The organism is Aquiluna borgnonia (genome assembly GCF_013283855.1).
Classification (GTDB): Bacteria; Actinomycetota; Actinomycetes; order Actinomycetales; family Microbacteriaceae; genus Aquiluna; species Aquiluna borgnonia.
Window position 1 is genome coordinate 975281 of sequence record NZ_CP054056.1, and the last position, 112272, is coordinate 1087552.

Genomic DNA, 112272 nt, shown 5'->3' on the forward strand with positions numbered 1-112272 from the left:
CCGCCACGGAACCATCTGGTAGCTGTTCGACACGGTCAATTTTTCCGGCAATCTGAAGTCGGCCCAGGTTGAGCTCAAATTTTTGTTCAGCCTGCATAAGCAAGTCGGCGGATTCGAGGTAATCGGCAACTGCCGAAAGCATTCGAAGTGCTTTGCGCTTCTGAGTTTGAGCCTGCCAGCTGGATTCGAACTCCAAGGTGTGCCAATTGCTCTCTAGATACTGAACCAGTTCATCCCGATGGCCACCCTGCTCCATAGCAGCGTGCAGCAGAGTCCCCAGTGAAGCCTCAAAACCACTGCCATCACCACCGAAGCTTTCGATGAACCAGTGCACCGGACACTTTTCAAAAGCCTCAAGCTTTGACGGTGAGAATCTAACTTTCTCGCCTTCAGAAACCAGGGGTTCATCTGTAGAGAGGGGAAGTAGCCCCTGCCATGAACTTGGATGAGCACCGGGGACACCCATGAGTGCCAGTGCAGCAAGCTTGCCTACATTTTCAGTGTTACCGACTCTTAGCTGGGCTCGATAGGAACCAACCAACCGCCTGAGGTCAAAGCTCACCAGCTCAAGGCTGATTTCAGGCTCAAGTCCTAGGAGTTGAAAAAATTGCGATGGCTGCTCTTCACTGCTGATCATTGCCGAGAGCTCGCACCGCTGCGAGGCAGCACCGATCGCCTTGTAGAGCAAGCGAATTTCATCCTGGAGCTCCCCTCGAACCACTCGGTCCGGGGACTCCACTTTTCCTGACAGGTACCCCGCCAACGAACTAGCTCCCAGTAGCGAAGTCCGCGGCCTGAGGTTTGGCCATATCCCATCCTGAAGCCTCGGAAGAAAAACAGTGTGAAACGATCTACCTGAGATTGAGGACGCCGTTGTCAAAACCACCGCATCGATACTGGATGTGGCTGCAAGCGAGTCTTCAGGGATCGACTGTTCTAGCTGCTCGAGGCAAAATGTTCTCGCGTCTCCAAGATTATTTTCAGAGAAGCGATTGGCTGCTGCCACCAACTGTAAAGCAGCATCAATGTCAAGATTTGCGCCCCGAGCCACCGCTGAGTTCCCCCTGCCCAAAACTTGACGCTGGGAGAGGTTTGCGGCCTCCAAAACTAAAGAGATGGCCTGCGGAGCTGAAGCTTCCGGGTGGCCCCTAAGCGTTCGCAGCAGTGCGATGACAAAGTTTAACTTCTTGATTTCTGAGGTTTTTGGCTCGTGCTCAATTTCCAAAGCCGAGGCCCAAAATTGTGCTGGGTCCGAGTACTCAAAATCTCCGAAGGCAATCAACTGACGCCGCAGTCGCCTGATGCCAATGCTGTCCAGACCGACCAGCGAGGATTCCAGAAGTTGAACCACGTCTGTGGATTCCGATGACTGGTATGCCAGTCGTAAAAGCTCCAGCACGGCGCGGGCAAAGGGTTGATCGCGCAGAGCACTTTGGCTTCCACTAATGGAAACCGGAACGTTCCTTGCACTGAGGGCACTTGCAAGCTGCTCAAGCTGAGGTCGGGTTCTGGCAACCACGGCGATCCCACTAAAACTTAGATTCTCCTGGAGCCTGGCTCGACGAATTTCTGCGGCCAGCCAATCCGCCTCAGCCACCTGGTTCAGGAATGTTCGCGCCCCCACAGTTACCCCTGCGGGCTTGGGGCGCTGCGGTCCGGCAAGTTGAGCCGGTAGTTTGCCCGAGAGTTTTGAGAGGGCCTGGGAAAACTTGGTTCTTGGCTCAAGGTAATGCTTCGGAACCGAGGGGAATCTAGAAAGGTACCCCTCGGGTAGGGCAGTTCTGAATCCCAGTGACGCGGCATCTGGGTCTCCAAACAGCACAAGATTTTTACCCTGCGAAAGCTCAGCCACAAATTCCAAGCCCGCCCGCGAAAAGTCGTGAGCGTCATCAACCAGGATGTGACTGAAAGAGGCCTGCCTTGGCGCGGTGCTAATTAGAAGCGCCGGATCAAGGGCGCCAGAACGCTTCACCGCCTCCAGATAGAGCGGGAGTAGCTCGGTGGCAATGTCTATGCCCTTGGTTTTGACAGTAATTTCTTCCAGCTGCTTGGGTTCCAAATTGAATTCCAGGCAGACGGTAATAAGGTCTCGTATCTCCTGAATGAATCCTTCCAGGCTCACAGTTTGAAAGTTGAAGCCCCAGGGAGCCTTCGGGCTGCTCGAGACCAACTCCCGGAGAATCTTTTGCTGAGCACTTCCGCTGAGGAGGCGAACCCCGGCTTCCTTGATGCGGTGCTGAGCGAATGCAAATGAGGTGATTGACTGGGCCCGGGGTGCGGCGGCGGCTTTTTGGCTGTCCAGTGAGACTTGATCTCGCAGGTCGCTGGCTTGAGCACGATTAGGGGTTAGCACCAAGATGTCTGATGGCTCGACACCGGCTCTCTCGACCTCGATAACCAATTGCCCAAGCAGGGTTGTCTTACCTGAACCTGGTGAACCGACAACCGCATGGTGGCCAGTGAGCAAGTCGGGAGCGAATCCGGGCAGGGTCGAAGGCAGCGAAGATGGGGTCGCTGGAACAAAGACTGCTTCTGCTGGAGTCACCTCCCAAATCTATTGGGCGGGGCAGACATTTTGATGTCGTAACCTAGAGGCACCTATAAGGAGTGTCATGGAAATCAGAATTGGGATTCGCGAAAATCAACGAGACATCAGCTTCGAGTCCAACCAAACCCTCGCGGAGGTAACCAAGGCGGTCTCTGAGGCATTTGCAAACAAGGTTGACCTGCTTCAATTCGAGGATGAAAAGGGGAAGACCATTTTGGTTCCAGTTTCATCTGTGGCTTACTTTGAAATCGGAGCGGAGCAAAACCGCAGGGTTGGATTTATTGCCTAATGGAAATTCTGGTTCTACTCGCTTACGCAGCCATTTTGGCGCTGGTGGCGCCATTCGTTCTCCCAAAATCTGAGCATTACGGATCGCTGGTTCCGCTTGGGCTAGCCCTGGCATCGGGCTCTGCACTTTGGCTGGTTTTGACCTGGTTTGGCTTTCACTACGACGAGGCTTGGATCTGGTTCATCGTCATGCTGGCCATGCCGGCAGCTATTTGGTTTGGAACCTCTTACCTGGCAAAACTCAGGGCTGAGAGCGAAGCGAAAAAGCTTTCCGAGCTGCGACTACGCGGTAAGGCCTAGTCGGTCCATTCTGACGGTGTGCTGAGCAATTAGCTCAGAGGTGTAGGGCTCAAGCGCCTTGAACTGGGTTCGAGCCAATTCCGTTGGGGTCAGGTTTGGAAGTGGAGTGAGAACCTTGTCGAGGTTAACAGAATCTCGAATTTCCAAGAGCACATCCGCCACAATCATCCGCCCGTACATCGCAAGACGGTGCCCAACTCTCGCGTCATCCTCAATCGCCTGAATTAGGGCTTCCTGCAACGTCGTCTCGAGCGCGCCGTCTGACAGAAGTTCCTCGACTCGGATTCGCTTGGAGGGAGCAAGACCTTTCACCAAGTTTCTGTAGTGACTCTCCAGCATTCCGAAGGCTATGTAGTCGAGCATCAAATCCTCGAGCGAATCCGTCCCTTGAATTCTTGCCAGGGCGAAATCCAGCCTGGAGGCGAAGTGCTGGTGTGAAATTTCGCTGAACAGCCCCTGTTTGCTTACCAACGCTGTTAGCTCTGCGTGCCTTGCGTAGTAGGAGTTGGAGAGTTTGTGAAGCTTCTTGGAAAGGGCCTGGTCAGAAACGGTTTCGGACTGGTGGTCAAGCCGCTCAGCAATTGCGAGGGTGAGAACGGAAAGCTGTCCGAGGTAAATCTCGGGCGAGGGGGTAAGCTTTGAAGGGTTGAGTTGAACTTGGCTGCGACCTGCACCTGTGTCGCGAGAAGGAAGCGAAAGCTTCTGAGAAACCTTGCGCAGTCTGCGTAGCCAATCCAACACCCCAGAAGCTTATAACCACAATCCTGCCGACCACCAATGTGAGGCAGCAAACACAGAAGAGATTTTCTTGAACTTTCGCTCACTGGGCATCGATGCAGACATCTGCGATGCCTTAGATTCCAAAAACATCACCAGTCCATTCCCAATTCAGCAGCAAGCTATTCCAGTTGCGTTATCTGGAACCGACGTTATTGGCCAGGCAAAAACCGGAACCGGTAAAACACTGGGGTTCGGGCTACCACTGCTGCAGTCACTGGGACAGAATCCAGAGCCTGGCGTCCAGGCACTGGTCGTTGTGCCAACGAGAGAGCTGGCCATTCAGGTTGCAGAGGACCTCGAACTTGCAGCTTCCAACCGACCAACCCAAATAGCGGCTATCTACGGTGGCAAGGCATACGAGGGTCAAGTAGCTGCCCTCAAGGCCGGCGCTCAAGTTGTAGTGGGTACCCCCGGACGCTTGATTGATCTGGCAAAACAAAAACTCCTTGACCTCACCAAGATCAGATTCATGGTGCTGGACGAGGCCGATGAGATGCTCGACCTGGGCTTCTTGCCAGACGTGGAGAAGCTGTTTAGCTTTACCCCGCAGGATCGCCAGACCATGCTGTTCTCAGCGACCATGCCGGCGGCAATTCTTAACCTGGCTCGCAGATACCAAAACCGACCGATTCACATCAGGGTTCAGGATCCAGACGAAGGTAAGACCAAGGCAGATATCAAACAGTTTGTCTACCGAGCACACGCCCTTGACAAGGATGAGGTTGTGGGCCGCATCCTGCAGGCCGAGGGTAGAGGCAAGACCGTAATCTTCGTGAAAACCAAGCGAACCAGCGCCAAGCTCACCGAGGAACTGACTGACCGCGGATTTAGTGCCACTCCCCTGCACGGCGACATGTCGCAAGAGGCTCGAGAGCGCTCGATGACCAACTTCCGCACGGGTAAGAAAGAGATTCTGGTGGCAACCGAGGTTGCTGCCCGAGGTATTGACGTTGATGACGTGACCCACGTGATCAACTACTCGGTTCCAGAGGACGAGAAGGCCTACCTGCACCGCGTTGGCAGAACTGGTCGCGCTGGAAAACTGGGCGTAGCTATCACTTTTGTTGACTGGGACGACATGGCCCGCTGGGTCCACATCAACCGGGAGCTAGAGCTCGGTCAGCCTGAGCCTCAAGAGACCTACTCAAGCTCGAAGCACCTTTTCGAAGAGCTGGGGATTCCGGCGGGAACCAAGGGTCGTATTGCAAGGGCTAAAGAACCTGCCAAAGAGAAATCTGAGGCGAAGAGCAAGCCGGTCCAGAGTTCTCCGGCTGCTCCCAAGCGTGAGCGTAACCGAGTCAGGAACTACAGAAACGGTTCGAAGCCCCAGGCTTGATCAATGATGCGCTCCAGCATTTCGGGAGCCGTGGTGTTCTCACCAAGTTTGTTGTCCTTGCCACCAACCCCGTGATAGTCGGATGATCCGGTGACGATTAGGTTGTGCTTCAGTGCCAGCTCCGAGAGCCAGGTCCTTGCGACTTTGGGAACCGAGCGGTGATTTACCTCAAGGCCGTTGAGCCCTGCAGCAATTAGGTATTCGAAATGTGCCTGAGGTAGATCCTCTGGTTTTGCACCCGCAGGGAAATCAATCAGCGGATGTGCCATCACGGACACTCCCCCTGCACCTCGAATCAGCTCAATCGCCTCCAGGGTTGGAAGCGAGACCTCCGAGACGTAGTAGGGAGAGTTTCGGTGCAGGATCGAAGTGAAGGCATCCGAGCGAGTCGGCACAATTCCAAGCGAAACTAAAGCGTCGGCAATAGCCGGGCGCCCAATGGTGGAGCCCAGTGGCAACTGAGCCTGAACCAAATCCCAGCTGACTGGGTAGTCCGCTTCAAGCCTGCGGACCATTTCCTTAGCTCTTTTGACCCTGGACTCCTTGGTTCGATTTAGCGCACCGATTAGCGGCTCATTCTCTGGGTCTGGCAAATAGGCGAGGATGTGGACGCTGATGCCTCTGCCGGTCTCGGTTTCAGATCTCGTGGAAACTTCAATGCCGGGGACTAGGCCGATTCGGTTGGTCTGAGCGGCGGAGATTGCCTCTTGCCAACCCGAAACGGTGTCGTGATCAGTAATTGCTAGGACCTCGATGCCGGCGGCTTTGGCATTTTCCACAAGCTGTGCCGGCGTGTCTTTGCCGTCGGACTGATTTGTGTGTGCATGGAGGTCTATCACAGGAGCAGAATAGTGCCATGGGAAAAAAGAACCAGCCAACCAACCGATCTCGCACTCCGCACTCGGAGAGCTTCTTGAAATTCATCGCCGCTAACTGGCAAGAGTCTGCTCCGGCAAACCTGCAGCGCTGGGAGGTTGCCGATTACGCACTCACCCGCCGTAATCAGCTTGCTAAGCAGTTCAAGGGCGAGGTGCTGGTCATCGAGGCCGGGGAGCCTAAGACTCGCTCGAATGACACCGAATATCGGTATCGTCCGCACTCTGGCTTTGCCCACCTAACCGGCTGGGGCTCGTCCACTGTGCCGGGTTCAGTGCTCGTGATTGATGCCAGCAAAAAGACTCCGAAGCACACACTGTATTTGATGCCGACTGCAGATAAATCCAGCGATGAATTTTTCGCCAACCCCATGATTGGCGAATTTTGGGTCGGACCTAGACCAACGCTAGAGGAGGTCTCGACCCAGCTCGGAATTCAAACTCGGGACATTTCCAAGCTGCGCGATGATCTGAAAAAACTTGAGCGGAAGATAACGCTGAAGTCTGAGGCCCTGCTCGAAGCACTTTCAACCATGAGATTTGTGAAAGACGAATACGAAATTGCCCAGCTGAGAGAGGCTGTAAATGTGACCATCAGGGGCTTTGGGGATGTTGCCAGAGCCCTTCCGCAGGCAAGTCGGAAAAAGCGCGGCGAGCGAATTGTGGAGACTGCGTTTTTCGCCCGGGCCAGACATGAGGGGTACGACCTCGGCTATGAGACCATCGCCGCAGCGGGAAAGAACGCCTGCACCCTGCACTGGACCAGGAACGATGGTGAAGTGGTGGAAGGCGACCTAATTTTGGTTGATGCCGGAGTCGAGCTTGATTCGCTCTACACCGCGGATGTCACAAGAACCATTCCGGTAAACGGAAAATTCTCACCCGAGCAGAAACTGATTTATGACGCAGTTTTAGAAGCTGCCGATGCCGCATTTGCCATTGCCAAACCCGGAGTTAGATTCCGCGACATTCACAATGCTGCCATTGAGGTGATTGCCAAGAAGGCTGCCGAGCTGGGCCTTATCCAGGTTTCGGCCGAGGAGGCTTTGAAGCCGGAGAACCAGCAGCACAGGCGCTTCATGGTGCACGGCACCAGCCACCACCTGGGTATGGATGTCCACGACTGCGCGCAGGCAAAGCGCGAGCTTTATCAGGACGGCATCTTGGAGCCGGGCATGGTTTTCACCATTGAACCGGGGCTCTACATTCACGAGGGTGACCTGAGTGCTCCGGAGCGATTCCGAGGCATCGGAGTGAGAATCGAGGACGACGTGCTGGTCACCGAGCATGGCGTGGAGAATCTTTCCGCTGGACTGCCCAGAACTACCGATGGAATAGAAAAATGGTTCGCCCAGGAGCTACTCGGCTGAGTGACTGATTCCCAGAATCTTCCTCGCTTGAATGGCCTGAGCCTCTGGGACTACAACCTCGTAGCGAGTAGCAACCGGCATTTGGCTGGAAATGAAGCTTCGTTTGGTCTTGGAAGCCGAGAAGCGAATCACCTGGAACAGCATCCCCAATCCTCCTGCGACCACCAGCACGGAGAAGAACTGCTGGGGTAGGTAGGTGATGCCACCCTCTGGGTTTACCTCGATTCCAGCGCCAATGAGCAGGGCAAAGATCAAGCCCATCCAGAACCCCGTGATCAATCCCGAAAGCGCGACCTTTCCGTAACCAAGGCGAGAGCGGACTCGCTCAACCAGCACTGGATCGTGACCGATGATGCTGATGCTCCCCGGCGGGAGCTCTCCGGCGATCAGCTTGTCGACCAGGGCGGTGGCGTCCTGGTAGTTAGGGAAATCGCCTAGCGAGTGGCCCTTTGGGACGCTGGGTCCTGCGGGCCTAATTCTGGTAGAGATTTTGCGGTCGCTCATGAGTGCATTTTGCCAGAACTCTCGATTGGGGCAATAAGGTTATCTCTATGAGCGCAACCAGGGTATTCGTGGCCAGATTGGCGGGCTGCGGCGTATTTGACCCCCTGGGTGATCGCGTAGGAAAAGTCATCGATGTGCTGATGGCCTATCGCAAGACCCAACCCCCGAGGGCTACCGGATTCATCATCGAGATCTCAGGGCGCCGAAGGGTGTTCTTGCCCGTCACTCGAGTCACCGCAATCGCCCCCGGTCAGCTCATCACCAACGGCTTTATTGACCTCAGAAGGTTTTCCCAGCGCGGTCAAGAGGTCAGGGCAATCGCCGAAATTTTGGGACGGCGAGTTACGCTTCACGATGGCACCGGGGATGCCACCATCGAAGACTTTGCGATCGAGAAGAACAAGCGCGGCGAATGGACGCTCACTGAACTATTTGTGCGCAAGGCCAAGAGTTCTGCGCTGCCGTTTGCCAAGGGCCCAACCCAGTTTGTGATGTGGCAGGACGTGGTTGAGAACCAGGAGCACCCAGCCGAGCAGGATGCTCAGCAGCTCCTTGACTCTGTGGCTGACCTGCGTCCAGCCGACCTAGCAACTGCGGTGCTGGATCTGCCCGAAGATCGAATGATCGCTCTCGCGGAAGAACTGGATGACGAGCGCCTTGCGGATTTGCTCGAGGAGCTGCCCGAGGAAGAGCAGCTGGAGATTATTAACGAGCTTGAGGATGAGCGAGCCGCAGAGGTTTTGGACCTGATGGGTCCGGATGATGCCGCCGACCTGATGGCTAACCTCTCGGCTGAGCGAACCGAAGTCCTCTTGGATTTGATGGACCAGGAAGAGGCTGAGGATATCAGGCAGCTTCTGAAGTATGAGCCTTACACCGCGGGTGGAATGATGACCCCGGAGCCAATCATCTGTTCGGCAGACACCACCGTGGCCGAGGCCATGGCGCTAATTCGCCGCAAGGAAGTGGAACCGGTTTTGGCAGCCCAGGTTTTTGTTACTTTGCCGCCCTATGAGACTCCAACCGGCAAGTACTTAGGTGTGGTTCACTTCCAGAAAATGCTGCGCTACCCACCGCACGAGCGCCTGAGCTCACTGCTGGACTCCGAGCAGGAACCAATTAACCCTCACACCAAGATCGGCCAGATTCACCGTGACCTCGCTACCTACGACCTGGTTGCTCTGCCGGTGGTGGATCAGGATCAGCGACTTCTAGGGGCTGTGACCGTGGATGACGTGCTAGACCACCTGCTTCCTGAAGACTGGCGAAGCGAGGAAGACTAGCCATGGCTCGTAACCTCTCCGAACTAGAAACACCGGTATCAAACCGAAGGCTGTTTCGCCTACCAACTCTGAACCAAGAGGCCGTTGGTCGCATCTCAGAGCGGTTCGCGAGAGCCATGGGAACCGGTGGCTTCCTGATTTTTATGACTGTGCTGGTCGCGCTCTGGCTCACCTGGAACACGCTGGCCCCGGTTGAGTCACAGTTCGACCCCCGGGCTTTGAACTTCACGCTGTTGACCCTAATCCTCTCGCTGCAGGCCTCATACGCTGCGCCGCTGATTCTGCTCGCGCAGAACCGACAGGATGACCGCGACCGAGTGAAGTTTGAGCAGGACCGCCAGCGATCAGAGCGCAACCTAGCCGATACCGAGTACCTGGCACGGGAAGTCGTTGCGTTGCGACTGGCCCTGGAAGAGGTTGCCACCAAGGATTTCGTGCGGGATGAGCTGCGCGAAATGATGAAGGAAATGCTCGAAGAGCTCAACGACAAAAAAACCAAATGAGCCAAGCACTCGCCGCCCTGGCTCAGGTGATTGATCCCGAGCTTCGGGCCCCCATAACGGACCTGGGCATGGTGGAGCTGATTTCGGAATCAGAATCAAACTGCTCGGTAAGAATCCTGCTGACGATTGCCGGTTGCCCCGCCGCCCAAAAGATTGAGCGGGATGTTAGAGCAGCCCTGGCCACAAAATTTGTCGACTATCAACTTGAGATGTCAACCATGTCCGCTTCACAGCGCGAAGAGCTCAAAGCCAAACTCCGCAATGGCAAGCCGCCAAGGTTCAATCCCTTCGTGCAGGAGGACAACTTCACCCGAGTGATTTTTGTAGGCAGCGGCAAAGGCGGGGTTGGAAAAAGCACCATCACCGCAAACTTGGCCGCCTCCCTCGCCATTCTGGGCAAGAAGGTTGGGTTGATTGATGCCGACATCTTTGGCTATTCAATTCCTGGTCAGTTTGGCATTACCGAGAACCCCACCAAGGTCGATGAACTAATCCTGCCCCCGATTGCGTTTGACGTCCGAGTCATGTCCATCGGGTTTTTTGTTAGGGACAATCAACCCATCGGCTGGCGAGGTCCGATGCTTCACCGAGCCATTGAGCAATTTCTAACCGATGTGTACTGGGGCGATTTGGACTACCTCTTGGTTGACTTACCGCCTGGCACCGGGGACGTGGCAATCAGCCTCGGGCAGCTAATTCCTAAAGCTCAGTCCATCGTGATCACTACCCCACAGGCAGCTGCCGCAACGGTTGCGCAGCGCAGCGGAGCCATTGGACTTCAGACCGGACAGCAGATCCTCGGGGTGATCGAGAACATGGCTTACCTGGAGACCCAGGGTCAAAAACTAGAAATCTTTGGCTCCGGCGGGGGTGCTGCTGTCGCCAGTCGACTGAGTGAACTCAGTGGATCCGAGGTCAGGGTCATAGCCACCCTTCCAATTAGTCCGGAACTGAGAATCGGTGCCGATGCGGGAATCCCACTGGTGGTTTCAAGCCCTGAAAATGAAATTTCGCAGCGCATTTTGAAGGTTGCAGAGCAGCTTGCCAGCACTCCAATTGGCCTGGCGGGGAAATCTTTAGGGCTGAAACCTCGTTAGATTGAAGTATGAGCGTAATTGAAGTAATCAGCCCGCTGACCGGTAAAAAACTCCACGAGTTGAAGTCCTTCTCGGCCGAAGAGGTTGTTGAAGCGGTAGCCAGAGGCCGCAAAGCACAGCGGTTCTGGTCGCAAAAAACTCCTCGGGACCGAGCCCTAATGGCTAAGCGGCTTGCCGCACTTTTGGCTAAACGGCAAGAGCAGATGATGGATATCCTGCAGGCAGAGACCGGCAAGTCCCGCTCCCACGCATTTGAAGAGATTGCCGGAGCCCTCGGAGCTATCAGCTACTACGCCAGAATGACTCCCAAACTGATGCGACGAAAGCGAATTGCGGCATCAGTGCCGCTGCTACTCTCCGCCTACCTAGAACCCGCGCCAATTGGCGTCGTTGGAATTATCACCCCTTGGAACTACCCGCTGGCACTGACCATGATGGATGTCATTCCAGCACTGATGGCCGGCAACGCCGTGGTTCAGAAGGCAGACAACCAAACCGCTAAAACCGTTGCCTTCGCTCGTGATTTGGCTGTAGAGGCAGGTTTCCCGGCTGAGAGCTGGCAGGTGGTGCAGGGCAATCCCTCCGAGGTGGGTAATGCCATAACCGACAATGTCGACTACGTTGCCTTCACAGGTTCAACACCCACTGGCCGTTTGGTGGCCGAGCGGGCAGCCAAGCGCCTAATTGGCTACAGCCTCGAACTCGGTGGCAAGAACCCGATGATTGTGCTGCCGTCGGCTGACCTGAAAAAGAGTGCGGAGATTGCCATCGGTTCGGCGTTCAGTAATGCCGGCCAACTTTGCGTTTCGATTGAACGAATCTATCTTCCAAACTTTGCCCTAGAGGAATTTGCCCGGCACCTGAAGCAGGCGGTTGAGTCGATGAAGCTTGGGGTGTCGAACCGATTTGACTTTGACATGGGGTCGCTTACTTCTTCCAGCCAACTCGATCGCGTCAGCGGATTTGTGCAACGTGCGGTGAGCGATGGCGCCAGGGTCGTGACCGGCGGCAAGCCACTGCCTGAGCTAGGGCCGAACTTTTACGCTCCGACCGTGCTCACCGACCTCAAGGACGATGCCGAAATCCTGACCCGCGAAATCTTTGGGCCAGTGATTGCCCTGGTCGGTTACGACTCGCTCGACGAAGCCATCGAGAAGGCAAACGACACGGAGTTTGGGCTAAACGCTTCGGTAGTTGGCGACACCAAAACGGCTCTCGGAGTCGCATCCAAGTTGATGGCGGGATCAGTCAACATCAACGAGGGTTACCGGGCTTCCATGGCATCAATGGCTGCCCCCATGGGCGGTATGAAGCAATCGGGCATGGGCAGAAGATCTGGTCCAGACGGTCTACTTCGCTTCACCGAGAAGCGAACAATTGGTGTGGCAAACAAACTGCCAATTGGACTTCCAACCAGGGCAAAGGAATACCAGCGGATGGCTCCGCTGATGACTCAGCTCACCAAGCGGGTTTAGGTCGACTCGGGGTCAAACGGGGCACTCTCACCAATTTCCAGTGGCGTTTGAACTTTAGGCCGGTTGAGTTTTTCGGCGGCGTTTGGCTGACGCAGTGGCTCGCGTAGCGCCTCGCGAACGATTCTTCTGGGGTCATACTGCCTTGGATCTAGCTTTTTCCAATCCAGATCCTCAAACCCGTCTCCAAGCTCGGACTTCATTTGGGTTTGAGCATTGTCGACCATGCGACGCATCTTCTTGATCCACTCGGCAAGGGCTTTTGAGTAGCCGGGAAGTCGCTCGGGGCCGATAATCAAGACGGCAAGCAGCGCGAGAAGCAAGATTTTTTCAGCGCTGAGACCAAACATGCCTAGAGTTTACCCCCATGAATACGGCGCTATTGACGCTTTCCTACCTAAGCTTTAGCCATCATGATTGACAAAATTTCAAGCTGGAAATTCGCCGAGGACTACGTCGTCGAACCGCAACACATCGCCGCGGCCCGACACCACGCCGAACAGTTGGGGGTCGAGTCGGTGACCCAGGCAACCGGAAATCAATTGGCGCTTCTTGCGGCTATCTCCAAGGCTAAAAACATCGTTGAGGCCGGAACCGGAGCAGGAGTTTCCAGCCTTTGGCTCCTGAGCGCATCAAAGGATTCAGTGCTCACCACAATCGACAATGAGCCCGAGTATCAAAACGTGGCCCGGAAAAACTTCCTGGCCAGTGAGATTCCAGCCGCCCGCATCCGAGTGATCACGGGGAAGGCTAAGGCTGTCATGGGAAACATGGCGGATGGTGCCTACGATTTGGTATTCCTGGACATTGACCCGCTAGACCTCGAAGAATTACTACCAACCGCCGTGAGCCTGCTCAAACCTGGTGGCACGCTGCTGCTTGCCCATGCCCTGTGGCGAGACCGGGTGCCAAACCCCACTCTTCGAGACGATGAAACTTCAGCCCTGAGGGCTTCGCTTCGAAACTTTGGGGATGGCGACGGCTTTATTGCCTCTGTGTCGCTGATTGGAGATGGCCTACTTATGGTGGCCAAGGCCTGAGGCCTACTTCTTGATAACGCCTTCGAGAACCTTGTGAAGCTCTTTGGCCTCGGTCTCGTTTACGGAGACCACAAGGCGACCGCCGCCCTCTAGAGGCACGCGCAACACAATTAGGCCGCGGGGTTCGCGCTCTGCCTCCATTGGTCCGTCACCGGTGCGAGGCTTCATTGCTGCCATGAGAAGTTCTCCTAGGGAATTTGCGGAATGGCTAAATTATCCCAGAAATGGCCTCAGATAGCCAATTTAGTTGCCCGTTAGCCAGCCTCGCAGGCCCTGCTCGCAGTCAAAAAGGTGACCCACGGGAACACTCTCATTGTCAGCGTGAGCGAGTGAAGGGTCTCCAGGTCCGTAGTTGACCGCTGGTATCCCCAGGGCGCTGAAGCGCGCTACGTCGGTCCAACCGTATTTTGGCCGCACTTCGGTTTTGGTGGAGGCGATGAAAGCCTGGGCAAGCTCAGTGTTTAATCCTGGCCTGGCGCCCTCTGCGGCATCTGTAACCACAACCTCGTAGCCACTGAAAAACTCCCTGAGCATTGCCTCCGCCTCCGAAGCGGACTTATCGGGAGCAAAGCGGTAGTTCACGGTCAGCGTTGCTAGGTCTGGGATTACGTTGGTGGCGATGCCGGCGCTAGCCAAGACTGCATTCAACGATTCTCGATATTCCAAACCGTCAACTGAAACGGTTTGGGGCTCGTAGCTTGAGAGGCTTTGGAGCGCAGGGGTTAGTTTATGGATGGCGTTTTCACCCATCCAAGGCCTGGCCGAGTGAGCCTTGGTCCCCTTGGCTGAAACCTCAACGCGGATTGTTCCGTTGCAGCCTCCCTCAACCATCGCGGAGGTTGGCTCACACAGCACGGCAAACTCGCCTGCAAATAATTCGGGAGTCTCCCGAACCATTCGGCCAAGTCCATTTAGTTCGCTGGCGACCTCTTCGTTGTCGTAAAAGATCCAACTGACATCAAATACGGGGTTCTCAAGCTCGAGGGCCAGTTTCAGCATCACTGCCACGCCACCCTTCATATCCACCGTTCCGCGGCCCAGGATCACCTGTTCGCGCTCAAAGTGGTGGAGGGTCGCCGGGAGATTCCCCGCTACCGGAACGGTGTCAATGTGACCTGCGATTAGAACTCGCTTCGCACGCCCAAGATTGGTGCTTGCCACCATTGCGTTACCGCTTCGGTGGACGCTCAGGTGGCTGGCTGTTTTTAGGGTCCGCTCGATTTGGTCTGCAAGATTTGCCTCCGAGCCTGACACTGACTCAACGTTGCAGATTTCAAGGGTCAGCTCAACCAGGTTGGCGGTGTTCAGGGTCATGGCAAAAAGGCTACCTGTATTCTGGGCTTCATGAGCGAGACATACCTGGATCAGAAGGCTTGGGGCCACGGACTGGCGACTATTTCCCACGATGGAAGCGTGCTAGACGTTTGGTATCCGGAGCCTCAGGTGGGCGAGGCTCCCAAGTCAGACTTGCAGTGGTTCTCTCCCAGACACCTGGATGAGCTGGCCGGTGTCGACGAGATTCGAAACGTGCGGACCGAAGTGCTCCGATGTGAAATTGACCTCTCGCTTCCGGTTTCCTCCACCCAGGATGCTTACCTGCGACTTCAACTGCTCTCTCACCTGCTGGTGCAGCCAAATTCCATCAACCTCGAGGGCCTAATCCCCAACCTGCCCATCGTGGCGTTTACCAACCGAGGCGTGATGAGTCTCGAAGAATTTGAAAAGCGCACAATCACTTTGAGAAACCACGGAGTCGTGGCTCACTCGCTAGACAAGTTCCCCCGTTTGATTGACTACGTGGTTCCCAAGAAAGTTCGAATTGCGGATGGTAATCGAGTTCGACTAGGTGCACACCTATCCCCCGGCACCACCGTGATGCACGAGGGTTTTGTTAATTTCAATGCCGGAACCCTCGGTTCATCCATGGTTGAGGGTCGCATCTCGCAGGGAGTTGTGGTTGGCGATGGATCCGACATCGGTGGTGGGGCATCAATTATGGGAACCCTTTCGGGCGGCGGAAAAGAAAAGATCACCATCGGAAAGAGAGCCCTGCTAGGCGCCAATTCCGGTATTGGAATCTCAATTGGGGACGATTCGATCGTCGAAGCTGGCCTCTATGTCACTGCAGGAACCAAGGTGACTCTGCACCACGACGGCCGCACTCAGGTTGTAAAGGCCATTGAGCTCAGCGGACTGCCCGGAATGCTCTTTAGAAGAAACAGCCAAAACGGCAGCGTCGAAGCACTAGCTCGCGAGGGTGTCGGGGTAGAGCTGAACAGCGAGCTCCACGCCTAGGAACTTACCGAATCCCAGCCTTTGGGGCTCAGTTCTTGGCCGTCCAGAAGTACGAGACCGGCGCTCTCTCCGACTACCTTGCCGATCGCCTTGAACCCCCTTGGCAGCGCAGCCGATTCAGGGAAAGTTGCCAGTAGCGAGTGGTCTTCACCGCCGAATAGCACCCAATCCATCGGGTCTCTCTCCATGCCATCCCTCGATGTCATGGACTGGGCGGCGAGTTCTAGCACCGCTGCGTAACCCGAGAGTTTTCCAGTTGAAAGTTCAATCGTCACACCCGAGGCTTTAGCCAGTCGATTGACGTCCAGGGCCAACGAGTCCGAGACGTCCAGCATTGCGGTTGCCAAGGCTCCGGCTTCGACTCCCAGCTGGATCGGTGGGTTGGGTCGCAGCTGAACCGCAACCCACTCGTCATAGGCCTTGGCCAAGCTTTGGTCTTTGTGCAGCAAAAGGTCCAACCCACATGCGGCCCTGCCCAGCGTCCCCGCGACGGCCACGATGTCGCCGGACTTGGCCCCTGAGCGCAGCACCGGCTGGCGATCACCGAGCTGACCGTGTGCGGCAACGGCAATGACAATTTGCTCACCGGATGCCAAATCACCGCCGACTATCTCAGCGGTTGGAGCAAGCTGATCTAATCCAGCCTGCAGACCGCGCGCAAAGTCCTCGAGCCACATCTGGGTCGTGGTCTTGGTTACCACCATGGCAACCGTCAGAGCCACTGGTGTCGCCCCCATGGCAGCCAAATCGGCGAGGTTGCTGGCAACCGCCTTAAACCCAAGGTCAAATCCAGTGGAAAAATCAGTTCTGAAATCGTGGTTCTCCACCATGGTGTCAGTGGTTACCACCATTCGATGGTCATTGAGCGCAACGACAGCGGCATCGTCTCCCGATCCAACCAGGGTTGAGGGGACTGTCTTAAAAATTGCAACTGCACGCTTTAGGGCTTCAACTTCGCCCAAGGCGAAGACTGTGTCATCGAAATTTTCCACTCTCCAACGCTAGCCTGTATTCAATGCGAAAAATCCTGCTTTTAGCCCTTATCCCTGTTCTCACCGGCTGCGCAGCAACCGTGAACCTTGAGCCCGCCGAATATGCGAACGATCCCGGCTGCGCGGAGGTGATGGTCCGCACGCCAAGTGAAATTTCAGAGCTTGGACAGCGCGAAACCAACGCCCAAGCCACCTCGGCCTGGGGAGATCCGAGTGCTATTTTGCTCCGCTGCGGCCTAGAGCCGGTTGAGGCATCCACTCTCCCCTGCGTGAGTGCCGGGGATGTGGACTGGTTGGTGGATGACTCCACGGCGCCAAACTACCGGTTCATCACTTTTGCCAGGACTCCCGCGGTCGAGGTCATTGTTGACTCAACCCTCACCAGCGGAGTGTCGGCCCTTGAGGCGCTGGCTTCAGCCGTCTCAAAACTGCCGGCAACAAAACGCTGCACCGAAATTAGTGGTTAGCGAGGGGTAGTTCCCTGCCGCAATCCAGTCCGAATCAACTCATCGACGAGCTTCGGATAGCTAAGGCCGGTGGCCTGCCAGAGTGATGGATACATTGAGATCGGTGTGAAGCCTGGCATCGTGTTCACCTCGGTGATGACAAAGCCATCGCTCGTGAGGAAGAAATCGGTGCGTGCAAGGCCCGAGCAACCAAGTGCTCGGAAGGCTCGTTTTGCCAGCTCATGCATTTGCGTCAACTCGGAGTCGCTCAGCGAGGTTGGAACCAGCAGGTCGGCACCCCCGCCGAGATACTTAGCCTCGTAGTCGTAGAACTCCCTGCCCCGAACCACAATTTCACCGGCAAGGGAGACCTCCAGCGCACCGGATTCAAGTTCCAGAACCGCACACTCAACCTCGCGGCCAACGATGCACTGTTCAACCAAAACTGTATTGTCGTGCTGGAACGCGGCTTCAATGGCCGCCCCAAGGGCCTCAAAGCTGTGAACCTTGCTCACACCAACTGAGGAGCCAGAGCGCGAGGGTTTTACAAATAGCGGCAGCTCGAGTCCGGCATGGCAGCGCGCAAGGAAGTCTGCAGCGTCTCGTTTGAAATCAAGTTCGCCGACAACCAGACCCTTTGCGACGCTGAGTCCGGCCTGGCTAAACAGCGCCTTGGCCTTGGACTTCTCCATGGCTACAGCAGAGGCGAGCACGCCGTTACCAACGTAGGGGACGTGGCAAAGCTGCAGGAGCCCCTGCACAGATCCGTCTTCGCCATTGGGGCCGTGCAGCACTGGAAAGGCGATGTCGATCTTCCCCAAGTCCCTGCCAGAGGCAGTGACCCAGTTTCCCCCGCCGATTGATGGACGAACCTCGTCACTCAACAGCACTTCGGGGTTCGAAGCGAGGGTCCAAGTTTTATCAATGTCGCAGAGGGTCCACTGCCCGGTCTTGGTGATGCCAATTGGAATCACCTCGTAGCGAGCTGAGTCAATTGCGCCGGCGACCCCCAGGGCTGTGATGCAGGAGACCGAGTGCTCGGATGACTCTCCTCCGAAAATAAGTGCGACCCTGATCATGACTCGACCTCAACGTCATCTGCCAAGTTGAGCTGCCTACCAAAGTCACCGGCACGCATGCGGCCCTCAATCACATCGCTCACCTGAGTGACGATTGGCATCTCAATGCCCTTTTCCGCTGCAATCTTTAGCACCGGTGCGACCGAACTGAGACCTTCGGCAGTTTGCAGCAGGCGCTTTAGCACCTCTTTTTTGGTGTAGCCGCGACCGAGCATTTCACCAGCGCGGAAATTTCTGGAGAGCGAAGATTCACTGGTTGCAATCAGGTCACCCAGGCCAGCCAACCCAAACAGTGTGCGACGCCTTGCCCCGTGAGCCACTGCAAACTTTGTGATTTCTGCAAGTCCCCTGGTCATGATCGAAGCCTTGGTGTTTTGGCCGTAACCAAGGCCGTTCACGATTCCAATTGCGACCGCAATCAGGTTCTTCAAGACACCGCCCAGTTCGGTGCCGATGAGGTCGTGATTGGTAAAGACAGTGAAGTAGTCGCTTGAGCAGGTGCGGGCAACCTCGTTCGCTCGCTCTACATCCGGGCAGGCACAAACTGAAGCAGCCGGTTCCCCCTTGGCAATCTCTAGAGCCAGGTTTGGGCCGGAAACCACCGCCATCTGCTCGATGGGAAGACCGGTGGCTTCAACCATTACCTGACTCATCCGCAATCCTGAACCCTGCTCCAAGCCCTTGATGAGGCTCACCAGCGTGGCTCCCTTTGGGATGAACTCCCGCCAAACCTCAAGGTTTTCCCTCAGGGTCTGTGCCGGAACCGCCAGATAAATCTGCTCTGCGCCCTGCAGGGCAGTCGCAACGTCAGAGGTAGCAAAAAGGCCCGGGGGAAGCTGAATGCCAGGTAGGTAATCGCCGTTGCGGTGAGATTCGTTGATTTCCTGAGCAACTTCCTCTCGGCGCGAGTACAGCATGACGTCGCAACCGCCGTCAGCAATAACCTTGGCAATTGTGGTTCCCCAGGAACCTGCACCCATAACTACTACGCGGCTCAATTTTCTTTCCTAAAGTTGCCAATCTCACTTTGGCCCTGCTTGGCTGGATCCCAGAGTTCTTCGGGAGGGGTTTCTCCTCTAATCTCCCCCACCAATCCTGCAATTCGCTTCATCACCTGGTCGGTTGCCTGGTTCATCTCGGTGGCTGAAATGCCGTCTTTTCTCAGGTGTTCAAAGAACATCGGTTGCCCAATTTTGACCCTGACCACGTGGAAAGGATTGGGGCGGAACCGCTTCGAGTAGGTTCCAAGAATTTTTTCAATTCCCCAGTGCCCAGCTGGGACGATTGGAAGGCCCAGTTCGATTGCCAACCTGATGGCACCGGACTTGCCGCGCATCGGCCACTGGTTGGGATCTCTAGTCAGAGTTCCCTCAGGGAAAACCACCACGACCTGGCCAGCCTTTAGAAATTCAACCGCAGCCCGAAGTGGCTGCTCGTTCGACTTACCCCCGCGATAAACGGGAATCTGACCGACTTTGGGAAGCAGGGCGCCGATCACTGGGATTCGAAACAGGGGCTCTTTGGCCAGGTAGTGCGGGGTGCGCTTCATGTGAATGTAGACCGAGTAGGCAAAGGCCAGCGGGTCTAGATAGTTCACGTGGTTGGCGACCAAGATGTAACCACCCTTGGGGAGATTCTCGATCCCTTCCGTTTTAATTCGGAACATCAGGCGAATCAGCGGTGCCAGAATGGCGGCAACCAAAAAGAAGATCAGGCTATTTTCCCGCTTGGGGACTTTGGGCAGCTTTGCCTCAGCCACGAAGACTAAGCCTCAAACCTAAAGTCGGCGCCCAGTGCGCCCAACTTGTCGATAAAACGTTCGTAGCCACGTGAGATCAGCTGCACGTTGGTGACGTTTGAGGTTCCCTCGGCCGCCAGTGCAGCGACCACGTGGCTAAAACCACCGCGCAAGTCCGGGACTCGGATGTCTGCTCCTCGCAGCGGAGTTGGGCCCGAAATCACGGCGGAGTGATTGAAATTGCGCTGGCCAAAGCGGCAGGGGTTGCCTCCCAGGCACTCTCGGTAAATCTGAATCTGAGCACCCATTTGCTTGAGCGCATCGGTGAAACCAAATCGGTTTTCGTAAACGGTTTCGTGGACGATTGAAAGTCCCTGCGCCTGGGTCATGGCAACCACCAGGGGCTGCTGCCAGTCGGTCATAAAACCAGGGTGAACATCGGTTTCAATCACCACTGGTTGAAGTTCGGTGCCCGGGTGGAAGAAGCGAATGCCGTCCTCTTGAATGTCAAACTGCCCACCAACCTTGCGGAAGACATTCAGGAAAGTCATCATCTCAACCTGGCGAGCGCCACCAACAAAAATGTCTCCACCGGTGGCGAGTGCGGCAGCTGCCCAGCTGGCTGCCTCATTGCGATCAAATAGTGCCTGGTGAGTAAAGCCCTTGAGAGATTTGACACCCTCGATGCGGATCACCCGATCGGTATCAACCGAAATGATGGCACCCATTTTCTGGAGAATAGAAATCAGGTCGATAATTTCCGGCTCAATTGCTGCCCCGGATAGCTCGGTTAAGCCGCTTGCCGTGGTTGCAGAGAGTAGTACCTGCTCAGTCGCGCCGACCGATGGGTAGGGCAGCGAGATCTTGGCGCCCTTTAGCCCCTCGGGAGCACTTAGGCGGGTTCCGGTTGGAAGTTTTTCAATTACCGCACCGAAGCTTCTGAGAACATCAAAGTGAAAATCAACCGGCCGGTCGCCAATCTCACAGCCTCCCAAACCGGGAATGAAGGCCTCACCCAAACGGTGCAGGAGGGGGCCACAAAAAAGAATTGGGATTCTCGAACTGCCAGCGTGAGCATCGATGTCAACCATGCGAGCCTGCTCGACGTTGGAGGAATCGAGCTTCATGTCTCCCGAAACCGGATCGTGCTCAATGGTCACCCCGTGCAGCTGAAGCAGCCTGGAGACCACCTCGACATCTGAGATGTGCGGCACGTCTTTTAGAACTGATGGGCTATCCCCCAAAAGCGCCGCAACCATGGCTTTTGTCACCAGATTCTTGGCACCTTTTAGGTCAACTCGCCCCTGAAGTGGCTTGCCGCCGTTGATGGTGATCTGGCTCAATCAGACTCCTTTAGCAGGAAGAGTTTTGGGTCTCCAAGACTCTCGCTTTGCCTCAAACTGGGCAATTGCGGCCTCATTCTGGAGCGTGATGCCAATGTCATCCAGCCCCTCCATGAGACGCCACTTAGTGTATTCGTCAATCTCAAAATTAACGCTCACCGCACCGACCGTAAGGAGCTGGTTCGGCAGGTCAACCTTGGCCTCAATGCCCGGATTAGCATCCATCTCAGCCCAGATTCGCTCGGTGTCAGCCTCGGTAATCACCCCTGTCACCAGGCCCTGCTTGCCAGAATTACCGCGGAAGATGTCTGCGAACTTGGAGCTAAAGACCGCTTTGAAACCGAAGTCTCGCAGCGCCCAGACGGCGTGCTCACGGGAAGATCCGGTGCCAAAATCTGGCCCGGCTATTAGCACCTGGGCATTTTGGTAGATCGGTTGATTTAGAACAAAATCTGGATCCTGCGCGCGCCAGTTTGCAAACAGCCCATCCTCAAAACCGGTCTTGGTGATGCGCTTTAGGTAAACCGCCGGGATGATCTGATCGGTGTCCACATTGGAGCGCTTCAGCGGAGCGGCAACGCCTTGAAAAACTGAAATCTTCTCCACTTAGGCCTCCAAGTCGGCAGGTGCTGAAAGGGTTCCTCGGACAGCTGTCGCAGCTGCCACCAGCGGCGAGACCAGGTGGGTTCGAGCGCCCTTGCCCTGCCTTCCCTCAAAGTTTCGGTTCGAGGTGGAGGCAGCTCTTTCACCGGGGGCCAGCTGGTCGGGATTCATTCCGAGACACATTGAGCAACCTGCGAACCGCCACTCGGCACCAAAGTCCTTGAAGACCTTATCCAAGCCCTCCTGCTCGGCCTGGAGGCGAACCTTCTGAGAGCCGGGGACCACCATCATCCTGACCCCATCGGCCTTTTTCTTGCCCTTGATAATTGCTGCGGCAGCCCGAAGGTCTTCAATACGCGCGTTTGTGCAAGAACCCAAGAACACGGTGTTGACCGAAATCTCTTTCATCGGAGTTCCTGGGGCTAGGTCCATGTATTCCAGCGCTCGCTCAGCTGCAGCGCGCTCATTCGGATCAGAAATTTCCTCCGGGTTGGGAACACTGTCCAGGAGTGAAACGCCCTGGCCGGGGTTGGTGCCCCAGGTGACAAAGGGGTCTAGGTTGTCAGCGTCGATGGTGACCTCGGCATCAAATACCGCACCCTCATCGGTGGTTAGGGTCCGCCAATACTCCAGGGCTGCGTCCCAGTCTTCACCTTCTGGAGCGTGTGGCCGGCCCTTTAGGTATTCAAAGGTGATCTCATCAGGTGCAACTAGGCCCGCTCGCGCACCGGCTTCAATCGACATGTTGCAAATTGTCATGCGGCCCTCCATTGAGAGGGAGCGAATTGCGCTGCCGCGGTATTCCAAGACGTAGCCCTGGCCGCCGCCGGTTGAGATCTTGGCGATGACGGCAAGGATGATGTCTTTGGCACTCACGCCGGGACGAAGGGTTCCCTCAACGTTGATGGCCATGGTCTTGAAAGGTTGCAGCGGAAGCGTTTGAGTGGCGAGCACGTGCTCAACCTCACTGGTTCCGATACCCATCGCCAGTGACCCGAAGGCACCGTGGGTTGAGGTGTGAGAGTCGCCACAAACTATGGTCATTCCGGGCATGGTCAAGCCCAACTGAGGTCCAACTACGTGGACGATGCCCTGGTTTTTATCTCCGAGAGAATGAATGCGAACGCCAAACTCAGCTGTGTTATCGCGCAGGGCCTGAACCTGAGTCCTTGAGGTGGGATCCGCAATTGGCAGGTGGATGTCAACGGTTGGAGTGTTGTGATCCTCCGTTGCAATTGTGAGGTCTTTGCGCCTGATGTCGCGACCGGCGAGCCTGAGTCCGTCAAAGGCCTGAGGGCTGGTCACCTCGTGGATCAGGTGGAGGTCAATGTAGAGCAAATCTGGAGCACCATTTTCACCCTTGAGGACCAAGTGGTCTCTCCAGAGCTTTTCGGCCAGAGTCAGTGGCTTGTCAGTCATCAATCACCTCGCGAACGCGTAGGTAAGAAGTTTAGCCCAAGCGCTAGATTAGGAAGGTGTCTCAATACCAACCAGCCCAGCTCCAGCAGATCCAGAAGCGAACGGTGAGAGTCCTCGCAACCGGCCAAGCCCTGGGAGGTTTTGGACTCGGCGCCACGCTATCCGTCGGCGCCCTGATGGCGGTAGAACTCTCTGGAACCCCGGCATGGTCCGGCGCAGCCGCGACAATTAGCACCCTGGGAAGCGCGATTAGCGCTATACCGTTGGCTAACCTCGCCTACCGAAAGGGGCGCCGGATCGCCCTCGCATTTGGAGCATCGCTGGCCATTGCAGGTGCCAGCGGAATGATTCTGGCTGCAGCGATGCGATCATTTCCCGTTGAAATCTTGGCCCTGTTTCTGCTGGGTGCCGCAAGCGCGGTCTCGCTCCAGGCAAGATTTGCAGCCGCTGACATTCCAGTCTCCGGCCCACGCGGCAGGGATCTGTCACTGGTTGTTTGGGCAACGACCCTGGGAGCAGTCATTGGACCTAACCTGATTGCCCCGGGAGAGACAATCGGCTTAGCACTTGGCCTACCTCACCTGGGTGGCCCGTTCCTGTTCACGATTTTGGCCCAGCTTTCGTCCACGCTGGTGTTCTGGTTTGGTCTAAGACCAGACCCACTGCTAATCGCAAAGGAAATTGCCGGTCTCCCCGATAGGCGCAAGAACCCCGGGGTTAGGGCCGCTCTAGAGGTAATTCGCGCGAATCCACTGGCAGGCTACGCGGTGCTGACTATCGCACTGAGCCACATGGTGATGGTTGCGGTAATGAGCATGACCCCCGCGCACCTTGATTCACACGGACATTCCCTGGCAGAGGTTGGTCTAACCATCTCGCTCCATGTTGCAGGCATGTATGCATTTGCGCCAGTGTTCGGAGTCCTCACCGACCGCTTGGGGCCGGTTCGAGTCATCGTCGCAGGACAGCTGATCTACTTTGGCTCGCTTTTGCTGGCTGGGTTAGGACAAGAAGACTACTGGCTGGTGATGGGCGGGCTGTTTCTGCTCGGACTGGGCTGGTCTGCCTCCACCGTTGCAGCCTCTGCGCTGCTGACTCAAGTATTAGGAACCGCGGAAAAGACCAAGGTCCAGGGTTTCAGTGACTCACTCATGAACCTATCGGGTGCATTTGGAGGCGCGGTTTCCGGAAGCATTCTGCTCTGGTTCAGCTTCGGTGGGCTCAATGCGGCTGCCTTGGCTCCGGTGATTTTTATTGTCATCGCAACCAGCTTCTCAAGGCGCTGGCAGGTTAAATAAGAAATCCGCTCCCAAGACTTATGGTCGATCGGGAGCGGAATTCGTGACTCCAGCGGGATTTGAACCCGCGCTACTGCCGTGAGAGGGCAGCGTCCTAGGCCGCTAAACGATGGAGCCGAAAAGCAACCCGTGAAGTCTGCCACAAATCGCTGGCTTTGGCAATCTATGCGCTGAGCATCGCCAGGGCCAGCGGATGAACTTCAACACTGAAGGGAGCAGCGCCTGTCAGTTCACCATCGCAGGTCATTGGGAAGCCGGCGTTGGAGATTGAGATGGACTTGGCTTTGAATATCTCAACCTCTGGGTACCTCAGGTGTTCACCGGAATAAACCTTGGGGAAAATCTGCAGCAGTTTCGCCCTTGAAACCTCATGGAGAATGAACACCTCCAGCTCGCCGTCGGTGATGTCAGACTGCGGTGAAATCCTCATTCCGCCGCCAAAGTTCTTTACATTGGCAACGCCGCAGAGCATCGCCCTGACAGAGCGCTTAACGCCGTCAGCTTCGAGTTGATACTCAATGGGCTTGAAACTTGGCAGTTCCAGAAAAAGCGCCGCCTTATAGCTGTTTGGACCCTTGGGCCATTTCAATGAGTTAGCCCGCTTGGCGCAAATCGCATCAAAACCAGCGGAGATGGAGCCCAGCGACCAGAAATCCCGGTCGGCATTTCGAACCCGCATTACATCCACCCGCCTTGGGTTTTCCAGGCCCACAACTATGTTGTCCACCGCGGCCTGCGGGTTGCCCAGCTCAATGTTTAGCTCTCTAGCCTGATCATTTCCACTGCCTGCAGGCACCAAACCAAGGGGCAGCTGGTTGGGAACGCAGATGTTCACCCCGAGCTGGGCAGTGCCATCGCCACCCACTGCAACAACAGCGGAAAGCTCTTGATTATCGATCAGGCCTTGGGCTTTGGATTTTGCCTCGGCTGCGGAGCCAGCTGACAAGTCCAAAACTCTAAGCCCTTTGGCTCGAAGGGATTCAAAGACCTCCCTGCCGACATCAGCTCCCCTGCCTCGATTGGCTTTGGGGTTAACGAGCACTCCGATGGGCTTCAAGTCAGGACCTTTCCTAATTTCATACAAACTTAGGACCTTCTTCTAGGCTTAGGACATGGAAATTCGCAAACATGAGCACGCATTTTTGGTGCTTTCCCAAAATGGGCAAACACTCCTGGTTGATCCAGGGCTCTACAGCGAGGTCCTTCCAGAGCTGAAAGAAGTTGTCGGGGTGGTCTACACCCACCTGCACGATGACCACAGCTTTTTGCCACACGCGCGGCAAATCGCAGACCTTTTCCCAAATGCCCAGCTTTTTGGCACCGCCGAGGTCAGGGCGAAGTTCGAGGGGTTGGCAGTCACCGCTGTTCACCACGGGGATCACCACGAGGTCGGCAACTTTCAGCTGGATTTCTTTGGTGATCTACATCAGGAGATTCATCGCAGCATCCCCCTGGTTCAAAACGTGGGAGTTTTGGTCAACTCGACGCTCTACTACCCCGGAGATAGCTACACCGTTTGTGATTACCCAGTGGAGGTTTTAGCCTGCCCCAGCTCAGCCCCCTGGCTAAAAGTGGGTGACTTGATTGACTTTTTGGAGATTCAAAAACCCAAACGTGCGTTTCCCACCCACAACGCCCTGCTGAGTGAGGCAGGTCATGCCCTGCAAAATAATCGCATCAGGGAATTCGTGGAAAAGCACGGGGGCGAGTTCGAGTATCTAACCCCGGGTCAAAGCACAAAGGCTTAGAGCGCAACTACAACCGAGGCGGCCAGCATGGCCAAGGTGACCGGGCCCCAGAGTTTTCGCTCCTTGGAGCTGCGCGAGATGTTGTTCATGAGCGCAGAAAGCGCGCTAAAACCAACCAGGAACCAGTTCACCCAGGTGTTTAGCTCTGTGTCCAATAGCTTTGGTAGCCATCCCAATTGGCCAACGTAGTGGCCTGAAATTCCCAGGAGAACCAGGGTGGATACCGCGCTGGCAATCCGATACCTCAAAGGGAGCACGCCTGCATTTTGCCCTCCGAAGGCATACTCACCTAGCGGTGCACCGAAGAGTATGGCCAACTGAAACAAAGCGCTGGCGAAAAAGGCAAAAACTAAAAATCCGGAGGCGAATGCTTCAAGCATTTACGCCTCCGGATCTAAGTTGCTGGGATACCTGGACTCGAACCAAGAACAAAGGAACCAGAAACCTTCGTGTTGCCAATTACACCATATCCCAATGGGAGGACCGAGGTCCGAGGCTCTATCTTAGTGGGCCTTGAGAAAAGCCTCTAGTCGCTTCAGGCTTCTTTCTTTACCCAAGAGCTCCATGCACTCAAACAGCGGCGGGGTTACCCTGCGGCCCGAAATCGCGGTTCGAACCGGACCAAAGGCATTCCTTGGTTTTTCACCCAAGTCTTCAACCAGAGCCTGGTTCAGGGCCTGCTGGATAGCTTCGGTTTGCCACTGGGCAAGGCTCTCGAGTGCCGAGTGAGCGGCCTGGATGATGGCAGAGCTGTTCTCGGGCAACTGCTCAAGGGCGTCCAGATCAAACTGCAATTCAGCATCATTCACGAACATAAATCCGAGCATGCCGCTGGCCTCAGAAAGCACTGTGATTCGCTCCTGGATCAACGGTGCGAGCTGGTTCAGCAGTGTCTGGTCGGCATCGGAAACCTCTGCTGGCAGCACCCCGGCAGACTGCAGGTAGGGCAGAATTCGGGCGGCGAAGTCATCGGGTTTCAAAAGCCGAATGTGAGCGGCGTTGATGGCATCAGCTTTTTTCTGATCGAAGCGAGCTGGATTCGGATTTACGTTCTCAACGTCAAAGTTCTGGCACAGCTCCTCGAGAGAGAAAATGTCGCGGTCAGCAGCGATTGACCAGCCGAGCAAAGCAAGGTAATTCAGCAGCCCCTCCGGGATGAAGCCACGGTCCCGGTGCAAAAATAGGTTGCTCTCCGGGTTGCGCTTCGAAAGCTTCTTGTTGCCCTCGCCCATCACAAAGGGCAGGTGTCCAAATCTCGGAATGAAGCTGGCGATTCCCGCCTCATACATGGCGTTGTAAAGCGCAATCTGGCGGGGAGTGGAGGAGAGCAGATCCTCACCGCGCAGCACGTGGGTAATTCCCATCAGGGCATCGTCGACCGGGTTCACCAGCGTGTACAGCGGCTGACCACCTGGTCTAACGACAACGAAATCCGGGAATGATCCGGCCGGGAAGGTGATTTCGCCGCGCACCAGGTCCACAAAGCTAATGTCCTGGTCCGGCACTCTCAGGCGGAGAGCGGGTTGGCGGCCTTCGGCCAGATACTGCTGCCGCTGGTCCTCTGAGAGCTCGCGCTCGGAGTTGTCGTAACCGAGCTGAACCGCTCGTCCGGCGGCGATATTGCGTGCTTCGATCTCCTCGGCAGAGAGAAATGACTCGTAAATGTGTCCGGAGGCTTTTAGCTTCTCAACGACCTCGAGGTAAATCTCGCCGCGCTGCGATTGGCGGTAAGGCTCATTAGGTCCTCCGACCTCAACTCCTTCGTCCCAATCCATGCCCAGCCAGCGCAAGGCATCAATAATCTGGTGGTAACTGTCTTCTGAGTCTCTCGCCGCATCAGTGTCCTCGATACGGAACACAAACTTGCCCCCGACTCGGCGGGCATAGGCCCAATTGAACAGTGCGGTGCGGACCAGCCCAACGTGCGGTGTGCCAGTTGGGGATGGGCAAAACCGGACTTTGATGTCTTTGCCGGTAGCGGAAGTTGTGGGTGCAGTAATAAGGGTCATAACAGCTAGAAAGCTTATGCGACAGTGCTGCGCAAAACGCCAATGCCCTCAATCTCGCACTCGATTGAATCGCCGTGGTCAATACGTGAAATTCCAGCCGGTGAACCAGTCAGAATTACATCTCCGGGAAATAGCGTGACGTTCTGAGACACATAGGAAACTAGGGTCTTGGCATCGAAGATCATCTCCGAGGTCATTGAATTTTGGCGTTGCTCGCCGTTGATCTTTGAACCGATGTGCTGCTGGGTTGGGTCAAAATCCGTCTCAATCCATGGCCCCAGCGGGCAGAAAGTGTCAAAACCCTTCGATCTTGCCCACTGCAAGTCCGTGAACTGCAAGTCTCGGGCTGTGATGTCGTTACCGATGGTGTATCCCAAAACGTGCTCATCAACCTGCTCAACCGATATGTTTTTGGCCTTCTTGCCAATTACCACGGCCAGCTCGACCTCAATCTCAACCTGGTTTGACTGCCAAGGGAGCTCAACCACGGCATCTGGGTCAGTCAGTGCATTCAGACCCTTGAAGAACATCAGCGGTTCGTCAGGGACATCCTGAGAGATTTCAGCAGCGTGAGCGGCGTAGTTCATGCCGATGCAGATGATCTTGCTTGGAGCCACCGGGGCTAACAACTTCAGGCTCGAAAGACTGACCTCTTGACCGGTGAAACTAATTCCGTCAAAGGGGTGACCCGCAATTAGCTTGACCGTGGAATCCTCGACGACTCCGAACCTGACCTCATTGTCTAGGTTGAACCTTGCAATTCGCATGCGCTTAGTCTGCCAGCTTCAGCATCCAGTTATGGCGGTCAGGCCTGATTCCGTATTGAATTCCAGTTAGTTCCATTCGCATCTCAACGGTTAGTCGACCGGGTTCATTTCCGCCGATCACAATTTCTTCGACACTTGACTTCAAGGTTCCAACCGGAGTGATAACGGCGGCGGTGCCACAGGCAAAGACCTCCACGATATCTCCGGTTTTCACGCCCTCACGCACCTCATCGAGCGAAACTTTTCGCTCCTGAACCTCGATACCTCGATCGCGCATCAGAGTTATTACGGAGTCCCTGGTGATTCCGTGCAGGATTGTGCCATCGAGCGATGGGGTAGCGACGTGCCCGTCTCTGTAAACAAAAAACAGGTTCATACCGCCAAGTTCCTCGATGTAGGTCGAAGTCTCGGCATCCAGGAACATCACCTGCGAGCAGCCATTTTCGTAGCCCACCTGCTGAGCAAGCAGCGAGGCTGCGTAGTTCCCACCGGTCTTAGCCTCACCGGTGCCATGCTTTCCGGCCCTGGCTGAATCCAGTGCAATCCAGATTGAAACCGGCTTGACGCCGCCGGTGAAGTAAGGTCCAACCGGGCTGGCAATTACTCGGTACTCGGCCCGCTGCGCAGCCCTGACTCCAAGGAAGTTTTCCGCCGCAATCTCAAAAGGTCTGAAGTAAAGAGTCTTCTCGCCCTCGGGAGTAGGCACCCAAGCACCGTCGACCGCAATGAGCTGGCGAAGAGATTCAACGAAAATTTCCGCAGGCAGCTCGGGTAGCGCCATGCGACGAGCGGAGCGCTGGAGCCTGGCCGCGTTAGCCTCTGGGCGGAAGGTCCAGATGGAACCGTCTTGGTGGCGGTAGGCCTTGATGCCCTCAAAGATTTCTTGCCCGTAGTGCAGCACCGCTGCCGAGGGGTCCATCATGATCGGGCCGTATGGAATTACCTCGGCCGAATGCCAACCCTTGTCCTTCTCCCAGACCACGACCACCTGGTGGTCGGTTAGCTTGGCCCCAAAGACTGGGTTTGCGATGATCTCCTCCCGCTCAGACGCGGGAGTTGGGTTTGGGTTTCGAGTTACTTTGAATTCCATCTGTGCCACCTAAATAAGTTCCAGAATGCTCTGGGCAATCTGATCAGTTGAACGCTTGGTTTCTCCACGGTTAGCCAGGTCGTGCTCAACCGCATTTTCAATTCGCTCGGCCGCCTCAAGGTAACCCAGGGACTTGGCCAGCAGCGCTGCAGAAAGGATGGCTGCAGTTGGATCAGCGAGATTTTTTCCCGCGATGTCTGGGGCTGATCCGTGAACGGGTTCGAACATGGATGGGAATGCCCCGGTGGGGTTTAGATTAGCGGATGCCGCCAGCCCAATCCCACCGCAAATAGCTGCAGCCAGATCGGTGATGATGTCTCCGAACAGGTTGTCGGTCACGATCACGTCAAAGCGCTGGGGTGAATTCACCATGTGGATAGTGGCGGCATCGATGTGCAGGTAGTCGTGCGTGACATCCGGATACTTGGCCGCAACCTCTTCAACGACCCTCAGCCAAATCTTGCCCGCGTGCACCAGCACGTTGGTTTTGTGGACCAGGGTGACGTGCTTGCGGTCTCTGGTCGAGGCGAGGTTGAAGGCGAACTCCACCGCTCTGCGAACTCCAAAGGCGGTGTTCACCGAAACTTCGTTGGCAATCTCCTGGTCGGTTCCAATCCGCAGTGCACCGCCGTTTCCAACGTAGGGACCTTCGGTACCCTCGCGCACCACGACGAAATCAATGCCGCTGGCATCTCTTAGTGGCGAGACAGCTCCGGGGAAAAGTCTTGATGGCCTGAGGTTGATGTGGTGATCAAAAGCAAATCTGAGCTTGAGCAGCAAACCCCGCTCGAGAACTCCGGAGGGCACCCTGGGGTCGCCAATAGCGCCTAGCAAAATGGCATCGTGCTGGCTGAGGGACTGCAGGTCTGATTCTGTTAGAGCCTCGCCGGTGGCAAGGAAACGGTCTGAACCTAGGTCATAGCTCGTGATGTCTAGTTCAACCGAACCGAGGGCTTTCTCCAGGGCCGCCACGGCCACCGAAGTGACCTCCGGTCCAATTCCGTCTCCGGCGATAACGGCAAGGTTAATCGAGTTCACTAAAGCCCCAATGCAGTTTGTTTGTTACAACTTTAGGGCTTTGGTACCGGCTATTACCGCCTTATAAGCATTGTGAGGTCTATGGCCTGCCGAATTCCCTTATCGGTCTGGACGTCTCGGCCTCGATGCTCGACCCTTCCGGAAATACCGTGCTCCAAAAGCCATGCCTCAAGTTGACCGGCGGAGGGTAGGACCCGCTCCGACTGCGGACCGCCATAGCCAGAACGAAGGTTTTCTCGCGCGTGCCAAACACCAAAAATCACACCCGAGCTCTGCTGATTGAGCGCATTGTCGAGCGCAAGTTTCAACTGCTCCCAGGGAAGCTGAAGATAGGCAATCACAATCAGGTCGGGATCAAATGAAAACTTCGCAGACCGAGCATCAGCAAGATTGGCTCGGACTTTGAGCTTTTGGTCAGTGGCTCGCTCCTGAAACTTCTCGAGCGCTACCTTCGAAAACTCAACATTCTCAACCTCCCAGCCGCGTGAAGCAAACCAGAGGGCATTGCGCCCCTCACCCCCGGCCAGATCCACCATGGAACCTGCAGGCAGGTCTGAGAGTTTTTCAACAACAAACTGATTTGGCTCCAAAGACCAAACCGACTGGGAAGCGCGGTAGCGCTCATCCCAGTCGTTCGGTTGCATTTCCAAACTAATCGGTGACTATTGCTAGCCCGGTTGCGGCCGAGGCGTTGGCAACTGAACCACCATTGACCAGATTTCCCGTGAAGCCAGCAGACTTCATGTAGTCAATCGCCTGACCGGCTCGGTTTCCGGAGCGGCAGTAAATGTAATAGTCGGCAGCCTTGTCTAGGTTTTCCAGCTGTGCAGCAAAGTCAGCGTCAGCCAGTCCGATGCGGATTGCGCCCTCGAGGTGACCGGAGTCCCACTCCTCTACGGTGCGGACATCGATGATTGCGGCGTATGAGCTCGGGTCCTGAGCCTCAGGCGCACAGGCGGAGAGCGAAACCGTTGCAAATACTGCAACAACGGCGGCAACAAGGAGCTTGAAAATCTTCATGTTTGATCCTTTCCAGATACCCCCTAGGGTATGTGTTATAGTCATCAGAGTCAAATTAGAAGGCGAGTGTTTATGCAAATTCCTCAGGAAGAACTGGACGCAGTCAGAAAGCGTTTGGCAAGAGCGCAGGGTCAACTCGGAGGCATCATAAAAATGGTCGAAGAGGGCCGCGAATGCACCGACGTGCTGACCCAGATGGCAGCCGCTCAGGCTGCAATCAACCGTGCAGCGTTTTCGCTGATAGCCACCGGAATTGCAAACTGCGGGTCAGATGCCGAGGGCATCGCAGACCGGGCCAAACTAGAAAAAGCTTTCTTGGCACTGAGCTAGGAAGCAGAAAGGAACCAAAATGGCACAGGAAGTAACAATCGACGAACTAGAGAGCGCAATCGACAACGGAGCTTTTGTTCTGGATGTCAGGGAGGCCGATGAGTTCCAGGCCGGCCATGTCCCAAATGCCCGCCACATTGCCCTGAATACTGTTCCTGATCAACTTGCTCTAATCCCTGCGGACAGCAGGATTTGGGTGATTTGCCAGGCTGGCGGCCGCTCAATGAAGGCCGCAAATTTCCTTGAGGCTCAGGGTTACGACGTGGTTTCCGTTGCTGGAGGAACTGGGCAGTGGATTGCCGCGGGTAAAAAGGTCTCGTTTGAGGAAAGCGTCTAGTGGGACTGTTCGACTTTTTCAAAAAGAAGTACCAGACCGTCTCCCCGGCTAAGGCCAAAGAGGCTCAGGATGCGGGCGCCCTTCTAATTGACGTTCGGGAGTCTCATGAGTACCGTTCTGGCCACGCTCCTGGGGCAAAGCACATTTCGGTTCAGGTAATCGAGCGTCGTCTAGGAGAGATCCCGAAGGAGCGACCCATCTTGGTGATGTGCCAGTCGGGTATGCGCAGTCAGCGGGCCGCTGAGATCCTCAGCCGCAACGGGTACCAAGTAATGAACGTCTCGGGTGGAATTGTGAACTGGCAGCGAGCTGGAATGAAGGTAGTGAAGTAATGAAGGTAGTCATTGTTGGCGGCGTCGCCGGAGGTATGTCTGCGGCAACCAGGTTGCGTCGACTGAGGGAAGATGCCGAAATCATCATCTTCGAGCAGGGTCCCCACGTCTCATATGCAAACTGCGGGTTGCCCTACCACGTAGGAGAGGTAATCCCAGCGGAAAAGGATTTGCTGCTTCAGACTCCGCAGTCCTTGAAGAATCGCTTCAATCTGGACGTCCGGGTCAACTCAAGAGTCACCAGCATCAACAAAGAGGCCAAGACCGTAGCAGTCAAGAACCTGCAGACCGGTGAGACTTACACCGAGAGCTATGGCTCCCTGGTGCTCTCCACCGGAGCAAAACCCCGCATGGTTCCCATTCCGGGCCTAGAGCGCGCGGTGGTGCTGCGCGACGTACCCGATGCCGTAAAAATCAAGGAACTTGTTGACCAGAAGAAGATCTCCTCTGCCGTTGTAATTGGTGCTGGGTTCATCGGTGTCGAGCTCGCAGAGAACCTTCAGCACCGCGGGATTCAAACCACGATCGTGGAGTTCCGCGAGAACATCCTGCCGCAGTTTGACCCCGAGATGATTGAGCCGATGCAGGCCGAACTAGTCAAGCACGGCATCAAACTTGCTCTATCCTCAGAGACAGCTGAAGTCAGAGAAAAGACTCTCGTCCTAAAAGACGGCCGCGAGTTTGATGCTGACCTCGTTGTAGCCGCCATCGGCGTGGTTGCCGACCACGAGTTGGCAGTAAACGCAGATCTAAAGATTGGCCCGGCCGGCGGCATCTGGGTGGACGATCAGATGCGCACCAGTGACCCCAACATTTACGCAGTCGGTGACGCAGCTGAAAAGACGAGTGCTATAACCGGTCAAAACCAAATGATTTGGCTGGCTAACCTCGCGAATCGCCACGGCCGCTTGGTAGCCGATGTGATTGCCGGAGAGAGAGTCGCTGCACGAGCTTCGATTGGAACCGGAATCATCGGTGCCTACGGCATGGCGGCAGCCCTAACCGGCTTGACTGAAGGCCTTGCTAAGCGCATGGGCATCCCCCACCAGGTGATTCACCTGCACCCGGGCAGCCACGCTGGCTACTATCCGGGGGCCGAGCGAGTCTCACTGAAGGTGCTGTTCGACCCAGAAAGCGGCAAGTTGCTTGGCGCCCAAGGTATTGGTAGAGACGGTGTTGACAAGCGAATTGACGTCATCGCCACTGCTATTTACGCAGGTTTGACCATTGACGATCTAATGAACCTTGAACTGGCTTACGCTCCTGCTTTTGGAAGCGCCAAGGACGCCATCAACCAGACTGGTTACGTTGGAAATAACGTCCGCGAGGGTAAGACTCCCAACATTCAGTGGCACGAGGTTGAAGCTGCCCAGCAGGCAGGCGCCGTTGTGGTTGACGTTCGCACCGAGGGTGAACACCAGGCTGGAAATATTCCAAATACGGAACTGATTCCAGTTGATTCGCTTCGCAATCATGTTGCTGAACTAATGGGCAAGGACGTGATTGTGACCTGTGAGGTTGGACAGCGCGGTCACACCGCCACCCAGATTCTCAGAAGTCACGGCATCAAGGTGCGAAACCTCGACGGTGGCTACACCACCTGGCGCTCAGGCATGGATGCTCGCGAAAGAGCGGCTCAAAAGTAGAAAAAGAAAAAGGGCCCCAAGGGGCCCTTTTTTTCAACTAGTAGCCTTCGGTGAGCGATATGGCCTGCATCACATCGGCCTGAATCTCAACCCGAAGGGACTCGAGAATCTCACTGGATACCTCGGTGTCAACGGTGATAACGCTCAGTGCTTTTCCGCCTTTTTGCTGCCTGGCGATAGTCATGGCTGCAATGTTGATGCCTGCCTCGGCAAATGCCTTGCCGTAGACGGCAACGATGCCTGGGCGGTCTTGGTAGATCATGACGACCATGTTCTCGGCCATCGAAAGCTCAACATCGTAACCGTTGATGGACACGACCTTCTGGTGGTGTTTGGGGCCAATCACCGTTCCACCGGCTGAAACCACAGAACCGTCGGAGAGCACAGCCTTCAAGGTGGTTACGTTGCGGTATTCATCGCTCACTGAGTCCTGGGTGAGACGGACCTCAACGCCGCGCTGTTCGGCAAGAAGTGGGGCATTTACGTATGAGACCTGCTCGGTGACCATGGCCTGGAACAAACCCTTGAGGGCAGCGAGCTTCAGGACGGTGACGTCGTGTGCCGCAATCTCACCCCGAGCCTCAAATTCAACGGCAACGATCGAGGTGTGGGAAAGTCCCGCCACAATCTGACCCAGCTTCTCGGCCAAGGCAATTCCGGGTTTCACCGATGGATCAATCACGCCACCGGCAACGTTCACGGCATCGGGAACTAGGTCTCCGGCCAGAGCCAGGCGAACAGACCTGGCAACCGAGATACCAGCCTTCTCCTGAGCCTCATCGGTAGACGCTCCTAGGTGAGGGGTGACCAATATGTTTGAAAGCTCCAGTAGCGGTGAATCCTTGGGCGGTTCGTTCACAAACACGTCGAGCCCGGCACCCGCGATTCGGCCAGATTTCAAAGCTGCGTAGAGGGCTGCCTCGTCGATGATTCCGCCTCGCGAGCAGTTGACGATGCGAAGGTTTGGCTTTGCGATTGCGAATTGATCCGTTGAAATCATGCCGGTGGTTTCCGGAGTTTTTGGGATGTGGATTGTGATGTAGTCGGCACGCTTCATCATCTGATCCATGTCGACCAGTTCGACACCAATCTGTTCGGCACGGGCCTGAGTGACGTAGGGGTCGTAACCGATCAGGCTGACACCAAAACCAGCAAGACGCTGTGCGACGAGTGTTCCAATGCGGCCAAGGCCGATGATTCCGATGGTCTTTTCATATAGTTCTACCCCGGTAAATTGGCTGCGCTTCCACTGTCCGGCCTTCAGCGATGCGTTGGCATCGGGAATGTGACGAGACAGGGCCATCAGCTGGGCGATAGCTAATTCGGCGGCCGAAATAACGTTTGAGGTTGGTGCGTTTACCACCATGACACCGGCATTAGTCGCAGCCTTGATGTCCACGTTGTCCAAGCCCACGCCAGCTCTGGCAATGACCTTGAGCCCTGGGGCGGCAGCGATGGCTTCCGCGTCCATCTTGGTGGCAGAGCGAATCAGAACCGCGCTTGTTCCCGCTAGTGCTGGAAGCAGCGCCGAGCGGTCTGCCCCGTCTACGTTGCGGATTTCGAAATCTGGTCCGAGCGCCTCGAGTGTGGCGGGGGACAGCTCTTCAGCAATGAGAACAACGGGCTTAGACAATGGCAAACCTAACGTCAGGACCGACAGCGATGGGGATTGCTAAAGTCTAGCGGCGATTAGTCCCTGGCGCAGGTGCAGAGCTGGTCGTTCGGTACGCCAGCGAGGGCTTCTTCAACGTGCTGGCCGCAACCCTGCCAGGTGATCTTGCCGCAGTCGTAGCACATAGCCTGAGAACACATAATTCATCCTTTGGTCGAAAAACAAAAATACCCTACTGCAAAATACCCCAGGGGGTATTAGTTTTTCTGCTTTTCTAGGCGCAATTCAGTCAATCCAGATGCGTAGCTTTTGCTTTGAATCAGATTGAACTGCTCCCTGACCGTCGAACCCTTGAAGAGCCGGATACCTGAGCTGAGGATGTCCGGGGCAATAAAGAGGCGAAGCTCATCTATCAGCCCCATTACCAACAAGGTGTCAACCAGCATGGCTCCTCCCCCGACAAAGAGGTGCCCGGGGTGTTTGGCCTTTATCGTTGCAACAACCTCGCGTAAATCACCCGAAATAAAGTGCAGGTTTGGGATCCGCAGTCCATCAAATTTCAAAGGCTGCTCGGTCAAAACGTAGGTTGGCAGGATTCGATCCAACTCAGGTGTGGTCTGAAGTTCAAACTCAAAAGTCTTGCGGCCCATCAGCACTGAACCGGAGGAGGAAATCAGTTCCATCCAGCCAAAGTCCTCATCCTCGGAGAGATACTTTTCGGCCCAGCCCATCTCTCCACCCTCAGCTGCCAGATAGCCGTCGAGGGAAATGACACCGTAAAAAATGGTTTTGAACATTGGTTCAGGATAGTCAAAAGCCCCCGATTGCTCGGGGGCTTTTGATGCTGTTCCTAGCGGGCTGCGCTACCTTCCTGGTAGTCGTCATCCTGCTTGATCCAGCTGAACAGCTTGCGCAGTTCGCGACCGGTGGCCTCAATCGGGTGAGCCTCACCCTTGGCGCGAAGGGCCTTGAACTCCGGTGCTCCAGCATCCTGGTCGTCAATGAAGCGCTTAGCAAAGGCACCGGTCTGGATGTCGGTTAGGACATCCTTCATGTGAGCCTTGACCGAAGGATCAATTACGCGTGGGCCGGAAACGTAGTCACCGTACTCCGCGGTGTCGGAGACGCTCCAACGCTGCTTGGCAATTCCACCCTCGTACATCAGGTCAACAATGAGCTTTAGCTCGTGAAGCACCTCGAAGTAGGCGATTTCTGGCTGGTAACCAGCCTCGACCAGGGTCTCGAAACCGTACATAACCAGCTGAGAAGCGCCACCGCAAAGAACTGCCTGCTCGCCGAACAGGTCGGTCTCCGTCTCCTCGGTGAAGGTGGTCTTGATGGTTCCCGCGCGGGTACCGCCGATGGCCTTTGAGTAGGAAAGTCCAACCTGCATTGCGGTTCCGGTAGCGTCCTGCTCTACGGCAATCAGGTTTGGAACACCCTTGCCCGCAACGTACTCGCGGCGCACTAGGTGACCTGGGCCCTTTGGGGCCACTAGGAAAACGTCAACGTCCTGGGGAGGAACGATGTAGCCGAAGCGAATAGCAAATCCGTGGCCGAAGACTAGGGCGTCACCAGGCTGCAAGTTTGGCGCAATGTCATTGGTGTAGAGGTCACGCTGCTTTGGGTCTGGTGCCAGCACAACGATAACGTTGGCCCACTTGACTGCCTCAGAAGGGGTCAGGACGTTCAAGCCCTGCTCCTGTGCCTTGGCACGGGACTTGGAACCCTCTGGTAGTCCAACTACGACGTCTACGCCGGAGTCCTTGAGGTTGAGGGCGTGGGCGTGGCCCTGAGAGCCAAAGCCCAGCACGGCGACCTTGCGGCCCTGGATGATGCTTAGGTCAGCATCCTTGTCGTAAAAGATTTCTGCCACTTTTTTCTTTTCTCCTTGGGTTGTGGGTGAAGCTTATTTAGCGAAGGACTTTTTCGCTCATGGACTTGGAGCCTCGCGAAATTGCAATGGCTCCGGACTGAACGAGTTCTTTGATGCCGAATGGCTCCAGCACCTTCAGAAACGCTTTGCACTTTGCTGAGTCGCCGGTGACTTCGATTACCACTGAGTCGCTTGAAACATCAATGACTCGGGCTCTGAATAGCGTAACGGCTTCGAGGACCTGAGAGCGAGTTGAGGCGTCGGTTTTAACCTTGATCAGCATGTGGTCCCTGGCGATCGATGTGTCCGGCTCTAGCTCAACAATCTTGAGCAGGTTGATTAGCTTGTTGAGCTGCTTGGTGACCTGCTCTAGGGGCTGGCCATCGAGGTTCACCACGGCGGTGATTCTGGAGAGCCCTTCGAGTTCGGTCGCACCTACGGCGAGCGACTCAATGTTGTAGCCGCGCCTTGCGAACAAGGCTGCCACGCGAGTCAAAATTCCTGGTCGGTCTTCAACCAGTAGGGATAGTACGTGCTGGCTCATTTTTACTCCTCACCGTCCCAGATCGGGGCCGCATCTCGGGCGTACTGCACGGCGTCGTTTGAGACACCGGCTGGAACCATTGGCCACACCATGGCGTCTTTACCAACGATGAAGTCGATAACTACGGGGCGGTCGTTGGTCTCCATCGCGAGCTTGATGGCAGCGTCGATTTCATCCTCGCGCTCAACACGGATTGCCAGGCAACCGTAAGCATCGGCAAGCTTCACAAAGTCCGGCACCATTAGCGAGTCAGTTCCGGTGTGCAGGTCGGTGTTTGAGTAGCGCTCGTTGTAAAACAGCGTCTGCCACTGCCGAACCATGCCCAGCGAAGAGTTGTTGATAATGGCGACCTTGATTGGAATGTTGTTGATGGTGCAGGTGGCCAGCTCCTGGTTGGTCATCTGGAAGCAGCCATCGCCATCGATTGACCAAACCAGGCGGTCTGGCATCGCAACCTTGGCGCCCATGGCAGCGGGAACCGAGTAGCCCATGGTTCCAGCACCGCCTGAGTTGATCCAGGTGTTGGGTTTTTCGTACTTGATGAACTGGGCAGACCACATTTGGTGCTGGCCTACTCCCGCACAGTAGATGGCGTCTGGGCCACTTAGCTCACCGATTCGCTTGATGACGGTCTGCGGCGCGAGCTTGCCATCGTCCAGATCCACATACCCGAGCGGGTAGCGCTCCTTGAGGCCGTTGATGAACTGCCACCAGGCTTCGTAGTTTGGCCTCATGCCGCCAAGCTGCTTCTCAATTTCCGCAGTCAACATGGCAATTACCACTTTGGCATCGCCCACAATCGGAACATCCGCATGGCGAATCTTTCCAATTTCGGCTGGGTCAATGTCAACGTGAATCACCTTGGCTCCGGGTGCGAAGCTCTTGACATCGCCGGTGACCCGGTCATCAAATCGAGCCCCCAGGGTAATGAGCAAATCCGCCTTCTGCAGGCCGGTGACCGCGGGCACGGTACCGTGCATGCCGGGCATGCCGAGGTGGTTTGGGTGAGAATCAGGGAAAGCACCTCTGGCCATCAAAGTTGTGGTCACTGGAGCGCCAACCAACTCCACCAGCCTTGCCAGCTCGGCGTGAGCCTGGGCACGGATTACGCCGCCGCCAACGTAGAAGATTGGCTTTTGGCTCGAGAGAATCAGCTCGGCAGCGGCCTGCACCTGCTTACCGTGCGGGTCACTGACCGGCTTGTAGCCCGGCAGGTCAACTTTAGGTGGCCAGGAGAATTCAAACTTCTTGTTTTGCGCATCTTTGGCAACGTCCACCAGCACCGGACCGGGCCGGCCGGTGGTGGCAAGCTCGTAGGCTGCCGCAATGACGCCGGGGATGTCCTCGGGGTCGGTTACCAAGAAGCTGTGCTTGGTAATTGGCATGGTGATTCCGACAATGTCTGCCTCTTGGAAAGCGTCAGTGCCGATGGCGTGCGAGTTGACCTGTCCGGTAATTGCCAATAGCGGAACCGAGTCCATCATGGCGTCCATGATCGGGGTGACGAGGTTGGTCGCTCCCGGCCCGCTGGTTGCAATGCAGACACCCAGCTTGTTGCTGGCAGCAGCGTAACCCTCAGCCGCGTGGCCAGCACCCTGCTCGTGACGCACCAGAATGTGGCGAATCTTTTTGGAGTCCATCAGCGGGTCGTAGGTTGGCAGAATGGCGCCGCCAGGCAGACCAAACACAGTGTCAACGCCCAGCAGTTCAAGCGAGCGAATGATGGCCTGTGCTCCGGTGAGCATTTCCTTAGACATCTAGTCCTTCTTTGTTCTTATGGCGACTTAGCCGCAGTATGCACCTTCTGCGGCGGAGTGCACGAGCTTTGAGTACTTTGCAAGAACACCGCGGGTGTAGCGCGGTGGCAACGGCTGCCATTCAGTTTTGCGGCGAGCCAACTCAGCTTCGTCGACCAGTAAGTCAAGCGAACGAGCTGCGATGTCGACACGAATAATGTCTCCATCGCGAACCAGAGCAATTGGTCCACCGTCGGTGGCCTCTGGAGCAATGTGTCCGATGCACAGGCCGGTTGTGCCGCCTGAGAATCTTCCGTCCGTCAATAGTAGGACATCCTTGCCCAATCCCGCACCCTTAATCGCTCCGGTGATGGCAAGCATCTCGCGCATGCCCGGGCCGCCCTTTGGCCCCTCGTAGCGAATGACAACCACGTCTCCGGCCTTGATCTCACCGCGCGACAGTGCCTCCATGGCACCAGCCTCCCGCTCGAAGACTCGAGCTGGACCCTCGAATGAGGCCAGGTCGAATCCGGCAGTCTTAACGACTGCGCCATCTGGGGCAATAGTGCCGTGCAGCACGTTGATGCCACCATTGACGTGGATTGGGTTGTCCATGGCCCTGATGATTTTGCCGTCTGGATCAGGTGGATTGATGTCAGCCAAGTTCTCCGCAACCGTTTTGCCTGTCACCGTCAGGGCATCACCGTGGATCAACCCGGCATCTAGCAGCGCCTTCATCAGCACTGGAACGCCACCAACCCGATCGACATCGTTCATTACAAACTGGCCAAATGGCTTCAGGTCACCCAGGTGGGGCACCTTGTCGGCAATTCGGTTGAAGTCAGAAAGCTGCAGATCAACCTCGGCCTCGCGAGCAATTGCCAACAGGTGAAGCACTGCGTTGGTGGAACCTCCGAAGGCCATGGTCACCGCAATAGCGTTCTCGAACGCCTTCTTGGTCATGATCTGCCGGGCGGTGATGCCCTTTGCAATCAGGTTCACAACCGCCTCGCCAGAGCGGTGAGCCCAGGCGTCACGGCGACGGTCGGCCGATGGTGGCGATGCTGAGCCTGGAAGGCTCATGCCCAGAGCCTCACCAACGGAAGCCATGGTGTTTGCGGTGTACATACCACCGCAGGCTCCCTCGCCAGGGCAAATGGCTCGCTCGATACGATCGACATCCTCTTGGCTCATCTTGCCGGCCTTGCAGGCTCCGACGGCCTCAAACGCGTCGATGATGGTGACCTGCTTCTCGGTGCCGTCGGTCAGCTTCACCCAGCCCGGAGCAATTGAGCCGGCGTAGAGGAAAACCGAAGCCAAATCCAAGCGCGCAGCCGCCATGAGCATCCCCGGCAGTGACTTATCGCAACCGGCAAGCAAAACCGAGCCGTCTAGACGCTCTGCCTGCATCACGGTCTCAACCGAGTCGGCAATTACCTCTCGGGAAACCAGCGAAAAGTGCATGCCCTCGTGGCCCATCGAAATGCCGTCGGAGACAGAAATAGTTCCAAATTCCAGCGGGTAACCCTTAGCCGCGTGCACGCCCATCTTGGCAGCGTCTGCGAGGCGATCAAGGGAAAGGTTGCAGGGAGTCACCTCGTTCCATGAGGAAGCGACACCGATCTGGGGTTTCTCCCAGTCTTCGTCTCCCATACCAACGGCGCGGAGCATGCCGCGGGCGGCAGCGCGCTCAAGTCCGTCGGTTACGGCAAATGACCTTGGTTTCATCGAGTTAGGCATGTTTTCAATCCTATCCCCCGCAGCTAGTAGCCTTAGAGCGTGGAAAGCCAAGACACGACCAAGGTCCCGACTGGGCTGCACCTTTACAACCTCGCTGCTCATCAAGCCAGCAGAGAGGTTATTTATAGCTATTCGACCTCGTTTGGACTTGCAACCAGGTTGCTGGATAGCTCAATTAGACACCACGTCGAGAACATCTACGCCATGGTCCGAGTGGCCGATGAAATAGTTGACGGATCCGCCGCCGAGGCAGCCTTGCGGGAACCCAGCATCAACCCTTCGGTCGAGCTGGACAGCTTTGAGGCTGAGACCTACCGGGCAATGGAGCTTGGCTACAGCACCAACTTGGTGTGTCACGCGTTTGGGCAGAGTGCTCGTGAGGTCGGTATCGGCAAGGACATTGTTGAGCCCTTTTTCTATTCAATGCGTCAGGACCTAACTGAGTCAGAGCACGACCAAGCATCTTTTGATCGATACGTTTACGGATCGGCAGAGGTAGTTGGACTGATGTGCCTGGCGGCCTTTGTACATGGTAGTAAGTTCAGCACCGAGGAAAAGGTGACCCTGGTCAAAGGTGCTCGCGCTTTGGGGGCCGCTTTCCAAAAGGTCAACTTTCTGCGGGATTTGGCAGCTGACTTCAAGCGCTTGGGGCGCTCCTACTTCCCAGATGTAAATGTCAATAATTTCGATGAGCAAACCAAGGCCAGACTGGTTGCTGACATTGAACAGGATCTCAAGACCTCTGCCGCCTCACTACCGCTGCTTCCCGGCTCAGCAAAGAGAGCAGTGACCGCGGCGCAGCTGCTGTTTGGGGAACTGAACCAGAAGATTTCCAAAACCCCGGCCGAGGAGCTAATCAATCAGAGAATCAGCGTGGGAACGCTTTCCAAGCTGTGGTTGTTGGCAAAGGCACTACTAGGAGTGAAACCATGAGTCAAAAAACCGCAATTGTGATCGGTGGTGGCATTGCCGGCCTTTCCACCGCAGCCCTGCTGGCTAAAGCCGGCATGAAGGTAAAGCTGTTTGAGGCTCGCGAGGGGCTGGGCGGTCGCGCCCAGATGTGGGAGAAGGATGGCTTCCGCTTCGACATGGGGCCGAGCTGGTACTTGATGCCGGATGCTTTCGAGCAGTTTTTCAACCTGATGGGCACAACTGCCGCCAAGGAGCTCAACCTCACAAGGCTTTCCCCCGCCTACCAGACCTTTGAGGAGGGCAACCCAGAGCCACTGGTGCTCTCAAACAAGCTCGAAGAGGTTAAGGCCCTATTCGAATCCCAGGAGCCAGGCAGCTCTAAGCGGCTTCAGGACTACCTGGACAGCGCCCAGGAGGCTTACGAACTCTCCGTGAAGCACTTTCTCTATACGAACTTCAAAGACCTGAGAAGCTTTCTGCACCCCGAGGTCTTGGCAAAGCTCGGCAAGTTCGTGAAACTTCTGCTGACCTCGCTCTATAAGTTCTCCTCCCAGTACGTCAGCAATCCCACGCTCCTGAAGGTGCTGAACTTCCCGGCGGTATTTCTAGGTGCTTCGCCCTACAACACCCCGAGCATGTACCACCTCATGAGCCACGTGGACATGAATCAAGGTGTGTTTTACCCGCAGGGAGGCCTGCACACCGTCATTGAGGCCACCGCAAGGTTAGCCAAGCAGCACGGCGTCGAGATCCACACCTCATCCCCGGTAGCAAAGATCTTGACTTCAGCGGGCAAGGCGGTTGGAGTCAGGGTTGGTGCCGCTGACTACCTCGCCGACGTCGTGGTCGCGAGCGCCGATCTGCAGTTTGTTGAGACTCAGCTGCTGGAACCCAGTGAGCAGTCATTCCCGCAGAGCTGGTGGAACAAGCGTCAACCAGGACCCTCCGCACTGCTGCTCTACTTAGGAGTGAAAGGCAAGATCCCTCAGCTGCAGCACCACACCCTGCTGAACACCGCAGACTGGGACAAGAATTTTGACGCCGTGTTCCGCAAGGCCGACGGCAAGTCGATCATTCCATCTCCTGCCTCCCTCTACATCTGCATGCCCTCCAAAACTGACCCGAGCGTGGCGCCCGAGGGTATGGAGAACATCTTTGTGCTGGTGCCTATTGCCGCAGACCCCGCCATCGGAGGTGCCGGAGACGAGCGCTTTGAAGCCGCAGCGGACCAGGTGATTGATCAAATTGCAACCTGGTGCCAGATTCCTGATTTCAAGGAGCGCATTGTCCTTCGCCGCAGCTTTGGTCCGAGGGACTTCAAGGCTGAGCTCAACGCCTGGAGTGGCACCGCCCTTGGAATGGCTCACACCCTCGGACAGAGCGCATTCTTCAGGCCCAAGAACTACTCAAAGAAGCTCAAGAATCTGTTCTACGTTGGCCACAACACCATTCCGGGCATAGGTTTGCCAATGTGCCTAATCGGTGCCGAGTTGGTTTACAAGCATCTGACCGATGATCGCAGCGCAGGGCCAATTAAGGGTGAACTCAAGCCGGTGAAGGTCTTCAAAGGCCTAGCTTGAACCTGATTTACCTCAGCGCCCTTCTGGTCTCAATTCTCGGGTTGGGGCTGATTGACCTTCGTCAGCGACTAGCTCTCCCAGTCGCTCCCCTGCGCACTGTCGTCACCATTGGGTTTGCCGTTGGGATTTTTCTGGTTTGGGATTTGGTGGGCATCGCCCTGGGTATCTTTTTTCGCGGCCCAACTGAGTTTCTTACCGGAATAACTCTGGCAAATGAGCTTCCGCTCGAAGAGCTGTTCTTTTTGATTTTGCTGAGCTACACGATTCTGCTGGCCTACCTTGGAGCTAAAAAGTGGCTTCGGAGCTGAGCTACCTCGCAATTGCCATGCCACCGGTACTGGTGATGCTGGTACTGGGCCTGGTGCTGAGAAGTAAATTGCAGCTGAGAGCCCTGGTGGTAGCTGCTGTGGTTGTGCTTGCGATGACCGCGGTGTTTGACAATCTGATCATTTGGGCAGGGATCGTCGCCTATGACCAGACGCTGATTTCAGGGGTAAAGCTTGCACTTGCCCCGATAGAGGACTTCTCCTACTCACTGGTTGGTCTAATACTTATCCCACTGGTTTGGGAGCTTTGGGAAAGAAGAAAATGAAGCTGCTGGGGAAATTGTTCTGGTCATCCAGGCCGATCTCCTGGGTCAACACTGCATTTCCGTTTGCCGCCGCATACTTCTTCACCACCGGAAAAATCGACTGGGTTTTGATCCTCGGGTCAATCTTTTTCCTCATCCCATACAACCTGCTGATGTATGGGGTGAACGACGTCTTTGACTACGAGAGTGATTTACGAAACCCGAGAAAAGGCGGCATCGAGGGTGCGCTGCTGGATCCAAAATTTCACCGACCAACACTGATTGCAAGCTTTGGCATGGCGTTGCCCCCTGCCATGGCCCTGAGTTTTGTGAACCCAACCGCCACGGCAATTCTGTGGTTTGTGCTTTTTATGGTTGTCGCTTACAGCCTGAAAGGTTTGCGGTTCAAAGAAATACCTTTTCTAGACTCCCTCACTAGCGCCATTCACTTCGTGGGTCCGGCGGCGGTTGGCCTTGCGATGGCGGAGGCAGAGCTGGAGGGTGAGATTACCCTGGCCATGGTGGCCTTTTTGATCTGGGGCATGGCCTCTCACGCTTTCGGTGCGGTGCAGGATGTCCGGGCAGATCGAGAAGCTGGCATCAAATCAATTGCCACTGCCATTGGAGCTCGCGCCACCACCAGGTTGGCATTTATTGGCTACCTGGTGGCCGCCGCCCTTACCCTCACCCTCCCCGATAGATTTGCTTTCTCAGCCCTGGCAGCCGTTCCCTATTTATTTGTGACCCTCAGGGAGTGGAACATTGAGGACTCAAACTGCGAGCGGGCCAACCGCGGTTGGAAACTGTTCATCGGTCTGAATTTCCTAGCCGGAGCCATAATCAGCTCACTGCTAATTGGGCCTAGCTGATTTCCTGCCAGCTGATCAGGTAGCGCCTTGAGAAAACTGGAGCGCAACCCTTGCAAGACAGAGCTCGACTTGGCCTTCGGGAACGAAAATGCTCGTGCCCCTGGGGACACAACCCCCGGTACTTTGCCGAACTCTTCGCTATGGCATTGCCATCGATTCGTTGGTGCAGGTAACCCAGCTCGGTTGCCTTAGCTCTCCAAATTGGTCCGTGGCCAGCCTGCTGCCCACAGAGTGCGTGGGCAATTTCATGCAGTAAGACCTGCTCAATTTGATGAATTTCGGAGACTTGAACCAGATGCCTTGAGATCGTGATGCGGCGCTTGGAGTAGTTACACAATCCCGCTCTGCGCACCGCTCGATCGAAGCCAAACGAGTAGTTGATCAGGCCATGCCGCTGGAAAAGCTGATCGGCCAACTCACTTACTTCACTAAACACCCGCCAAGAGTAACGCCGAGCGAGTATCTTTTTGGGTTATGACTAAGCGCGAGAAACCCTGGGGGCACAATGAACCCATCCACAAGGCAACCACTCGCGCTCTGCACCCAGACACTATCGCCATTCGAGGTGCGCTGAACCGCTCCGGTTTTGGCGAAACTTCAGAGGCGCTTTACCTAACTTCGGGCTTTACCTATGACTCGGCCCAGCAGGCCGAGCAAGCCTTCATGGAGAATGAGGAGCACTACCTCTACTCGCGTTTTGCCAACCCCACAGTTGCCATGTTTGAGGAGCGCCTGGCTTTGATTGAAGGAGCTGAGGCAGCCCTAGCGACCGGCAGTGGAATGTCCGCCATGTTTGCTTCAGTCGCTGCGCTGGTATCTCAGGGTGACCGAGTTGTTGCATCACCAGCCATGTTCTCCTCCTGCTACGTGGTGCTAACCGAGATTCTCCCGAAGTGGGGGGTACTCGTGGACGTGGTTGCTGAAAACACCGAGGAGCAGTGGCGCGCTGCGCTCAAAACCCCCGCCAAGGCTGTTTTTATCGAGACTCCCAGTAATCCACTAATGGAAATCGTGGACATTGCGTTGGTTGCCGAGCTCACCCATGCGGCCGGCGGCATTTTGATAGTCGATAACGTAATGGCCTCCCCAGTGCTACAGCGTCCGTTGGATCTCGGGGCTGACGTGGTGATGTATTCGGCGACCAAACACATGGATGGGCAGGGCAGAGTGCTCGGCGGAGCCGTGCTGGGCAGCAGACACTACATCGACAATGTCCTCAAGCCATTTACTCGCCACACCGGACCTTCCCTCTCACCATTCAATGCCTGGGTGCTGACTAAGTCCTTAGAGACCATGAGCATGCGGGTCAACAGGATGGCAGATTCCGCACTTGAAATAGCAACCGCACTAGAAGCCCTGCCGGAAATCAGCAAGGTGGTTTATCCATTCTTGGATTCGCATCCCGACAGTTCTCTGGCCAGAAGGCAAATGATCAAAGGTGGCACCACCCTCGCCCTTGAGTTGAAGGGTGGGAAGAGCCAGGTCTTTGACTTTATGAATCGCCTTGAGGTGATTGATATCTCCAACAACCTGGGAGACTCAAGATCGCTCATAACGCACCCAGCGTCTTCCACACACCGCAGACTTGACGCAGCTACTCAGGCGAAAATGGGAATCACCGAATCTACGCTTCGGCTTTCGGTTGGCCTAGAGGATCCCAAGGACCTGATAACCGATCTGAAGCTAGCCCTCTAGCACCCTTGCCATTCGCTGCACGGCCTCGAGAATTCGAGCCTGTGAGCTTGCGATGTTGAACCTAACGAATTCGCCATAGGAATTATCCGGCGCATGATCGCTACCTGGGACCAGGGCAACTTTCCCCTCCGATAGCAGCAGGGCCTGAGGGTTTGCGGTTCGGTAACCAGACAGGTCGACCCAAACCAGGTATGTGGACTCCATGCTGAACAGCCTGGCCTTCGGTAGTTGGGTCTGAACCAGGTGGCGGAAAAATGTCAGGTTCTCCTGAATCTGCAGGTTGGTCCGATCCAGCCAGTCACCCGAATCACTAAAAGCACTCGCCATTGCAAAAGCGCCGATCAAAGAAGTTCGCCAGTGCATGGCGTCGGGCAGCGCCCTCAAGCGCTGGCGCATTTGCTCGTGCTGGGTAATTAGAAAGGCAGCCTTCAAGCCCGCAACGTTCCAAGCTTTTGAACTGGAAGTGATGGTGACACCAGTTTTGTGGGCGGCCTCACCAAGGGCAAGGTAGGGAGTGAATGGAACCCAGCTCAGTGGGGCGTGAATCTCGTCGGACACCACGGTAACGGAGTACTCCTGAGCCAGCTCGGACAACTCGGTTAGCTCCTTTGCGGTGTGGACTCTACCCACCGGGTTTTGCGGAGAGCACAGCATGTGAACTTTTACACCGGAGCGGTAGGCCTTTTCAATACCGACCAGATCTAGCACCCAGTCATCGCCGACCAGCTTGAGCGGTGCATCCAGGACTTCAGCCCCAACCTCTTCAATCCAGTGGTAAAAGCTGGAGTAAACCGGAGAGTTCACTAAAACCTGATCCCCGGGCTTAGTCAAAACCCGAAGAATTTCCACTGCCGCGACACCCACATCGGTTGCTAGCTTCAACTGAGACTTGTCAATCTGCCAACCCCAGCGATCGCTGGCAAAACTTGCAAAGGCCTCTGCAACTTCCGGCACCGGACCGGTGTAACCGAGATCCGAACGATTGGTCATCTCGGTGATTTTTTCCCGAATTGGCTGAGCGACCTCAAAGTCCATCTCAGCCACGTGCATTGGGAGCACATCCTCTGGGAAGCGACGCCACTTAGAGCTGGATCGGTTGGCAAAATTGCCAAAGCTGTCAGGATCAAACATGGGTTGATTATGCCTGAACAATAACTCGATTACCCCACGGGTCGTTCAACTTAAGCCCGGCGCCATCATCCTGAAAAGACCATGAGTGAAATTTGGCACGGTCCTTCAAGGCTATAAGCGCCTCTTCGTTGCCAAGTTTCAAAGTCAGGTCACCAAGCCCCAGAACCTGCTGACGCACACCCGCTCCCCTAGAGCGCCAGATATTCATCGCCATGTGGTGGTGATACCCACCCGCGGAGACAAATAGGGCGGTGTTGGCCCAATTCACAGTGGTCTCAAACCCCAGGACGCCGACGTAAAAATTGTTGGCCTGCGCTATGTCTCCGACGCTCAGGTGAACGTGCCCGACAGAGCTGGCAGAACTTGCCTCCATGCTCAGATTCTCGGCAAGGAACCTGTTCGGATCCAGAGGAAGTGTTGCCATTTGCAATTGGCCGGATTCATAAACCCACTCTGAACGAGGTAAATCAAAATAAAGCTCGACACCATTTTGCTCAGGGTCGTTGAAATAAAAAGCTTCGGAAACCAGATGGTTAGCACTTCCAGTGAAGGCCCTAGGAAAGTTATTCGCCACATTAGAGACCGCCAGAGCCAAGTCGGCGCGCGTGGCAAATAAAAGCGCCGTGTGGAACAGGCCGGCCTCGCCAGAGGAGGCATGCTTCAAACTGGGTTGGTGCTCCAGGACAATAGATGCCTGAGGGCCATGACCTAGTACGTAGCCGCCTGGCAAACTCTCTAAAACCTCGAGGCCCACACCCCTGGTGTAGAAATCTAGGGTGGCCTCAACATTCGCGACCCTTAGAGAGACCGCACCCATTGAAAGAGTGCTTGGCAGAATATTCACAAACTAAGTCTAGTACCCCTAGACAAAGTATCTAGAGGCCAAATAGCAGAGTCCCCGCAATTGCAAACATGACTAGGGCGATGAACCCGTCAAGGATCTTCCAGAATCGGGGGCTCGAAACAAATCTAGAAAGCAGCTGAGCCCCAAAACCAAGCGAGAAGAACCAAACAAAACTTCCAGCGGAGGCACCGAGGGCGAATAGCCACTGCTCGGGAGTGAACTGGTTTCCAATTGAACCCAAGAGAATGACGGTGTCAAGGTAAACGTGAGGATTGAGCCAGGTCAGTGCGGCCATCGTGCCAAGAGTCTTGAGCAGGCTGGCGCTTTCCCCACCTGCCTCCAGACTCTGATCTGTTCCGATTCTCCTGAGGGCCGAGATACCGAACCAAATCAAGTAGGCAGATCCGGCGTATCTGAAAATTTCCAGCAGAATTGGGAGCTGCTCAATAACTGCCCCAAGGCCCGCCACGCCTGCAACGATCAGCAGTGCATCGGAAATTGCACAAAACAGCACCACCGCCAACACGTGTTGCTTTTTTAGCCCCAACCTCAGCACGAAGGCGTTCTGGGCTCCAATCGCGATAATCAGAGAGAGTCCCGTGAAAAATCCAGTTAGGGCGGCAATCATGGCTTGCTCACTAACGCCCTGAAGTCAAGCCTGGCGGTTAGGGCCATGTGGGGAATTGTGAGCGCCCAGATAACCACGAGCAGCAACCAAAGCGCAGCGGTCCCCAAATCAAATCCAGTCATCACTCCCAAAACCACGGTGAACACTAAAACCAGCGCAAGAGCTGGCAATCCCGCGTTGAACGCTTTCCAAAAGGCCCCGCTTGAATTACCAGCTGCGGACTGCTGCCTGGATGACTCAAATTCCAAAGCCAGGCGGCCGGTGTGCCGAAGGGCATGCCAACCACCAAAGTAAAGCGCAAAGGCCACCAGGGGCGGGGCAATCAGGCTTAGGGCCAGTAAGAGCCCCAGGTCAATAACCTCCGGCCAACTGCGCCGAAGCGCCATGACCAACATGGCTACCAGGTTCAGCGCAATAACCCCTACCAGCAGCGAAGTTTCCAAACCTCCGGCCCACGGGATCAAAACTGGATTGACCGCAGCCAGGGCCTCAGTTGAACCTTGAACCAGCAGGGGAATGAAGACCGGAGTGAAGCCCATTGCAACCGCGTAAAGCGCGCGGTTGCGAAGTTCAGCATTCCGACGGCTGGCAATCTCGGAGCCAAACGAAGCATCCCCAAGGCCAAAGTGAATCGCACTCACCAGAACAATTAGCTGGAAACCCAAAAGATTGTTCTGCAGCAGGAACCAAATTCCCAATCCCGTTACCGCGAGGTAACCGGCGATAAATCCTGCCATGCGCCAGAGCTGCATTTTTGGGACCGACACCAGGTGATCGACTGCACCGTGGGGAATCCCAATCGAGAGTGCTAACAGCGCCATAACAATTTGCCATTCCAGCTGTCCCGGGAAGAAAACGGCGAGCGGAATTGAAATAAAAGTGCCACCCAAAATGATGTATCTGGAGATGGTTCGAAGTTGAACCAACAGTCTCAATTCGACTTGCTGCACGTTTTGAGTCTAGCGTCAGGAGTAGGCATGTTCGGCCAGTGGTCTTACCTAGCAATGATTGTCTTTGTAGCCGTCGGCTCGGGCTGGCTAGAGTGGGCATTCAAGCTCCGGGTACTGCGCAAACCCACCAGGGCAATCCTCACAATCCTCACGGTCTCTCCATGGTTTTTAATCTGGGATGCCTACGCGATTGCTCAGGGACATTGGTTCTTCGACCGAAACCTCATCACCGGAATCTACGGCCCCATGGACATTCCGCTCGAGGAGTACCTGTTCTTTATTGTGGTGCCGCTAGCGGCGATTCTCACCCTGGAGGGATCCACCGCGGCACTGAAGCTTCTGAAGAACTTTCACCTGACCCGAGAGCGAGTTTTGAAGTGACCTACACTGCCCTCGCCATCGCTTCCGTCATCACCACACTGGTAATCGAACTGGTTTTCCTGAGAACCGGATTGTTCCGAATGCCAAGGTTCTACCTGAGCTACCTGATCGTTATCGGATTCCAGCTGCTAACGAACGGATATCTCACCGGCACGGGAATCGTGGGCTATTCCCCCGAGGCAATTCTGGGTTTCAGAATTGCAAACGCTCCGGTAGAGGACCTGCTGTTTGGTTTCAGCCTTGTTGTGCTAACCATGGCGGTTTGGACCAAGCTCTCCAGTCTCGAAACTCAAAACTCCCCCGCTACGACGAAAGGTAAATGATCATGGCCCTAGAGGTTTCTCAGCCTGCTCCCCAGTTCACCCTAAAAAACCAGGACGGCAAAGACGTGTCGCTTGCCGAGCACGCTGGCTCAAAAGTGATCGTTTACTTCTACCCAGCCGCCAGCACCCCGGGCTGCACCACCCAGGCATGTGACTTCAGAGACAACATCAACTCATTGAAGTCAGCCGGATACACCGTGTTGGGAATATCCCCAGATGCGCCCGCCAAGCTATTGAAGTTCAAAGAGAAAGAACAGCTGAACTTTGATCTCCTGAGTGATCCAGACAATGCGGTTCAGCAGGCCTACGGCGCCTATGGCGAGAAGAGCATGTACGGAAAGACCTACCTCGGCACCATTCGTTCAACTTTTGCCGTTGACGAATCCGGGAAACTCACCCACGCGCTCTACAACGTCAAGGCCAAGGGTCACATCGACATGCTGCGAAAGCAGCTGGGTATCTAGCGAAGCGGCAGCAATACGCCGATTGCCATAAACACCGAGCCGAAGACTCGGTTGAAATTCTTGCCGGCTTTTTTCAGAACCGGTTGAATACGATCGGCTAACCCCGCCACCACTAGCTCGTACCAAAACTCAACGAAAACAAAGGTCGCGGCCATGACCGCGAACTGAGTCAGGAGCGAAACCTCGGGGTCAATAAACTGAGGCAGAAATGCCACAAAGAATAAAATCCCCTTCGGGTTTGTAACGGCCGAGAGTAGTCCCTGAGAAAAGCGCTTCAGATTCGTGGAGCCCGAGTCAGCATTCCCCTCGGAGACCCCGATAGGGCTAGAGCGCCAAACCTGAATCCCGAGCCAAACCAGGTAGGCGCCACCGACCCACTTCAAAACTGTCAGCAGCTCTAAGGAAGCTTGCAAAAGGGTACCAATGCCAAACATGCTCATGGCAATAACTATGGCGAAACCGAGCAGGCCTCCCAAAATGGTCGAGATCGTGCTGCGCACCCCATAGAGAGCTCCGTGAGTTAGAGCCAATAAACCATTTGGTCCCGGGGTCAGCGAAAGCCCGACCGCTGCCAGGGCGTAGACCAGCCAGTTGGAAAATTCCATTAGTAACCCAGGGTCGGATCAACTTGACCCACCAGAGGATCTCCAGAGAGCCACGCTGAAACATTTTCTCTCAGGCGCGTTGCAAAAAGCCTGGTGACCATGGGTTTGGTGTCAGCGGTGTGAGGAGTGATGATGAGGTTTTCCTGACGCCACATCGGATGGCCCTCGGGCAGTGGCTCGGGGTAGGTGACGTCTGTGGCCGCACCCGCTAGCTTTCCCACCTCAAGGGCCTCAACCAAAGCCTCCTGATCAACCACCTCACCGCGTGCCACATTCACCAGGTAGGCATCGGGGTTCAAAAGACTGAACCGCCTTGAATCAAATAGAAATCTGGTCTCATCTGTCAAAGCGCAGGCTAGGACAACAAATTGAGCTTTTGGGAGAAGCTCATCAAGCCTGTTGAAACCGTGGATTACAACATTCGAGTTCCCCGAGAAATCTTGATCGGGCCGCTTACGAATGATGGTCACCTTCGATCTGTAAGGCACAAGTAGATCGACCAGCTGCTGGGCAATTCCGCCTCCACCAACAATCAAAACCTCAGCGTCAAAGAGCGAAACCGCAAACTTTTTGCCCCAGCTCTTAGCCCGAATTCGCTCTGGGATTGCTCGGCCAAGAGCCATGCAGAGCATTAGGGCGTGCTCAGCCACCGGCTCAGAGTAGGAGCGCTTGGCGGAGGTGAACCTAACTGGTAGCTGAAGGATTTCTTCAAAGGCGTCGACGCCTGCGAAAGGCAATTGAACCCACTCCAACTGAGGGTTCTCCTGGATAGCTCTTGTTAGACCATCAGGATCTGAGTAGTCGGTCCAGACCAAGGCCCTCACCTCACCCGTCAATGGGGCAACCGTCCCACCGGCAGATTCAATGGCATCAACGTAAGCCGGAAATTGTTTTGGTTCTAGGCTGACGAGATTATTCAACCCAAGGCCTCCAGTTCAATTTGAACGCGGTCTGAAATGAGTTTTGCCGGAGTTGGATCTTCGCTCCCGGGAAAACCTCCATCGTAGGTGGCGTGCATGTCACGCTTTACAAGAATTTTGAAGCCGCTCGCCACGGCCCCGCGAGCGCTCGAAACAAGACATAGGTCGGACTGGACACCAACCAGTTCGATTTCAGTAACGCCAAGTTCCAGTAGTTTCCCAGCCAGGTCCGGGTTAGATTCGAAGACGTTTTGCGTGGATTTACGAACTACCAATTCATTTGATTTGGCATGCAGGACAAGTTCCCACCAGGGTTCACCTGGAGCATCCATTTCATCGGCCGGACCATCGTTCTGAACGTGGATTACCAATTCACTCTCGAGCCTTGCCTGGTTTAGGCGCTCGCCAATTCTTCGAAGCAGGTCGTTTGCCTCGGGCAGTGCCCAGCGGCCCCAAAACATGCTTGCCTGCACGTCCACAATCATCAAGGCCTTGGTCATCTTCGTCCTTACTCTCAGGCTCAAGTATTTCGCAATTCAGGGCCCTGCGGGAGAAAAGCTAGGCCTCTATCCCGCGCCTCCAAGCACTGAAAGAACCGATGGATTTAGCGTGCGGGGCTTTTAGCCAGGGGAAAGGGTAAAGCGCAGCGGGTTGGGAAAATTTCTTGAAACTGGGAACCGGCACGTAGGTGAGAGCCACTCGGTGCTGACTTGCAAACTCGTAAGTGTCACCTAGGTAAACGCGAACCTCGCGACGCTGCGCCAAATCCTCGAGAGTTTCAAGGTAGAAAAAGATTCGCTTGGCACTGAGTTGGAGCTTTGCGAGCGCCGGGCGGTTGAAGACAAATGCCACCGGTAGGTCAGGATTTGCCGCCAGGGCCGGATCGGCATCCCCCATGGAATCAACCGTTAGCAGCACCATTTCCGGCTGCTGGCTGATAACGGGTTTGGTCGGTCCCGTGGTAGCCGGGAGGTTATCGTCAAATCTCAACTGGCCCCAAGGCTCCAGCTCAATGAGCTGCTTTTCCTCGGGGAACTCCTGAATGGGGCAGTTCTGATTCAGTGGACACCTAGCGCAAAGTCCCGGAGCACGTTTTTCAACTTGCCAGCGGGCGAAGCCGTATGGCTTTCCCGCCGATCCCACCGTCCACTGCCACCCGAGAAGATTGGCGGCCCGAGAGCCGTCAATAAGCTCTCGATACATTCGCTCTTGGCCTAAGACCCAGCCTCGGCCGTTGCGGACGGTCCAGTGCGAGGCTAGCCACATTCTGGTTTGGTTCACCAGCCAGCCATCGGACTCAAGCTCTGACACCACGGTGTCAATACACATAAGCTCTGTGTTCCAGCCATCGCCGGGCTGGTTCCAAACCTGATCAAACTTTAGGTTTTGAAAAAACTCTTCGCCGATTCTGGCGTAGAGGTGACGGGCATACTCCTGCCAAAGCAGTTCGTCGCGAAATTTCTCTCGGTCGTCATACTTGGCTCCGCCCACGGCATCCCAAACCTGCTTGAGGCCCAACAGGTTGTGGCGAATGTAGGGGGAAAGCACGCTCGCTCCGCGAGCGCTTTTGGGAAGAACCTGGGATCTTTTGGCTGCGTAACCAGAAATGTTGAGCTGCTCTAGGGCGCGATTGGCTGCAGATTGACCGCCCCTGATGTAACTTCGGGGACCCCCAGAGTGCAGGCCGATAAATTCCTCCCGCACCAACTCTTCAAGACCACGGGACAGGTTCAGCTCTAGCACTCTGGAGTCAACTGAGAGCGAGAATCAGCCATTCCCCTAAAGCAAACTGAAATCAGCGTTTAGAGCTTGAAGGTGAAATACGATAACCTCACGCTCCTCTCCCCTTTGATCTGGAGCTTGGCAAAGCTCAAACGGCGGATCAGCTAAAGCAACCTCACCGACATAAATCCAACTCTTCGCATCGACTCGAGCAAACAACCTGAGATCCCCGGAAAGCATCGCCTTGTTTCCTCGGACAAACTGCTGGTTTGAGCTTCGTCCCTCTCCGGTGTAGCGGTAGATGCCAGAGACCACTTCGTCGTGGATGTCATAGCCAAAGGGCGCTCCCGATGCTGGGTCCGAGAAAACCAAAACCATGCCAGATTTGGTGGGGCAAATACCCGCCCTGGGATTTCCACCGAAACGCTGGTGTAGTTCTGAGCGAAGGTAGACCTCGCCAACCCTCAAATCCACTAGCCCAATGGTCCAAGCAGGAAGCTCTTCAAAACACTGCTCGGGGAGCCTGAACGTCCGTGCTGCCCGTAAAACTGAGAGGTGGCATCGGTTCCGCAGAGCGAAGAAATTGCACCTGAACCACCCGGGTGCTGCGATATCCAGTTGGTTAGGTCATACACATTTTTATCCACCACGGCCCAGCAGCTCGATGCTGAATTGTTGGATTTCACCTGCTCCATTGTGAAACCGGCTGCAGCCGTTGCTGAGGGCGATGGGGTTGCCGTTGGAGTTTGACCTGGGGTCTTCGACTCACTCGCCGTTGGAGAAGGCTTGGCCGAGGCCTTGGCATCGGTGACTGTGGCCGAAGGTTTTGGTGCGGCGCTCGGAGCTTCCTCAGACTCCTCTAGTTCAGCTTCCGAAGGTTCTGATTCTTCCGGCTCTGCCGCTAGTTCCCCTGTTGCATCGGCATCTTCGGCCTCCTGAGTTTGGCTTTGGGTGGGCTCGGCCACTTGAGATGAGGTAGCCGACACAGGTTCGATTGGTTGGGTCGGCGAGGCGCACCCAGCGAGCAATCCGATCATCACCAAAGCTATAAATCTCATTGAAATTAGAACCAGGTCTTGAGGCAGTTGCTTCCAAGCAATCGTTGATCTTGGTTGCCGGCAGGTGAAATTTCGATTGGAACTAGAAATACTTAGCTGTGCTGATTTTTGAAGTGTCCGGAGTAGTAGTTGAGTGGCGCGGTCCAGCGCCTTTTTACTTCCTGCCCACCGATGAAAAAACCTCGCAGGAAATCTCTGAAGTCAGATCTGAACTCAGCTATGGCTGGGGCGTGATTCCGGCGCGGGTCACCATTGGCTCCGTAACGGTCACAACATCTCTTATTCCCAGAGCCGGATCTTTTTACATCCCGCTCAAAAATGACATACGCATCCCAAACAAAATCTCAGCGGGTGATGAGGTAAACCTCACTCTGGAGCTTTAGCAACGCGCCGATAGGAATGGCCGTAACGGTCCCTGGACATCAGGTCGAGGTCAATCAATGTTCTGCGGATAAAGGCAAAATCCAAAACGTAGTCGGCCAGGAGATCATTGACCTCAGGCTCAGCGTATGAACGATCGGACTCAAAAACGTTTACCAGCAGGCGGGCCAACTCAAGTCGCTTGGAGAGCTTTGCAGGCAGGCGCTCAATCACACCTTCGGAATTTTGAAACGCCCTAAAGGCACTTAGGTCTGGTGGGTTCAATGTCTACCGCCCGTCCAAAATGGACTTCCTGCGAGAAAAAAATGGTGCGCCCCCTGGGACTTGAACCCAGAACCCACTGATTAAGAGTCAGTTGCTCTGCCGATTGAGCTAGAGGCGCAACAGCCGAAAAGAATACCACCTTGCGAAGGACTCTGGCTAGTGAATCTTGCCGAAACCTTTGGCTCACTGACGTTTTATCTGGATTTCTTGCGCCCTTAGCGCTGAATACATCAGGTATTCAGCTTCAAATCCAAGTCTTTGGCTACCGAGCCCAGACTCGGGACAACCCGGAGGAAAAAATGGAAAACACACAGATCGAACTTACCGAGTCCCAGATGCTCGCCGACATCCACAACATGCTCAGCGACATCCACGAGGCCATGTTTGCGGAAGATGACGAGCTAGCCGAAGAGGAGTCTGAAGAGGAGTCTGAGGACGAGGACGACGCCGACAGCAACTAGTCTCCGCGGCGACATCCCGCGGTAACGCTATTGGCGAACTAGATGAAAAATTCAGCCGCCGAAACCCTAGTCTTGGGACTACTGGATAGGTGGTGGAATTTGGACGGCGAAGAGCACCGTTTGAGCCCTGGGGATAAAGCCCCCGCTTTTTCGCTTGCCGATCAAAACAACCAGGTTTTTGACTCATCTTTTCTCGAGGGAAAAAAGACCGTCCTTTACTTCTACCCCGCAGCTGGTTCCCCAGGCTGCTCAAAAGAAGCCGCGGACTTTCAAGAGCGAATCGAAGATTTCATCAGGCTCGGCTATCAGGTAATCGGCGTCTCACCAGACAGCGTCGAGAAAATCAAAGATTTTGAGGATAGCCAGCAGCTGACTTTCACCCTACTGAGTGATCCAGAGTTTGAGGCCCACAAAGCCTACGGAGCATTTGGGCTGAAGACCCTGTACGGTCGCACCTACCGCGGAGTGCTGCGCTCAACCGTAATCGTGAATCCCGACCTGACCGTGAAGAACGCGTTTTACAGCGTCAAGGCAACCGGACACATCAGCATGCTGCTGAAGGAAATTTCCTAGGCCCTGCCAAATTCTGAGCGGACCGGCTTGGAAAAAAGAAAGTAAAAACTCAAACCGGCAGGCAACAGCAGTATCGCCCCGATCAGCGCATTCCCAAACTCACCGGCAAAACTCGCGACTCCAATTGAGGCAACCAAAAGCTGCAAAATCATGGCTGGGGTGTGGGCCCATGGCTTACGACCAAAGAGCCCGATGACTATGTTTGAACTCCACAATCCAGCTGCGAGCAACATGCCAATCAGAAAAAGCGCAGAGACCAAAGACTGAGGTTCCGCTGTTAGCAGAAGGAAGCCGCTCCAAATCGCCAAACCCCACAAACTCAAGGATTGCAGGGCAATCACCGCTGCGCTGGCAGTGAGTCTTGGGTTGCTGGTGAACATTTTGGGTCTTGATTTCTCTTGGCTGCTGTGAAACCATTTTCGGGTTGCACAAATGACTTTACCTGCTGAATAAGCAGGTCTCCTGTTCAAACTTAGGAATAACAGAACACTATGGATATGACTTGGCTAAACCAGGCCCGCTGCCTCAATGAAGACCCTGAGCTTTTCTTCCCTGTAGGAAACACCGGCCCAGCTCTTGAGCAAATTGAGCAGGCGAAGTCAATTTGCCGTCAGTGCAACGTAGCGGCCAACTGCCTCGAATACGCCATCAAGGAAAATCAGGACACCGGTGTTTGGGGTGGTCTGTCCGAGGACGAGCGCCGCTCGCTAAAGCGTCGCTACGCCAGAGCTCGCCGAGCTAGCTAGTTCAACTTCAAAACTGAATTTCTTTTTCTCCCCCGGCGCCAAAATTGCAGGGTCGACATCTGTATTGAACTGGTTTGCCTGAATCGATTGCGGCTCGATGGCAACGCAGGTTCCCCCAGACTTCAAAATCGAATTTGAGGGCCGGTAAACCATTAGGTTTTCAAGGTTTTCCAGAGCACGAATCGTAACCTCAGAATCAGCCTGGATTATGGTCGCGACCGGCTTCACCCCTTCAAACCCATCGTCAAGTTTTAGACCCTGGGTCAACTCGACTTGAAAACCGCTGACCTCTTCACTCGAAACCGGAATCATTTTCTCGTTGGTAAGAAGGTGGCGTTCAACCTCAAGGTTCAGCCTCGCGGGTTCGCGAGTCACAAAATAAGGGTGAAAACCAATTCCAAAGGGTGCCGGGGAAACTGAAGTATTGGTTGCAGTTGCACTAACCAACAGGCTCTGCCCTTGAAGTTTGTATTGGACCTCAAGTAGCACCGCATATGGGTAACCCGGGTCCGCTCCGAACTGATAGCTCAGCCTTAACTCATCGTCAGAGATGCTGACGAGATCAAAATCTCTCTCCAGAACTAGACCGTGAATGGCATTACCCATTTCGTCCACTTCGAGCTGGTGAACCTTGCCCTGGAATTCAAAGGAACCGCCAGCAATTCGATTTGGCCAGGGGGCCAAGACTGAGCCGTAAATGAACTGAGCGGGGTTGTCGGCGGAGGTGCTGGAGATTACCTCCTGACCATTCAGGACCAACTCAACGAGACTGGCGCCCTGAGCCAAAACTTTTGCGGATGAGAACGATTTTGTATCTTTTTGTCGCAAAATGTACGAATGTGTGCCACTCATGGGTTTACTCTTATCAACGATGGAAAAGGCATCAATGCAGGGTAACAGGTTGACCGCACACTTGTTTGACGGTCGCGAATTATTCTATTTTGACGATTTTGAAAGCTCCTTGCCAGCTGAGAGAAAGCGTGATTCCCGCCCCAGTGATACTAGGCCCCAAACGGCTGACCTTCGGTTTGATCCACTCAGTTCCGAGTTCATAGCGGTTGCCAGCCACCGTCAGACCAGGGCATTCCTGCCCCCGGCTCACAGCTGCCCGCTTTGCCCGACCACAGAAGATAATCTTTCTGAACTACCCGATGTGTTTGACGTTGCAGTTTTTGAAAACAAAGGTCCAGCCTTCGGTCCGGACAGCGGGTTCATATCCCCGGCAGGGCTTGATGTTTTTGGGCATTCAACCCTGGCATTCGGTCGCTGCGAGGTCGTGGTCTTTAGCCCTGAGCATGAGGGCAGCCTTGGTTCGATGCCGGTCTCTAGAATCCGCACGGTAATCTCCGCCTGGATGGACCGCACGCGCGAACTCTACGAAATTCCAGGCGTGGTGCAGGTCTTTCCATTTGAAAACCGCGGCGAGGAAATTGGCGTCACGCTGCACCACCCGCACGGGCAGATTTACTCCTATCCGTTTGTTACCCCTAGGACCCAGCGGCTGCAGGAGGCAATTGCCAACTTCGGCCCGGGCTTTTTTGAGGAGCTTTTTAGATTCGAATCCGGCGGTCCGAGAGTGGTCTTGGAGAGCGAGCACTTCCTTGCATTTGTGCCGTTTGCCGCACGCTGGCCAATTGAAATCCACGCCCTACCCAAGCGTCATATCCAGGACCTTTCGCAGCTCACGGATGCCGAAGCAGATGACCTAGCGATTTTCTACAAGAAGCTGCTTCAGGGAGTTGATTCGCTCTACAGCACCCCCACCCCCTACATCTCTGCGTGGCACCAGGCTCCGGCGGTTGCAAACCGAGAGGACTTCCGATTGATGTTGCAAATCACCTCCCCTCGCAGAGCTGAGGACAAGCTCAAATTCCTCGCCGGATCAGAGGCGGCGATGGGGGCTTGGGTTGGAGATGTCACTCCGGAGTCGCAGGCGGAGCGCTTGCGCGAGGTGCTGCGGTGAGCCTTGCCGCTTCTGCCGTTGCAGGTTTTGAGAAGACATACGGATACGCCCCGACTGGAGTTTGGTCAGCTCCGGGCCGGGCAAATCTAATCGGTGAGCACACCGATTACAACGCCGGATTTGTGCTTCCCTTTGGCATCAATAACCGCACCTACGCAGCCATCTCCCTTCGACAGGATAGGAAATGCAACGTAAGTTCTGATCTTGATGGAAGATCATTTAGCTACGAACTTTCAGAAGAAATGCCAAAGGGCCTTGACTGGGCTCTTTACCCCCTCGGGGTGGCATGGGTTATGGCCAGTGCAAAGGACCAAGGCTTTGACTGCTTCATTACCTCCGATGTTCCCGTTGGGGCAGGGCTTTCATCCTCAGCGGCAGTAGAAAGCGCAATGGCCATTGCGCTAAATGAACTGTGGGAATGCGGAAAAACCAAGCAGGAGCTAGCACTGATTGGTCAGCGCGCTGAGAACCACGTGGTGGGGGCTCCAACCGGCATCATGGATCAAACGGCTTCCATGCTTGCTCAGGCGGACGCCGCCGTTTTGATTGACTGCCAAAGCCTAGAAATAAAGTTGGTGGACCTGGGACTCAGCGAGCGAGGCCTAGTGGTGGCTGTAATCGACACCCAGGTATCGCACTCGCACGCCTACGGCGGCTACGGATCAAGACGCAAATCTTGTGAGGACGGTGCGGCAGCACTTGGCGTTGAGACCCTACGAGAGCTGTCACTATCAGATCTCCCCCGAGCTAAGTCGCAACTTGACGATGTCACCTATCGCCGCGTGAAGCACGTAATCACGGAAAACCAGCGAGTCCTTGACACGGTTGATGCCCTGGGTCGCGGAAATCTGCAGGCGCTTGGAAGGCTACTTCAGGAATCCCACGCCTCAATGCGAGATGACTTTGAAATATCAGTCCCCGAACTGGACCTAGCCGTCGAAACGGCCATGAGAGTTGGCGCCGTAGGGAGCAGAATGACCGGTGGTGGATTTGGCGGGGCAGCGATTGCAATCATCGCTGCGGAACGGCTCCAAGAATTAGAGCGTGCGGCAATGGATGCCTTTTCAGCCGCTGGATTCAAGGCCCCGAGGGTCTTTTCGGTGGTGCCGTCCACGGGTGCAAAAAGAGAGATCTAAGCCGTAGCCGAAACCTTTACACCGGCATCAACCAACTCATCAATCGAGCGCTCAATGCTCTGAGCTGCAACACCAGCGGTGAGTGAGGTGATTACCCTGACCTCAAATCCAGCCTGTTTGGCATCCAGCGCACTGGCTCTGACGCAGTAGTCGGTTGCAATGCCAACCACATCAACCCGATTAACTTCGAGTCGGGCGAGCAGTTCGGAAAGGGTTTCGCCGGCATCGGTGGTGCCGTCAAAAATTGAATAGCCGTGCGAACCCTGACCCTTTTTGATGTGGAAATCAATCAGTGAGGAATCTAGGTTTGGGTGATACTCGGCTCCCTGTTCACCTGCGATGCAGTGAAGTGGCCAATGATTCACGAAATCCGGCTCTACACCCGACTCTGGAAAATGGCCCCCGTTGAGTGAATTTGGGGTGTGCCAATCCCGAGATGCGATCACAAAGTTATAGGCCGCAGGGTTTGCTCTGAGGTATTCGGTGATTGCGGCCGCCACCGCAGCACCGCCCTGGCAAGCGAGCGCCCCACCCTCACAAAAATCGTTCTGAACATCAATTACGAAAAGTGCATTCGCCATTTAGTCGTTCCCCAAACTGCCACCGCACTCATAGATGGCAAGGGCAAGGCTGTCCATCGCCTCACGGTTTGCCTCGCTGACATCCCCAAGGTTGTAGATGGTGAAAATCAAACGGGAGGAGTCGGGAGTGTCCATGAATCCTGCGAGAGTGTAGCCGGATTGAATCCAACCGGTCTTGGCGGCAATTTTGCCCGCGGCTGATTCCAGGCGGTAGGAAAGAGAGCCCGGAGTCCCAGCAACCGGCAGACCATCGGAGATGACGGCAAAATCTCCATAGCCCTCGTTCACTAGCCCAAGCAGCGAGTTGATCAGGGCTGGGCTAGCGGCGTTGTAATCGGAGAGTCCAGAGCCATCTTCAATTTTCAGAGTCGAGAGGTCAAGGCCGGTTCGGCTCAGAGCCTTCTTGTATGCGGTGTCTAGGGTTGCGAAGTTGCCCGAGTAACCGGCATCCAGCGCGATCAATCTGGCCAGCGCCTCTGCAAGGGTATTGTCCGAGACTAAGAGCATGTAGTTGATCCACTCGCTGATTGGCCTGGAGCTAACCTTGGCCACCTCGATGGCATCTGCCGGTGCGACTCCAGCTTTGACCTTTGCTCCAATCGCATTGGCACCGATAGCTTCTTTGAACCACTTGCCGGCCCTCGCCACCGGGTCAGACCCGCGGGTTGAATCCTTGGCTGCCGGATCATTTCGGTCGCCGTCAATTTGCAGGGCGGAAACCCTGGACATGTAGCCCTCTTTGAGTCCCTTTAGGTCCCAGTCAGATTTCCAGTCTCCCTTGGCCTCACCGTAAAGCGAGCTGTCCAGAACTATTTGGCTGAAGGTCTGTCCTGGAAGTGCCTTTGTGATTTGCTTCACCAGGGTCGCTAGCTTTGGAGCGTTTCGATAGACCGAATCCTGATTCACTCCCGTGCGAGAGAGCGTCACATCCCCGGCTCCAACCAGGTAAATCACGCTAGGGTCGACGGCGTCCACGTAAACCCTGGTGGTGACCGTGTAGTCGGGACCCAGGGTCTCCAGGGCTGCTGCCGCGGTCACCAACTTCAGTACTGAGGCCGTTCTGGATGCCAAATTGGCGTTGCGCTCAAAGAGCACCTGAGAAGTGCTGGCATTTAGAACCTGAGCCTGAAGTTGAAGAATCCCCTCGGCGCCCTCGGCTGCGGCAACACTGCAACTGATGCTGACCGTTTCACTAACCGTTGCGCTTTCGGAAATTACCTGTGACTGAGTCATGGGAGCGGAAGTGGTAGCACTTGCAACCGGAGTCTGGGCTGTCCTTGGAGCTAGCGGCCCCAGAAACATCACCGCAAGGAAGGTTAGGCCTGCGACTAGTCCGCCTGCGATGCCGATTAGAGCTTGCTTCATGATCCTGCCTTACGCTTTACCCATGAAGTTTAATTGGATTGCTGCGGCATTGCTTCCGGCGGTGCTGCTTGGACCCGCCGCCGTTGCTCACGATGAGTTGGTTGGCACCTCACCGGCTGCCGGTTCTGTGGTTGAAGCTGGTCAGCTCCCTATCGAGCTTGAATTCTCCAATGAGCTTCTGGATCTTGGTAGCGGCGCAGAAATTGTGATCACTGACCCCAGCTCAAAGCTGGTCCCCAGCCAGTGCGCCATCATAGACGGAACTTTTGCGAGAACCCTGATCGATGTCGATTTAGCGGGAGAGTATCAAGTTGCCTGGCGGGCAGTCTCTGGCGATGGTCACCCCATCGAGGGCAGTTTTAGCTTCCAGGTGACTAACACCTCGGGATACCAGGCCACTGGCGTTGCCGAGCCCTGCCTGATAAGCGCTGCTGCTGAAGAGCCAGCGCAGTTCAACTACTGGCTGCTGTTTGGTTCCCTGACCCTGGTTGCAATTGGATTATTTTTCTACCTCAGGCCGAGAAAGAAGTAGTCGAGCGAGAACGCCGACCAAAAGAATCAAAGCCCCACTGATTGCAACCTCGAGCGGCAGGATGAAGCGCATCCCAGCCGGGGTCGCAAGCAGCGAGTAGATCACATCTAGCCCCTGGCTGAATAAAAACCCGAGCACTGCCGAAACCAAAAGCAGCGCGGCGATGGCTTTTCCTCCAGACCCTAGCCTCGGGGCACTCCAGGTAACCGTGAGCATAAGAACCAAAAGGGCCAATGAGCCACTCAGTATGGAATCCAGGGTTGGGTGATAGAGATACTGGCTAACGCCCACGGTCGCGAGAAGCGAAAATGCAAAAACCGGGATCCTGAACTTCACTTTTTTACCTTCATTCTTCGGGCGCTTCCTCTGACCTCCAGGTAGCGCTCAACATATTGCTCCATTGAGATTTGACCCATGGCCCAGGTGATTACTTCAATCGGGAGCTTTGACAGCGCCTTGAATCTTATGCAGGATTTCCCGATGTTCATCGGAAGACCAGACTCTCGGTAGCGGGACTCAAAATCTTCCCGAAGCCCATCCCATGCATAAACCGACATCAGATAGAGGGAAATGTACTGCTTCTGGTTTGCGATTGCGGCATAAACCAGGGGCTGGCCATTGTAGGTCTCACCAACTATTTGCTCTGGAACCTGATAGACGATCATTCCAAAGTTCATGGCCTCTTGAAGACCCGCGGGTAAATGCTGTTGAGCGAGTTTGCGCAACTCAATAACATCTGCTTTTCGTTCCAGCGGAAGTTCAGCTAGGTACTGCTCAATGGTTGTAGCGCTGGATGAAACCATTAGTCCAGCTGGCAGAAATCATCCAGCGGGCCCTTCGGGCCAGCGATAACGATGGTGTCCCCTTCGTAGAGCACAGTCTCGGGGAAAGCTGGCTTGTAGCCCTGCTCCTGGTGATTTACGGCCACAACGGTGACGCCGAAGGTGGCACGGATTTTTGCCTCTGAAAGCGGCTTGCCCTGGAAAATCTCCGGGACCATGGTCTTCACCATTACGAAGTCCTCGTCGATGTGGACGTAGTCAAGTGATTCACCGGATACCTGGTGAGCGACTCGTCGACCCATTTCATACTCGGGGAAAATAACGTGGTGGACACCGATCTGGGTAAGGATTCTGCCGTGCGAAGCAGAGTTAGCCTTGGCCCAAACCTGCTTGACCCCTAGCTGCAGCAGCAGTGAAGCGGTCAAGATCGAGGACTCGAGGTCTGCACCGATGGCCACGACAGCGCTATCCATGTCGGTTAGGCCCAGCTCCCTGAGGGTTTCCTCATCGGTGGTGTCCGCCGTGACCACGTGAGTGAGAACCGGGGCCAGGTTTTGCACAATCTTTTCGTCAGTGTCAATACCCAGTACCTGGTGACCAGAGGCCACCAGCTCATTGGCTAGAGCCGTGCCGAAGCGCCCCAGCCCAATGATCGCAACGTTGGCGGAGTGAAACCTGCGCTTGATTTTTGGTTTTTCGGATGACATTGCCTTTTCCTAACCGATCAGGGGTCGTTCTCTTGGGTATTCGAAGTGTCGCTTAATCTTGCGGAGTGCGAGTGCGGTGGCCATCGATACTGGGCCAACACGGCCAACAAACATCAGAATCGAGAACATCACCTCGCTCCAATCTGGCATGTCCATCGTCACGCCGGTCGAAAGTCCAACGGTGCAGACTGCCGAAAGAACATCAAAGATGATTTTGTCCAGTGAGTACTGAGTGGTCCAGCGCAAAATCAAGATCGCAACGGCCGCCAGGGTCGCGGTCAGTCCGACAATGGTTAGCGCCTGGCGCTGGATCGAACGTGGAAGTCTGCGATTTCCAATGTTGACTGCGGTCTCGCCACGAATCTCAGTGAAAACGATGTAGGCCAAAACGACTGCCGTGCCAATTTTGATACCACCGGCCGTGGACGCCGAGCCGCCTCCGATAAACATCAGCAGGTCCATTCCCAACCAGGTGGAGGGGTGCATGGCGGTAATGTCCTGAGCGTTGAAGCCCGCGGTGCGGGGCATAATCGCCGCAAAGATGGAGTCCAGCAGCTTGTTCAGCGGATCCAGGGGTCCAAGGGTCTTGGGGTTATTCCACTCCAGAAGTCCGACGTAAACAGTGCCGAGCACAACTAAAACCAACGAGCTCCAGAGAATGATGCGTGAGTTCAGGCTCCACTGCATTGGCATGAAACCGACGTTTCGGCCAAAAAGCAGTCTGGTTTTGTGCTTGATGCGGTCCCACGCTTCTGAGAGAACTGGGAAGCCAAGGGAGCCCATAAAAGCACCGACAAAAATCGGAACAATAATCCAGCCGTCCCGAGCGAAACTCATCAGGCTGTCCGAGTAGAGGGCAAAGCCGGCGTTATTGAAGGCGGAAATAGCGTGAAAGGCGCCGTGCCCGAGAGATTTAGTGAGCGAATAGTCGTACTCCACCATGAAGCGCACAAAAAGAAACACGAAGAGTAGCAGTTCAAAAAACAGCGTCATCTTTACGATGCTGAGGATCAGTCTCTTGACGTCCACTCCACCGGCAGCCGAAGCTTCGGTAGTCGCAGAGAGTCGGTTGTGGACCGAAACGCGACCATCTATCAGGTAACCGAGCAGAGTTGCAAAACCTACGATTCCAAATCCGCCAATTTGAATTAAAAGGGCAATTACCCAGTGGCCGTAAACGTTCCAGTGGGTCTGGGTGTCTAAGGTTGCCAGTCCGGTAACCGTCACCGCACTGGTCGCGGTAAACAGGGCATCCGAGAACGAAGTGGGTTTTCCGTCCGCAACTACAAACGGCATTGAAAGAAGTGCCGTTCCAATCGCTACCACTCCCAAAAAGGCCAAAACCACTAGGCGAGAGGGGTGAATTTTTCGTTTCATACCGGTACTTGTCACGGTTAGAGCTCACCTCGGAAGGTGGTGGACTCAGACGAAATCACCATAGAACTTTACGCCTATTTCAGGCTCAGGACTCGAAATTCTTTCGGGTATTCCAAAGGTATGTGATCCCTGCAACTGAGGCTAGGGAAAGTATCAGAGAGGGGAAGAAGATAAAGAGATCCGCCAGAACCCCAATCCTTGGATCCCCGGGAGCTAATGCTCGAAGCTCTAGTATTCCCAGCATCGAAGCTGCCGCCCAGATCAATGACTCCATCGATGGAGGTCTGATACCCAGGGCCATCTGAGAGGTCACCCAAACCAGAGCCAGGGTCGCAATCAAGATAAATGAGTAGACGAAGATGGCAATCGCCTTGACTGCAAAGGACCTTTCGATAAACGCGTAGAACGAGATCTTCCCGTCGGCACGCTCAGCAGCGATTCGGAACGGGTCAGATGACTCGGATTCAGCGGGATAGGCACTCTCAAAGGCGGCTAGGCGCTGGTAGGTGACGTCAAACCCGGGAACGGGGGATGTATAGAAGTAGTCGAAGGTTTGAATGGTCGAATATTCTTGCAACTCAGATTCTCGTGTTTCAACCCTGGCGTATGAATCGAGCACGTACTGGTCAAAGGGGTAGAGCGAATCCGATGCCAAATCAGGGAAGTCAGTGGAAAGTACATCGGCAACAACCTCAACTCCACCGACCTGATCCCCTGCGGAGAACTCCGTGAGCTCAGCATCTTGGCTATCCACAAAAAGTCTGATGTCTTTTTCAGTCAGTACTGAAGAGCTAAATTGCTTGGCCAGATCATCAGTTGGCCACGGGTAAAACGCAAGTTCTGCGCGCTCCGTTTCAGGATCAAAACCCAGCATTTGCACGTAGACCGCGACTGAGTTCTCTTCAAAGTCGGTCGAGGATTCGCCAAAGATTCCCTGTTCATTGACCTGCACGCCTGAGGGAGCGTAAGCATCAGAAATCAATGCCAGCAAGGGAAATATAAGGGCAAGAGCTATTGCTCCCACCACGAATACCAGCCGGGCTTTCTTGCCCTCTGCTCTAGTTACCCCCACTGCCACCCCCGCCAGCCAAAGTTAGCAGCACTACTTGGAAGCGACAATCACCATGGCATCAAATGTTTTTGAAGATGTCTTTTTCGCAGTTGCTACGAAGGAGTGGTTCGGATCCCAGGTTTTGATGAAGTTGCAGACCTCTTGGGCTCTAGAAAGAGCCAGTGCCTTGGACTTTGGGTTGAAGTAAGTGGCGGTGCAGGCAAAGGTTTCGTTGTTTTTTCCCTTGGCGATTACCTGATAGATCTCTTGCTTTTGCCCATCGGAAAGCGTCTTTTTAGAACCCGTGAATTTTGTCAGTGTCTTGCTAAAAGGTTGGCTGAGCTTGACCTGTATTTCTTTTTCGGAGAAAGTGAACCCGTAGGCAGCAAGTTTCAACCAGCCGTCTTTCTCGGAAACGATGGTCGAGGCCACTTTTTCCTCTCCTGATGCACCAATCACGGCGACAGTTGCAGAGACTGGGGCGTTTGTAAACCCGTATAAACAGCGTGCCACTTCACTACTCATAACTAGGTCATAGGTTCCCAAACTCAGGGAGCCGTCAGGGAGAAAGTGCAATCCAGCGACATCGTAGGAGAGATAACCGTCGTTGAATGCGGGAATGATTCCGTTATAAAGGGTTGCGTTGGTGGAAACCATGCCAAGGATGGCGCCTTGATTTGATAGGCACCTATTGTTTGAGCGCGAGTCAATTGTGCTGAAATTCCAGAGAGTTGTTGTGCCAATAGCGCGATCGTCAGCTAGGTCACGGAACATTTCAAGCCATTTGAACTCACCCCAGTTTGAGAACGGATAGACAACTCCTCCGCCTCGAAATTGTCGACCATTTCCTCCGTGAGCAACAATGGCTTGGCGTTCCTGTTCAGTTGTGTTTGAACTGTTGGCAACGGCATAAAATCTTGCTACCTCAACCGGGGCGGCCTCAACAGTAAGTTTCAAATTGGTGTCAGAGTGTGGCTCAATTTTGATGTCGGGACCGCTCATTCGACCCCTGAACCAACCGACGATTTCTTTTGAAACCCGCGAACTCAACTTGATTCGGAAATCAGTAGGTAGGGCAGCCTCGATTCCACATGCCCCTTCTTCCACCCAAGTACATTCCTTCGGCGCGTTTGGGGCCCAAGATTCGAAATTTCCGTTCGGAGAGCTCCACTTCGTTAAGGTTGGGAGCTTGATGTTTGAATCTCTGCGCTCGGAGTAGGCATAAACAGATACATCGATTGTTGAGGTCCTAAATTTCTTTGACCTTGCAGCGTCAAAATCTTGAACGGTGAAGAAATTGACCGCATAGGTATTCGTACCGGCGCCATTCACGGCGCCGTCAACTTCGAACAGAGACACCGCGCTGCCAGCGTACAAACCCTGGTCTGGTATCGCTGGCATTTGAATTCCAGCGACTGTTCGCAAAAATTTGGCTGGCAGTACCTCTCCATTTTTACCCGTAAAGCTCAGTGCCTCAACGCAGTTCTCCTGGAGCGTTGACTCGCAAAAAGGAAGTATCGTTTTCGCAGAAGCGCGAAGCCCTGGTTTCTCGAGATCACACTTTTCATCGCCCGGGATGTTGCCCTCTAGGCAAATCCAGCTATCAAAGACTCCGGAGCTTTTCACGTTGGCGTAAACACCAATGAATGAGTTGTTTTCGAAACCACCGTACTCGTAGATAGAAACCGCCTCCGACCCGGCTGCCACTGGGGGCTCGCTCCCCTGAATCCAATTCCGACTGTAGGAAGTTTCCGCATTCGCGCTAGCACTAAAGGCTAGAAAGGCCGCAATTATGAGCGCAGTAATTCTCTTCAACGATCTCACCGGAAATTCAATATTGAGGAGCTTGGTCAGCTCTCGTTCTTCATGGTGACCATGACCTTGCCAACGTAGCCGGCAGAGCTGGACGGCTTTGCTTCTGCGAAGTAGCTGAGGGTCTTGTCAAGACTCTTGGCGTAATTGCAAACTGCATCGGCACGCTTTTTGGCTAGGGTCATCTCAGCAGCGCTTGCACCCTGCTTATAGACACCTGTGCAAACGAACTTGTTTGCCTCAATGAACCCCTTGAGGTAACCAGAAACGTTCTTTTTGATGGTCGCGTTTACCGAGCTAGCCGAGCCGGCAAATTTGTCAGTCACAAAGTTCTGAACTGGCTTTTCAGGAGCCTTCGGGCAACCGTAAGCATCGTTGAAGGTCACGGTCTTCTTGGTGACCGGGTCAACACACTTGATGGTCTTGGCCTTCACGAATCCCTTGAAGTTCCCAGCCTTTTTTATCTGAATCTTTGGCTTGGAGAAGTTGAAGCCCGTGACGTCGATGATGATGTTGCCGTGCAGGTAGGCAATCTTGCTCACTGCAACGGCCGGTCCACCGTTTTCGTTGACAACCGAAATAGTCAGCGCGGTAACGGCCTTCTTAGGGTCTGCTAGACCCCAAAGCAGCAGGGCATCGTTGGCGGGAATCACGGCCTTGTAGAAGCCCTTGTTTGGAGTTACCCCGTCTGGCTCGAAGTGAGGAGCACCTGCCTGCCACTGCAGAGTCTCAGTCTCGTCATTCCAAACCGGAGTGGAGATGCCACACGAGGCACCGTTGGAGGCAACCGAGAGTCTTCCCGATAGACCGTCCACACCAAATCCCATGTCATCGTTCTCGACCACTACAAAGCCCTGCATGGTGTTCACAACAGCTGTTGCGGTTGAGGTTTCACCTTCGCACTGCTTCATGTTGGTGATCTGGGGAACTGGAACCGGGGTGCCGGAGATGGTCAGTGACCCACCAACCTCGGCGGTGCCGGCGACGGCCTCAAACTTTAGGCTGTTGGCAATACCAATCGACACGCCTGTGATGATTTCACCGGTTCGGACCTTGATCGTGATTCGGTCGTCCATGTTGAGGTTTGCTGCCATCTGCAAGTTGCTCTGTCGAGCGGCCAAGAAAGTCTTGTTGGTTTCATCTGCAACCACTGGGTATGCAGTGAAGAACAGGTGGTTGGTGAAAGCGTTAGCAGCCGAAAGGTCGATCTTCAGGCCGTCGTATCCATAGGCATCGAGACCGTAAGTATCCCACTTGGGGTGAGTCCAACGACCAGCTAGTGCCTTGCCCGGGGCGACAGGGTCGATGCCAGTACCGACCTCGCTTGGCGAACCAACCTGGTAAGACTTCAGCGCGATGCGCTCAGGGGCTCCAAACTTCCCATCGCCATCGGCATCAACGAAAACTGCAATCGCCCCTGGACCCTGATCGGTGGCGGCAGTGGCAACTGAGAAGTTCAATGCGGTTGCTCCTGCGGCTCCCTTGGTGTCTCCGGACAAAACTCCGACACCATTGACGGTCACACTCAACGCCTGCTTAGGAGCTGCCGCTGGCAAAGTAAAGGAGAATGTTGCAGTCTCACCCGGGGTAATAACTTCTGGACCTGTCACTAACTCTTCACCTGGGATGCTCACCGGCTCCTCTGCAACCACCTCGGGTGCGGTGCCAGAGTCATACCACTTCAGTTCAAGGGCGGTTTTGGAGCCCAGTGGCTGAATGGAGACCGACTCGATGCAGAAATCCACCCGGAAGTCATCGCATACCGGCCAAGCGGTTTTCGGGACTGCTAATTCGGCATTGGCTGGAGCTGGCGTTAGAACCAGAGCGGCAAGCGCACTGACTGCAGCAATTGAACGAAACTTGGTCCATACAGACGACATAGTGTTCCCCCTAAGAAATCTTCTTCCACCTGTTTACTCGCTTTTAAAAGCTCAGGTCAACTCCAACGGACCGTTCCGCTGTCCCCTTTTCGGAAATTGAACGAGCAGGGTTGTTGAGGTATGTTCAAATTTAGATTTTCGGGGGAAATATGAAACGCAGATCATTTGCAATGATTATGGCGGCACTCATCGCCAGCGCATCAGCGATGCCGTCTATGGCGGCTGCTGAGGACTACCTGAGTGGCATCACTCTGCAAGGTGATGAATGGCTAGTGATGTCGTCCGAACAATCGCGTGACGGGGTCCATTCAATGCTCGCACTGCAACCTGGAGGGGTTGGAATCGGTGAGACTAGGGGAGACTGGATTTCTTGCACCGGAATCGACGACCCAACCTGCTCAAACCCGGTTGCGAAGAAAACTATTCTTGCATGGGCCTTGCTCACCGATTGCACGATTACAGATCAAGAATTTTGTATTGAATCACTCAAGCTCTCGGTCGGTGGGCAAGTCCTTGAGGAGGCCAAACTCATTGGCTCGGGGGACCCAAGAAACAATTTCGAGGGAAATCCAAAGCAAAATTTGCTTCCGGGAAACAGCGTCCCAATCTACTCAACACAGACTGCTCTAAACGAGGCCGGGAACGGCAATTTTGCGGTCATGATACGACCTTCGCAGTTTTGGGATTCCGCGAAGGGGTCCTTTGTCACTGGTGACCTTGAGGCTGCGATTCTCCCTTATTTCCTGAATGGTGAGGAGGGCAGTGGAGCCTGTCTATTTACAGTTGGAGGGGTTTGCGCCAGGTCTACGGATTTCCTGGCCGGGACAAAAATTGAGTTGACATTTAGAATTCCCAAAAGTCTGGGCGGGTGGTTTAGCGGTCGCATGAAGGACCCCACCATATCCATTGCCCCACTGAGCGCTCAGGCGAATCGAATTCAAATCACTTCTGAACCTGTCGAAGTTGCTGCCCTGGGTCTTGTGAAGTCCAAAGCAGCCTTCACTGACGTTGAAAATATGTGGCAGCAGAACAATGGAAAATGGTTTGCCAACGGAGGTTGGGCAACCGGTGCAAACAGTTGGCAGCCGAATATTTTTCCGTTCATCGAAAACTACCGACCACAGGTGAATGACACCGCCATCGGCACCAACCTGGTATGGAAAATGCGAACCATCGGCTCGGGAGGTGGCTCCAACTGCCTCGCGGATAAATCCAGGGTTCTAGGCATCGTGACAACTAATGCCTTGGGCTACGACATAGGGTCCCCCGAGTTCAGGGACGGGTTCTTGGAATACAAGGTCGCCGGTCTTCACTACATGCCAAATGGCAAGGATTTGGTAATCGGAACCTATGACCTGATCATTGAATCGGAAACCGCTCGCTGCCTCTACGGATTCACAAATGCTCCAGTATCCGCAACGGTAACGGTGGTTGGAACCGGCGATCAGAATGTCGCATCGACTGTCGTTTCTGAAAAGGATGGCTGGCTAAAACTTGCCGCCTACGGGTTTACCTTCTCCGAAAAGGAAATCAAGGTGAAGCTTTCGCAGCCACTGACTAAGTCGCTCAGTGAGTTCTCTGGCTCTTCAAAGACTCTCAGTGCAAAACAGAAAAATGAAGTCTCGGCCTTGATGAAAAAGGTTTCTTCGAACCCTAAGTTCATCTGCACCGGCACCTACGTGAAACCTTCGGACAAGGCAATCGCACTCTCAAGAGCCAAAGCAGTTTGCAACTATGCCAAAGGGCTTGACAAGAACCACAGCTTCTTCGCCCAGGCCAAGCAAACCAAAGCTGCTAGTTATGACGGGAAAGTCATGGTGTCGAGCAAATGAAACTTAGCATACTTCTCACTCTTTCAATTTTGATCTTGCAGGGCCCTGGGGTGGCAATCGGGTCCCCCGTTGCTCCAAACCAGATTCCCGTTGGAAACGATGAGGCCCTTGTTTACATCAGTGAGCAAGAGGATGTGCGAATCTGGGGCTCACAACTCACACTCGCACCAGGTAAGCCCGATGAAAATCTCGTGCGTGATCCTTGGATTGAATGCGAATCTGTCAAAGATCCAGTCTGTGATTTTGCAAAGCCCAACTACAACCCAAGCGCGTCTATAAATCTGGGCAAGTGCGAGAACGGCGCCTCCGAAAACTGCCTGGTTGGTCTCAGGGTCAAGCGTGACGGAGTCCTCTTGCCCGCAGAATTTATCTCAGCGGTTCCCGGAACAAAGACATTTCCCGCAGTTCCAGAGTTAGGGCTTTTTGACACTGGTGCAGCATCGCTTTTTGACGTGCCGGGCGCACCCCATAGTGGCGGAACTCTTTACTTGGCTGGGGCAAGAGTCACGTCAAATTACGATGCCAAGACAAAACGGTTCGTGCACACAGACATGTATGTGACCATCTATCCCGTTGCGCTTCAGGGTCAAAACTTGAGCCGCCCGGGAGCGAACAGCTGTCTTTGGAATTACGAAAATCAATGCTGGGAGGCTGTTCCATTCCCCAAGGGCCTCACATTTGGCGTTGAGCTTCGGGTCGTGAATGAATTGGGTGGCTGGTTTTTGGGAAGATTCCAGTCCCCCAACATCCAGGTAGCTAAGTTCTCCAACACCAATAACCAAATGGTCGTTGACGCAGAGCCGGTTGAGGTTCCCAGGTTTGCCTATCTCACAAAGAAGAGCGAGCTAACCGCGGCCGACAAGATTGCTGTTGGGAATGTTGGCGGAACAAATGCTCTCTTCGAAGACCGTCCCGCAAGGCTTGGGAATGACGGTTTTGACACCAGCGTTTTTGGAATGCTGGCCCACTTCAAGGACCGGGTATCAGATACTGCGACCGCCACCACTTCTCACTGGCGCATGCGCACAACTTCCAGAAATGGCGGCAATAAGTGTCTTACCCAATACGACAAAGTGTTGGGAATCGTCTCGACAAATGCGACCGCTTATGACGGATTTGCCCCGCAATTCAAGGATGGTTACCTCGACTACAAGGTTGCTGGTCTTCATTATTCTCCTGATGGAAAAACCCTTAATGTTGGCACATACGATTTAGTGATTAGCTCCGAAACCGCCCGCTGCCTCTACGGATTCACAAATGCTCCAGTATCCGCAACGGTAACGGTGGTTGGAACCGGGGATCAGAATGTTGCATCGACTGTCGTTTCTGAAAAGGATGGCTGGCTAAAACTTGCTGCTTACGGATTTACCTTCTCTGAAAAAGAGATCAAGGTGAAGCTTTCGCAGCCACTGACTAAGTCGCTCAGTGAGTTCTCTGGCTCTTCAAAGACTCTCAGTGCAAAACAGAAAAATGAAGTCTCGGCCTTGATGAAAAAGGTTTCTTCGAACCCTAAGTTCATCTGCACCGGCACCTACGTCAAACCAGCCGACAAAGCAATCGCACTCTCTAGAGCCAAAGCAGTTTGCAACTATGCCAAGGGGATCGACAAGAACCACAGCTTCTTTGCGCAGGCCAAGCAAACCAAAGCTGCTAGTTATGACGGCAAGGTCTTGATTTCCTCAAAGTAGGAATTCACACCTTCGAATGAGGTTGAGCTAGCTATGGTTTTGGTATTTGATGGCGATTGCAGTTTCTGCTCATCTAGTGCGCGGTTGTTTCAAAAGCTAACCAAGGGTCGAGTTGACATTGAGCCCTATCAATTTGCCAATCTCGAGGTTCTTGGGCTCAGGGCTGAGGACTGCGAAAGAGCAGTTCAGTTTGTGTCGGAGGGCCAGCGCTTCGAGGGCCACCTAGCGATCGCGCAGGCTCTGAAGGCTTCAAAAACTGGATGGGCGATTGCTGGCTACCTGCTTACCCTACCGGTGATAACGAGCGCTGCATTCGTGGTTTACGCCTGGGTCTCAAATAACCGCCACAAGCTCCCCGGGGGCACTCCCGCATGCGCTGTAAATAAGTGATAACAACTTCCGCAAACGCTTGCTGACAGAAGCTAGCGGGCTACTACGATTAGCTGAACTAGCAACTGCAATCGTTTACAGGGAGGTGGCTCGTGTCTGGAGCCAGCATCTTGGTCTACGCCGAAAGAGTCGGCGGATCACTTGGTGAAATTGAGAAACTACTCAAGGGGCCACTGGCAGATTTCTCAGGCATTCACGTGCTTCCCTTTTTTCACCCCTACGACGGTGATGATGCCGGCTTTGACCCGATAGACCACACCATCGTTGACCCACGGCTCGGAAACTGGTCTGACTTCAAGCGCATCTCTGAGACTCACGAACTGACCGCTGACCTAATTGTTAACCACGCCTCCTACCTCTCCCCTGAGTTCATCGACTGGCAGGAAAAAGGCGATGCCTCAGAGTTTGCGGGGATGTTCCTGACTTTTGACACGGTCTTCCCAAACGGTGGAAATGAGGAGGGAATCACCTCTTTTTACCGCCCCAGACCTGGCTTCCCTTTCACCGCATACAACGTAGCCGGCAAGCGCAGGCTGGTGTGGACCACCTTCATGCCCAGCCAGGTCGACATCGACATCGAGCACCCTGCGGGACAGGCTTACCTGGATCGCATCCTGGTTGCCCTAAAATCTGGCGGCGTCAAGGTGGTGCGCCTGGATGCTGTGGGCTACGCGGTGAAAACTCCGGGAACCGACTCCTTCATGACCAAAGAAACCCTGGAGTTCGTGAAGGAAATCACCGAAAAGATTCACTCCTACGGGATGAGAGTTTTGGTTGAGGTTCACGCCCACTACACCCAGCAGCTTGACATCGCTCCGCTGGTGGACCTGATTTACGACTTCCAAACCGCTCCTCTGCTCCTGCACTCGTTTTTCACGGGAACCGTTGACCGACTGGACAACTGGTTCAAAATTCGCCCGGACAACTGTCTGAACGTGCTGGACACGCACGATGGCTACGGCGTGATTGACGGCGGCCCAATTGGGGGCCGCCCAGGCTTAGTCACGCAAGAGGAAATGGCACACATTTTTGCCGTGGCGGAGAAAAACACCGGTGGCCACTCAAAACTTGCCTCGGTAATCCCACAGTGGTTTGAGCTGCCCCACCAGATCAACGCCACGTTGCCGAACATCCTGGCCGATGACACCGCTTACGTAATCTCAAGAATGGTTCAGTTCTTACTTCCAGGGGAGCCTCAGGTTTACTACGTGGGCCTTTTCAACGGAATGGACGACCAGAAGCTGTTTGCGGAGTCAGGTCAGGGTCGCGACGTAAACCGCCACCACTACACCCCGGCCGAGATCTCCAAGGCTCTGGAATCTGAAGTCACTCAGGCCATCATCGCGATGGCCAGAATCCGCAGATCTTCGGCTTTTGAGGGAACCTTCTCCTGGAGGGTGACTGGTTCGGACAGCATGAACCTGAGTTGGTCCGGTGCCGCTGAAGAACTGAGTTTTGACTTCTCGACAAAAATGGGATCGCCTCACTTCAAGCTTGAAGTGAGGGGCGATGGAGGAATCCGAAACTTTTCCTCCGTAGCTGAACTCGCCAGCTATTGAACCGGCCTAATCGTCATCTCGCGAAGGGCCGCCCGCCAGAAAAATAACGGCCAGCAGCGCCGTTAGGCTCAGCACCAGCGGATGTGAGACTAACTCCATCACTTTGTAGTGACTGTCACTTTGGCGTCCGAGAGGCTAGAGGTAACGGGTACGGCCGCTATTTCGTAGGTTCGTTGGGGGTCAACTTTTTTGGCCAAAGCACAGGTCGCCTTCGCCCTGGCAAGTGCCAGTTGCCGATCGCTTAATTTGCGGAATGCTCCAGAGCAGGTGACCGACTTATTTGCATTCGTAGTCGCCAAGAGCGTCCTGACTTCCCCCTGCTGTTTAGAGGTCAGTGTCGTTGTTCTGCCAATGAATTTTGCGAGCACCTTTGCTTTGGGCTGCGAGAGTCTGACTTGAATTTTGTTTTCTGAAAATGTAAATCCGTAGGCTGCCAGCTTGAGCCAGCCGTCCTTCTCAGAGACAACGGTTGAAGCCACCTTCTGCTCACCGGATGTTCCCACGACAGTGACGTTGGCCGATACCGGGGCATTGCTGTAGCGGTAGAGACATCTAGCGACCTCGCTCTTGAGCAGCAGATCGTAAGTGCCCTCGAACTCCGTCTTCCCGTCCGGCAGGTAGTGCATTCCAGCCACCTTGTAGTTCAGGAAGCCATCTTTGAATTGGGGGGGTGCCATTCCCTCAAAAGTCGTGGCGTTGGTGAAAACCATTCCCGCCACTCCATAGTCCTGGTAGCAGGGGTTGCCTAAATCAGAACCAATGGCTGCCACTCGCCAAAATGTATTTTGGCCGCTCGCGGCGTCACCCGTGTGTTCACGAAGCACGTCAAGACTCTTGAGGGCCGGCTCGTAGTAGGGCTTGGTCATGTGAAATTGGGTGCCCTCCCTGGTGAAACCGAGCTTCTCGCGTAGCCCTGAGGCGTTGTCGAAAACCACGGCAACCTGCGGGACGGAGATTGGGTTCGCATCCAGCTCCAGCACTGTTGCAGAACCATCCTTGGTGACGTTGAGGGCAGGGTCTGAGACTCGACCGTTGAAAAACTTTCCGATGGGGGGTTTACTTCTGATGGTCAAACCGATGCGAAGTCCCTCAGGGTGGTCGATTTTGACACCGCAACCCTGTTTGTCTTCCCACACGCAGGGCCTAAAGGGCCGATACCAATTACCAACGCCCGGCGAGGTTGAGAGGGGCGTAAAGCCTAGAGGCGGCACTCTCCTCCCAGGATCGCCTTCCACGTAAGGCTCCACCTGCATGGCAAATTCGTAGGCCAGGTAGTTCTTGCCCCTGCTTGGTGCTTGAGAGCTTGGCCGGTCCACCTCGAGATTTCTAAATTCCGCAGAACCAAAAACTGCGACCTTGAGCCCCTCAAATCCCGACCCGGGGCCGGCTTCCCAAAGTGACGTCGTGCCACCCTCAGGAACTCCGTGAGATTCAACAGCCGGCGTAGTGTTCCCCTCAACTGAACGAATTAATTTGGCTGAAACCTTTTGTTCTCCGACCCGGTAGAGACGAACGTCCGAAATGCACCAGTCGCTGGCGTCCGTCTCGCAGACTGGCATAGCCAGGCTAAAGCGCAGGACCTCGAAACCATTGGGCTGCTCAGAGCGCGGCGTGGAGGCATCAAGCAAAGATTCAAAGCAAGGATCTACCCCGAGGGCACGGCAATCCGCGGAGTGCGTCCCATACTCAGTCTTGGTCTCGAGATTCACAACCGATGGTGAGCCAAAGTTGTAGTCCTCCCGGATTTCAAAGACGGTCTTAGCCTGCTGGTAGACGTTGCCTGGCTCAAAAACCCAAGGTTCGGCCGAGGCACTCTGCCCCATAACTAAAAGTGATAGTCCTGCCGACAAGGCCCAGGTTGATTTTTTCATTTGCCCCCAAGTGAAGTACTCGGACAAAGGTTAGCCAGTTGGTTAGTAAACGAGCTGAATCGACCTGAAGTTTTGACCGATAATTGACCTATTAGTTTGTGCACGAAGGGGCGGCTTTTGTCGGAAAAAACAACGGTCTCCGACCTGATGGTTAAAGGCGCCTTTCGTTCCCTAATCGAGTCTGAAACGGCCGATGAATTTTGCCGAGCGATGGCCCTCAATGTTTTTCAACCGCTGGGGGTTTTGGCCACCTATCTGGCACGCCTGGACTCGGATAATCGAATTTCCATGCTTGGTTCATTCGGTTACTCTCAGCAGCGAGTGACAAATACGGGTAGGCCGTCAATTTGGGAGCCCATGGCCATTACCGACACCATCCGAAGCGGCAAGGTGACAATTTTTGAATCCTGGGATCTCTATGTCGATCGCTATCCGGACAAGGCCCACCTTGCTTCACCCGGCGAGGCATTCCTGTGTCTTCCTCTTCGCTTCAGAGGCTCAGTAGCGGGAGGGTTTGGAGTCACATTTGACCGGGCTCTGACCGGTGTCAATCTTGATTTGGGTCTGTGGGAGACCCTCGCTCTGGCGGGGGAAGTATTTTTTGCCTATCGGTGGTCTCAAGAGATGGAGCGCAACCCTATCCCGCTAAGCGATTATGGTGAGGATGTGAAGTTTGCGTTCGGGAGTTTATCGACCAGAGAAAAAGACGTGCTGGCCTTTGTCGCGCAAGGCATGACAAATGCCCAGATTGCAAGGAAACTCAGTTACTCCGAAAGCACAATCAAGCAGGACACCATACACATCTTTAAGCTACTGGGAGTCTCCAGCCGGGATGAGGCTGCCAAAGCCTGGGAGTTTCTCAGGCGGTCGCAAAACTAGCGGCTAGCACTCCACCACATTAACCGCGAGGCCACCCATCGAGGTCTCCTTGTATTTTGAAGACATGTCCAAACCGGTTTGACGCATGGTTTCGATCACGGTGTCGAGTGAAATCTTGTGAGTGCCATCACCGAGCATGGCAAGGCGCATAGCTGCGACAGCAGTGCCGGCAGCAATCGCATTACGCTCGATGCAGGGTAGCTGGACAAAGCCTCCAACGGGATCGCAGGTCAAGCCAAGGTTGTGCTCCATGGCAATCTCTGCGGCGTTTTCGACCTGCCGGAGCGAACCACCCATGACCGCCGTCAAACCAGCCGCAGCCATTGAGCAAGCAGATCCAACCTCACCCTGGCAGCCGGCCTCCGCTCCCGAAATAGAGGCATTTCGCTTATAAAGCGAACCGATGGCGGCTGCCGTCAAGAGATAGTCAAACGACAATTTGTAATCCGAAGCGCCCCGGAATCGTTTGGCGAAATACCCGACAGCTGGAATGATGCCGGCTGCTCCGTTAGTTGGAGCAGTCACCACTCGATTCCCTGCGGCGTTCTCCTCGTTCACTGCAATCGCAAAGGCCTGCAACCACTCGGCCGTGAGATCTCCAGGGACGTTTTCATCCTTTGACATCTGCTCCAGCTTGGCAGCCATCTCCTTTGCCCGCCTTGGAACTTTGAGATACCCGGGCAATGTGCCGCTGGCTGCAAGGCCAGATTCGATGCAGGCATCCATGGCCTGCCAGATGGCTGTAAGTCTGGCGTCTACCTCTGCTTTTGGCCTGAGGGCCAGTTCGTTTTGGTAGGCAAGCTCAGCGATGGTGAGGGAGTTTTGCTCCGCGAAATCTATAAGTTCTGCCGCAGTGTTGAATGAATAAGGAACGGCTTGGGTTTGAATCTCCTCCGAAGCGCCCAGCAGCTCAATGAATCCGCCTCCAACACTGAAATAGGTTTGCTCTAGTAATAGCTGGCCGCCTGAGGTTGCCCTAAAAGTCATGCCGTTCGAGTGCTTCGCTAGACGCTCTCGCGAGAGCATCTGCAGAGAATTTTCACCAAACGGAACAGCCTTGCCGAGGACCGTGAGCTGCTGGTCCCGCATCGCCTGATCAAAGCTTCCGTGCACCTGATTCGGATCGCAGCCCTCCGGAGTCATGCCGGCAAGCCCGGCAACGATAGCGTCTTTGGTCCCGTGACCAGCACCGGTGGCAGCGAGCGAACCGTAAAGAACGATCTCCACCTGGTCGAACCCGAGAGTTGAGATTCGCTGCGCAAAATCAAGGGCTGCCCGCATGGGGCCGACGGTGTGGGAAGAGGATGGGCCAATCCCAATGGTGAATAGATCCAAGGCCCCGATGTAGCGCATTTTTACCCTTTACCCCAAAAGCGGGCCGACAGATTGTCTGACGGCCCGCCCTTGATAGGAGTTTTTACTTCTTGGATGCCTCGACTGCGTACTCCTCTTCAGGAGCCAGCACGAGGTTGTGGCGTCCACGAACTGCGAAGGCGATAAGCATGATCACGTAGATCACTGCGATACCCGCGATAGCAGTTTGGAACGCCGGGTTGATCAGGTAGCCCACGAAGGAGATACCGGCAATCACTGCTGCCAGCACGGCTCCGGGGACACCCCATGGTGAGCGGTAAGGGCGCTCAATGTTTGGTAGCTTGCGACGCAAAATCAGGAAGCTGATGGCCTGCATCATGTAGGCCAGCATGGCGCCCCAAACAGCGATGTTCAGCACGATGGCTCCGGCAACTGCACCGGCACCCTCAGCATCCACTGCGGTCAACACCTCGATGGCCAGAAGCGCGAGGAAGCCGATGATTCCACCGACCACCAAAGCGACAAATGGCACCTTCTGCTTGTTGGTAACAGAGAGAGCCTTGGGGTAGTAGCCAGCGCGAGACAGCGAGTACATGTTGCGGCCGTAGGCGAACATGATTCCCTGCAGCGAGGCAAGCAGGCCGATGAGTGCAATCAATCCGAGAATCGCAGCAGCCTCATCTCCAACCATGGCACGGAAGCCATCCAGAAGCGGCTCTCCAGCGGTTCTAACCTGCTCGGCACCCAAGATTCCAGTGTTGAAGAACAGGATGAGCAGACCAAAGACGATCAGAGTGGTGCGAGCCCACAGACCAGCCTTTGGAATGTCGCGGGCTGGGTTGTGAGATTCCTCAGCAGCCAGCGGCAGCTCCTCGATTCCTAGGAAGAACCAAACGGCGAATGGAATCGCCCAAAGGATGCCCTCCCAACCAAATGGCAAGAACGCGGTTTGTCCCGCCTCAGGCACGATGTTGAATAGGTTGTCCCATGAGAACAGCCCAGATGTTGCAGCCATGACCGAGAACACCAAAAGGATTCCCAGGGAAATGATTGAAACCACAATCGCAAACTGGAAGGCGATCTTCGCTCCCGATGCGTTTAGGGCAATGAACACCGCGTAGAGAATCAGCCACCAGGCCCAACCAGGGAGTGAGACCCCAAGCAGCTCAGAGGCGATTCCGTCTGCGTAACTTGCAGAGAAGAAAACGATAACTGCGGTCGTTGCAACGTATTCAATGGTTTCTGCAAGACCGGTAATGAATCCACCCCATGGACCCATGGCCGAGCGAGCAAATGAATAGGCACCTCCGGTGTGAGGCATGGCGGCCGCCATCTCACCGATGGAGAACATCAGGCCGTAATACATCACCACCAGAATTGCAAAGGCGATTAGCAGGCCCCCGAAACCTCCGACATCAAGTCCAAAGTTCCAGCCTGAAAAGTCTCCCGAGATAACCGCCGCAATGGCGAGACCCCAGAGACCAAAAAGGCCAGCTGCACGTTGCAACTGGCGTTTCTCGAAATACCCGTCTTCAGGTCGCTTATAGGTAACGCCTGAGACTTTGACATGCTCCGAAGACATTTAGTTCCTATCTGCCGCTCCAGAGAGGTCCCCGGCTAGCCGGGGCTTCCCATGCACGACGTTGTGAATGGTTATAACAATTTGAACTTTAGACCTGTAAAGGTCGCTTGTGTCAACCATTCGGGCAATTGGAGCGAATTTTTATAAAACGAAATCGGAACGTTACATTTCCCCTAAACCACCCCAGTTGGGCAAAGCTAGGCTGAACAAAACCCACCCAGGGACTAGAGTAAGTTCTAAAGGTAGGAAAATCGACCTCAAAGAAGAGGATGGAATGGCAACCAAAGGCTTTATTTCTTTCGACCAGCTCAAGGCCCTTCAGGCCACTGGTGAAATCGACACCGTGATTATGGCTTTCACAGACATGCAGGGTCGACTTATTGGAAAGCGAGTGGCCGCCCGCCACTTCATCGAAAACATCGCCGGTCACGGAGCCGAGTGCTGCAACTATCTGCTCGCCGTTGACATTGAGAACAACACGGTCCAGGGCTACGAGATCTCTTCATGGGACACCGGGTATGCCGACATGGCCATGATTCCGGACATGGCCACCCTGCGAATGGCTCCCTGGTTACCGGGCAGCGTTATCGTGACCACCGACCTTCACACCACGAGCCACGAACTCATTGCTCAATCGCCCAGGTCAATCCTGCTGGAGCAGGTGAAGCGCCTGGAGAAGCTGGGCATGAAAGCCTTTGTCGGGACTGAGCTGGAATTCATTGTTTTTGATGACACCTTCCGCGAAGCCTGGGCGAAGGGTTACCGGGATCTCAAGCCCGCCACCGATTACAACGTTGACTATGACCTGCTCGCCTCTACCCGGCTGGAGCCGATGCTCCGAGACATTCGCAATTCCATGGACGATGCAGGAATGTACTGCGAGGGCGTCAAGGGTGAGTGCAATTTAGGTCAGCAGGAGATCGCGTTTCTGTATGACGAGGTAGTCCGCACCTGTGACAACCACAGTGTTTATAAGGCCGGCGCCAAGATGATCGCCGAGAAGCACGGCAAGTCACTGACCTTCATGGCCAAGTACAACGAGCGCGAGGGAAACTCCTGCCACATCCACATGTCGTTCCGGTCACTGGATGGCGGTGCCGTCTTCGCAGATAAGTCTGACCCGAGGGGCATGTCCAAGACCTTCAAGAGTTTCCTCGCGGGTCAAATCAAATTAATGCGCGAATTCTCGCTGTTCTACGCACCTCAGATCAACTCCTACAAGCGCTATGTTGAGGGCAGCTTTGCGCCAACTGCTATTGCCTGGGGTTTGGACAACCGTACCCTCGCACTTCGCGTAGTTGGACAGGGCCACGGACTTCGGGTGGAAAACCGAGTTCCCGGAGGAGACGTAAACCAATACCTTGCAACTGCAGCCATGATCGCGGCCGGTATCTACGGAATCGAAAACAACTTAGAGCTGGAGGATATGACGGTAGGTAACGGCTACGCCTCGGACAAACCACACATCCCGTCCACGATGCGCGAGGCAACCGAGCTGTTTGCCAACTCAAAGATTGCCCGCGAAGTCTTTGGGGATGCAGTCGTAAACCACTACGTGCACTACGCAAGGACCGAGATTCGCGACTTTGAATCTGCCGTCACCGAGTGGGAGAGGTTAAGAGGTTTCGAACGTGTCTAAACCGAGAATTGGTCTAACCACCTACCGCCAACGCGGACAGACCGGGGTTTGGGACACTGAAATGGCGATGATTCCAGCCTTTTACATTGAAGGCGTAACCCGCGCTGGAGGCCTTGCAATTCTCATTCCACCTCAGCAGCTGGATGCCGAAGGAGCAAGAACCATTGTTTCCTCTCTCGATGGCTTAGTCATTTGCGGCGGTAGAGACGTCGAGTCCGCTCGCTACGGACAGACCCCTCATGAAAATGCAGAGGAACCAGACAGACTTCGCGATGCACTTGAAAACGAGATTTTGGACGCTGCCATTGAGGCAGAACTTCCATTCCTGGGCATCTGCCGCGGTGCCCAGATGCTGAACATCCACCGCGGTGGAAGCCTGATCCAACATCTTCCCGAAGTGGTGGGAGACAACCGCTACCAGAAAGGTGGCGGGGTGTTTTCGGACATGGACATTGAGGTTTTTGAGGGCAGCCTGTTGGGCAGCGTGGTCGGTTCTAAGGTGCCAGGCGCAGCCCTTTACCACCACCAGGCAATCGACGCGGTTGGTGAGGGGCTGAAGGTATCGGCCGTGAGCCCTGACGGGATTGTCGAGGCTATTGAGCTGGAGGACTACCCGTTTGGTTTGGCCGTTCAGTGGCACCCGGAGCAGACCCTGGAGAACCTGGACCTTTTCAAGTCTTTGGTTTCCGCAGCAACTTCATACAGAGGAGCAAAATGACCTTTCAGGTAATCAACCCAGCCACCGAGGAAGTAATTGCATCGGTTGAACACACCTCACTCGAGCAGACCGATGAGGCGATTGCCAAGGCTCAACTGGCTCAGAAAAAGTGGGCCAAGCTAAACCCGGCTGACCGAGCCAGGGTCCTGCACGATTTCGCATCCGAGGTGGAAAAACACATCGAGGAACTTGCCCTGCTCGAAGTGAGAAACTCTGGGCACCCAATTTCGCAGGCCCGCTGGGAGGCCACCCACGTCAGGAATGTCCTGGAGTACTACTCCGCAGCCCCGGAGAGGCTGAGCGGCAAGCAAATTCCGGTGGCCGGGGGAATGAGCATTACCTTCAATGACCCAATTGGAGTCATCGGAGTCATTACTCCCTGGAACTTTCCAATGACAATTGGCAGCTGGGGTTTTGCCCCAGCCCTAGCCGCTGGCAATGCCGTGGTGTTGAAGCCGGCCGAGTGGACGCCGCTGACCAGCATGCGACTGGCCGAGCTTGGACTTCAGGCGGGCCTTCCAGAGGGGCTGTTCCAGGTTCTTCCCGGAAGCGGCTCAGTGATTGGTTCAAGATTCGTCACTCACCCGGGCGTAGGAAAGGTGGTTTTCACCGGTTCAACCGAGGTCGGTAAAACAGTCATGCGCAACGCAAGCGACCAGATCAAGCGCGTGACACTTGAGCTCGGAGGTAAAAGTGCCAACATCGTCTTTGCCGACGCAGATGTTGACAAGGCCGCTGCCACAGCGCCCAGCTCCGTCTTTGAAAATGCCGGACAAGATTGCTGCGCGAGGTCAAGGATTTTGGTTCAGCGTTCGGTTTACGACCAGTTCATGCAAGGGCTGGAAAAGTCAGTGAAGGCCTTCAAAGTTGGCGACCCAATGGACGAGAGCACTGAGATGGGGCCACTGGTTGCCAAGAAGCATTTTGATTCGGTTTCCGCTTACCTAACTGATGCCCAGGTCGCCTTCCGCGGCTCGGCGCCAGAAGGAAAGGGCTACTTCTTTGCACCAACCGTACTGACCCCCGACACTGAAAATGATCGCTGCTTCACCGAGGAGATCTTTGGGCCGGTTGTTTCGGTGATGCCATTTGAGGATGAGGCAGATGCGATTCGAATTGCAAATGACTCAATTTATGGCCTGAGTGGTTCTATTTGGACCAGGGATCTGGGCCGAGCAATTCGCGTCTCACGAGGTGTGGAGAGCGGAAACCTTTCCGTCAACTCACACTCATCTGTTCGCTACAACACTCCATTTGGTGGCTTCAAGCAATCGGGCTTGGGCAGGGAGTTGGGGCCAGATGCGCCACTGCACTTCACTGAAGAAAAAACCGTTTACTACTCGGCTGATTAGGAGAAATAAATGACCGTAGCAAAAATGGACCTCACCCAGCGCCTTGCAGGCAAGGTGGCGGTGATCACCGGTGGTGCCTCGGGCATCGGTCTAGCGACCGCTCGCCGAATGGCAGCCGAAGGTGCAAAGATCGTGATTGGCGATATGGACCCAACCTCCGGGCAGCGTGCAGCCGATGAGGTGGGCGGCAGCTTCGTGCAGGTAAATGTTGCCGACGAGGATCAGGTAAACAACCTGTTTGACACCGCCTTCAAGATTTACGGCAGCGTGGACATTGCCTTCAATAACGCTGGCATCTCCCCTCCGGACGATGACTCGATTGAGACCACCGAGCTACCCGCCTGGCAAAAAGTGCAGGATGTGAACCTCAAGAGCGTCTACCTGTGCTGCCGAGCAGCGCTAAAGCACATGACCAAGCAGGGTTCGGGTTCAATCATCAACACCGCTTCGTTTGTTGCTGTCATGGGAAGCGCCACAAGCCAAATCTCTTACACCGCATCAAAGGGTGGCGTTCTGGCGATGAGTCGTGAACTTGGCGTCCAGTTTGCTCGACAGGGCATTCGCGTCAATGCACTGTGCCCAGGACCGGTCAACACTCCCCTGCTTCAAGAGCTATTCGCCAAGGATCCTGAGCGAGCCGCCAGAAGGCTAATTCACATTCCGATGGGACGCTTTGCCAACCCTGAGGAATTGGCCGCGGCCGTAGCTTTCCTAGCCTCAGATGACAGCTCCTTTATAACCGGCTCAACCTTCCTGGTTGATGGCGGAATCTCCGGCCACTACGTAACACCGATGTAATGCCTGAGGGGTTTGAAGAATTAGCGCTCGATGAGAGTGGGGGTCGGGCTTCACTGCTTTTGACACGGATTCGAAGCGGCAACGTCTACGAAGAAACGATCGAGCGCATTCTTCAGACCATCAAGTTGGGTGTTGCCGTGCCGGGAGAGCGACTGCCCGCTGAGCGTTATTTGGCCAACCTACTGGGGGTTTCTAGAGACACGGTTCGAGATGCCATTGCCTCGCTGGTCGAGGCAGGTTACTTGCAAATAAGACGCGGCCGCTACGGCGGAACATTTGTGTCCGAGCAGTTGCCCATCCAGGCTCCCGGCAGGCCAACGTTTGTGCACAGCGAACTTGAGGACACCCTGCTGTTTCGCGAGGTAGTCGAGTGTGGCGCGGCATACCAGGCAGCTCGATCCGAGCTCACCGCCGAGCAGCGTCGAAGTCTGTGGCAAGCCCACACCGAAACCAGTGCCGCAGATTCCACTCAGTATCGAAGGTTGGACTCGAGGTTTCACTTACTGCTCGCCGAGCTCTCGGGCTCGAGCAAATTGGTGACTGAGGTCGCCTACTCTCGCATGCGAATGAATGAGCTACTGGATCAAATTCCGCTGCTCGCACCCAACATTCACCACTCAAATGAGCAGCACGAAGCGATCATCCACGCCGTATTGGCCGCAGACCCCAACGCTGCCAGCGAGGCCATGCGCTCTCACCTGAGTGGCTCTGCAGCCCTGCTTAGAGGTTTTTTGGCCTAGATCAGGCCTGCAACTTTGCTTAGATAGCTGTCCACAAGTTCAAAAGTCCGAAGCCTTGCCGCCGGATCCTCAGATCTAGTTTGCGCGAGCATGACATCCGGGTCCTGACCGTCTTGTGTGACTTCTTCCCGGCCATCCCAAACCATCCACTGCTCCAAGGTCCCCAGGTTCAGCTCGGGGTGGAACTGCAGTGCCAGGGCCTTGTTGTAAACAAAAGCTTGGGAAGCTGCTGGGGTGCGGGCAATTTCACGCGCTCCAGGAGGAAGCGTCCAGCGGTCATAGTGAAATTGGAACCAGGGTCCATTTCCGACCAGGTCTGGTTGATCGCTGAAGACATAGGTCCAACCCAGTTCAGGCTTCGGGCCTTTGGCAACAGAGCCTCCGAGGGCTCGGGCGAGCAACTGCCCACCAAAACAAATCCCAAGCACAGGTTTTCCGCTCTTCACGGCAGAAGCAATCCAGGCCAGCTCTGGGCTGAGCCAGTTGCCAATGCAGGCATCATCCCAGGCGCCCCAGGGGGCCCCAAGGGGTATCAAGAGGTCATAGTCGTTGACGTCTGGGAAATCGACTGTGATGTTTGGGTTGCGGTAGTTGGCTTCCGTAACGACCTCAAAGGTTTCTATTTCAAATCCGTGCATCTCCAACCGCTCACCAACCGGACCCACCGGAGAGACGTGGTCGTGCTGAATGAATAGTGCCTTCATCTAACTTGCCGCCTGCTTCACCATGGAAACGATATTTGCCTCAATCTCAGGGGTCAGGTCGAGCAAAGCAAAAGCCGTCGGCCACATCAAACCGCTATCTAAATTGGCATGCTCAGAGAAGCCAAAGGTTGAAAAACGAACTTTGAACTTCGCAGCGGACTGGTAGAAGCAGATGATCTTTCCGTCTTTGCCCGGAGTCGCCCAGGCGGGCATTCCATACCAAGTTTTGGGTTGAAGCTCTGGAACGGTTGCAAGCACCAACTCGTGAATACGAAGGGCAATCCTTTTATCGTGCTCAGGCATCTCATTGATTTTGCTCATCAAATCACCGAGGGGGTCCTGGGCTGCTTTTTTACGAGCATCCCGAAATTCCTTGGCGCGATCCTTCATCGCCTGACGCTCTTCTTCAGTCCAGTCGTCTTTGGCTGCCATTCAATTCCCTTCCGAGCCACCCAGGAGAATCGAACTCCTGACCTGCTCTTTACGAGGGAGCTGCTCTACCGACTGAGCTAGGGTGGCGAAACGCCTCTAAGTTTAGCCCCACAAAGAAAAATGGGCACCCTGGGGTAAAGTGCCCATTTTCCTATAGGAGACCCAAGTTATAAAACTTGGATACCCACGAGCCCCATTGCAGTGAGGCGCGTGGACAGATAGGAAGACTTCAAAGAAAACGTCTCTGGGTGCAAAAACATTCCCGCTAAAGCACCCCTGCGCGCTTTAGTCGATCTATGGCCGCTTCCTCAATCGGAGACTCTGGGCCGATAGCGAATCTCATGAGCGAAAGGAGCGAGGTTGTCACCGGGCGCAACAGCCACAGCGGTGGCGGATTCAGACCCAACAGCTTTTGAAATCTTGGCTCGATGGAGGCCGCAGCCGACGCAAACAATAGGCGGTAAACAGGTTTTGCAGACTTGGGCAGCGGAGCATTTTTGATCCAGGCGACCACGTCTTTAGTCTTTTTGCTCACCACTAGCTCAGGGTAAAAATCGTCCAGCACCTGATTCAGTTCAGCCTCGCTCATTGGGGCACTGTCTAGTCCCAGCGGTGTGACAGACCTACTCCAGAGAGCAACGTAGGCATCGGCACCGCCTGGAATTGGAGCCTTGGAGTAGTGCTGGTGCGCCCTGAGGAAGCTCTCCATAAAGGCAATGTGCACCCAAAGCAAAAGCTTTGGGTCCGCCGCCCGGTAGCCAACCCTTTCGCCAGTCGAAGTTTCGTACTCGCCCGTGACTCGGGTGTGCATGCGGTTTACCCGCGACGCTTCCTGAGCAATTGCGTCTGTAGAGCCAAAGGTGGTCACCGTAAGCCAGCGAATTGTCCCGCTTAGGCGACCCAGTGGATCTTCCTCGTATCGGGAGTGCTGGGCAACTCCAGCAAGAGAACCTGGGTGAAGCGCCTGCATGAGAAGTGCCCTAATACCCCCGACAAGGGTTGAAAAGTCTCGATGGACGACCCAGGGTGCGTCGGTTGGGAGAAAGAACCCGGGCTTGTCACCCTCGGCCACTACGCCCAACCAGGGAGGAATTCCATCCGGTGCGCCAGACAAGAGTTTGCGAAAACGCACGGAAAGCATTTCCTGCCATCTAGTGTTTTTCTTGTTACTCATGCTTCCTTAGGTTCCGGAAAGGCCAACCATGAACGAGCAGGATCTAATCCGCGAATTTAGTCGAAACCGACTTCACCTCATTATTGCCCAGTTGGCACCAACTGGTCTGCTTGCCTTCGCAGCGCTAACGACCCCTGAAATTGCCCAGTTCAATGACTATGTCAAAGGCGCCTTCGCTCTAATCCTGTTGGCCTCGGGAATCCTTGGGGCTCTTGCCGAATTCTCTGCAGCTTCGCAGGCCCAATCGGTCATTGACGACCTGAAGGCTCTGCCAGGATCGTCGGCCCTTCGGTCAAAGCTCATTAGCTTTAGACCCTGGCTCGAGGTGGCGAAGTATGTGACTCCAGCGATCTTCGTTGGAATCTTCGTTCTCATCCTCGCCGGACTGTACCTCTAAAAAGACAGATACCCGGCCCCAACGGGACCGGGTATCTGTGGTTTGTGATTTAGTGCTCGGCAGCCTTGGAGATGTGGGCGCCAGTTAGGCTCCTCACCTCGAGCTCGGCATACTTTGCGTAGTTTCTCTCGTTTGAGGTCTTAGTTCCCAAGAATCCCATTAGGAATCCAAATGGAATCGAGACTAGACCTGGGTTTGCCAGCGGGAACCAGTTGAACATGATTCCGCTATCGGCGGGGATCAAGGAGGTTGCCGCTCCAGATACCACCGGGCTGAAAATAATCAGTCCGACGGCAGAGAACAGTCCACCGTAGATTGCCCATACCGCTCCGCGAGTGTTGAACTCTTTCCAGAACAGCGACATCAGAACCGCAGGCAAGTTTCCAGAGGCCGCGATGGCGAATGCCAAAGCAACCAGGAACGCTACGTTCAGACCCTGAGCGGCAATTGCCAAAACGATGGCTAGGCCACCGATGACAAATGCTGCGATTCGGGCGACCTTCACTTCTTCCTCCGGGGTGGCCTTGCCACCCTTGATGACGTTTGCGTAGAGGTCGTGTGCGATTGAGGACGAGGAAGCAAGGGTTAGACCCGCCACCACAGCCAGAATGGTTGCAAACGCGATAGCGCCGATGATGGCGAGCATCACGGCTCCACCCAGGGTTCCCGCTCCGCCACCGAGGTGCTCGGCGAGCATTGGGGCGGCCACGTTTCCAGCCTTGTCCTTTTCCGTGATGGCCGTCGCGCCAACTAGCGCTGCAGCACCAAAGCCAAGGGCGATGGTCATCAGGTAGAAGGCACCGATGTTTCCAATTGCCCAGTTCACACTCTTTCGTGCGTCCTTTGAGGTTGGAACGGTGTAGAAACGGATCAGGATGTGAGGCAGACCCGCTGTTCCCAGCACAAGTGCCAGTGCAAGCGAAATCAAATCCAACTTGGAAATTAGTGACGCAAATACGTCTACGTTTCCGGCTGCATCAAGAATGTCCTTACCAAAGCGTTGGCCAGGTTCTAGGAATGCGGCATTACCGCTGGCCTGCTGGGCTGCGCCCAATAGGTCAGAGATGTTGAAGTTGAACTGCAGCAGCACCATGAAGGTCATGAGAGCAGCACCGGTCATAAGTAGGAATGCCTTGATGATCTGCACGAAAGTGGTGCCACGCATGCCACCGACGGTTACGTAAATGATCATCAGCACACCGACACCGGCGATAATCCAGTTTTTGGATGAAGGGTCAGTGAAGCCCAACAGCAGTGAAACCAGCGCACCGGCACCCACCATTTGAGCGAGCAGGTAAAAGACCGAAACGATAACCGTTGAGGTTGCCGCGGCAGTTCTAACCGGCTTCTGCTGCATGCGGAAGGCGAGCACGTCTCCCATGGTGAAGCGACCTGAGTTTCTCAATGGTTCAGCCACGAGCAGCAGGGCAACTAGCCATGCCACCAAGAAGCCAATTGAGTAGAGGAACCCGTCGTATCCAAAGAGTGCGATGGTTCCGGCGATTCCCAAGAATGAAGCTGCGGACATGTAGTCACCAGCAATTGCCAAACCATTTTGGAATCCAGAGAACGAAGCTCCACCGTTGTAGAAGTCGGTGGCCTGCTTATTCTGCCTAGATGCGCGGAAAACCACTACCAGGGTCACCGCCACAAAGGCAAGGAACAGCAATGAAGAAAGCAGAGTGTTGTCGACTTGCATTAGCTCATCTTCCTCTCTACCTCAGCCTTGATCTCTTCCCCAGCGCCATCTAGAACCTTGCTCGAGTGACGTTCGTAGAGCCACATAATCACGAACGTAGAAACGAACTGCAAGACTCCGAGAATGAAGGCAATGTTGACATTGCCGATTACCGGGGTTGAAACAAAGTCACGGGCAAAAGCCGTGAGCAGGATGTACAGGAAATACCAGACCAAGAAAGCCGCGGTCAGAGGGAAAGCGAACCCCCTGAAGCTCTTTCTCAGCTGGCCGAAGGCACTGGAAGATTGCGTTTCCTCCCAGGCCGGGTGCTGCTGGTGAGACATTGAACTCCTTTGTCCAAACTTCTGAACGGCCTTGTCCAAAAGTGCATAAGCTCTAAGACTCTAGCGAACAAATATCCCACTATGACAACTTAGGGGCAGAGCAGTTTTAGCGAGTCGATGGGGGCGCCAGAGAGATACTGGTCAACCACCTCGTTGACACAAGGGTTGGAACCGTAAGCGGTGTGACCCTCACCCTCGAAGGTGAGCAACTTGGCCCCGTCAAGAATCTCAGAAAGCGCCTGGGCTTGAACAAACGGAGTGGCTGGATCGCCGGTGGTACCCACCACCAAAGGCGGATAGCCGAGCTTCTGCCTGAAATCCAGCTCCACTTTCCCCTGGCCTTCGGGCCACCCGACGCAGCTAAGTTCTGGGCTGGCAAAGTATTTACCAAAGACCGCACTGGCCGCCTCAATCTTTGGAGTCAAGTCAGCTGCATCCTCGAATCGGACCCTTGAATCGGCGCAGCCGATTGCTATGTTTGCCTCGTTGATGTTTGAGAGATACCCGCCGTCGGGATCACGGTCATTGTAGAAATCGGCCAGCATCAGAAGCGTGCTCGCATCGCCATCAAAAGCCTCGGATAAGGCCTGGGTTAGGTAGGGCCAGGATTCTTCGGAATATAGCGCCGCAATAATCCCGTAGATGGCCGCGGTCACTCCGACCTCGCGATCAAACTGGGTGGGAAGCGTCTTGGTCTCAAGCATCTCTAGGAAATCTGCCACTTTCAAAAGGGCCTGGTCTAGGTCACCGTCAAAAGGGCATTCGGCCTGCTGGAGGCAGTCCACTAGGTAGGTCTTGAAAGCCGCGTCAAATCCAGCCACCTGGTTGAGCAAGTTCTCCCCGGTGGAAATCGTTGGGTCCGCAGCGCCATCCAAGACAAACTTTCCTACTCGGTCAGGGAACAGGGCCGCATAGGTAGCGCCGAGCTCGGTGCCGTAGCTGTAACCGAGGTAATCCAACACCTCAAGCCCCAGCAGCTCTCGAATCAAATCCATGTCTCGTGCGCTCTGCTGAGTGTTGAAGTGTGAGACGTCGAAACCGACCGACTGGCAGCTGTCTGCAAACCTCTGAACTAAATCCTCAGTCCATTTCAAATCCTGGTCCGAACCGTATTCGTAGGGAGATTGACCGTAGTAGACCTGGTCCTTCAAATCGCTGTCCACGCAGGTGACCGGAGCTGACTCGCCTACCCCCCTTGGGTCAAATCCAATCAGCTGAAAATTTTCCCTCAGGAAATTGGTCCCGATAGTATCCAAATTGTCCCGAACAAAATCCACTCCAGAGGCTCCTGGTCCACCCGGATTCACCAGAATTGGTGCGAGTTCCGCTGACCCAGCAGGGCGAATTAGGCTCAAGGTCAAATACTCACCGGTTTCGACCACCCAGTTCAGTGGTGCAACCACCGTGGTGCACTCAAAACCTAAGTCGCAGCTCTCCCAGACCAACTCCTGGGATGTCACATCTTTGCCTGCCCGGATTTCGTCTATTGGCTCGACGGGCACCTGCGGGTAGCATGCGGTTAGCAGTAGCACCGAACCCAATAGCAAAGATTTAGCCCTCAACATGCCCCCTGAAAATCAGCTTGGTGCATAAAGCCTCTAAAACCAACAAATCCCTCACATTTGAGGACAGCCGAGTTCGGGATTGCGTTATGGCGTCGAGGACTGCAATCGTGTCGCTGGCCGAGGTCTGCTCTGCCCGAGCGAACAAGTCAGCGGCAATCTCTTCGTTGACCAGAGTCTGCCCGGCACCAAGCTGCATGGCCAAAATGTCACGGTATACCGACTCGGCATCAGTAAAAATTCTGTCGACTCCATCACGCAGTGTTCTGGTTGCCCTGCGCTTCTGGTTCTCTTCTAGTTCTTTGAACTGACTTCTGAGATTCGGGGGCATTTTCTCGTCCTGGGCGATTCCAAAAGCCGCCAGCAGAGCAGCTCTCTCCTCCGCATCCTTTTCAGCACTAACTGCCTCTGCATCGCGCTTGGCTACCCCAAGTAGTTTCTCCGCCGCTACCATCGCCGAACTCAAATTCGTAATGGCCATGAGAACCCTGAGGGTTTCCGACCGCCGAGCCCGCGCCTCAGAAGACAATGCCAATCGGCGTGCCATCCCCACGTGGTTTTGGGCAAGCAGCGCAGAGCGCCTAGCCAGAATCGGATCCACCGCATCCCGCTGGACCAAGAGCGCAGCAACCTCATCAACCGAAGGAAGTCGCAGGTTCAGGTTTCTGGTTCTTGAGCGAATGGTGGGAAGCAGGTCTGAAACACTCGGGGCGCAGAGAATCCACACTACTTTTTCAGCTGGCTCCTCGAGCTCTTTCAGAAGGACATTGGACGTTCGCTCAGTCATGCGATCGGCATCCTCAATCACAATCACGCGCCACTCACCAACGGTCGTTGCCATGGAGGCGCGGCCGACAAGCTCTCGTACCTCATCAATGCTGATGGTGACGCGATCTGTTACTAACAGGGTGACATCTGGATGGGAATCGGCCATGGCGAGCCTGCACTGCTGACACTGGCCACAACCGTCTTCAGGACACTGGAGTGCCGCAGCGAAGCTTCTTGCGAGATTTGACCGACCGCTGCCGGCTGGGCCAGTGAACAACCAAGCGTGATGAACGCCTTGTTTCTTTGACTCGACAACTCGCTGAAGCTGCTCGATTGCCTCTGGCTGGCCGAGCAGTTCATCCCAAACCGGATGGCTCAAGAAAGCCCCATTGCAGCAACCCGCTTCCGGATGAGATCTTGAATGGCATCCACGCTCAGGTTCGCATCCACCACGAGGAATCTTGGTTGGGCAGCAAGGTCGAGAAACTGATTTCTAGCTCGCTCAAAGAAATCAACTTTTTCACGCTCCAGGCGATCAGGTTCCACGCCGGTTTTTGATCGCCTAGCGATTGCAGCCTCAGCGTCTAGGTCCAACAGGACGGTGAGGTCCGGCACGAGATTGCCAACTGCCCAGAGGGAAATATTGAGGACTTCCTGAACATCAAGATCTCGAGCGGCGCCCTGGTAGGCCACGGAGGAATCAAAATAGCGATCGCTTAGAACAACTTTGCCGGCTTCCAGTGCTGGGCGAATTCTGGTGGCAACGTGATGGGCTCGATCGGCGGCATACAGCAGGGCCTCTGCCCTGGGAGAGACATCGCCCTTGCGGTGCAGCAGCAGGTGACGAATTTCCTGGCCCAGATCGGTGCCTCCAGGTTCGAGGGTGCGAACCACTTCTCGGCCAGATTCCTCAAGCCAAGATTGCAGCAGTTCTAGCTGAGTGGATTTGCCCACCCCATCGATACCCTCGAAAGTAATAAACAATTCAGCGCTTTTTCCTAGTGGTTTTGCTAGTCTTTGGCGCCTCTCCCGGCGCAACCCCTAGCTTCTCACGACGAATAGCCAACAGCTCAAAGGCGCGGTCATTGGATAGCTCTTCCAATGGCTCGTCCTTTGGAACGGTGGCGTTGATTACACCGTCGGTGACGTAGTTTCCAAACTGTCCAGTCTTTGCCACCACGGGCTTTCCAGAAGCTGGATCCTCACCAAATTCCCGCAGCGGAGTGCTGGCGGTTCGGCGAGCGCCGTATTTGGGCTGTTTGTAAATTTCAATCGCCTGGTCAAGGCTGAGACTGAATATCTCCTCCTCGCTCGCGAGCGAGCGAGAGTCATTGCCACGCTTCAGATAAGGTCCGTATTTGCCGTTCTGAGCGGTAATTTCAGAGCCGGTTTCTGGATCAGTTCCCAAAACCCGCGGCAGTGAAAGTAGCTCAAGTGCCTGCTCGAGAGTCACAGTGGTGACGGACATGCTCTTGAAAAGCGAAGCAGTCTTAGGTTTTGGGTTTCCCTCGTCAACCAGTGTTACGTAAGCGCCGTATCGACCATCCTTGACAATGATGTCAAGGCCTGAGCTCGGCTCTTTTCCAAGCACCCTGTCCTCTGCCGCAGGTGTGTTGATTAGCTCAATGGCCTTTGCGTGGGTGAGCTCGTCTGGAGTCAACCCCTCAGGAATGTTTACGATCTTTCGGTCTTCACCCTCGAGCACCTCAAGGTAAGGGCCATATTTTCCGGTTCGTAACTGAATACCCTCACCGATGTCAAAACTATTAATGGATCTAGGGTCTGATTCACCGAGGGATTCCACGGTCGACTTCAGTCCGTTTTCAGAGAAATAAAAGTCTTTGAGCCAGGTGGAGCGCTCTAGCTCTCCCAGGGCAATACGGTCCAGGTCCTCTTCCATCTTGGCGGTGAACTCGTAGTCCACCAGATCGGCAAAATTCTCCTCGAGGAACCTTGTAACGGTAAATGCAATCCACTCAGGAACTAGAGCACTGCCGCGCTTGACAACGTAACCCTTGGACAAGATGGTGGAAATGATCGCGGCGTAAGTCGAAGGTCTACCAATCCCCTGCTCCTCAAGCGCCTTCACCAGGGAAGCCTCGGTGTAGCGAGCCGGGGGCTGGGTCTGGTGTGATTTGGATTCGGCTGTGAGGGCAGTCAGCTCATCACCATCGGCGAGGTTTGGCAGCTTGGCTTGCTCTTCAGACTCATCCTCTCGGGTCTCGTCATAGACCGCGAGAAAACCTTTATAGGTTACGGTCGTGCCGCTGGCGGATAACTCCAGGACCTGACCTCCCTGTTCAGCTGAAAATTTCACCGATGTGGTGGAAAGTTTGGCGTCTGCCATTTGAGAGGCCACTGTGCGTCGCCAAATCAGTTCGTAGAGGGCGAGTGAACGACCGTGCAGCAGGCCAGCGAGTTCACTCGGGTGCTTGAATACCTCACCGGAAGGTCTAACTGCCTCGTGCGCCTCCTGGGCATTTTTCGACTTTGAACCGTAAAGTCTGGGGGCGTCAGCAACCAGCTCTTTTCCAAATAATTCAGCTCCGGCAGCACGAGCTGCCGATATTGCCTGCTGCGAAAGACTCGGTGAGTCGGTTCTCATGTAGGTGATGTAACCCTCTTGATAAAGCTGCTGTGCTGTGTCCATCGCCTGCTTAGCGCTCATGCCGAGCTTGCGCGATGCCTCCTGCTGCAACGTAGAGGTGGTAAAGGGGGCGTAGGGCTTTCTAGTGGACGGCTTGGCCTCAACACTTTGGACGCGAAGAGCACTTCCCGGTAGACCCTTGGCGATGGAGTCCGCCAACTCGACGGACAGCACCAGGGCATCCTGGTTCAACCTTCCGCCCTCATCAAAACTCTTGCCGGTGGCCAAACGCTTTCCGGAGACGGCAGTTAGCTTTGCCTCGAATCCAATTTCATCCTTTGACAGACCCACGGTAACGCTTGCGTAGGAGGCTGTGACGAAAGCCATTCGCTCCCGTTCGCGTTGCACAATCATGCGAATGGCCGGGGACTGAACGCGGCCGGCTGACAGGCCACGGTTTATTTTTCGCCAAAGCACGGGCGAAATCTCGTAGCCAACCAGGCGGTCGACAACGCGTCTGGTCTCCTGGGCTTGCACCAGATCCTCATTGAGTGCCCTGGTGTTGTTAGCGGCAGCCTGGATGGCCTCCTTGGTGATTTCGTTGAACACCATTCGGCGCACTGGAATTTTTGGTTTCAAAACTTCCAACAGGTGCCAGGCTATTGCTTCACCCTCGCGGTCTTCATCGGTCGCTAGGTAAAGCTCTTCGGCACTCTTCATAGCGGCTTTTAGGTCGCTGACGGTTTTGGATTTCCCCGGGGAGACCACGTAGTAGGGCAAAAAGTCGTTGTCCACATCAATTGAGAATTTACCTACCGGGCCCTTTTTCTTTTCGGCGGGAACCTCTTTAGGATCTGCCAGGTCACGGATGTGCCCCACCGAAGCCAACACCTCAAAATCACTGCCAAGGTACTTGGCGATGGTCTTGGCCTTAGCTGGTGATTCAACAATCACAAGACGCTTGGGCAAATGCACTCCTTATATAGGTTTATTCCGGACTGGCCGATGCCGCTGCGCTCAACTCATATAAAAGGTGGGTCTGAGACAGAGAAACCTTGGCACCGAAACCGACAATACGACATGTGTCAAGCGCTAAGTCAAATTCACCGGCAAAAGCCTCGGCACTCTCACAGCCGAATCCGGCAATAAGCCCGACCGCAGATTCGCTTGCAATCAGGGCAGTGGCATCTGCCACCAGCTGAATCTTTTGGGCTTTGTATGCGAAGTCAAGGGCGAAACCCACTGAGGATATCCCCCAGGTGGTAAGGCCCGCGATGAGTACGGTTGCCACCGTGGCAAAACCAGAATCTAACTTCCGTGCTTTAGGTAGCATCCGCTCTCCGACAATCTAAAGAGTGAGGTTTTGGTCGCCTCAACGCACAGCATTCTCCCGTCGTCACTTGGGGTAAATCGCACCCCTTCAACAGAAGAGAGTTCGCCTCCAATCGCCAGTGACCTGGCCTGAAAAAACGCGAGTCGACTGAGTTCAAGCCGATCAAGGCCCAGCTGGAACACGGTCAGTGCTCCAGCTAGAGCCACGATCACCGTGGGGAACAGCAGCATGAACTCCGCTGTGACCGCACCTCGATCTTCACTGAAGTCCAAGTGCCCTCGCGATCAAACCGAACAGAATGTCCTTGACTGCATCGCTGCGCATCACCAGCACGAGTAGACCGGCGAATGCCACGCCGCCCAGGGTTGCAATTGCGTACTCGGCCGTGATGGCTCCCTCCTCAGATTTCATAAGGTTCGGTTGTGTCTCTAGAGTGTTGCTGCTCATTTTGTGTTCCTTTCTTTGTTTGTTAGAACCCGATGCCAATGAACATCGGGACGACTGTGAGAATTAGAAAAGCAGGCAGCACCGTTACCGCCATGGGAACCAGCAGCGAGATGCTTAGCTGACGAGCCTGCGAAATAATCTGTTGGATTGCCCTAGCGGAGGTCAGCTGAATTTCACTTTCAATCAAACGCCCAAGGGGTGCTCCGCTGGTCCTCGAAAGCTCAATTAGCTCGGCCGCCTCAGAACCCAGTGCCGAGGCACCGGCGCGCAGTGGCTGGCCGCTTTGAATCGCAAGGCTTAGGCGCATCAGCCCCATGGCTGGATGGCTGCGCTTTTGCCTCAGTGGTAGAAGCATCCGACCAGACCACCGAATGCCCAGCAAAATTAGACCCCCGGCCAGCAACCCGGCTATCAAACCGACCGGCGTAAACAAGGCTGGGATGGTTTGAAAGCCAGAGAACTGGCCCAGCAGGATTGAAAACGCTGGCAACCACAGCAGTAATTTGCGGGTAGCCAAGGGCACAGCATTTGCCTGCTCAAGCTCACCCTCGAATCTTGATAATTCGATTTCAAAATCAACCAGCGCTGCTCCTACTTTGGACAGCGGGGCGCCTAGCTCGACACTTTCAAGAACAAGATTTGAAATTTCACCCTCCGGTAGCGGGCTCAGCTTGAGCGACTGGGAAACGGGGACTCCAGCCTCAACCAGCGCGATGAATTTGCCGAGTGAGCTCATGGTCTCACCCGCTGAATCTCATAGCCTTCACCGGTAAAGCGGCCAATTTCAACCAGACGTCGAGCCCCGTCGACACGGTCGAGTTGAAGCACCAGGTCAAAGGAGCTGGTGACCAATTCGGTTGTCAGTTCCGGTGAGAGACCTGAGAGTCGACCCAGCATCTGGAGCCGAGCCGGGAGAGAGTCCAAATCTCGAACGTGCAGCGTGGTCATGGTGCCGCGGTGCCCATTGTTCATGGCTTGTAACAGCACTCCAAACTCTGCTCCGCGCACCTCGCCCACCACCAATCGATCAGGTCGCATGCGCAGGGCTTCGATCACCAGCTGATTTAGGCTCACCGCGCCAAGCCCCTCCTGGTTGGCAACCCGCTCGGTTAGTCGGATGGCAGGAGCTTCAAGGTAAAGTTCTGGAACTTGCTCAAGACAAATCACCCTCTCGCTCAACTGCGCCAATAGCGCACCAACCAGTGTGGTCTTGCCGCTGGAGGTGGCGCCGCATACGGCGATGTTGCTCTTGTTTGCAAGCTCGGAAACGAGAAAATCCTTTTCGGAACCTGAGATCATGTCCGCAGAAACCAGATTTTCCAAGGTGATCTTTTTCCCGGCGTGGCAGCGAATCGAGACCAGTGGCCTGGTGCTCACCCCAAAAGGTAAGGCTGCGTGAAATCGATGCCTTCCGATTGTGAAGTCGGAAATGGGGCGGGACATATCGATGCGATTTCCGGTTTGAAAGCCAAGCTCAATCAAAGCTTGGGTTAGCTCGGCATCGGTCTCAAAGCTCGAACGCGTTCTCATCAGACCCGAACCGGTATCGGCGTAGCAGTGCGAGGCTCCATTGAGCACAAGGTCGGTGAGGCCGGGCTTGGCCAGCAGGGTTTGCCAACGCTGGTCCAGTGCTATTTCCATTCCGCAAGGGTTGCTTAGGAAGTCACTTTGAGACCCGAGGGAAAACAAATCTGTGGAAAAAGAAAGGGCCGGCAGGTTTGGGGGAAACCTGCCGGCGGGCGCCTGCCGCATGGGGGGACGCGACAGACGCAAAACTGACCTAAGTCAGTAAAAAGATTTTACGTGGAAAACCGACCATTTGTCCCCCAAATGGAGAATTTCGATGATTAATTATCAAAAACCAAACAAGGAATGAAATTTGTCTTCTTCAAATCTGGCATTATGTTCAACGGTCAACATCTGGAGGACAATGATGTCTGTTGAGCATGAAATTGCTAATTTGCTGCACGAAACAAGGCGTTTCGAGCCAAGCAAAGAATTTATTGAAACTGCTGTCGCAAGGCCAAGGCTTTACGAGAAAGCCAAAGAGGACAGGTTAGAGTTTTGGGCCGATCAGGGCCGCAAACTCCACTGGCACAAGCCTTTCACTCAAATTTTGGACTGGTCAAACGCTCCCTTCGCAAAGTGGTTCCACGACGGTGAGCTCAACGTCAGTTACAACTGTTTAGACCGTCACGTTGAAGCTGGCTGGGGAAAACGAATTGCTCTTTTCTTTGAGGGTGAGCCGGGCGACTCAAAGGTTTACACCTATCTCGACCTGCTAATCGAGGTTAAGAAGGCAGCCAACCTGCTGATCAAACTTGGCGTTCAGCCCGGAGATCGAGTTGCCATTTACATGCCCATGATTCCCGAGGCCGTAATTGCCATGCAGGCCGTGGCTCGAGTGGGCGCAGTCCACTCGGTAGTCTTTGGCGGTTTCTCAGCAGACTCATTAGCTTCGAGGATTCAAGACGCCGAAGCCAAGGTTGTTATCACCGCGGACGGTGGCTACCGCAAAGGTAAAGCGAGTGCGCTAAAGCCTGCGGTAGATGAGGCACTCGCTGATAACCGTTGCCCCTCGGTTGAAAAAGTTCTGGTGGTCAAGCGCACCGGGGGCGAAGTCTCCTGGGTGAAGGACCGCGACCTGTGGTGGGAGGAAGAGCTCAACCTCGTTGATCGCGAGCACGAGGCCCAAGGCTTCAACGCCGAGCACCCGCTGTTTATTCTCTACACCTCAGGCACCACCGGTAAGCCCAAGGGAATCCTGCACACCACTGGCGGCTACCTAACCCAGGCGAGCTACACCCACAAAAACGTCTTCGACCTGCACGAGGGACAGGATGTTTACTGGTGCACGGCTGACATCGGTTGGATCACCGGTCACACATATGTGGCCTACGGCCCCATGGCTAACGGAGCCACTCAGGTGATCTACGAGGGCACACCAGACACCCCGGACTGGGGTCGCTGGTGGGACATCGTTCAGAAGTATCACGTGAACATCCTCTACACCGCCCCAACCGCAATTCGCAGCTTCATGAAGATCGGTCGCAGCGTTACGACCCACTACGACCTCAGCTCCATCAGGGTGCTCGGCAGCGTGGGAGAGCCAATCAACCCCGAGGCTTGGATGTGGTACCGCGAGGTAATCGGATCCAACAAGGCTCCAATTGTGGACACCTGGTGGCAGACCGAAACCGGAGCAATCATGATTTCTCCGCTACCGGGAGTCACCGCCACCAAACCGGGCAGCGCCCAGGTGGCCCTTCCCGGTGTTGAGATCAAGATCCTTGATGACGATGGTGCTCCGGTGGGCAATGGCCACGGCGGTCTGCTGACCATCACCGAACCCTGGCCCTCGATGCTTCGCGGGATTTGGGGAGACCCAGAGCGCTACAAAGAGACCTACTGGTCAAAATTTGACGGCAAGTACTTTGCTGGCGATGGTGCGAAATTTGATGAGGACGGCGACATTTGGCTGCTTGGCCGAGTTGATGACGTGATGAACGTCTCAGGTCACAGACTCTCCACCGCCGAGATTGAGTCCGCACTGGTTTCCCACCCGTTTGTTGCTGAGGCAGCGGTGGTTGGCGCCAAGGACGAGACCACCGGTCAGGCCGTCGTGGCATTCGTGATCCTCAAGCGCTCCTCGGAGGCTGAGGTCGGCAGTGACCTCGACACCTCTAAGGTGTTGCGCGATCACGTGGCCAAGGAGATTGGACCAATCGCAAAGCCCAGAACCATTTTTGTGGTTGCTGAACTTCCCAAAACTCGATCCGGCAAAATCATGCGTCGCCTGCTGCGCGATGTAGCTGAAGATCGCCCCATTGGAGACGTCACGACCTTGGCTGACACCTCGGTAATGGACACCATAACCGGCCGTATTTCTGCGGGAGCAAACGACTAGCAAAAACAAAAATCCCCCGCCGACCGTCAAAGTCGGAGGGGGATTTTTATTTGCTACTCAAACTCAACTATTAGCTCAACCTCAACCGGTGCATCCAGCGGAAGGACAGCAACTCCCACTGCGCTTCTGGCGTGTGAGCCAGCTTCCCCAAACACAGCTCCGAGCAGTTCGGAGGCCCCATTGACCACACCGGGCTGACCGGTGAAATCTGGGGTTGAAGCTACAAAGCCGACCACCTTCACGATTCGCCTGACTCGCTCAAGGTCACCGATGGCAGCCTTTACGGCAGCGATTGCGTTCAGCGCACAGCGCTGCGCAATCTCTTTTCCGTATTCCGGGGTGATCTCGGCGCCCACTTTTCCCGTGGCCATCAGCTGACCATTCACCAGGGGAATCTGGCCGGCGGTGAAGACTAGATTTCCTGAGATTACTGCCGGCACATATGCGCCGGCAGGAGTTGCGACCGGCGGGAGCTCGAGTCCAAGCTCAGCGAGTTTTGCCTCTGCGCTCAATTACTCCACCGCCTTTTTGAAGAATGCAATTAGGCCACCCTGGGGGCCTGTAATGACCTGAACCAGTTCCCAACCCTGAGCGCCCCAGGTGTTCAAAATTTGAGTTTCTTTGTGCAGCAAAAGAGGGGTTGTAACGTACTCCCACTTGGTCATTTTCAGCTCCGTTTCAGGGTTTGGCAGGTAACCTAGAGTCTATGTCCGGAAAGAAAAGTTCTTCCGCGCTGACAAACCTACTCAAATTTGGATTGTTCAGTGCCATTGCCGGTGTGCTCTCGGTTGCAATTCTGGCTCCGCTCGCGGCGGTTGCTGGCGTTGCTGCAACTACTGGAGTTGGTGCATTTGAAGGACTCCCCGCCTACATCAAACCGGTCAACGCTTCTCAGGCATCGGTTATCTATGCTCTGCGCGATGGTAAGCCGGTAAAGATGGCGGACTTCTTCCACGAAAACCGCGTGGAGATTCCATTTGAGGAGATGTCCGAGAACCTAATCAATGCCGTGGTAGCGGTTGAAGATCCCAGGTTCTACGAGCACGGCGGTGTAGACATAATTTCACTGCTTCGAGCCACTCTAACTAACCTGGCAACTTTTGGTGAGGGGCCGGGCGCCTCAACCATCACCATGCAGTACGTGAGGCAGTCCCAGGTTGAGGCCGCAAACCTCACCAACGATGCCGAGGCAATTGCCGCCGCCACCGAGGTTTCGGTGGCCAGAAAATTGCGCGAGATTCGACTGGCGATTGCGCTTGAGAACGAAGTTTCCAAGAAGGAAATTCTTGCCGGATACCTAAACCTGGTGTTCCTTGGAAATCAGATCAACGGCGTTGAAACTGCGAGCCAGTACTACTTTGGGATTCCCGCGAAGAAGCTAAACGTGCCGCAGGCTGCCTACATTGCAGCAATGCTGAAATCCCCGAACGACTACAAGCCAGACGAGTCTGAAAACCTTGAGCGCGGCATCGGAAGACGTAACTACGTAATCCAGGCCATGGCAGATGAGGGGTACATCACTCAGGAGCAGGCCGATGGCTACAAGGCTTCGCCCATTCAAACCAAAATCACCAAGACTCAGCAGGGCTGCGAAGCCAACCAGACCACGGCATTCTTTTGTGACTACACCGTGTGGACCATCAGAAACGCCCCAGAATTTGGCGTCACGCCCGAAGAGCGTGAAATGCTTTTGCGCCGCGGTGGCTTAGAGATTTACACCACCCTGGACCTAGATGTTCAAGAAGCGGCCTACCAGGCAACCATGGAGATGTTGCCTCCTGAGAATGAGTGGGCTTTTGGAACGGCATCGGTTTCTGTTGAGGTTGGGACCGGCCGTGTACTGGCCATGGTGCAAAACCGCTACTTTGACCAGTCAGAAAACCCAGAAGCCGGCCGCACCTCTGTGAACTTCAATACTGACAAGCCGTATGGTGGTTCGTCTGGCTTCCAGCCAGGCTCCACCTACAAGGTGTTCACCCTTGCGGAGTGGCTCAAGAACGGTTACACCCTGGGCGACCACGTTGATGGCCGCATCTACACCGGCGAAGACATTGACTTGGACGGACTGCCAGATGAGGTAAAAATCTGGAATGTCGAGAAGGACTTCCGGGCCAGCTGCGGTGGCGTGGTCGGGCTTTGGGAAGTAAACAACTCGGGCGATAAGACAATTGACGACATTTCAATTCGCCAGGCCGTTGTCACCTCCCAGAACACCGCATTCGCCGCCATGGCCTCGAAGCTTGACCTCTGCGCAATCAGGGACACCGCAGCAGCATTTGGTGTGCACCGAGCCGACGGTGAGGAGCTACTTTACGTTCCCGCCACAATCCTTGGCACAAACGAGATTGCTCCGCTAACTATGGCGGCAGCCTACGCGGGAATCTCAAATAACGGCTTGGCCTGCTCCCCCGTTGCACTAGACCGAGTCGTGCTGCGGAAAACCGGCGAAGAACTCGAGATTCCAAAAACCATCTGCAATCAGGCTGTTCAGCCTGAGATCGCCCACGCCATGATTGACGCCATGAAGGGCGTGGTTTCCGGTGGCACCGGTGCCGCTGCAAACCCCGGAGACGGCACCCCGCTTGCCGGTAAAACTGGAACCACTGACAACCGAATTCACACCTGGATGAACGGCTTCTCGACGAAGGTCGCGACGGCAACCTGGGTCGGAAACGTTTCGGGCTTGACCTCGCAGTCGGGAAAATCCGTCGATGGTCGAGCTGTGTCAACCATTCGACACTCGATCTGGAAAGCAATCATGAGCGAGGTCAACCAGCGCTACGAGGGATCTAAGTTCCCAGATGCCCTACCCCGCTACACCTCTGCGACCATGCTTCCGGTTCCACAAATTCAAGGATTCGACTTGGATTCCGCCAAGGCGACTCTGATTACCGGTGAGCTCAATGTTGCCGTTGCACCCAGGGAAGTCGCAAGCTCTCAACCGGCTGGAACAGTCGCATACACAATTCCTGAGCAGGGTGAGATTGTCCCGCGCGGAACCATCATCAACGTCTACATCTCGGCAGGCGGAAAGGCTGTTGTGCCGAGTGTCAAGGGGCTTGAACTGAGCGTTGCCCAAACCGCCCTCGAATCCATGGGGCTAACAGTCTCCCTCCCTCAGGCTAGCCAGTCACAGATTGAAAACTGCGATCCAAACATCGCCGATGGTTTGGCTTTTGGAACCCTGCCAGCTGCTGGAAGCGAAATCGCGGCGAACAGCGCAATCGTGCTAATCCCAAATAAATGTGGCTAGCAACTAACGCAGGTCCGTTTCACACCAAGCACATTGAGCTCTCGGTAGGCATTGGCAAACCCTTGCGCATTCTGCACATTTCTGACCTTCACTTTGCGCCAGGGCAGAACGCAAAGGCGAACTTTCTCAAAGAGTTGGCTGAGCTGAAACCTGACCTTGTGGTGAACACCGGAGACAGCCTCGGGCACGAAGATGCAATAGGCCCGACCCTAAATGCCCTGGCTCCCCTGTTGAAATTTCCGGGTGTCTTTGTGAACGGCTCCAATGACTACCGTGCACCACAACCGAGAAACCCACTGGGCTATTTTTTGGGCCCCTCCAAGGTGCGCGAGGAGCGCGATCTTGACACAGCAAGTTTCACTGAGGCCCTCAAAGCCGCAGGATGGCTGGGTCTCAACAACCAATCCGGGACATTGGAGGTAGCCGGCAGCCAAATCGGCTTTCTAGGCCTCGATGACCCTCATGAGAACCTGGATGATCTTGAATCGCTAACCCTCCAGAAAGAGGAAACCAAAGACTCCGACTTGGTTTTAGCCGTCGCCCACGCCCCATACCTTCGGGTGCTGGAGGCCTTTGCCAAAAACGGAGCCGCTGTGGCGTTTGCCGGTCACACCCACGGCGGTCAGGTTTGCCTGCCGGGCCAAAAGGCCCTAGTCACAAACTGCGACTTGCCAACCAAATACGCCCAGGGCCTCAGCGGCTGGAAGTTTGGCGAGCGAGAAATTCTCGCCCACGTCTCTGGTGGTATTGGCTGCTCAATTCATGCTCCGCTGAGGGTTTTTTGTCCGCCCAGCGCAACACTGCTCACCTTGAATTAGGCAAGCTCCTCGGCAACCAACTGAGCAATCTCGTAGGTGTTTAGGGCTGCGCCCTTGCGGAGGTTATCCCCGACCACAAACAAATCGATCGAGTTTGGGAAATCCTCGGTCTGGCGAATACGACCAACAAATGTCGGGTCCTGACCGACTACGTGGGCAGGAGTTGGAAACACTCCATTGGCTGGATCATCCATCACAACAACGGTTGGCTGTTTCTCAAGCTCTGCCCGAACCTCATCGACACTCAGCGGATTGGCAAAGGTGGCGTGGACAGCCAGCGAGTGGGACACCTGCACCGGAACTCGAACGCAGGTGGCTGCGACCTTGAGGTCCTTAATTCCAAGAATCTTGCGGCTCTCATTGCGAACCTTAAGCTCCTCCGACGAGTGGCCATCCGCCTTCATAGAGCCAGCCAGTGGAATCACGTTTAGCGCAATAGGCACTGGCCATGGTGAGTCTGATTGGATAACTCCTGATTCTGCGAGGGTTGCAGAAACGTTGTTGGTTGCCAGCCCTGCCTCAGCATTTTTGGCAACCGCAGCGATCTCCTGCTGCAATCTTTCAATTCCCGGCGCACCCGCTCCCGAGACCGCCTGGTAGGAGGAGACCACCAGTTCAGTCAGTTTCCACTTGCGGTGAAGTGCACCGATTGCAGCCATCATTGTGAGCGTGGTGCAGTTTGGGTTAGCAATAATTCCCAGTGGCCTGCTCTTGGCAGCAAAGGGGTTTACCTCGGGAACCACCAGAGGAACCTCGGGGTTCATTCGGAAAGCTGCGGAGTTATCAACGCAGACCACACCCTTGGCAGCTGCTATCGGAGCCCAAACCTCAGAGACCTCATCTGGCACATCAAACATCGCGATGTCGATGCCGTCAAAGGCCTCCTCGCTAAGCGCGACAACCGTGCTCGGTTGCCCGTGAACCATAATCTGCTTTCCAGCGGAGCGAGGCGAAGCAATCAGGCGAATCTCTCCCCAGATGTTTTCCCTCGAGTTGATGATGTCGATCATCACGGTGCCGACGGCACCGGTTGCACCAACAAGGGCAAGGTTTGGCTTTGACATCTAATTACCTTCCGGTTCCGGCGTAAACGATCGCCGTGTCGGCGGAGTCGAGCTCAAAGGCGGTGTGAATTACCCTAGTGGCCTCCTTGAGCTGGTCAGCTCTGGTTACAACAGAGATGCGAATCTCGGAGGTTGAAATCATTTCGATGTTGATGCCTGCGCGAGCGAGAGCGCCGAAGAGCTTGGCAGAAACACCAGAGGAAGTCTTCATACCCGCTCCGACAATTGAAAGCTTGCCGATTTCATCGTCGTAGGAGATGGACTGGAAACCAACCTCATCCTGCTTGGCCTTTAGCGCCTCGACCACCTTGGGGCGGTCTGAGTGGATCAGGGTGAAGGAAATGTCCGATAGGTGATTCTCGGTGGTGGAGACGTTCTGGACGATCATGTCGATGTTGGCCCCGGCTTCGGCAACGATCTGGAAGATCTCAGCTGCTTTGCCGGGACGGTCTGGCAAACCGATAACGGTGATCTTGGACTGGGTATCGTCTGCTGCTACGCCTGAAACAATTGGCTCTTCCACGTCATCTCCTGGCTGGTTGGTGTAAACAAGGGTGCCCGGGTCAAGGCTAAAAGTTGAACGAACCCGAAGCGGAACCTGGTGGCGCCGCGCAAACTCTACTGCTCGAATGTAAAGAATCTTGGCTCCGGAGCTAGAGAGCTCGAGCATCGAATCGATGTCAATCTGGGCCAGCTTGTGAGCCCTGGGGACGACTCTGGGGTCTGCGGTGTAGACACCATCAACATCTGAGTAAATCTCGCAGACATCAGCATTGAGTGCCGCTGCCAACGCAACCGCAGTGGTGTCAGAACCGCCGCGACCAAGAGTTGTGACATCACCGGTTTGGAATGAGAAGCCCTGAAAACCAGCGACAATTGCAATCTCGCCGTCGGCCAAGGTCTCTTTGATTCTGGTTGGTTCGATTTTGGAAATTCGTGCGCTGCCGTGGTTGGAATCAGTCGAAATTCCAGCCTGGTAACCGGTGAAAGACTTTGCCCTACCGCCCATTTCCTGAATGGCCATGGCCAGCACAGACATCGAGATGCGCTCTCCCGCGGTCAACAGCATGTCCATCTCGCGGTTTCCGCGGTTTGAGGAAACTGAGTTGGCCAAATCGATTAGCTCATCGGTGGTGTCACCCATGGCCGAGACTACGACAACAACCTGGTTGCCTTCAGCCTGAGTCTTGAGGACGCGAGCAGCGACATGTTTGATCTTCTCGGCGTCAGAGACGGAAGACCCACCGAATTTTTGCACGATTAGTGCCAAGGGGCGCTCCTTGGAAACAGGGGGGATTTGCCTTGCGGCATGTCCGCCAATTCTAGTTGACTCGGCGCCTTCCCTCAAAGGCTCGACCCAAAGTCATATCGTCCGCGTATTCCAAATCGCCACCCACCGGTAGGCCGGATGCCAGCTTGGTGACCGAAATCTCCATGGCGCCCAGCAATCTGGTTAGGTAGGTCGCAGTCGCCTCACCCTCGAGATTTGGGTTAGTGGCGAGAATCACCTCGCGGATCCCAGGATCGGCCAGCCGCTTCATTAGGTCTTTGATGCGAAGCTGATCCGGACCAATGCCTGAAATTGGGGAGATGGCCCCGCCGAGCACATGGTAGAGACCGCGGAACTCCCTGGTGCGCTCAATGGCGTTTATGTCCTTTGACTCCTCAACCACGCAGATCACCGAAAGCTCGCGCTTAGGGTCAGAGCAAATGCCGCACTTAGTTCCCTCGGAAACGTTGCCGCAAACCTCGCAGAACCGAACCTTCTCTTTGGCCTCTCGAATCACAGCAGCAAGCTTTGAAGCGCTGTCATTGTCTGTTTCAATGAGGTAAAAGGCGATTCGCTGAGCGGACTTTGGGCCCACCCCCGGGAGTCGTCCGAGCTCGTCAATTAGGTCCTGAACTATGCCGTCATACATCAGTCTTGATCACCCTTGATTGGAGTTGCTCCGAGCACCTCTCGCAAGAAGAATTCGCCGGCCTGTTCATCTTCCTGAATGGGCTGAACGATAACCTCGGTCTTAGGTTCCTGGGCCTCAATCTCCTCGGGAGTAACGAACTCCTCCTCAGGGGTGGGTTCGATTACCGGAGCGGAAACGACGGTAGGAACCTGATCGGCAACCTTGGCGCGGTATTTCACTATCACGCCGTATTTATCCTTGATGACCGTCCGCAGCACCTCAGAAGCACCCTGCGAGTTCTTGAAGGCATCGACGTCACGCTGAGACTGGAACAACAAGGTCAACACCTCGTCTTGGTAGTCCAAAACCTTTGTGGTGAAGGCAACTGCCCAGGCCGAACGAGACTTCTTTGCAAGGGCATCAAGAATCTCACCCCAGCCATTTTTGAAACCAGAGGTTGAGGCCTCAGCGGCCGCAGCTACCGGTTTCTGAACGGGGGCGGGAGCAGCCACAGAGGCGGCAGGAGTTTGAGTCGGCTTTGCAGCAGGGGCGGCAGCCTCACTGGTCACATTTGCTGCTGCCGGTTGGGCCTTGCGGATTACCGGGGCCTCTATGGCAGGAGCTAGCACCCTGGCGCAGAGCAGCTCAAGCTGCAACCTTGGGTTTGAGGCAGCAGACGTATCACTGAGTGCTCGAGCGGTAGCTTCGGCGGTAGCGGTTAGCTGATTTAGTCCAAATCGGTTTGCCTGAATCGTGAGCAAATCAAACTGTTCGGGACCTAGCCCTCGCAGGATGGCCCTTGCTCCATCGCCCAGCGAGGAGACCAGCATCAGATCTCTGATG

At 55.0% G+C, this 112272-nt stretch carries 121 protein-coding genes, 4 tRNA genes and 1 pseudogene (2 of these 126 only partly in view); 47 read left to right on the top strand and 79 right to left on the bottom strand.

Annotation, left to right across the window (positions count from 1 at the left end; all coding sequences use genetic code 11):
- Window positions 1-2545, bottom strand: the 5' portion of a protein-coding gene (locus tag HRU87_RS04985; protein WP_173493829.1) for an ATP-dependent DNA helicase. Its footprint begins 317 nt before the window's first position; the window shows 2545 of its 2862 coding nt (coding positions 1-2545); it begins with the start codon at window positions 2543-2545; its stop codon lies off the left edge, out of view.
- A gap of 67 nt (window positions 2546-2612) precedes the next feature.
- Between HRU87_RS04985 and HRU87_RS04990 the strand changes: the two genes are divergently transcribed.
- A complete protein-coding gene (locus HRU87_RS04990; RefSeq protein WP_173493830.1) occupies window positions 2613-2837 on the top strand; it encodes a DUF3107 domain-containing protein in 225 nt (74 codons plus the stop codon).
- On the top strand, window positions 2837-3136 hold the full coding sequence (locus HRU87_RS04995) for a hypothetical protein (protein WP_173493831.1): 300 nt from the start codon (window positions 2837-2839) through the stop codon (window positions 3134-3136). Before HRU87_RS04990 ends, HRU87_RS04995 begins: the two co-directional genes overlap by 1 nt.
- Here the strand turns inward: HRU87_RS04995 and HRU87_RS05000 are convergent.
- Window positions 3119-3877: a ferritin-like fold-containing protein gene (locus HRU87_RS05000; RefSeq protein ID WP_173493832.1), complete on the bottom strand. Its 759-nt coding sequence runs from the start codon at window positions 3875-3877 to the stop codon at window positions 3119-3121. The genes HRU87_RS04995 and HRU87_RS05000 overlap by 18 nt on opposite strands.
- Window positions 3878-3944: 67 nt before the next feature.
- Between HRU87_RS05000 and HRU87_RS05005 the strand changes: the two genes are divergently transcribed.
- Complete coding sequence (locus HRU87_RS05005) at window positions 3945-5252, top strand: DEAD/DEAH box helicase (RefSeq protein ID WP_173493833.1); 1308 nt, start codon at window positions 3945-3947, stop codon at window positions 5250-5252.
- Here HRU87_RS05005 and HRU87_RS05010 read toward each other — a convergent pair.
- Window positions 5222-6091, bottom strand: a complete 870-nt coding sequence (locus HRU87_RS05010; protein WP_173493834.1) for a PHP domain-containing protein — start codon at window positions 6089-6091, stop codon at window positions 5222-5224. The genes HRU87_RS05005 and HRU87_RS05010 overlap by 31 nt on opposite strands.
- 17 nt (window positions 6092-6108) lie before the next feature.
- Between HRU87_RS05010 and HRU87_RS05015 the strand changes: the two genes are divergently transcribed.
- Window positions 6109-7497, top strand: a complete 1389-nt coding sequence (locus HRU87_RS05015; protein ID WP_173493835.1) for an aminopeptidase P family protein — start codon at window positions 6109-6111, stop codon at window positions 7495-7497.
- Here HRU87_RS05015 and HRU87_RS05020 read toward each other — a convergent pair.
- Window positions 7486-8001, bottom strand: a complete 516-nt coding sequence (locus HRU87_RS05020) for a YflT domain-containing protein (protein WP_173493836.1) — start codon at window positions 7999-8001, stop codon at window positions 7486-7488. The two genes, HRU87_RS05015 and HRU87_RS05020, sit on opposite strands and share 12 nt — an antisense overlap.
- A 47-nt stretch (window positions 8002-8048) precedes the next feature.
- Between HRU87_RS05020 and HRU87_RS05025 the strand changes: the two genes are divergently transcribed.
- From HRU87_RS05025 to HRU87_RS05040, 4 genes are read left to right on the top strand one after another with little or no spacing between them, the layout of a single operon-like run.
- A complete protein-coding gene (locus tag HRU87_RS05025; protein ID WP_173493837.1) occupies window positions 8049-9284 on the top strand; it encodes a magnesium transporter MgtE N-terminal domain-containing protein in 1236 nt (411 codons plus the stop codon).
- 2 nt (window positions 9285-9286) lie between these two features.
- On the top strand, window positions 9287-9787 hold the full coding sequence (locus HRU87_RS05030; protein ID WP_173493838.1) for a DUF1003 domain-containing protein: 501 nt from the start codon (window positions 9287-9289) through the stop codon (window positions 9785-9787).
- Window positions 9784-10884 (top strand): Mrp/NBP35 family ATP-binding protein, encoded by a 1101-nt coding sequence (locus HRU87_RS05035; RefSeq protein WP_173493839.1) that lies wholly within the window; start codon window positions 9784-9786, stop codon window positions 10882-10884. Before HRU87_RS05030 ends, HRU87_RS05035 begins: the two co-directional genes overlap by 4 nt.
- Window positions 10885-10892: 8 nt before the next feature.
- On the top strand, window positions 10893-12359 hold the full coding sequence (locus HRU87_RS05040) for a succinic semialdehyde dehydrogenase (RefSeq protein WP_173493840.1): 1467 nt from the start codon (window positions 10893-10895) through the stop codon (window positions 12357-12359).
- Here HRU87_RS05040 and HRU87_RS05045 read toward each other — a convergent pair.
- Window positions 12356-12706: a twin-arginine translocase TatA/TatE family subunit gene (locus tag HRU87_RS05045; protein WP_173493841.1), complete on the bottom strand. Its 351-nt coding sequence runs from the start codon at window positions 12704-12706 to the stop codon at window positions 12356-12358. The two genes, HRU87_RS05040 and HRU87_RS05045, sit on opposite strands and share 4 nt — an antisense overlap.
- A 63-nt stretch (window positions 12707-12769) precedes the next feature.
- Here HRU87_RS05045 and HRU87_RS05050 point away from each other — a divergent pair, with 63 nt between their 5' ends.
- The gene (locus HRU87_RS05050; protein ID WP_173493842.1) at window positions 12770-13396 is read left to right on the top strand and encodes an O-methyltransferase; all 627 of its coding nucleotides are present in this window, start codon (window positions 12770-12772) and stop codon (window positions 13394-13396) included.
- A gap of 3 nt (window positions 13397-13399) precedes the next feature.
- Here the strand turns inward: HRU87_RS05050 and HRU87_RS05055 are convergent, their stop codons facing one another.
- A complete protein-coding gene (locus HRU87_RS05055; protein ID WP_173493843.1) occupies window positions 13400-13573 on the bottom strand; it encodes a DUF3117 domain-containing protein in 174 nt (57 codons plus the stop codon).
- 66 nt (window positions 13574-13639) lie between these two features.
- Window positions 13640-14710 carry a succinyl-diaminopimelate desuccinylase gene (dapE, locus tag HRU87_RS05060; RefSeq protein WP_173493844.1) on the bottom strand — a complete coding sequence of 357 codons (1071 nt, stop codon included), beginning with the start codon at window positions 14708-14710 and terminating at the stop codon, window positions 13640-13642.
- 30 nt (window positions 14711-14740) lie between these two features.
- Here dapE and dapD point away from each other — a divergent pair, with 30 nt between their 5' ends.
- Window positions 14741-15691: a 2,3,4,5-tetrahydropyridine-2,6-dicarboxylate N-succinyltransferase gene (gene dapD / locus HRU87_RS05065; RefSeq protein WP_173493845.1), complete on the top strand. Its 951-nt coding sequence runs from the start codon at window positions 14741-14743 to the stop codon at window positions 15689-15691.
- On the opposite strand, the gene thiL is transcribed toward dapD, so the two are convergent.
- Window positions 15688-16683 carry a thiamine-phosphate kinase gene (gene thiL / locus HRU87_RS05070; protein ID WP_173493846.1) on the bottom strand — a complete coding sequence of 332 codons (996 nt, stop codon included), beginning with the start codon at window positions 16681-16683 and terminating at the stop codon, window positions 15688-15690. The two genes, dapD and thiL, sit on opposite strands and share 4 nt — an antisense overlap.
- Window positions 16684-16706: 23 nt before the next feature.
- Here thiL and HRU87_RS05075 point away from each other — a divergent pair, with 23 nt between their 5' ends.
- Entirely contained in the window at window positions 16707-17150 is a 444-nt protein-coding gene (locus tag HRU87_RS05075) for a DUF3515 family protein (RefSeq protein WP_173493847.1), read from the top strand.
- Here the strand turns inward: HRU87_RS05075 and HRU87_RS05080 are convergent.
- Genes HRU87_RS05080 through leuC form a run of 6 tightly spaced genes read right to left on the bottom strand, consistent with a single transcriptional unit; the run spans window position 17147 to window position 23311 of the window.
- The gene (locus tag HRU87_RS05080) at window positions 17147-18208 is read right to left on the bottom strand and encodes a D-alanine--D-alanine ligase family protein (protein ID WP_173493848.1); all 1062 of its coding nucleotides are present in this window, start codon (window positions 18206-18208) and stop codon (window positions 17147-17149) included. The genes HRU87_RS05075 and HRU87_RS05080 overlap by 4 nt on opposite strands.
- Window positions 18205-19206, bottom strand: a complete 1002-nt coding sequence (locus tag HRU87_RS05085) for an NAD(P)H-dependent glycerol-3-phosphate dehydrogenase (RefSeq protein WP_246247210.1) — start codon at window positions 19204-19206, stop codon at window positions 18205-18207. The genes HRU87_RS05080 and HRU87_RS05085 overlap by 4 nt, the downstream gene beginning before the upstream one ends.
- Window positions 19203-19967 carry a lysophospholipid acyltransferase family protein gene (locus HRU87_RS05090; protein WP_173493849.1) on the bottom strand — a complete coding sequence of 255 codons (765 nt, stop codon included), beginning with the start codon at window positions 19965-19967 and terminating at the stop codon, window positions 19203-19205. The genes HRU87_RS05085 and HRU87_RS05090 overlap by 4 nt, the downstream gene beginning before the upstream one ends.
- Window positions 19968-19972: 5 nt before the next feature.
- On the bottom strand, window positions 19973-21289 hold the full coding sequence (gene murA / locus HRU87_RS05095) for a UDP-N-acetylglucosamine 1-carboxyvinyltransferase (RefSeq protein WP_173493850.1): 1317 nt from the start codon (window positions 21287-21289) through the stop codon (window positions 19973-19975).
- Window positions 21290-21895 carry a 3-isopropylmalate dehydratase small subunit gene (gene leuD / locus HRU87_RS05100; protein ID WP_173493851.1) on the bottom strand — a complete coding sequence of 202 codons (606 nt, stop codon included), beginning with the start codon at window positions 21893-21895 and terminating at the stop codon, window positions 21290-21292.
- Window positions 21896-23311 (bottom strand): 3-isopropylmalate dehydratase large subunit, encoded by a 1416-nt coding sequence (gene leuC / locus HRU87_RS05105; protein WP_173493852.1) that lies wholly within the window; start codon window positions 23309-23311, stop codon window positions 21896-21898.
- Between the two features lie 56 nt (window positions 23312-23367).
- Between leuC and HRU87_RS05110 the strand changes: the two genes are divergently transcribed.
- A complete protein-coding gene (locus HRU87_RS05110) occupies window positions 23368-24609 on the top strand; it encodes an MFS transporter (protein WP_246247212.1) in 1242 nt (413 codons plus the stop codon).
- Window positions 24610-24653: 44 nt separating this feature from the next.
- Here HRU87_RS05110 and HRU87_RS05115 read toward each other — a convergent pair.
- Both HRU87_RS05115 and HRU87_RS05120 read right to left on the bottom strand, forming a co-directional pair.
- Window positions 24654-24726 (bottom strand) — tRNA-Glu (locus tag HRU87_RS05115).
- A 46-nt stretch (window positions 24727-24772) separates the two neighbouring features.
- The gene (locus HRU87_RS05120; protein WP_173493853.1) at window positions 24773-25666 is read right to left on the bottom strand and encodes a diacylglycerol/lipid kinase family protein; all 894 of its coding nucleotides are present in this window, start codon (window positions 25664-25666) and stop codon (window positions 24773-24775) included.
- Between the two features lie 55 nt (window positions 25667-25721).
- Between HRU87_RS05120 and HRU87_RS05125 the strand changes: the two genes are divergently transcribed.
- On the top strand, window positions 25722-26357 hold the full coding sequence (locus HRU87_RS05125) for an MBL fold metallo-hydrolase (RefSeq protein ID WP_173493854.1): 636 nt from the start codon (window positions 25722-25724) through the stop codon (window positions 26355-26357).
- On the opposite strand, the gene HRU87_RS05130 is transcribed toward HRU87_RS05125, so the two are convergent.
- The 8 genes from HRU87_RS05130 to HRU87_RS05165 all read right to left on the bottom strand — a co-directional run bounded on the left by HRU87_RS05130 (window position 26354) and on the right by HRU87_RS05165 (window position 32281).
- On the bottom strand, window positions 26354-26737 hold the full coding sequence (locus HRU87_RS05130) for a hypothetical protein (RefSeq protein WP_173493855.1): 384 nt from the start codon (window positions 26735-26737) through the stop codon (window positions 26354-26356). The two genes, HRU87_RS05125 and HRU87_RS05130, sit on opposite strands and share 4 nt — an antisense overlap.
- A gap of 22 nt (window positions 26738-26759) precedes the next feature.
- Window positions 26760-26831, bottom strand: a tRNA-Gln gene (locus HRU87_RS05135).
- Window positions 26832-26860: 29 nt separating this feature from the next.
- The gene (gene gltX, locus HRU87_RS05140) at window positions 26861-28366 is read right to left on the bottom strand and encodes a glutamate--tRNA ligase (protein ID WP_173493856.1); all 1506 of its coding nucleotides are present in this window, start codon (window positions 28364-28366) and stop codon (window positions 26861-26863) included.
- Between the two features lie 14 nt (window positions 28367-28380).
- Window positions 28381-29133: a fumarylacetoacetate hydrolase family protein gene (locus HRU87_RS05145; protein WP_173493857.1), complete on the bottom strand. Its 753-nt coding sequence runs from the start codon at window positions 29131-29133 to the stop codon at window positions 28381-28383.
- 4 nt (window positions 29134-29137) lie between these two features.
- Window positions 29138-30223, bottom strand: a complete 1086-nt coding sequence (locus HRU87_RS05150) for a branched-chain amino acid aminotransferase (RefSeq protein ID WP_173493858.1) — start codon at window positions 30221-30223, stop codon at window positions 29138-29140.
- Window positions 30224-30232: 9 nt separating this feature from the next.
- Entirely contained in the window at window positions 30233-31261 is a 1029-nt protein-coding gene (locus HRU87_RS05155) for a 3-isopropylmalate dehydrogenase (RefSeq protein ID WP_173493859.1), read from the bottom strand.
- A gap of 53 nt (window positions 31262-31314) precedes the next feature.
- On the bottom strand, window positions 31315-31905 hold the full coding sequence (locus tag HRU87_RS05160; protein ID WP_173493860.1) for a class I SAM-dependent methyltransferase: 591 nt from the start codon (window positions 31903-31905) through the stop codon (window positions 31315-31317).
- A gap of 7 nt (window positions 31906-31912) precedes the next feature.
- A complete protein-coding gene (locus HRU87_RS05165; protein WP_173493861.1) occupies window positions 31913-32281 on the bottom strand; it encodes a rhodanese-like domain-containing protein in 369 nt (122 codons plus the stop codon).
- A gap of 72 nt (window positions 32282-32353) precedes the next feature.
- Here HRU87_RS05165 and HRU87_RS05170 point away from each other — a divergent pair, with 72 nt between their 5' ends.
- The 4 genes from HRU87_RS05170 to HRU87_RS05185 are packed head-to-tail and all read left to right on the top strand — an operon-like array spanning window position 32354 to window position 34926.
- Window positions 32354-32611 (top strand): metal-sensitive transcriptional regulator, encoded by a 258-nt coding sequence (locus tag HRU87_RS05170; RefSeq protein ID WP_173493862.1) that lies wholly within the window; start codon window positions 32354-32356, stop codon window positions 32609-32611.
- A 19-nt stretch (window positions 32612-32630) separates the two neighbouring features.
- Entirely contained in the window at window positions 32631-32948 is a 318-nt protein-coding gene (locus HRU87_RS05175; protein ID WP_173493863.1) for a rhodanese-like domain-containing protein, read from the top strand.
- Window positions 32948-33280, top strand: coding sequence for a rhodanese-like domain-containing protein (locus tag HRU87_RS05180; protein WP_173493864.1), 333 nt, complete (start codon window positions 32948-32950; stop codon window positions 33278-33280). The genes HRU87_RS05175 and HRU87_RS05180 overlap by 1 nt, the downstream gene beginning before the upstream one ends.
- Complete coding sequence (locus tag HRU87_RS05185; RefSeq protein WP_173493865.1) at window positions 33280-34926, top strand: FAD-dependent oxidoreductase; 1647 nt, start codon at window positions 33280-33282, stop codon at window positions 34924-34926. The genes HRU87_RS05180 and HRU87_RS05185 overlap by 1 nt, the downstream gene beginning before the upstream one ends.
- A gap of 37 nt (window positions 34927-34963) precedes the next feature.
- On the opposite strand, the gene serA is transcribed toward HRU87_RS05185, so the two are convergent.
- The 7 genes from serA to ilvD are packed head-to-tail and all read right to left on the bottom strand — an operon-like array spanning window position 34964 to window position 42434.
- A complete protein-coding gene (gene serA, locus HRU87_RS05190) occupies window positions 34964-36559 on the bottom strand; it encodes a phosphoglycerate dehydrogenase (protein WP_173493866.1) in 1596 nt (531 codons plus the stop codon).
- Window positions 36560-36615: 56 nt separating this feature from the next.
- Window positions 36616-36738, bottom strand: a complete 123-nt coding sequence (locus HRU87_RS07190; RefSeq protein ID WP_281359124.1) for a hypothetical protein — start codon at window positions 36736-36738, stop codon at window positions 36616-36618.
- 57 nt (window positions 36739-36795) lie between these two features.
- Window positions 36796-37335, bottom strand: a complete 540-nt coding sequence (locus HRU87_RS05195) for a dihydrofolate reductase family protein (protein WP_173493867.1) — start codon at window positions 37333-37335, stop codon at window positions 36796-36798.
- A gap of 53 nt (window positions 37336-37388) precedes the next feature.
- Window positions 37389-38414, bottom strand: a complete 1026-nt coding sequence (gene ilvC, locus HRU87_RS05200) for a ketol-acid reductoisomerase (protein ID WP_173493868.1) — start codon at window positions 38412-38414, stop codon at window positions 37389-37391.
- A 37-nt stretch (window positions 38415-38451) separates the two neighbouring features.
- Complete coding sequence (gene ilvN / locus HRU87_RS05205; protein WP_173493869.1) at window positions 38452-38958, bottom strand: acetolactate synthase small subunit; 507 nt, start codon at window positions 38956-38958, stop codon at window positions 38452-38454.
- 2 nt (window positions 38959-38960) lie between these two features.
- On the bottom strand, window positions 38961-40715 hold the full coding sequence (locus HRU87_RS05210) for an acetolactate synthase large subunit (protein WP_246247214.1): 1755 nt from the start codon (window positions 40713-40715) through the stop codon (window positions 38961-38963).
- A 27-nt stretch (window positions 40716-40742) separates the two neighbouring features.
- The gene (gene ilvD, locus HRU87_RS05215) at window positions 40743-42434 is read right to left on the bottom strand and encodes a dihydroxy-acid dehydratase (RefSeq protein ID WP_173493870.1); all 1692 of its coding nucleotides are present in this window, start codon (window positions 42432-42434) and stop codon (window positions 40743-40745) included.
- A 39-nt stretch (window positions 42435-42473) separates the two neighbouring features.
- Here ilvD and HRU87_RS05220 point away from each other — a divergent pair, with 39 nt between their 5' ends.
- From HRU87_RS05220 to HRU87_RS05240, 5 genes are read left to right on the top strand one after another with little or no spacing between them, the layout of a single operon-like run.
- The gene (locus HRU87_RS05220) at window positions 42474-43367 is read left to right on the top strand and encodes a phytoene/squalene synthase family protein (RefSeq protein WP_173493871.1); all 894 of its coding nucleotides are present in this window, start codon (window positions 42474-42476) and stop codon (window positions 43365-43367) included.
- Complete coding sequence (gene crtI, locus HRU87_RS05225) at window positions 43364-44926, top strand: phytoene desaturase family protein (RefSeq protein ID WP_173493872.1); 1563 nt, start codon at window positions 43364-43366, stop codon at window positions 44924-44926. The genes HRU87_RS05220 and crtI overlap by 4 nt, the downstream gene beginning before the upstream one ends.
- Window positions 44923-45234, top strand: coding sequence for a lycopene cyclase domain-containing protein (locus HRU87_RS05230; protein WP_173493873.1), 312 nt, complete (start codon window positions 44923-44925; stop codon window positions 45232-45234). The genes crtI and HRU87_RS05230 overlap by 4 nt, the downstream gene beginning before the upstream one ends.
- Entirely contained in the window at window positions 45219-45518 is a 300-nt protein-coding gene (locus HRU87_RS05235; protein ID WP_173493874.1) for a lycopene cyclase domain-containing protein, read from the top strand. Before HRU87_RS05230 ends, HRU87_RS05235 begins: the two co-directional genes overlap by 16 nt.
- The gene (locus HRU87_RS05240) at window positions 45515-46366 is read left to right on the top strand and encodes a prenyltransferase (protein ID WP_173493875.1); all 852 of its coding nucleotides are present in this window, start codon (window positions 45515-45517) and stop codon (window positions 46364-46366) included. The genes HRU87_RS05235 and HRU87_RS05240 overlap by 4 nt, the downstream gene beginning before the upstream one ends.
- Here HRU87_RS05240 and HRU87_RS05245 read toward each other — a convergent pair.
- The gene (locus HRU87_RS05245; protein WP_173493876.1) at window positions 46359-46802 is read right to left on the bottom strand and encodes a SprT-like domain-containing protein; all 444 of its coding nucleotides are present in this window, start codon (window positions 46800-46802) and stop codon (window positions 46359-46361) included. The genes HRU87_RS05240 and HRU87_RS05245 overlap by 8 nt on opposite strands.
- Before the next feature lie 38 nt (window positions 46803-46840).
- Between HRU87_RS05245 and metZ the strand changes: the two genes are divergently transcribed.
- Window positions 46841-48061: an O-succinylhomoserine sulfhydrylase gene (metZ, locus tag HRU87_RS05250; RefSeq protein ID WP_173493877.1), complete on the top strand. Its 1221-nt coding sequence runs from the start codon at window positions 46841-46843 to the stop codon at window positions 48059-48061.
- On the opposite strand, the gene HRU87_RS05255 is transcribed toward metZ, so the two are convergent.
- The 4 genes from HRU87_RS05255 to HRU87_RS05270 are packed head-to-tail and all read right to left on the bottom strand — an operon-like array spanning window position 48050 to window position 51614.
- Complete coding sequence (locus HRU87_RS05255) at window positions 48050-49192, bottom strand: MalY/PatB family protein (RefSeq protein ID WP_173493878.1); 1143 nt, start codon at window positions 49190-49192, stop codon at window positions 48050-48052. The genes metZ and HRU87_RS05255 overlap by 12 nt on opposite strands.
- 7 nt (window positions 49193-49199) lie before the next feature.
- Entirely contained in the window at window positions 49200-50036 is an 837-nt protein-coding gene (locus HRU87_RS05260; protein ID WP_246247219.1) for a VOC family protein, read from the bottom strand.
- A 31-nt stretch (window positions 50037-50067) separates the two neighbouring features.
- Window positions 50068-50664: a LysE/ArgO family amino acid transporter gene (locus HRU87_RS05265; protein ID WP_173493879.1), complete on the bottom strand. Its 597-nt coding sequence runs from the start codon at window positions 50662-50664 to the stop codon at window positions 50068-50070.
- A complete protein-coding gene (locus tag HRU87_RS05270; protein ID WP_173493880.1) occupies window positions 50661-51614 on the bottom strand; it encodes a beta-carotene 15,15'-dioxygenase, Brp/Blh family in 954 nt (317 codons plus the stop codon). The genes HRU87_RS05265 and HRU87_RS05270 overlap by 4 nt, the downstream gene beginning before the upstream one ends.
- Before the next feature lie 27 nt (window positions 51615-51641).
- Here HRU87_RS05270 and HRU87_RS05275 point away from each other — a divergent pair, with 27 nt between their 5' ends.
- From HRU87_RS05275 to bcp, 3 genes are read left to right on the top strand one after another with little or no spacing between them, the layout of a single operon-like run.
- Window positions 51642-51995, top strand: coding sequence for a lycopene cyclase domain-containing protein (locus tag HRU87_RS05275; protein ID WP_213086378.1), 354 nt, complete (start codon window positions 51642-51644; stop codon window positions 51993-51995).
- Entirely contained in the window at window positions 51992-52318 is a 327-nt protein-coding gene (locus HRU87_RS05280) for a lycopene cyclase domain-containing protein (RefSeq protein WP_173493881.1), read from the top strand. The genes HRU87_RS05275 and HRU87_RS05280 overlap by 4 nt, the downstream gene beginning before the upstream one ends.
- Window positions 52315-52782: a thioredoxin-dependent thiol peroxidase gene (bcp, locus tag HRU87_RS05285; protein ID WP_173493882.1), complete on the top strand. Its 468-nt coding sequence runs from the start codon at window positions 52315-52317 to the stop codon at window positions 52780-52782. The genes HRU87_RS05280 and bcp overlap by 4 nt, the downstream gene beginning before the upstream one ends.
- Here the strand turns inward: bcp and HRU87_RS05290 are convergent.
- Genes HRU87_RS05290 through HRU87_RS05315 form a run of 6 tightly spaced genes read right to left on the bottom strand, consistent with a single transcriptional unit; the run spans window position 52779 to window position 57087 of the window.
- A complete protein-coding gene (locus HRU87_RS05290) occupies window positions 52779-53387 on the bottom strand; it encodes a LysE family translocator (protein WP_173493883.1) in 609 nt (202 codons plus the stop codon). The genes bcp and HRU87_RS05290 overlap by 4 nt on opposite strands.
- Complete coding sequence (locus HRU87_RS05295; RefSeq protein WP_173493884.1) at window positions 53387-54307, bottom strand: D-isomer specific 2-hydroxyacid dehydrogenase family protein; 921 nt, start codon at window positions 54305-54307, stop codon at window positions 53387-53389. The genes HRU87_RS05290 and HRU87_RS05295 overlap by 1 nt, the downstream gene beginning before the upstream one ends.
- A complete protein-coding gene (locus tag HRU87_RS05300; protein WP_173493885.1) occupies window positions 54304-54807 on the bottom strand; it encodes an isochorismatase family protein in 504 nt (167 codons plus the stop codon). Before HRU87_RS05300 ends, HRU87_RS05295 begins: the two co-directional genes overlap by 4 nt.
- Before the next feature lie 58 nt (window positions 54808-54865).
- Window positions 54866-56050, bottom strand: coding sequence for an FAD-binding domain-containing protein (locus HRU87_RS05305; RefSeq protein WP_173493886.1), 1185 nt, complete (start codon window positions 56048-56050; stop codon window positions 54866-54868).
- A 36-nt stretch (window positions 56051-56086) separates the two neighbouring features.
- The gene (locus tag HRU87_RS05310; protein WP_173493887.1) at window positions 56087-56503 is read right to left on the bottom strand and encodes an SRA domain-containing endonuclease; all 417 of its coding nucleotides are present in this window, start codon (window positions 56501-56503) and stop codon (window positions 56087-56089) included.
- Complete coding sequence (locus HRU87_RS05315) at window positions 56503-57087, bottom strand: cytochrome b5 domain-containing protein (protein WP_213086379.1); 585 nt, start codon at window positions 57085-57087, stop codon at window positions 56503-56505. The genes HRU87_RS05310 and HRU87_RS05315 overlap by 1 nt, the downstream gene beginning before the upstream one ends.
- Window positions 57088-57200: 113 nt before the next feature.
- Between HRU87_RS05315 and HRU87_RS05320 the strand changes: the two genes are divergently transcribed.
- Entirely contained in the window at window positions 57201-57470 is a 270-nt protein-coding gene (locus HRU87_RS05320; protein ID WP_246247221.1) for a DUF1905 domain-containing protein, read from the top strand.
- Here the strand turns inward: HRU87_RS05320 and HRU87_RS05325 are convergent.
- Together HRU87_RS05325 and HRU87_RS05330 are read right to left on the bottom strand one after the other, a co-directional pair.
- A complete protein-coding gene (locus HRU87_RS05325; RefSeq protein ID WP_173493889.1) occupies window positions 57454-57732 on the bottom strand; it encodes a DUF2087 domain-containing protein in 279 nt (92 codons plus the stop codon). The genes HRU87_RS05320 and HRU87_RS05325 overlap by 17 nt on opposite strands.
- A gap of 42 nt (window positions 57733-57774) precedes the next feature.
- Window positions 57775-57850: transfer RNA gene (locus HRU87_RS05330), tRNA-Lys, on the bottom strand.
- 181 nt (window positions 57851-58031) lie between these two features.
- Between HRU87_RS05330 and HRU87_RS05335 the strand changes: the two genes are divergently transcribed.
- Both HRU87_RS05335 and HRU87_RS05340 read left to right on the top strand, forming a co-directional pair.
- Window positions 58032-58193 (top strand): hypothetical protein, encoded by a 162-nt coding sequence (locus tag HRU87_RS05335; RefSeq protein ID WP_173493890.1) that lies wholly within the window; start codon window positions 58032-58034, stop codon window positions 58191-58193.
- A gap of 42 nt (window positions 58194-58235) precedes the next feature.
- Window positions 58236-58766 carry a peroxiredoxin gene (locus tag HRU87_RS05340; protein WP_173493891.1) on the top strand — a complete coding sequence of 177 codons (531 nt, stop codon included), beginning with the start codon at window positions 58236-58238 and terminating at the stop codon, window positions 58764-58766.
- Here the strand turns inward: HRU87_RS05340 and HRU87_RS05345 are convergent.
- Window positions 58763-59146, bottom strand: coding sequence for a hypothetical protein (locus tag HRU87_RS05345; protein ID WP_173493892.1), 384 nt, complete (start codon window positions 59144-59146; stop codon window positions 58763-58765). The genes HRU87_RS05340 and HRU87_RS05345 overlap by 4 nt on opposite strands.
- Before the next feature lie 117 nt (window positions 59147-59263).
- Here HRU87_RS05345 and HRU87_RS05350 point away from each other — a divergent pair, with 117 nt between their 5' ends.
- Window positions 59264-59512, top strand: a complete 249-nt coding sequence (locus HRU87_RS05350; RefSeq protein WP_173493893.1) for a WhiB family transcriptional regulator — start codon at window positions 59264-59266, stop codon at window positions 59510-59512.
- Here HRU87_RS05350 and HRU87_RS05355 read toward each other — a convergent pair.
- On the bottom strand, window positions 59474-60340 hold the full coding sequence (locus HRU87_RS05355; RefSeq protein WP_173493894.1) for an aldose epimerase family protein: 867 nt from the start codon (window positions 60338-60340) through the stop codon (window positions 59474-59476). The genes HRU87_RS05350 and HRU87_RS05355 overlap by 39 nt on opposite strands.
- Before the next feature lie 43 nt (window positions 60341-60383).
- Here HRU87_RS05355 and galT point away from each other — a divergent pair, with 43 nt between their 5' ends.
- Together galT and galK are read left to right on the top strand one after the other, a co-directional pair.
- Window positions 60384-61475, top strand: coding sequence for a galactose-1-phosphate uridylyltransferase (gene galT, locus HRU87_RS05360; protein ID WP_246247223.1), 1092 nt, complete (start codon window positions 60384-60386; stop codon window positions 61473-61475).
- A complete protein-coding gene (gene galK / locus HRU87_RS05365) occupies window positions 61472-62611 on the top strand; it encodes a galactokinase (protein WP_173493895.1) in 1140 nt (379 codons plus the stop codon). The genes galT and galK overlap by 4 nt, the downstream gene beginning before the upstream one ends.
- Here the strand turns inward: galK and HRU87_RS05370 are convergent.
- The gene (locus HRU87_RS05370; protein WP_173493896.1) at window positions 62608-63192 is read right to left on the bottom strand and encodes an isochorismatase family protein; all 585 of its coding nucleotides are present in this window, start codon (window positions 63190-63192) and stop codon (window positions 62608-62610) included. The two genes, galK and HRU87_RS05370, sit on opposite strands and share 4 nt — an antisense overlap.
- The gene (locus HRU87_RS05375; protein WP_173493897.1) at window positions 63193-64557 is read right to left on the bottom strand and encodes a D-alanyl-D-alanine carboxypeptidase/D-alanyl-D-alanine-endopeptidase; all 1365 of its coding nucleotides are present in this window, start codon (window positions 64555-64557) and stop codon (window positions 63193-63195) included.
- A 22-nt stretch (window positions 64558-64579) separates the two neighbouring features.
- Between HRU87_RS05375 and HRU87_RS05380 the strand changes: the two genes are divergently transcribed.
- The gene (locus tag HRU87_RS05380; protein WP_173493898.1) at window positions 64580-65089 is read left to right on the top strand and encodes a copper resistance CopC family protein; all 510 of its coding nucleotides are present in this window, start codon (window positions 64580-64582) and stop codon (window positions 65087-65089) included.
- Here the strand turns inward: HRU87_RS05380 and HRU87_RS05385 are convergent.
- The 7 genes from HRU87_RS05385 to HRU87_RS05415 form a co-directional block, all read right to left on the bottom strand.
- Complete coding sequence (locus HRU87_RS05385; protein ID WP_173493899.1) at window positions 65057-65425, bottom strand: putative NADH:ubiquinone reductase complex subunit; 369 nt, start codon at window positions 65423-65425, stop codon at window positions 65057-65059. The genes HRU87_RS05380 and HRU87_RS05385 overlap by 33 nt on opposite strands.
- On the bottom strand, window positions 65422-65892 hold the full coding sequence (locus HRU87_RS05390; RefSeq protein WP_173493900.1) for a DUF1801 domain-containing protein: 471 nt from the start codon (window positions 65890-65892) through the stop codon (window positions 65422-65424). The genes HRU87_RS05385 and HRU87_RS05390 overlap by 4 nt, the downstream gene beginning before the upstream one ends.
- Complete coding sequence (locus HRU87_RS05395) at window positions 65892-66578, bottom strand: potassium channel family protein (protein WP_173493901.1); 687 nt, start codon at window positions 66576-66578, stop codon at window positions 65892-65894. The genes HRU87_RS05390 and HRU87_RS05395 overlap by 1 nt, the downstream gene beginning before the upstream one ends.
- A 9-nt stretch (window positions 66579-66587) precedes the next feature.
- The gene (locus tag HRU87_RS05400; RefSeq protein WP_246247225.1) at window positions 66588-67955 is read right to left on the bottom strand and encodes a TrkH family potassium uptake protein; all 1368 of its coding nucleotides are present in this window, start codon (window positions 67953-67955) and stop codon (window positions 66588-66590) included.
- Window positions 67956-68040: 85 nt separating this feature from the next.
- Window positions 68041-69027, bottom strand: coding sequence for a DUF4436 family protein (locus tag HRU87_RS05405; protein WP_173493902.1), 987 nt, complete (start codon window positions 69025-69027; stop codon window positions 68041-68043).
- 30 nt (window positions 69028-69057) lie between these two features.
- Window positions 69058-70713 (bottom strand): hypothetical protein, encoded by a 1656-nt coding sequence (locus HRU87_RS05410; protein WP_173493903.1) that lies wholly within the window; start codon window positions 70711-70713, stop codon window positions 69058-69060.
- Window positions 70714-70856: 143 nt separating this feature from the next.
- The gene (locus tag HRU87_RS05415) at window positions 70857-72698 is read right to left on the bottom strand and encodes a hypothetical protein (protein ID WP_173493904.1); all 1842 of its coding nucleotides are present in this window, start codon (window positions 72696-72698) and stop codon (window positions 70857-70859) included.
- 149 nt (window positions 72699-72847) lie between these two features.
- Between HRU87_RS05415 and HRU87_RS05420 the strand changes: the two genes are divergently transcribed.
- From HRU87_RS05420 to HRU87_RS05435, 4 genes are all read left to right on the top strand, one after another.
- On the top strand, window positions 72848-74530 hold the full coding sequence (locus HRU87_RS05420; RefSeq protein ID WP_173493905.1) for a hypothetical protein: 1683 nt from the start codon (window positions 72848-72850) through the stop codon (window positions 74528-74530).
- Entirely contained in the window at window positions 74527-76218 is a 1692-nt protein-coding gene (locus HRU87_RS05425; RefSeq protein WP_173493906.1) for a hypothetical protein, read from the top strand. The genes HRU87_RS05420 and HRU87_RS05425 overlap by 4 nt, the downstream gene beginning before the upstream one ends.
- A gap of 33 nt (window positions 76219-76251) precedes the next feature.
- Window positions 76252-76608: a thiol-disulfide oxidoreductase DCC family protein gene (locus HRU87_RS05430; RefSeq protein WP_173493907.1), complete on the top strand. Its 357-nt coding sequence runs from the start codon at window positions 76252-76254 to the stop codon at window positions 76606-76608.
- 92 nt (window positions 76609-76700) lie between these two features.
- Window positions 76701-78167, top strand: a complete 1467-nt coding sequence (locus tag HRU87_RS05435) for an alpha-amylase family glycosyl hydrolase (protein ID WP_173493908.1) — start codon at window positions 76701-76703, stop codon at window positions 78165-78167.
- A gap of 98 nt (window positions 78168-78265) precedes the next feature.
- On the opposite strand, the gene HRU87_RS05440 is transcribed toward HRU87_RS05435, so the two are convergent.
- Window positions 78266-80038, bottom strand: a complete 1773-nt coding sequence (locus HRU87_RS05440; protein WP_173493909.1) for a hypothetical protein — start codon at window positions 80036-80038, stop codon at window positions 78266-78268.
- A gap of 117 nt (window positions 80039-80155) precedes the next feature.
- On the opposite strand from HRU87_RS05440, the gene HRU87_RS05445 reads away from it, so the two are divergent.
- Window positions 80156-80917 carry a helix-turn-helix transcriptional regulator gene (locus HRU87_RS05445; protein WP_173493910.1) on the top strand — a complete coding sequence of 254 codons (762 nt, stop codon included), beginning with the start codon at window positions 80156-80158 and terminating at the stop codon, window positions 80915-80917.
- A 3-nt stretch (window positions 80918-80920) separates the two neighbouring features.
- On the opposite strand, the gene HRU87_RS05450 is transcribed toward HRU87_RS05445, so the two are convergent.
- Complete coding sequence (locus HRU87_RS05450) at window positions 80921-82270, bottom strand: L-serine ammonia-lyase (RefSeq protein WP_173493911.1); 1350 nt, start codon at window positions 82268-82270, stop codon at window positions 80921-80923.
- A gap of 64 nt (window positions 82271-82334) precedes the next feature.
- Window positions 82335-83813 (bottom strand): amino acid permease, encoded by a 1479-nt coding sequence (locus HRU87_RS05455; RefSeq protein WP_173493912.1) that lies wholly within the window; start codon window positions 83811-83813, stop codon window positions 82335-82337.
- A gap of 274 nt (window positions 83814-84087) precedes the next feature.
- On the opposite strand from HRU87_RS05455, the gene HRU87_RS05460 reads away from it, so the two are divergent.
- From HRU87_RS05460 to HRU87_RS05480, 5 genes are read left to right on the top strand one after another with little or no spacing between them, the layout of a single operon-like run.
- A complete protein-coding gene (locus HRU87_RS05460; protein WP_173493913.1) occupies window positions 84088-85452 on the top strand; it encodes a glutamine synthetase family protein in 1365 nt (454 codons plus the stop codon).
- Entirely contained in the window at window positions 85445-86170 is a 726-nt protein-coding gene (locus HRU87_RS05465; RefSeq protein ID WP_173493914.1) for a gamma-glutamyl-gamma-aminobutyrate hydrolase family protein, read from the top strand. The genes HRU87_RS05460 and HRU87_RS05465 overlap by 8 nt, the downstream gene beginning before the upstream one ends.
- Complete coding sequence (locus HRU87_RS05470; protein ID WP_173493915.1) at window positions 86167-87522, top strand: aldehyde dehydrogenase family protein; 1356 nt, start codon at window positions 86167-86169, stop codon at window positions 87520-87522. The genes HRU87_RS05465 and HRU87_RS05470 overlap by 4 nt, the downstream gene beginning before the upstream one ends.
- Before the next feature lie 24 nt (window positions 87523-87546).
- Complete coding sequence (locus HRU87_RS05475; protein WP_173494271.1) at window positions 87547-88320, top strand: 3-oxoacyl-ACP reductase; 774 nt, start codon at window positions 87547-87549, stop codon at window positions 88318-88320.
- Window positions 88320-89060, top strand: a complete 741-nt coding sequence (locus HRU87_RS05480) for a FadR/GntR family transcriptional regulator (RefSeq protein WP_173493916.1) — start codon at window positions 88320-88322, stop codon at window positions 89058-89060. Before HRU87_RS05475 ends, HRU87_RS05480 begins: the two co-directional genes overlap by 1 nt.
- On the opposite strand, the gene HRU87_RS05485 is transcribed toward HRU87_RS05480, so the two are convergent.
- The 4 genes from HRU87_RS05485 to HRU87_RS05500 form a co-directional block, all read right to left on the bottom strand.
- The gene (locus HRU87_RS05485; protein WP_173493917.1) at window positions 89057-89764 is read right to left on the bottom strand and encodes a type 1 glutamine amidotransferase; all 708 of its coding nucleotides are present in this window, start codon (window positions 89762-89764) and stop codon (window positions 89057-89059) included. The two genes, HRU87_RS05480 and HRU87_RS05485, sit on opposite strands and share 4 nt — an antisense overlap.
- A complete protein-coding gene (locus tag HRU87_RS05490; protein WP_173493918.1) occupies window positions 89765-90196 on the bottom strand; it encodes a DUF1801 domain-containing protein in 432 nt (143 codons plus the stop codon).
- A 14-nt stretch (window positions 90197-90210) separates the two neighbouring features.
- Window positions 90211-90283 (bottom strand) — tRNA-Thr (locus tag HRU87_RS05495).
- Between the two features lie 178 nt (window positions 90284-90461).
- On the bottom strand, window positions 90462-91328 hold the full coding sequence (locus HRU87_RS05500) for an oxygenase MpaB family protein (RefSeq protein ID WP_173493919.1): 867 nt from the start codon (window positions 91326-91328) through the stop codon (window positions 90462-90464).
- 70 nt (window positions 91329-91398) lie between these two features.
- Here HRU87_RS05500 and HRU87_RS05505 point away from each other — a divergent pair, with 70 nt between their 5' ends.
- Window positions 91399-91767, top strand: a complete 369-nt coding sequence (locus HRU87_RS05505) for a hypothetical protein (protein WP_173493920.1) — start codon at window positions 91399-91401, stop codon at window positions 91765-91767.
- A 49-nt stretch (window positions 91768-91816) separates the two neighbouring features.
- On the opposite strand, the gene HRU87_RS05510 is transcribed toward HRU87_RS05505, so the two are convergent.
- The 11 genes from HRU87_RS05510 to HRU87_RS05560 form a co-directional block, all read right to left on the bottom strand.
- On the bottom strand, window positions 91817-93466 hold the full coding sequence (locus tag HRU87_RS05510) for a solute symporter family protein (protein ID WP_173493921.1): 1650 nt from the start codon (window positions 93464-93466) through the stop codon (window positions 91817-91819).
- Window positions 93466-93789: a DUF485 domain-containing protein gene (locus HRU87_RS05515; RefSeq protein WP_173493922.1), complete on the bottom strand. Its 324-nt coding sequence runs from the start codon at window positions 93787-93789 to the stop codon at window positions 93466-93468. The genes HRU87_RS05510 and HRU87_RS05515 overlap by 1 nt, the downstream gene beginning before the upstream one ends.
- Before the next feature lie 89 nt (window positions 93790-93878).
- A complete protein-coding gene (locus HRU87_RS05520) occupies window positions 93879-95354 on the bottom strand; it encodes an alpha/beta hydrolase (RefSeq protein WP_213086382.1) in 1476 nt (491 codons plus the stop codon).
- Window positions 95341-96498 carry a DNA polymerase III subunit delta' gene (locus HRU87_RS05525; RefSeq protein ID WP_173493924.1) on the bottom strand — a complete coding sequence of 386 codons (1158 nt, stop codon included), beginning with the start codon at window positions 96496-96498 and terminating at the stop codon, window positions 95341-95343. Before HRU87_RS05525 ends, HRU87_RS05520 begins: the two co-directional genes overlap by 14 nt.
- Window positions 96495-97103 (bottom strand): dTMP kinase, encoded by a 609-nt coding sequence (gene tmk / locus HRU87_RS05530; protein ID WP_173493925.1) that lies wholly within the window; start codon window positions 97101-97103, stop codon window positions 96495-96497. The genes HRU87_RS05525 and tmk overlap by 4 nt, the downstream gene beginning before the upstream one ends.
- A gap of 1 nt (window position 97104) precedes the next feature.
- A complete protein-coding gene (topA, locus tag HRU87_RS05535) occupies window positions 97105-99675 on the bottom strand; it encodes a type I DNA topoisomerase (protein WP_173493926.1) in 2571 nt (856 codons plus the stop codon).
- A gap of 19 nt (window positions 99676-99694) precedes the next feature.
- The gene (locus tag HRU87_RS05540; RefSeq protein WP_173493927.1) at window positions 99695-99997 is read right to left on the bottom strand and encodes a hypothetical protein; all 303 of its coding nucleotides are present in this window, start codon (window positions 99995-99997) and stop codon (window positions 99695-99697) included.
- A gap of 17 nt (window positions 99998-100014) precedes the next feature.
- Entirely contained in the window at window positions 100015-100311 is a 297-nt protein-coding gene (locus tag HRU87_RS05545) for a hypothetical protein (protein WP_173493928.1), read from the bottom strand.
- Window positions 100298-100486 (bottom strand): DUF4244 domain-containing protein, encoded by a 189-nt coding sequence (locus HRU87_RS05550; RefSeq protein WP_173493929.1) that lies wholly within the window; start codon window positions 100484-100486, stop codon window positions 100298-100300. Before HRU87_RS05550 ends, HRU87_RS05545 begins: the two co-directional genes overlap by 14 nt.
- Window positions 100487-100508: 22 nt before the next feature.
- Entirely contained in the window at window positions 100509-101222 is a 714-nt protein-coding gene (locus HRU87_RS05555) for a hypothetical protein (protein WP_173493930.1), read from the bottom strand.
- Window positions 101219-102127 (bottom strand): TadA family conjugal transfer-associated ATPase, encoded by a 909-nt coding sequence (locus tag HRU87_RS05560; protein ID WP_173493931.1) that lies wholly within the window; start codon window positions 102125-102127, stop codon window positions 101219-101221. The genes HRU87_RS05555 and HRU87_RS05560 overlap by 4 nt, the downstream gene beginning before the upstream one ends.
- 292 nt (window positions 102128-102419) lie before the next feature.
- On the opposite strand from HRU87_RS05560, the gene acs reads away from it, so the two are divergent.
- Entirely contained in the window at window positions 102420-104393 is a 1974-nt protein-coding gene (acs, locus tag HRU87_RS05565) for an acetate--CoA ligase (protein WP_173493932.1), read from the top strand.
- A gap of 53 nt (window positions 104394-104446) precedes the next feature.
- On the opposite strand, the gene HRU87_RS05570 is transcribed toward acs, so the two are convergent.
- Window positions 104447-104905 (bottom strand): RidA family protein, encoded by a 459-nt coding sequence (locus HRU87_RS05570; protein WP_173493933.1) that lies wholly within the window; start codon window positions 104903-104905, stop codon window positions 104447-104449.
- Window positions 104906-105058, bottom strand: a complete 153-nt coding sequence (sp36, locus tag HRU87_RS05575) for a Sp36 family protein (RefSeq protein WP_173493934.1) — start codon at window positions 105056-105058, stop codon at window positions 104906-104908.
- A 41-nt stretch (window positions 105059-105099) separates the two neighbouring features.
- Between sp36 and HRU87_RS05580 the strand changes: the two genes are divergently transcribed.
- Both HRU87_RS05580 and HRU87_RS05585 read left to right on the top strand, forming a co-directional pair.
- The gene (locus HRU87_RS05580; RefSeq protein WP_173493935.1) at window positions 105100-107646 is read left to right on the top strand and encodes a transglycosylase domain-containing protein; all 2547 of its coding nucleotides are present in this window, start codon (window positions 105100-105102) and stop codon (window positions 107644-107646) included.
- Window positions 107637-108464, top strand: a complete 828-nt coding sequence (locus HRU87_RS05585) for a metallophosphoesterase (protein WP_173493936.1) — start codon at window positions 107637-107639, stop codon at window positions 108462-108464. Before HRU87_RS05580 ends, HRU87_RS05585 begins: the two co-directional genes overlap by 10 nt.
- Here HRU87_RS05585 and HRU87_RS05590 read toward each other — a convergent pair.
- The 4 genes and pseudogenes from HRU87_RS05590 to dnaX all read right to left on the bottom strand — a co-directional run.
- On the bottom strand, window positions 108461-109528 hold the full coding sequence (locus tag HRU87_RS05590) for an aspartate-semialdehyde dehydrogenase (protein WP_173493937.1): 1068 nt from the start codon (window positions 109526-109528) through the stop codon (window positions 108461-108463). The genes HRU87_RS05585 and HRU87_RS05590 overlap by 4 nt on opposite strands.
- A 4-nt stretch (window positions 109529-109532) precedes the next feature.
- Window positions 109533-110798, bottom strand: coding sequence for an aspartate kinase (locus HRU87_RS05595; protein ID WP_173493938.1), 1266 nt, complete (start codon window positions 110796-110798; stop codon window positions 109533-109535).
- 52 nt (window positions 110799-110850) lie between these two features.
- Window positions 110851-111447 (bottom strand): recombination mediator RecR, encoded by a 597-nt coding sequence (gene recR, locus HRU87_RS05600; RefSeq protein ID WP_173493939.1) that lies wholly within the window; start codon window positions 111445-111447, stop codon window positions 110851-110853.
- Window positions 111448-111728: 281 nt separating this feature from the next.
- Window positions 111729-112272, bottom strand: a pseudogene (gene dnaX / locus HRU87_RS05605) (DNA polymerase III subunit gamma/tau) (its annotated part continues 869 nt past the right edge of the window); the annotation flags it as partial.

Bases quoted from the DNA above. Each gene is read 5' to 3' on its own strand.
- HRU87_RS05165 (WP_173493861.1), bottom strand. From the start codon at position 32,281: ATGAAGATTTTCAAGCTCCTTGTTGCCGCCGTTGTTGCAGTATTTGCA.
- HRU87_RS05160 (WP_173493860.1), bottom strand. From the start codon at position 31,905: ATGCAACCGAACGACTGGGATGAGCGCTACCGCGCTTCCCAGTCGGTT.
- HRU87_RS05470 (WP_173493915.1), top strand. From the start codon at position 86,167: ATGACCTTTCAGGTAATCAACCCAGCCACCGAGGAAGTAATTGCATCG.
- HRU87_RS05050 (WP_173493842.1), top strand. From the start codon at position 12,770: ATGATTGACAAAATTTCAAGCTGGAAATTCGCCGAGGACTACGTCGTC.
- HRU87_RS05440 (WP_173493909.1), bottom strand. From the start codon at position 80,038: ATGAAAAAATCAACCTGGGCCTTGTCGGCAGGACTATCACTTTTAGTT.
- HRU87_RS05080 (WP_173493848.1), bottom strand. From the start codon at position 18,208: ATGATCAGGGTCGCACTTATTTTCGGAGGAGAGTCATCCGAGCACTCG.
- galT (WP_246247223.1), top strand. From the start codon at position 60,384: ATGGAAAAGGCATCAATGCAGGGTAACAGGTTGACCGCACACTTGTTT.
- HRU87_RS05275 (WP_213086378.1), top strand. From the start codon at position 51,642: ATGTTCGGCCAGTGGTCTTACCTAGCAATGATTGTCTTTGTAGCCGTC.
- HRU87_RS05515 (WP_173493922.1), bottom strand. From the start codon at position 93,789: ATGTCTCACCAGCAGCACCCGGCCTGGGAGGAAACGCAATCTTCCAGT.
- ilvN (WP_173493869.1), bottom strand. From the start codon at position 38,958: ATGAGCCAGCACGTACTATCCCTACTGGTTGAAGACCGACCAGGAATT.
- HRU87_RS05590 (WP_173493937.1), bottom strand. From the start codon at position 109,528: ATGTCAAAGCCAAACCTTGCCCTTGTTGGTGCAACCGGTGCCGTCGGC.
- HRU87_RS05425 (WP_173493906.1), top strand. From the start codon at position 74,527: ATGAAACTTAGCATACTTCTCACTCTTTCAATTTTGATCTTGCAGGGC.
- HRU87_RS05380 (WP_173493898.1), top strand. From the start codon at position 64,580: ATGAAGTTTAATTGGATTGCTGCGGCATTGCTTCCGGCGGTGCTGCTT.
- metZ (WP_173493877.1), top strand. From the start codon at position 46,841: ATGACTAAGCGCGAGAAACCCTGGGGGCACAATGAACCCATCCACAAG.
- HRU87_RS04995 (WP_173493831.1), top strand. From the start codon at position 2,837: ATGGAAATTCTGGTTCTACTCGCTTACGCAGCCATTTTGGCGCTGGTG.
- HRU87_RS07190 (WP_281359124.1), bottom strand. From the start codon at position 36,738: ATGTGTTCTCAGGCTATGTGCTACGACTGCGGCAAGATCACCTGGCAG.
- HRU87_RS05210 (WP_246247214.1), bottom strand. From the start codon at position 40,715: ATGTCTAAGGAAATGCTCACCGGAGCACAGGCCATCATTCGCTCGCTT.
- sp36 (WP_173493934.1), bottom strand. From the start codon at position 105,058: ATGACCAAGTGGGAGTACGTTACAACCCCTCTTTTGCTGCACAAAGAA.
- HRU87_RS05580 (WP_173493935.1), top strand. From the start codon at position 105,100: ATGTCCGGAAAGAAAAGTTCTTCCGCGCTGACAAACCTACTCAAATTT.
- HRU87_RS05370 (WP_173493896.1), bottom strand. From the start codon at position 63,192: ATGGCGAATGCACTTTTCGTAATTGATGTTCAGAACGATTTTTGTGAG.
- HRU87_RS05390 (WP_173493900.1), bottom strand. From the start codon at position 65,892: ATGGTTTCATCCAGCGCTACAACCATTGAGCAGTACCTAGCTGAACTT.
- HRU87_RS05345 (WP_173493892.1), bottom strand. From the start codon at position 59,146: ATGTTCACCAGCAACCCAAGACTCACTGCCAGCGCAGCGGTGATTGCC.
- HRU87_RS05520 (WP_213086382.1), bottom strand. From the start codon at position 95,354: ATGTTGAGGGCTAAATCTTTGCTATTGGGTTCGGTGCTACTGCTAACC.
- HRU87_RS05125 (WP_173493854.1), top strand. From the start codon at position 25,722: ATGGAAATTCGCAAACATGAGCACGCATTTTTGGTGCTTTCCCAAAAT.
- HRU87_RS05240 (WP_173493875.1), top strand. From the start codon at position 45,515: ATGAAGCTGCTGGGGAAATTGTTCTGGTCATCCAGGCCGATCTCCTGG.
- HRU87_RS05150 (WP_173493858.1), bottom strand. From the start codon at position 30,223: ATGGAATTCAAAGTAACTCGAAACCCAAACCCAACTCCCGCGTCTGAG.
- HRU87_RS04990 (WP_173493830.1), top strand. From the start codon at position 2,613: ATGGAAATCAGAATTGGGATTCGCGAAAATCAACGAGACATCAGCTTC.
- HRU87_RS05585 (WP_173493936.1), top strand. From the start codon at position 107,637: ATGTGGCTAGCAACTAACGCAGGTCCGTTTCACACCAAGCACATTGAG.
- HRU87_RS05025 (WP_173493837.1), top strand. From the start codon at position 8,049: ATGAGCGCAACCAGGGTATTCGTGGCCAGATTGGCGGGCTGCGGCGTA.
- HRU87_RS05420 (WP_173493905.1), top strand. From the start codon at position 72,848: ATGAAACGCAGATCATTTGCAATGATTATGGCGGCACTCATCGCCAGC.
- HRU87_RS05490 (WP_173493918.1), bottom strand. From the start codon at position 90,196: ATGGCAGCCAAAGACGACTGGACTGAAGAAGAGCGTCAGGCGATGAAG.
- HRU87_RS05510 (WP_173493921.1), bottom strand. From the start codon at position 93,466: ATGCAAGTCGACAACACTCTGCTTTCTTCATTGCTGTTCCTTGCCTTT.
- recR (WP_173493939.1), bottom strand. From the start codon at position 111,447: ATGTATGACGGCATAGTTCAGGACCTAATTGACGAGCTCGGACGACTC.
- HRU87_RS05335 (WP_173493890.1), top strand. From the start codon at position 58,032: ATGGAAAACACACAGATCGAACTTACCGAGTCCCAGATGCTCGCCGAC.
- HRU87_RS05290 (WP_173493883.1), bottom strand. From the start codon at position 53,387: ATGGAATTTTCCAACTGGCTGGTCTACGCCCTGGCAGCGGTCGGGCTT.
- HRU87_RS05415 (WP_173493904.1), bottom strand. From the start codon at position 72,698: ATGTCGTCTGTATGGACCAAGTTTCGTTCAATTGCTGCAGTCAGTGCG.
- HRU87_RS05505 (WP_173493920.1), top strand. From the start codon at position 91,399: ATGAACGAGCAGGATCTAATCCGCGAATTTAGTCGAAACCGACTTCAC.
- HRU87_RS05040 (WP_173493840.1), top strand. From the start codon at position 10,893: ATGAGCGTAATTGAAGTAATCAGCCCGCTGACCGGTAAAAAACTCCAC.
- HRU87_RS05455 (WP_173493912.1), bottom strand. From the start codon at position 83,813: ATGTCTTCGGAGCATGTCAAAGTCTCAGGCGTTACCTATAAGCGACCT.
- HRU87_RS05300 (WP_173493885.1), bottom strand. From the start codon at position 54,807: ATGACCAAGGCCTTGATGATTGTGGACGTGCAGGCAAGCATGTTTTGG.
- HRU87_RS05460 (WP_173493913.1), top strand. From the start codon at position 84,088: ATGGCAACCAAAGGCTTTATTTCTTTCGACCAGCTCAAGGCCCTTCAG.
- dapE (WP_173493844.1), bottom strand. From the start codon at position 14,710: ATGACCCTGAACACCGCCAACCTGGTTGAGCTGACCCTTGAAATCTGC.
- HRU87_RS05075 (WP_173493847.1), top strand. From the start codon at position 16,707: ATGCGAAAAATCCTGCTTTTAGCCCTTATCCCTGTTCTCACCGGCTGC.
- HRU87_RS05480 (WP_173493916.1), top strand. From the start codon at position 88,320: ATGCCTGAGGGGTTTGAAGAATTAGCGCTCGATGAGAGTGGGGGTCGG.
- HRU87_RS05175 (WP_173493863.1), top strand. From the start codon at position 32,631: ATGGCACAGGAAGTAACAATCGACGAACTAGAGAGCGCAATCGACAAC.
- HRU87_RS05020 (WP_173493836.1), bottom strand. From the start codon at position 8,001: ATGAGCGACCGCAAAATCTCTACCAGAATTAGGCCCGCAGGACCCAGC.
- acs (WP_173493932.1), top strand. From the start codon at position 102,420: ATGTCTGTTGAGCATGAAATTGCTAATTTGCTGCACGAAACAAGGCGT.
- HRU87_RS05485 (WP_173493917.1), bottom strand. From the start codon at position 89,764: ATGAAGGCACTATTCATTCAGCACGACCACGTCTCTCCGGTGGGTCCG.
- HRU87_RS05555 (WP_173493930.1), bottom strand. From the start codon at position 101,222: ATGAGCTCACTCGGCAAATTCATCGCGCTGGTTGAGGCTGGAGTCCCC.
- HRU87_RS05375 (WP_173493897.1), bottom strand. From the start codon at position 64,557: ATGAAGCAAGCTCTAATCGGCATCGCAGGCGGACTAGTCGCAGGCCTA.
- HRU87_RS05055 (WP_173493843.1), bottom strand. From the start codon at position 13,573: ATGGCAGCAATGAAGCCTCGCACCGGTGACGGACCAATGGAGGCAGAG.
- HRU87_RS05560 (WP_173493931.1), bottom strand. From the start codon at position 102,127: ATGGAAATAGCACTGGACCAGCGTTGGCAAACCCTGCTGGCCAAGCCC.
- HRU87_RS05195 (WP_173493867.1), bottom strand. From the start codon at position 37,335: ATGTTCAAAACCATTTTTTACGGTGTCATTTCCCTCGACGGCTATCTG.
- leuC (WP_173493852.1), bottom strand. From the start codon at position 23,311: ATGACTGACAAGCCACTGACTCTGGCCGAAAAGCTCTGGAGAGACCAC.
- HRU87_RS05550 (WP_173493929.1), bottom strand. From the start codon at position 100,486: ATGAGCAGCAACACTCTAGAGACACAACCGAACCTTATGAAATCTGAG.
- HRU87_RS05265 (WP_173493879.1), bottom strand. From the start codon at position 50,664: ATGATTGCCGCCCTAACTGGATTTTTCACGGGACTCTCTCTGATTATC.
- HRU87_RS05395 (WP_173493901.1), bottom strand. From the start codon at position 66,578: ATGTCATCCGAAAAACCAAAAATCAAGCGCAGGTTTCACTCCGCCAAC.
- HRU87_RS05430 (WP_173493907.1), top strand. From the start codon at position 76,252: ATGGTTTTGGTATTTGATGGCGATTGCAGTTTCTGCTCATCTAGTGCG.
- HRU87_RS05315 (WP_213086379.1), bottom strand. From the start codon at position 57,087: ATGAGATTTATAGCTTTGGTGATGATCGGATTGCTCGCTGGGTGCGCC.
- HRU87_RS05450 (WP_173493911.1), bottom strand. From the start codon at position 82,270: ATGCGCTACATCGGGGCCTTGGATCTATTCACCATTGGGATTGGCCCA.
- bcp (WP_173493882.1), top strand. From the start codon at position 52,315: ATGATCATGGCCCTAGAGGTTTCTCAGCCTGCTCCCCAGTTCACCCTA.
- HRU87_RS05015 (WP_173493835.1), top strand. From the start codon at position 6,109: ATGGGAAAAAAGAACCAGCCAACCAACCGATCTCGCACTCCGCACTCG.
- HRU87_RS05350 (WP_173493893.1), top strand. From the start codon at position 59,264: ATGACTTGGCTAAACCAGGCCCGCTGCCTCAATGAAGACCCTGAGCTT.
- HRU87_RS05035 (WP_173493839.1), top strand. From the start codon at position 9,784: ATGAGCCAAGCACTCGCCGCCCTGGCTCAGGTGATTGATCCCGAGCTT.
- HRU87_RS05145 (WP_173493857.1), bottom strand. From the start codon at position 29,133: ATGCGAATTGCAAGGTTCAACCTAGACAATGAGGTCAGGTTCGGAGTC.
- HRU87_RS05185 (WP_173493865.1), top strand. From the start codon at position 33,280: ATGAAGGTAGTCATTGTTGGCGGCGTCGCCGGAGGTATGTCTGCGGCA.
- HRU87_RS05340 (WP_173493891.1), top strand. From the start codon at position 58,236: ATGAAAAATTCAGCCGCCGAAACCCTAGTCTTGGGACTACTGGATAGG.
- dapD (WP_173493845.1), top strand. From the start codon at position 14,741: ATGAGCGAGACATACCTGGATCAGAAGGCTTGGGGCCACGGACTGGCG.
- HRU87_RS05255 (WP_173493878.1), bottom strand. From the start codon at position 49,192: ATGTTTGATCCTGACAGCTTTGGCAATTTTGCCAACCGATCCAGCTCT.
- HRU87_RS05030 (WP_173493838.1), top strand. From the start codon at position 9,287: ATGGCTCGTAACCTCTCCGAACTAGAAACACCGGTATCAAACCGAAGG.
- gltX (WP_173493856.1), bottom strand. From the start codon at position 28,366: ATGACCCTTATTACTGCACCCACAACTTCCGCTACCGGCAAAGACATC.
- crtI (WP_173493872.1), top strand. From the start codon at position 43,364: ATGAGTCAAAAAACCGCAATTGTGATCGGTGGTGGCATTGCCGGCCTT.
- HRU87_RS05475 (WP_173494271.1), top strand. From the start codon at position 87,547: ATGGACCTCACCCAGCGCCTTGCAGGCAAGGTGGCGGTGATCACCGGT.
- HRU87_RS05130 (WP_173493855.1), bottom strand. From the start codon at position 26,737: ATGCTTGAAGCATTCGCCTCCGGATTTTTAGTTTTTGCCTTTTTCGCC.
- HRU87_RS05045 (WP_173493841.1), bottom strand. From the start codon at position 12,706: ATGTTTGGTCTCAGCGCTGAAAAAATCTTGCTTCTCGCGCTGCTTGCC.
- HRU87_RS05400 (WP_246247225.1), bottom strand. From the start codon at position 67,955: ATGAAACGAAAAATTCACCCCTCTCGCCTAGTGGTTTTGGCCTTTTTG.
- ilvD (WP_173493870.1), bottom strand. From the start codon at position 42,434: ATGCCTAACTCGATGAAACCAAGGTCATTTGCCGTAACCGACGGACTT.
- HRU87_RS05170 (WP_173493862.1), top strand. From the start codon at position 32,354: ATGCAAATTCCTCAGGAAGAACTGGACGCAGTCAGAAAGCGTTTGGCA.